Origin of the sequence: Arenimonas sp. MALMAid1274 (assembly GCF_049195245.1) — a bacterium.
GTDB lineage: Bacteria > Pseudomonadota > Gammaproteobacteria > Xanthomonadales > Xanthomonadaceae > Arenimonas.
Genome location: NZ_JBMIRR010000026.1, coordinates 282,821 through 396,521, shown reverse-complemented (window position 1 = coordinate 396,521; position 113,701 = coordinate 282,821). Strand labels below are relative to the sequence as shown.

At 68.9% G+C, this 113,701-nt stretch carries 99 protein-coding genes (2 of these 99 cut by a window edge); 64 read left to right on the top strand and 35 right to left on the bottom strand.

What is annotated here, in order from left to right:
- Together ACOQFR_RS08145 and ACOQFR_RS08140 are read right to left on the bottom strand one after the other, a co-directional pair.
- A protein-coding gene (locus ACOQFR_RS08145) for a TRAP transporter substrate-binding protein (RefSeq protein WP_421380570.1) crosses the window boundary here: on the bottom strand, positions 1-7 show its start. 989 nt of this gene lie to the left of the window's left edge; only the first 7 of its 996 coding nucleotides appear in the window; its start codon is at positions 5-7; its stop codon lies off the left edge, out of view.
- The gene (locus ACOQFR_RS08140; protein WP_421380568.1) at positions 4-855 is read right to left on the bottom strand and encodes a 2-keto-4-pentenoate hydratase; all 852 of its coding nucleotides are present in this window, start codon (positions 853-855) and stop codon (positions 4-6) included. The genes ACOQFR_RS08145 and ACOQFR_RS08140 overlap by 4 nt, the downstream gene beginning before the upstream one ends.
- A gap of 152 nt (positions 856-1,007) precedes the next feature.
- Between ACOQFR_RS08140 and ACOQFR_RS08135 the strand changes: the two genes are divergently transcribed.
- Positions 1,008-2,393, top strand: coding sequence for a pectate lyase family protein (locus ACOQFR_RS08135; RefSeq protein WP_421380566.1), 1,386 nt, complete (start codon positions 1,008-1,010; stop codon positions 2,391-2,393).
- Between the two features lie 11 nt (positions 2,394-2,404).
- On the opposite strand, the gene ACOQFR_RS08130 is transcribed toward ACOQFR_RS08135, so the two are convergent.
- Both ACOQFR_RS08130 and ACOQFR_RS08125 read right to left on the bottom strand, forming a co-directional pair.
- The gene (locus tag ACOQFR_RS08130; RefSeq protein ID WP_421380564.1) at positions 2,405-3,493 is read right to left on the bottom strand and encodes a pectinesterase family protein; all 1,089 of its coding nucleotides are present in this window, start codon (positions 3,491-3,493) and stop codon (positions 2,405-2,407) included.
- A 76-nt stretch (positions 3,494-3,569) separates the two neighbouring features.
- The gene (locus tag ACOQFR_RS08125; protein ID WP_421380667.1) at positions 3,570-6,281 is read right to left on the bottom strand and encodes a TonB-dependent receptor; all 2,712 of its coding nucleotides are present in this window, start codon (positions 6,279-6,281) and stop codon (positions 3,570-3,572) included.
- Positions 6,282-6,627: 346 nt separating this feature from the next.
- Here ACOQFR_RS08125 and ACOQFR_RS08120 point away from each other — a divergent pair, with 346 nt between their 5' ends.
- Positions 6,628-7,647 carry a sugar kinase gene (locus ACOQFR_RS08120; protein ID WP_421380562.1) on the top strand — a complete coding sequence of 340 codons (1,020 nt, stop codon included), beginning with the start codon at positions 6,628-6,630 and terminating at the stop codon, positions 7,645-7,647.
- The gene (gene eda / locus ACOQFR_RS08115; protein WP_421380559.1) at positions 7,634-8,272 is read left to right on the top strand and encodes a bifunctional 4-hydroxy-2-oxoglutarate aldolase/2-dehydro-3-deoxy-phosphogluconate aldolase; all 639 of its coding nucleotides are present in this window, start codon (positions 7,634-7,636) and stop codon (positions 8,270-8,272) included. Before ACOQFR_RS08120 ends, eda begins: the two co-directional genes overlap by 14 nt.
- Before the next feature lies 1 nt (position 8,273).
- Here eda and ACOQFR_RS08110 read toward each other — a convergent pair whose 3' ends face one another.
- Together ACOQFR_RS08110 and ACOQFR_RS08105 are read right to left on the bottom strand one after the other, a co-directional pair.
- A complete protein-coding gene (locus ACOQFR_RS08110) occupies positions 8,274-8,975 on the bottom strand; it encodes a 2OG-Fe(II) oxygenase (protein ID WP_421380557.1) in 702 nt (233 codons plus the stop codon).
- Between the two features lie 31 nt (positions 8,976-9,006).
- Entirely contained in the window at positions 9,007-10,035 is a 1,029-nt protein-coding gene (locus ACOQFR_RS08105) for a class 1 fructose-bisphosphatase (protein ID WP_421380554.1), read from the bottom strand.
- A gap of 65 nt (positions 10,036-10,100) precedes the next feature.
- Between ACOQFR_RS08105 and ACOQFR_RS08100 the strand changes: the two genes are divergently transcribed.
- The gene (locus tag ACOQFR_RS08100; protein ID WP_421380552.1) at positions 10,101-11,336 is read left to right on the top strand and encodes an MgtC/SapB family protein; all 1,236 of its coding nucleotides are present in this window, start codon (positions 10,101-10,103) and stop codon (positions 11,334-11,336) included.
- Between the two features lie 19 nt (positions 11,337-11,355).
- A complete protein-coding gene (locus ACOQFR_RS08095) occupies positions 11,356-11,916 on the top strand; it encodes a hypothetical protein (RefSeq protein WP_421380549.1) in 561 nt (186 codons plus the stop codon).
- Positions 11,917-11,934: 18 nt separating this feature from the next.
- Here ACOQFR_RS08095 and ACOQFR_RS08090 read toward each other — a convergent pair whose 3' ends face one another.
- A complete protein-coding gene (locus ACOQFR_RS08090; RefSeq protein WP_421380547.1) occupies positions 11,935-12,582 on the bottom strand; it encodes a response regulator in 648 nt (215 codons plus the stop codon).
- A complete protein-coding gene (locus tag ACOQFR_RS08085) occupies positions 12,579-13,697 on the bottom strand; it encodes a sensor histidine kinase (protein WP_421380545.1) in 1,119 nt (372 codons plus the stop codon). The genes ACOQFR_RS08090 and ACOQFR_RS08085 overlap by 4 nt, the downstream gene beginning before the upstream one ends.
- A 154-nt stretch (positions 13,698-13,851) precedes the next feature.
- Here ACOQFR_RS08085 and ACOQFR_RS08080 point away from each other — a divergent pair, with 154 nt between their 5' ends.
- A complete protein-coding gene (locus ACOQFR_RS08080) occupies positions 13,852-14,574 on the top strand; it encodes a hypothetical protein (RefSeq protein WP_421380542.1) in 723 nt (240 codons plus the stop codon).
- 54 nt (positions 14,575-14,628) lie between these two features.
- Here the strand turns inward: ACOQFR_RS08080 and phhA are convergent, their stop codons facing one another.
- Positions 14,629-15,516, bottom strand: a complete 888-nt coding sequence (gene phhA / locus ACOQFR_RS08075; protein WP_421380540.1) for a phenylalanine 4-monooxygenase — start codon at positions 15,514-15,516, stop codon at positions 14,629-14,631.
- Between the two features lie 119 nt (positions 15,517-15,635).
- Between phhA and ACOQFR_RS08070 the strand changes: the two genes are divergently transcribed.
- Positions 15,636-16,118: an Lrp/AsnC family transcriptional regulator gene (locus tag ACOQFR_RS08070; protein WP_421380538.1), complete on the top strand. Its 483-nt coding sequence runs from the start codon at positions 15,636-15,638 to the stop codon at positions 16,116-16,118.
- On the opposite strand, the gene ACOQFR_RS08065 is transcribed toward ACOQFR_RS08070, so the two are convergent.
- On the bottom strand, positions 16,119-16,355 hold the full coding sequence (locus tag ACOQFR_RS08065) for a DUF2798 domain-containing protein (RefSeq protein WP_421380536.1): 237 nt from the start codon (positions 16,353-16,355) through the stop codon (positions 16,119-16,121).
- A complete protein-coding gene (locus tag ACOQFR_RS08060) occupies positions 16,352-18,025 on the bottom strand; it encodes a M28 family metallopeptidase (protein WP_421380533.1) in 1,674 nt (557 codons plus the stop codon). The genes ACOQFR_RS08065 and ACOQFR_RS08060 overlap by 4 nt, the downstream gene beginning before the upstream one ends.
- A gap of 91 nt (positions 18,026-18,116) precedes the next feature.
- On the opposite strand from ACOQFR_RS08060, the gene ACOQFR_RS08055 reads away from it, so the two are divergent.
- The gene (locus ACOQFR_RS08055; protein ID WP_421380530.1) at positions 18,117-18,752 is read left to right on the top strand and encodes a DUF2238 domain-containing protein; all 636 of its coding nucleotides are present in this window, start codon (positions 18,117-18,119) and stop codon (positions 18,750-18,752) included.
- On the opposite strand, the gene ACOQFR_RS08050 is transcribed toward ACOQFR_RS08055, so the two are convergent.
- From ACOQFR_RS08050 to ACOQFR_RS08040, 3 genes are read right to left on the bottom strand one after another with little or no spacing between them, the layout of a single operon-like run.
- Positions 18,740-19,945: a GGDEF domain-containing protein gene (locus ACOQFR_RS08050; RefSeq protein ID WP_421380528.1), complete on the bottom strand. Its 1,206-nt coding sequence runs from the start codon at positions 19,943-19,945 to the stop codon at positions 18,740-18,742. The genes ACOQFR_RS08055 and ACOQFR_RS08050 overlap by 13 nt on opposite strands.
- Positions 19,946-20,003: 58 nt before the next feature.
- Positions 20,004-20,861 carry a rhomboid family intramembrane serine protease gene (locus ACOQFR_RS08045; protein WP_421380525.1) on the bottom strand — a complete coding sequence of 286 codons (858 nt, stop codon included), beginning with the start codon at positions 20,859-20,861 and terminating at the stop codon, positions 20,004-20,006.
- 54 nt (positions 20,862-20,915) lie between these two features.
- Positions 20,916-21,878 (bottom strand): TerC family protein, encoded by a 963-nt coding sequence (locus ACOQFR_RS08040; RefSeq protein WP_421380523.1) that lies wholly within the window; start codon positions 21,876-21,878, stop codon positions 20,916-20,918.
- Between the two features lie 274 nt (positions 21,879-22,152).
- On the opposite strand from ACOQFR_RS08040, the gene ACOQFR_RS08035 reads away from it, so the two are divergent.
- The 5 genes from ACOQFR_RS08035 (at position 22,153) to folE (ending at position 27,128) form a co-directional block, all read left to right on the top strand.
- A complete protein-coding gene (locus ACOQFR_RS08035; protein WP_421380520.1) occupies positions 22,153-23,322 on the top strand; it encodes a GGDEF domain-containing protein in 1,170 nt (389 codons plus the stop codon).
- Positions 23,323-23,382: 60 nt separating this feature from the next.
- The gene (locus ACOQFR_RS08030) at positions 23,383-24,555 is read left to right on the top strand and encodes a class I SAM-dependent rRNA methyltransferase (protein ID WP_421380518.1); all 1,173 of its coding nucleotides are present in this window, start codon (positions 23,383-23,385) and stop codon (positions 24,553-24,555) included.
- A 43-nt stretch (positions 24,556-24,598) separates the two neighbouring features.
- A complete protein-coding gene (locus tag ACOQFR_RS08025; RefSeq protein ID WP_421380516.1) occupies positions 24,599-25,183 on the top strand; it encodes a pyridoxamine 5'-phosphate oxidase family protein in 585 nt (194 codons plus the stop codon).
- Between the two features lie 92 nt (positions 25,184-25,275).
- A complete protein-coding gene (locus tag ACOQFR_RS08020) occupies positions 25,276-26,463 on the top strand; it encodes a TCR/Tet family MFS transporter (protein ID WP_421380664.1) in 1,188 nt (395 codons plus the stop codon).
- A gap of 71 nt (positions 26,464-26,534) precedes the next feature.
- The gene (folE, locus tag ACOQFR_RS08015) at positions 26,535-27,128 is read left to right on the top strand and encodes a GTP cyclohydrolase I FolE (protein WP_421380514.1); all 594 of its coding nucleotides are present in this window, start codon (positions 26,535-26,537) and stop codon (positions 27,126-27,128) included.
- An 86-nt stretch (positions 27,129-27,214) separates the two neighbouring features.
- Here the strand turns inward: folE and ACOQFR_RS08010 are convergent, their stop codons facing one another.
- Entirely contained in the window at positions 27,215-27,658 is a 444-nt protein-coding gene (locus ACOQFR_RS08010) for a hypothetical protein (protein WP_421380512.1), read from the bottom strand.
- Positions 27,659-27,813: 155 nt separating this feature from the next.
- On the opposite strand from ACOQFR_RS08010, the gene ACOQFR_RS08005 reads away from it, so the two are divergent.
- Positions 27,814-28,395, top strand: coding sequence for an ECF-type sigma factor (locus ACOQFR_RS08005; protein WP_421380509.1), 582 nt, complete (start codon positions 27,814-27,816; stop codon positions 28,393-28,395).
- On the opposite strand, the gene ACOQFR_RS08000 is transcribed toward ACOQFR_RS08005, so the two are convergent.
- Both ACOQFR_RS08000 and ACOQFR_RS07995 read right to left on the bottom strand, forming a co-directional pair.
- A complete protein-coding gene (locus tag ACOQFR_RS08000; protein ID WP_421380507.1) occupies positions 28,310-30,784 on the bottom strand; it encodes a protein kinase domain-containing protein in 2,475 nt (824 codons plus the stop codon). The genes ACOQFR_RS08005 and ACOQFR_RS08000 overlap by 86 nt on opposite strands.
- A gap of 105 nt (positions 30,785-30,889) precedes the next feature.
- Entirely contained in the window at positions 30,890-31,441 is a 552-nt protein-coding gene (locus ACOQFR_RS07995; protein WP_421380505.1) for a hypothetical protein, read from the bottom strand.
- 128 nt (positions 31,442-31,569) lie between these two features.
- Here ACOQFR_RS07995 and ACOQFR_RS07990 point away from each other — a divergent pair, with 128 nt between their 5' ends.
- Positions 31,570-32,145, top strand: a complete 576-nt coding sequence (locus ACOQFR_RS07990) for a hypothetical protein (protein WP_421380502.1) — start codon at positions 31,570-31,572, stop codon at positions 32,143-32,145.
- A 3-nt stretch (positions 32,146-32,148) separates the two neighbouring features.
- Here ACOQFR_RS07990 and ACOQFR_RS07985 read toward each other — a convergent pair whose 3' ends face one another.
- A complete protein-coding gene (locus ACOQFR_RS07985; protein ID WP_421380500.1) occupies positions 32,149-32,784 on the bottom strand; it encodes a hypothetical protein in 636 nt (211 codons plus the stop codon).
- The gene (locus tag ACOQFR_RS07980; RefSeq protein ID WP_421380498.1) at positions 32,771-33,313 is read right to left on the bottom strand and encodes an RNA polymerase sigma factor; all 543 of its coding nucleotides are present in this window, start codon (positions 33,311-33,313) and stop codon (positions 32,771-32,773) included. Before ACOQFR_RS07980 ends, ACOQFR_RS07985 begins: the two co-directional genes overlap by 14 nt.
- 208 nt (positions 33,314-33,521) lie before the next feature.
- Here ACOQFR_RS07980 and ACOQFR_RS07975 point away from each other — a divergent pair, with 208 nt between their 5' ends.
- Together ACOQFR_RS07975 and ACOQFR_RS07970 are read left to right on the top strand one after the other, a co-directional pair.
- Positions 33,522-33,911 carry a BlaI/MecI/CopY family transcriptional regulator gene (locus ACOQFR_RS07975; RefSeq protein ID WP_421380496.1) on the top strand — a complete coding sequence of 130 codons (390 nt, stop codon included), beginning with the start codon at positions 33,522-33,524 and terminating at the stop codon, positions 33,909-33,911.
- Positions 33,908-36,217, top strand: a complete 2,310-nt coding sequence (locus ACOQFR_RS07970) for a M56 family metallopeptidase (protein ID WP_421380493.1) — start codon at positions 33,908-33,910, stop codon at positions 36,215-36,217. The genes ACOQFR_RS07975 and ACOQFR_RS07970 overlap by 4 nt, the downstream gene beginning before the upstream one ends.
- 125 nt (positions 36,218-36,342) lie before the next feature.
- On the opposite strand, the gene ACOQFR_RS07965 is transcribed toward ACOQFR_RS07970, so the two are convergent.
- The 4 genes from ACOQFR_RS07965 to ACOQFR_RS07950 form a co-directional block, all read right to left on the bottom strand.
- Positions 36,343-39,861: an indolepyruvate ferredoxin oxidoreductase family protein gene (locus tag ACOQFR_RS07965; protein WP_421380491.1), complete on the bottom strand. Its 3,519-nt coding sequence runs from the start codon at positions 39,859-39,861 to the stop codon at positions 36,343-36,345.
- Between the two features lie 117 nt (positions 39,862-39,978).
- Positions 39,979-42,429, bottom strand: coding sequence for an apolipoprotein N-acyltransferase (gene lnt, locus ACOQFR_RS07960; RefSeq protein WP_421380488.1), 2,451 nt, complete (start codon positions 42,427-42,429; stop codon positions 39,979-39,981).
- A 29-nt stretch (positions 42,430-42,458) separates the two neighbouring features.
- The gene (locus ACOQFR_RS07955) at positions 42,459-43,112 is read right to left on the bottom strand and encodes a hypothetical protein (protein WP_421380486.1); all 654 of its coding nucleotides are present in this window, start codon (positions 43,110-43,112) and stop codon (positions 42,459-42,461) included.
- A gap of 24 nt (positions 43,113-43,136) precedes the next feature.
- The gene (locus ACOQFR_RS07950; RefSeq protein WP_421380484.1) at positions 43,137-44,225 is read right to left on the bottom strand and encodes an SGNH/GDSL hydrolase family protein; all 1,089 of its coding nucleotides are present in this window, start codon (positions 44,223-44,225) and stop codon (positions 43,137-43,139) included.
- Between the two features lie 359 nt (positions 44,226-44,584).
- Here ACOQFR_RS07950 and ACOQFR_RS07945 point away from each other — a divergent pair, with 359 nt between their 5' ends.
- Positions 44,585-45,781 carry an EAL domain-containing response regulator gene (locus ACOQFR_RS07945; RefSeq protein WP_421380482.1) on the top strand — a complete coding sequence of 399 codons (1,197 nt, stop codon included), beginning with the start codon at positions 44,585-44,587 and terminating at the stop codon, positions 45,779-45,781.
- Between the two features lie 6 nt (positions 45,782-45,787).
- Positions 45,788-48,637 (top strand): ATP-binding protein, encoded by a 2,850-nt coding sequence (locus ACOQFR_RS07940; protein ID WP_421380480.1) that lies wholly within the window; start codon positions 45,788-45,790, stop codon positions 48,635-48,637.
- A gap of 84 nt (positions 48,638-48,721) precedes the next feature.
- Here ACOQFR_RS07940 and ggt read toward each other — a convergent pair whose 3' ends face one another.
- Positions 48,722-50,425, bottom strand: a complete 1,704-nt coding sequence (ggt, locus tag ACOQFR_RS07935; protein ID WP_421380478.1) for a gamma-glutamyltransferase — start codon at positions 50,423-50,425, stop codon at positions 48,722-48,724.
- A 68-nt stretch (positions 50,426-50,493) separates the two neighbouring features.
- On the opposite strand from ggt, the gene ACOQFR_RS07930 reads away from it, so the two are divergent.
- Entirely contained in the window at positions 50,494-52,320 is a 1,827-nt protein-coding gene (locus ACOQFR_RS07930; RefSeq protein ID WP_421380476.1) for a DUF885 domain-containing protein, read from the top strand.
- Positions 52,321-52,376: 56 nt separating this feature from the next.
- Positions 52,377-53,291, top strand: coding sequence for an AEC family transporter (locus tag ACOQFR_RS07925; RefSeq protein ID WP_421380474.1), 915 nt, complete (start codon positions 52,377-52,379; stop codon positions 53,289-53,291).
- An 81-nt stretch (positions 53,292-53,372) separates the two neighbouring features.
- Here the strand turns inward: ACOQFR_RS07925 and ACOQFR_RS07920 are convergent, their stop codons facing one another.
- From ACOQFR_RS07920 to gltB, 4 genes are all read right to left on the bottom strand, one after another.
- Positions 53,373-54,860 (bottom strand): AAA family ATPase, encoded by a 1,488-nt coding sequence (locus tag ACOQFR_RS07920; protein ID WP_421380472.1) that lies wholly within the window; start codon positions 54,858-54,860, stop codon positions 53,373-53,375.
- A gap of 81 nt (positions 54,861-54,941) precedes the next feature.
- On the bottom strand, positions 54,942-55,367 hold the full coding sequence (locus ACOQFR_RS07915; protein WP_421380470.1) for a hypothetical protein: 426 nt from the start codon (positions 55,365-55,367) through the stop codon (positions 54,942-54,944).
- Positions 55,364-56,785 (bottom strand): FAD-dependent oxidoreductase, encoded by a 1,422-nt coding sequence (locus ACOQFR_RS07910; protein ID WP_421380468.1) that lies wholly within the window; start codon positions 56,783-56,785, stop codon positions 55,364-55,366. The genes ACOQFR_RS07915 and ACOQFR_RS07910 overlap by 4 nt, the downstream gene beginning before the upstream one ends.
- Entirely contained in the window at positions 56,782-61,248 is a 4,467-nt protein-coding gene (gene gltB / locus ACOQFR_RS07905) for a glutamate synthase large subunit (protein ID WP_421380466.1), read from the bottom strand. Before gltB ends, ACOQFR_RS07910 begins: the two co-directional genes overlap by 4 nt.
- Before the next feature lie 168 nt (positions 61,249-61,416).
- Here gltB and ACOQFR_RS07900 point away from each other — a divergent pair, with 168 nt between their 5' ends.
- From ACOQFR_RS07900 to ACOQFR_RS07890, 3 genes are all read left to right on the top strand, one after another.
- Positions 61,417-62,049, top strand: a complete 633-nt coding sequence (locus tag ACOQFR_RS07900; protein WP_421380464.1) for a ParA family protein — start codon at positions 61,417-61,419, stop codon at positions 62,047-62,049.
- 73 nt (positions 62,050-62,122) lie between these two features.
- Positions 62,123-62,599: a SixA phosphatase family protein gene (locus tag ACOQFR_RS07895; RefSeq protein WP_421380462.1), complete on the top strand. Its 477-nt coding sequence runs from the start codon at positions 62,123-62,125 to the stop codon at positions 62,597-62,599.
- A 4-nt stretch (positions 62,600-62,603) separates the two neighbouring features.
- Positions 62,604-63,173, top strand: a complete 570-nt coding sequence (locus ACOQFR_RS07890) for a YceI family protein (RefSeq protein WP_421380459.1) — start codon at positions 62,604-62,606, stop codon at positions 63,171-63,173.
- Position 63,174: 1 nt separating this feature from the next.
- On the opposite strand, the gene ACOQFR_RS07885 is transcribed toward ACOQFR_RS07890, so the two are convergent.
- Positions 63,175-63,798, bottom strand: coding sequence for a hypothetical protein (locus tag ACOQFR_RS07885; RefSeq protein WP_421380456.1), 624 nt, complete (start codon positions 63,796-63,798; stop codon positions 63,175-63,177).
- A 27-nt stretch (positions 63,799-63,825) separates the two neighbouring features.
- Positions 63,826-64,605 (bottom strand): hypothetical protein, encoded by a 780-nt coding sequence (locus tag ACOQFR_RS07880; RefSeq protein ID WP_421380454.1) that lies wholly within the window; start codon positions 64,603-64,605, stop codon positions 63,826-63,828.
- A 197-nt stretch (positions 64,606-64,802) separates the two neighbouring features.
- Between ACOQFR_RS07880 and ACOQFR_RS07875 the strand changes: the two genes are divergently transcribed.
- The 6 genes from ACOQFR_RS07875 (at position 64,803) to ACOQFR_RS07850 (ending at position 71,750) form a co-directional block, all read left to right on the top strand.
- The gene (locus tag ACOQFR_RS07875; RefSeq protein WP_421380452.1) at positions 64,803-66,641 is read left to right on the top strand and encodes a phospholipase D family protein; all 1,839 of its coding nucleotides are present in this window, start codon (positions 64,803-64,805) and stop codon (positions 66,639-66,641) included.
- 110 nt (positions 66,642-66,751) lie between these two features.
- The gene (locus ACOQFR_RS07870) at positions 66,752-67,360 is read left to right on the top strand and encodes a YkvA family protein (protein ID WP_421380450.1); all 609 of its coding nucleotides are present in this window, start codon (positions 66,752-66,754) and stop codon (positions 67,358-67,360) included.
- Between the two features lie 62 nt (positions 67,361-67,422).
- Entirely contained in the window at positions 67,423-67,809 is a 387-nt protein-coding gene (locus tag ACOQFR_RS07865; protein ID WP_421380661.1) for a hotdog fold thioesterase, read from the top strand.
- 100 nt (positions 67,810-67,909) lie between these two features.
- On the top strand, positions 67,910-68,695 hold the full coding sequence (locus ACOQFR_RS07860; RefSeq protein WP_421380448.1) for a lysophospholipid acyltransferase family protein: 786 nt from the start codon (positions 67,910-67,912) through the stop codon (positions 68,693-68,695).
- 3 nt (positions 68,696-68,698) lie between these two features.
- Complete coding sequence (locus tag ACOQFR_RS07855) at positions 68,699-69,715, top strand: YheT family hydrolase (RefSeq protein ID WP_421380446.1); 1,017 nt, start codon at positions 68,699-68,701, stop codon at positions 69,713-69,715.
- Positions 69,716-69,728: 13 nt separating this feature from the next.
- Complete coding sequence (locus ACOQFR_RS07850; RefSeq protein ID WP_421380444.1) at positions 69,729-71,750, top strand: tetratricopeptide repeat protein; 2,022 nt, start codon at positions 69,729-69,731, stop codon at positions 71,748-71,750.
- A gap of 39 nt (positions 71,751-71,789) precedes the next feature.
- On the opposite strand, the gene ACOQFR_RS07845 is transcribed toward ACOQFR_RS07850, so the two are convergent.
- Positions 71,790-72,584 (bottom strand): undecaprenyl-diphosphate phosphatase, encoded by a 795-nt coding sequence (locus ACOQFR_RS07845; protein ID WP_421380441.1) that lies wholly within the window; start codon positions 72,582-72,584, stop codon positions 71,790-71,792.
- Positions 72,585-72,894: 310 nt separating this feature from the next.
- Between ACOQFR_RS07845 and glnA the strand changes: the two genes are divergently transcribed.
- From glnA to ACOQFR_RS07790, 11 genes are all read left to right on the top strand, one after another.
- On the top strand, positions 72,895-74,304 hold the full coding sequence (gene glnA / locus ACOQFR_RS07840) for a type I glutamate--ammonia ligase (RefSeq protein ID WP_421380439.1): 1,410 nt from the start codon (positions 72,895-72,897) through the stop codon (positions 74,302-74,304).
- Positions 74,305-74,416: 112 nt separating this feature from the next.
- Positions 74,417-75,805 carry a hypothetical protein gene (locus ACOQFR_RS07835; protein WP_421380437.1) on the top strand — a complete coding sequence of 463 codons (1,389 nt, stop codon included), beginning with the start codon at positions 74,417-74,419 and terminating at the stop codon, positions 75,803-75,805.
- A gap of 38 nt (positions 75,806-75,843) precedes the next feature.
- Positions 75,844-77,157 (top strand): hypothetical protein, encoded by a 1,314-nt coding sequence (locus ACOQFR_RS07830; RefSeq protein WP_421380435.1) that lies wholly within the window; start codon positions 75,844-75,846, stop codon positions 77,155-77,157.
- A 72-nt stretch (positions 77,158-77,229) separates the two neighbouring features.
- Entirely contained in the window at positions 77,230-78,573 is a 1,344-nt protein-coding gene (locus tag ACOQFR_RS07825) for a sigma-54-dependent transcriptional regulator (RefSeq protein WP_421380433.1), read from the top strand.
- On the top strand, positions 78,570-79,994 hold the full coding sequence (locus ACOQFR_RS07820; RefSeq protein ID WP_421380431.1) for an ATP-binding protein: 1,425 nt from the start codon (positions 78,570-78,572) through the stop codon (positions 79,992-79,994). The genes ACOQFR_RS07825 and ACOQFR_RS07820 overlap by 4 nt, the downstream gene beginning before the upstream one ends.
- 149 nt (positions 79,995-80,143) lie before the next feature.
- Positions 80,144-80,407: a hypothetical protein gene (locus ACOQFR_RS07815; protein ID WP_421380429.1), complete on the top strand. Its 264-nt coding sequence runs from the start codon at positions 80,144-80,146 to the stop codon at positions 80,405-80,407.
- Between the two features lie 35 nt (positions 80,408-80,442).
- Positions 80,443-81,492 (top strand): two-component system sensor histidine kinase NtrB, encoded by a 1,050-nt coding sequence (locus ACOQFR_RS07810; protein WP_421380426.1) that lies wholly within the window; start codon positions 80,443-80,445, stop codon positions 81,490-81,492.
- Positions 81,493-81,570: 78 nt separating this feature from the next.
- On the top strand, positions 81,571-81,981 hold the full coding sequence (locus tag ACOQFR_RS07805; RefSeq protein WP_421380424.1) for a GntR family transcriptional regulator: 411 nt from the start codon (positions 81,571-81,573) through the stop codon (positions 81,979-81,981).
- Positions 81,978-82,862 (top strand): ATP-binding cassette domain-containing protein, encoded by an 885-nt coding sequence (locus ACOQFR_RS07800; RefSeq protein WP_421380422.1) that lies wholly within the window; start codon positions 81,978-81,980, stop codon positions 82,860-82,862. The genes ACOQFR_RS07805 and ACOQFR_RS07800 overlap by 4 nt, the downstream gene beginning before the upstream one ends.
- Positions 82,859-83,536 (top strand): hypothetical protein, encoded by a 678-nt coding sequence (locus ACOQFR_RS07795; protein ID WP_421380420.1) that lies wholly within the window; start codon positions 82,859-82,861, stop codon positions 83,534-83,536. The genes ACOQFR_RS07800 and ACOQFR_RS07795 overlap by 4 nt, the downstream gene beginning before the upstream one ends.
- A gap of 10 nt (positions 83,537-83,546) precedes the next feature.
- A complete protein-coding gene (locus ACOQFR_RS07790; RefSeq protein ID WP_421380418.1) occupies positions 83,547-84,665 on the top strand; it encodes an acyltransferase family protein in 1,119 nt (372 codons plus the stop codon).
- A gap of 59 nt (positions 84,666-84,724) precedes the next feature.
- On the opposite strand, the gene ACOQFR_RS07785 is transcribed toward ACOQFR_RS07790, so the two are convergent.
- Complete coding sequence (locus ACOQFR_RS07785) at positions 84,725-84,916, bottom strand: hypothetical protein (protein WP_421380416.1); 192 nt, start codon at positions 84,914-84,916, stop codon at positions 84,725-84,727.
- A gap of 412 nt (positions 84,917-85,328) precedes the next feature.
- On the opposite strand from ACOQFR_RS07785, the gene ACOQFR_RS07780 reads away from it, so the two are divergent.
- From ACOQFR_RS07780 to ACOQFR_RS07705, 16 genes are all read left to right on the top strand, one after another.
- A complete protein-coding gene (locus ACOQFR_RS07780) occupies positions 85,329-86,429 on the top strand; it encodes a serine hydrolase domain-containing protein (protein ID WP_421380413.1) in 1,101 nt (366 codons plus the stop codon).
- Positions 86,426-87,055, top strand: coding sequence for a pentapeptide repeat-containing protein (locus ACOQFR_RS07775; protein WP_421380410.1), 630 nt, complete (start codon positions 86,426-86,428; stop codon positions 87,053-87,055). The genes ACOQFR_RS07780 and ACOQFR_RS07775 overlap by 4 nt, the downstream gene beginning before the upstream one ends.
- A 79-nt stretch (positions 87,056-87,134) precedes the next feature.
- Positions 87,135-88,535 carry a nitrogen regulation protein NR(I) gene (gene ntrC, locus ACOQFR_RS07770; protein ID WP_421380408.1) on the top strand — a complete coding sequence of 467 codons (1,401 nt, stop codon included), beginning with the start codon at positions 87,135-87,137 and terminating at the stop codon, positions 88,533-88,535.
- A 114-nt stretch (positions 88,536-88,649) separates the two neighbouring features.
- Positions 88,650-89,177 carry a hypothetical protein gene (locus ACOQFR_RS07765; protein WP_421380405.1) on the top strand — a complete coding sequence of 176 codons (528 nt, stop codon included), beginning with the start codon at positions 88,650-88,652 and terminating at the stop codon, positions 89,175-89,177.
- 200 nt (positions 89,178-89,377) lie between these two features.
- Positions 89,378-89,977 (top strand): hypothetical protein, encoded by a 600-nt coding sequence (locus ACOQFR_RS07760; protein WP_421380402.1) that lies wholly within the window; start codon positions 89,378-89,380, stop codon positions 89,975-89,977.
- A 65-nt stretch (positions 89,978-90,042) separates the two neighbouring features.
- Positions 90,043-90,606 carry a HEPN domain-containing protein gene (locus ACOQFR_RS07755; protein ID WP_421380399.1) on the top strand — a complete coding sequence of 188 codons (564 nt, stop codon included), beginning with the start codon at positions 90,043-90,045 and terminating at the stop codon, positions 90,604-90,606.
- A gap of 251 nt (positions 90,607-90,857) precedes the next feature.
- Entirely contained in the window at positions 90,858-92,381 is a 1,524-nt protein-coding gene (locus ACOQFR_RS07750; protein ID WP_421380396.1) for a M20/M25/M40 family metallo-hydrolase, read from the top strand.
- Between the two features lie 46 nt (positions 92,382-92,427).
- Complete coding sequence (locus ACOQFR_RS07745; protein WP_421380394.1) at positions 92,428-92,874, top strand: hypothetical protein; 447 nt, start codon at positions 92,428-92,430, stop codon at positions 92,872-92,874.
- 240 nt (positions 92,875-93,114) lie between these two features.
- A complete protein-coding gene (locus ACOQFR_RS07740) occupies positions 93,115-93,690 on the top strand; it encodes a hypothetical protein (protein ID WP_421380391.1) in 576 nt (191 codons plus the stop codon).
- Positions 93,691-93,777: 87 nt separating this feature from the next.
- Positions 93,778-94,254: a hypothetical protein gene (locus ACOQFR_RS07735; protein ID WP_421380388.1), complete on the top strand. Its 477-nt coding sequence runs from the start codon at positions 93,778-93,780 to the stop codon at positions 94,252-94,254.
- 85 nt (positions 94,255-94,339) lie between these two features.
- A complete protein-coding gene (locus tag ACOQFR_RS07730) occupies positions 94,340-94,705 on the top strand; it encodes a hypothetical protein (RefSeq protein ID WP_421380385.1) in 366 nt (121 codons plus the stop codon).
- Between the two features lie 170 nt (positions 94,706-94,875).
- Positions 94,876-96,285: an RHS repeat domain-containing protein gene (locus tag ACOQFR_RS07725; RefSeq protein ID WP_421380382.1), complete on the top strand. Its 1,410-nt coding sequence runs from the start codon at positions 94,876-94,878 to the stop codon at positions 96,283-96,285.
- Positions 96,254-96,877, top strand: a complete 624-nt coding sequence (locus tag ACOQFR_RS07720; protein ID WP_421380379.1) for a hypothetical protein — start codon at positions 96,254-96,256, stop codon at positions 96,875-96,877. The genes ACOQFR_RS07725 and ACOQFR_RS07720 overlap by 32 nt, the downstream gene beginning before the upstream one ends.
- 197 nt (positions 96,878-97,074) lie before the next feature.
- Positions 97,075-98,484, top strand: a complete 1,410-nt coding sequence (locus ACOQFR_RS07715; protein WP_421380376.1) for an RHS repeat-associated core domain-containing protein — start codon at positions 97,075-97,077, stop codon at positions 98,482-98,484.
- Positions 98,485-98,850: 366 nt separating this feature from the next.
- Complete coding sequence (locus tag ACOQFR_RS07710) at positions 98,851-99,120, top strand: hypothetical protein (protein WP_421380373.1); 270 nt, start codon at positions 98,851-98,853, stop codon at positions 99,118-99,120.
- A 1,002-nt stretch (positions 99,121-100,122) separates the two neighbouring features.
- Positions 100,123-100,494 carry a hypothetical protein gene (locus ACOQFR_RS07705; RefSeq protein ID WP_421380371.1) on the top strand — a complete coding sequence of 124 codons (372 nt, stop codon included), beginning with the start codon at positions 100,123-100,125 and terminating at the stop codon, positions 100,492-100,494.
- Between the two features lie 660 nt (positions 100,495-101,154).
- Here the strand turns inward: ACOQFR_RS07705 and ACOQFR_RS07700 are convergent.
- Entirely contained in the window at positions 101,155-101,982 is an 828-nt protein-coding gene (locus tag ACOQFR_RS07700) for a cupin domain-containing protein (protein WP_421380368.1), read from the bottom strand.
- A gap of 112 nt (positions 101,983-102,094) precedes the next feature.
- Between ACOQFR_RS07700 and ACOQFR_RS07695 the strand changes: the two genes are divergently transcribed.
- Together ACOQFR_RS07695 and ACOQFR_RS07690 are read left to right on the top strand one after the other, a co-directional pair.
- Positions 102,095-102,865 (top strand): alpha/beta fold hydrolase, encoded by a 771-nt coding sequence (locus tag ACOQFR_RS07695; protein WP_421380365.1) that lies wholly within the window; start codon positions 102,095-102,097, stop codon positions 102,863-102,865.
- Between the two features lie 126 nt (positions 102,866-102,991).
- A complete protein-coding gene (locus ACOQFR_RS07690) occupies positions 102,992-103,666 on the top strand; it encodes a DUF2987 domain-containing protein (protein WP_421380362.1) in 675 nt (224 codons plus the stop codon).
- Between the two features lie 43 nt (positions 103,667-103,709).
- Here ACOQFR_RS07690 and ACOQFR_RS07685 read toward each other — a convergent pair whose 3' ends face one another.
- Positions 103,710-104,519, bottom strand: a complete 810-nt coding sequence (locus ACOQFR_RS07685; RefSeq protein WP_421380359.1) for a hypothetical protein — start codon at positions 104,517-104,519, stop codon at positions 103,710-103,712.
- 160 nt (positions 104,520-104,679) lie between these two features.
- Between ACOQFR_RS07685 and ACOQFR_RS07680 the strand changes: the two genes are divergently transcribed.
- From ACOQFR_RS07680 to ACOQFR_RS07660, 5 genes are all read left to right on the top strand, one after another.
- On the top strand, positions 104,680-107,814 hold the full coding sequence (locus ACOQFR_RS07680) for a hypothetical protein (protein ID WP_421380356.1): 3,135 nt from the start codon (positions 104,680-104,682) through the stop codon (positions 107,812-107,814).
- A 7-nt stretch (positions 107,815-107,821) separates the two neighbouring features.
- Positions 107,822-109,627 (top strand): hypothetical protein, encoded by a 1,806-nt coding sequence (locus tag ACOQFR_RS07675; RefSeq protein ID WP_421380353.1) that lies wholly within the window; start codon positions 107,822-107,824, stop codon positions 109,625-109,627.
- Between the two features lie 10 nt (positions 109,628-109,637).
- On the top strand, positions 109,638-110,813 hold the full coding sequence (locus ACOQFR_RS07670) for a hypothetical protein (RefSeq protein ID WP_421380350.1): 1,176 nt from the start codon (positions 109,638-109,640) through the stop codon (positions 110,811-110,813).
- Positions 110,814-110,950: 137 nt separating this feature from the next.
- The gene (locus ACOQFR_RS07665; protein ID WP_421380347.1) at positions 110,951-111,628 is read left to right on the top strand and encodes a superoxide dismutase family protein; all 678 of its coding nucleotides are present in this window, start codon (positions 110,951-110,953) and stop codon (positions 111,626-111,628) included.
- Positions 111,625-112,101 carry a GNAT family N-acetyltransferase gene (locus ACOQFR_RS07660; RefSeq protein ID WP_421380344.1) on the top strand — a complete coding sequence of 159 codons (477 nt, stop codon included), beginning with the start codon at positions 111,625-111,627 and terminating at the stop codon, positions 112,099-112,101. Before ACOQFR_RS07665 ends, ACOQFR_RS07660 begins: the two co-directional genes overlap by 4 nt.
- Before the next feature lie 10 nt (positions 112,102-112,111).
- Here ACOQFR_RS07660 and ACOQFR_RS07655 read toward each other — a convergent pair whose 3' ends face one another.
- Positions 112,112-113,701, bottom strand: partial view of a hypothetical protein gene (locus tag ACOQFR_RS07655; RefSeq protein WP_421380341.1) — the 3' portion only. The gene runs 102 nt beyond the window's last position; only the last 1,590 of its 1,692 coding nucleotides appear in the window; its start codon lies off the right edge, out of view; it ends in the stop codon at positions 112,112-112,114.

Genomic DNA, 113,701 nt, shown 5'->3' with positions numbered 1-113,701 from the left:
CGGTCAAGGCGGCGAACCCGGAAGCGAAGGAGTGCGGGCGGTGGCGGCGACCGCGCGGCAGCGCAGCTCGCCCCAGGCGCCGAAGCGGATCAGCGCCTGCTGTCCCGCGAGGATGTCATGGATGCCGGTGGCCGCGCCGGTGGTGACCAGGTCGCCCGCCTTCAGCGGATGCCCGCGGCGGGCGCAGCGCGCCAGGGCGAAGGCCAGGGCCTCGCCCAGCCCGCCCGGCACTGAAGCCGCGCCACCGCGTCCGACCGACACGCCCTCGATGAAGGTCTCGCAGACCAGCCCGGCCTCGGGTAGCTCGCGCCAACCGGGGATCTCGGGTCCCAGGACGAGGCCGGCGTTGTTGCCGAAGTCGGACACGACCACGGTCGGGCCCAGCACGTTGATCGTAGCCAGCGGGCTGCCGGCGGTCTCGATGCCGATGTGCAGGGCCGCGACCAGGGCCAGCGCGTCCCGGGCCGACCACTGCACGCGGTCGGCCGGCGCGTCTGCGGCCAGGCGGAAGACGAACTCGGCCTCGACCGCGGCGAAGCCCCCGACGAAGACCGGCACGTCGCGGGTTCCGCCCGGCGGCTGCGGCCACACTTCGGCGGCGAAGATCGGGCCCACCACGCGGTCGTCGCCCGAGCCGTCTCGGCGGTCGGGCGAGATGTAGCCCACCTTCCAGCCGGCCACGCGGTCGGGCCACAGCCCGATCGCCCGGTCCTGGATGGCATAGCCGCCGGCCAGGTCGGCGGGCGGCGTGCCGGGAAAGCCGGGCAGGGCGCGACCGGCCCACCGCGCCTGCACGAAGGCGGCGGCGGCGGATTCGACGGCGTCAGCGGACCCCGAGGGGCGGCCTGTGGTCACGGGGATCTCCTGGCCCGGCGGGCTGGCGGTTTGCCACCGGCACTAGCCAGCCCGGGGCGATGATTGATATAGAGGAAACCGGTGTCATTTACAACACGGCCGGCCGGGCGACATGCTCGGACCGGCCTCGCAAGCCATCCTGGGAGGGAACCATGCCGCACCACACCCCTGCGCCCGGCGACCGCCGGCGCCGCACCGAGCGCACGCGCCTGGGCCTCTGGCTGCTGCTGGCCACGGCCCTGGCCCTGTGGCCCTGGGCGGAAACCCGTGCGGCCACTCCTCCGTCCGACACACCCCTGGCCTTCCCCGGCGCGCAAGGTTGGGCCGCGCATACCCCGGGCGGGCGCGGCGGGAAGATCCTGCGCGTCACCACCCTGGCGGCCAGCGGCCCCGGCTCCTTCGCAGAAGCGGTGGCCACGCCGGGTCCGCGCATCGTGGTGTTCGAGGTCGGCGGCGTGATCGACCTGGACCGCAAGGAAGTGAAGATCACCGAGCCCTTCCTCACCGTGGCCGGCCAGACCGCGCCGATGCCGGGCATCACCTTCATCCGCGGCGGCCTGGTGGTGGCCACCCACGACGTGGTGATCCGCCACATCCGCATCCGTCCCGGCACCACCGGCCTGCCGCGCCGGGCCGGCGTGGACTTCGACGCGCTCTACACCGTGCGCGGCGCCCGCGACGTGATCATCGACCACTGCTCGATGACCTGGGCCACGGACGAAAACCTGTCGGCCTCCAGCACCCGCTTCGCCGGCGAGTCGGAAGCCGAGTGGATGGCGAACGCCTCGCGCCGCATCACCTTCAGCAACAACCTGCTGGCCGAGGGCCTGGCGCACGCCACCCACGGCAAGGGCGAACATTCCAAGGGCACGCTGATCCACGACCACGTCAACGACGTGCTGATCGTCGGCAACCTCTACGCGCACAACTACGAGCGCAACCCGCTGTTCAAGGGCGGCGCCCGCGGCCAGGTGATCAACAACCTGGTCTACAACCCGGGCCAGCGTGCGGCGCACTACAACCTGATCGCCGAGGAATGGCTGGGCCGCGAGCCCTATTCCACCGGGCAGATGATCCTGCGCGGCAATGTCACCCGCGCCGGCCCGTCCACCGAGCCGCTGGCCTTCTTCATGCTCGGCGGCAGCGGGGACCTGGATTTCTACGCCGAGGACAACCTCAGCGTCGACCGCCTCGGCGAACCGCTGCCGCAGGAAGGCCGCTACACGACCGGTCCGGCCAAGCTCAACCGGCTCGGTGCGCCGCCGCCCCTGCCCTTCGGCGTGCGCCTGCTGCCCTCGCTGCAGGTGCAGGATTCCGTGGTTGCGAACGCCGGCGCGCGGCCCTGGGATCGCGATGACATCGATCGCCGCATCGTGGCCGACGTGATCGAAGGCCGCGGCGGCATCATCGACCACGAGGACGAGGTCGGCGGTTATCCGAAACACGCCGAAACGCGACAGGCCTTCGTGCCCGCCGACTGGGACATGGACACGATGGAGCCGCTCAAGCCGCTGCCCCGGCGCGAACCGCTGCGCTGACGGCACGCGCCTCACGGCGACCATCCCGCGAACATGGCGGCGCGCGAATACGTCGCCGCCTGTTCCGCCCGCAGCCAGCGCCGCGACGGTGATCGCACCGCACCCGGGCCGCGGCTGTCGAATTCGTAGAGCCGCGCATCGCGCGGCTCGAGCATCACGCGCTGGCCGTCGCGCGCGGTGTAGGCCATGGGCTCCCAGCCCAGCGCGCCATCGATGTGCGCATCCATCCAGCATGACAGGAACACCGCGCTGCCCAGCGCCGCGGGATCGCCGTACTTTCCATCGGCGAAGCTGCGCCCGGGCCGCCACGCGCGCCCGAGCGCAACGCTCGCATCGGGCACCGCCGCCTCGCGCGTCAACCGGCACTGGTCGAACACGAGGCCCTGCGGCTGCGAAGCGGGCGTGCTCGGCACGGCCACGTAACCCTGGCGCGGCTTGCCTGGCCGAAAGCGCGACTGCAGCTCGCAGTGCTCGAAACGCGTGCGCCCCGCGCCGAAGATGAAGTCCACGCTGCCGGTGACCACGCAGCGCTCGAACAGCGCACGTCCTGCCTCGGTGAACAGCGTGTCCTGGTGCCCGGTGAGCGTGACGTCGCGCAGGTGGCTGCGGTCGGCGCCCTGGTCGAGCATCAGCGCCACCGCCTGCGCGCCATTCGGGCCGATCGGCTCGAAGCGCGGCGCGGCGAGGTTGCCGACGTAATCGAAACTGTTGCGGATGCACAGACTGTCCGCGCGGAAATCCGGCGCGCGCACGATCACGCTGGCACAGCCCCACGTGCCCCAGGCCTGACCATCGGGCCGGGCCATGCCGGCCGCGGCGTCGAAGTCGATCACGCTGCCGTGGCGGTCCTCGCCGACCAGGTGGAGGTTGGGCTTGTCGATGACCAGCTTCTCGCGCCACACGCCACGCCCGACCAGGATGCGGTAGGGCACGCGTCCGTCCCCCGGCGCATCGGCGATCGCGGCCGCCAGGGTGGCGTGGCTGCCGCGGCCGTCGGCCCGCACGCGCGCATCGAACGCGGGCGCAGCGCGCGCGGGCCGGCAGGCGGCCAGGGCCGACGCGGCCAGGCCTGCGGCAAGGAAGTGCCTGCGGCTGATCATGGGGATGTCCGGGTCCGCGCCGCGACGGCGCCGGGACGGCGGAGAGTGTCCGCCCCGGCGCCGGCGACGCGCGTGCTCAGAACTTGAAGCGCACGCCCAGCAGGTACTGGCGGCCGGTGTGGGTGTAGACGCTGGAGCGGTCGCCGACCGAATCCACCCACTGGTCGCTGTACTCGTCGGTCAGGTTCAGGCCCTCCAGCGACACCTGCCAGCGGTCGTTGATCTGGTAGGAGATCGACGCGTCGATGGTGGTGGTGTCCTTGGTGCCTTCGACGTCGTTGCCGTTGCGGCCCGGGATGGTGGTCAGGTAGTCGTCCCGGTAGGCCATCGAGACGCGGGCCGAGAACTTGCCGTCGTCGTAGTACAACGTGCCGCTGTAGGAGTTCTCCGACAGGCCCACCAGCGGACCCTTGGCCGCCGGCGCACCGGTCGAGCTCAGGTACTGGATCTCCGAATCCACGTAGGTGTAGCTGAAGAGCACGCCCAGGTTGCCCCAGGCGCCCGGCAGCGAGCGGAACGGATGCTGGTAGTTGAGCTCATACCCCAGCAGGTCGCCACCCGGCGTGTTGAGCGGCTGGGTGAAGTCGAAGTCATCCGTGGGCACCGCGCCCGTGCCCGTCAGCAGCGCGTCGGGCAGGCCCGAGGTGTTGAAGGGGCGGGTTTCGCGCGAGGTCTGGATGTAGCTGTCGATGTCCTTGTAGAACACGCCCAGGCCCAGCAGCGCGTCGTCGCCGAAGTACCACTCCAGGCCCATGTCGAGGGTGGTGGCGCGGAACGGGTCGAGCTTGGGGTTGCCGGTGTTCACCGTGCGCGCGCCACCACTGACGGTGACCGTGGCGCCGGGGTTGAGGAAGCCCAGGTTGGGCCGCGACATCACCTTGGCGGCCGAGAAACGCAGCAGCAGGTCGGGCGTCAGCTCCGCCACCAGGTTCAGCGAGGGCAGCGTGTCGGTGTAGTCGTGGGTCACGCGGGTCGGCACGGCGGTGCCGCCGACGAAGGAGAAGCCGTCGCTGGTCACGTCGGTGCCCACGTAGCGCACGCCGACGTTGCCGTTGACCGGCACCGCGCCCAGGTCGAGCGAGAATTCGCCCTGCAGGTAGAAGCCCAGGTCCTCTTCGTTGACCTGCCGGTTGTTGGCGGCCACGCCCGAGAGCGAGCTGGAGACCGCGAAGATGCCGGTGTTGCTGTAGATGTCGAACAGCTCGTTGATGGCGTTGACGTCGGGCACCACCCAGCGGCCGTCGTTGACGTTGATGCCTTCCAGGCCGGTCTGCCGCAGCAGGTTGGCCAGGGTGGCGGCGTTGATCACCGGCACCGACAGCTCGGAGGCGCGGCGCCATTCGCGCGAGGTGTAGGTGTAGTCCTTGAAGTTGACGCCGCCCGTGAGCGTGAAGGCCGACGACACCGTCCACGCGAAGTCGAGCTGGGCGTTGTCGAAGGCGTTCTCGACGTACTGCGGGCGCAGGCGGATCTCGGCCAGGGTCCAGCCGTTGGGATCGAGCGGGTCCACGCTGCCGTAGTCGAAGTAGGGCAGGCGGTCGTTGTCGCGGTAATCCCAGACGTAACCCTGGGCGTTGTTCTTGTCCATGATGATGGTGGTCTGGACCGGGTTGTCGTACTCCGAGGTCGACTGGCCCACCAGCGCCTTCACCTTGAAGTCATCCGTGAACTCGAACTCGCCGCCCAGGCCCCACTGCAGGAATTCGGTGCTCTGTTCGTCCACGCGCGATTCCGAACGAACGTCCACGTTGTCGAACACGCCGTAGACCAGGTTGCCGTTGGCGTCGATGACGCCGTCGCGCACGATGGTCTGCGGCTTGCCGGTGCCGCTGCGGCTGAAGGAGATCGCCTCGATGTAGTCCTCGGTGCGGTCGGCGTCGAACTTGGCGTACAGCACGTCCAGGTTGATCTCGGCGCGGTCGCTGGGCCGGAACTGCAGCGCGCCGGTGACGCCCAGGCGCGACTGGTCGTGTTCCATCACGCCGTAGCGCGGGATGCGCGGATGGAAGGTGGTGGGCAGGCGCGCACCGGTGAACGGCGAGGCGGGGCTGAAGTTGCCGTTGCTGGTGCCGGTGTCCCAGCGCACGGTGCTGTGGCCTTCCTCGACCAGCTGGCGGTCGGTGAACGCGACCGAGAGCAGCGCGCCCCAGGTGTCGTTGAAGGTGTTGCTGATCAGCATCGAGCCGCGCGGCGAGGTGTCGGACGACAGGTCGTTGTAGCCCATCTGCGCGCCCGCGGCGAAGGTGAAGCCGTCGTAGTCGAAGGGCCGCGCGGTGCGCAGGTCCACGGTCGCGCCCAGCGAGCCTTCCTCGACGTCGGCCGACGAGGTCTTGCGCACCACCATTTCGCTGAAGAGTTCGGACGCGAAGGTGTTGAAGTCGAAGCCGCGGCCGCGGTTGACGCCGCCCGAGCTGTCGGTGCCGCCGCCGGTGGTCAGGGCCTCCATGCCGTTGAGGCGCACGCGGGTGAACTGCGGGCCCAGGCCGCGCACGGTGATGGTCTTGCCTTCGCCGGCGTCGCGGTCGATGGCCACGCCCGGGATGCGCTGCAGCGCCTCGGCCAGGTTGAGGTCGGGGAAATCGGCCACGTCCTGCGCGACGATCGCGTCCACGCTGCCGACTTCGCCGCGCTTGATGTCCAGCGCGCGCTCCAGGCTGCCGCGGAAGCCGGTGACCTCGACCACGTCCAGCGTGGTGGGCTCTTCGGAAGAGGCGCCGGCGTCCTGCGCGGCCTTGCCGGCGGTTTCTGCGGCGGGGGGTGCCGGTTCGGCGGCCTGGGCGAACACCATCGCGGGCGCCGCGTAGAGGGCCACGGCGATCGCCGAGCTGAGTACCGCAACAAGCGGGCCGCGCGGGCCGCGTTGGTTCGACTTCATGATGTTCCCCTCCCAGGGATGTTGGACCGACTGTGTCGCCAGTTCTATGCCGCCGTTCTTCGTAGCGTTGACACCGGTATCATTCGCGGACAAGGATGCGCCTGACACCGGTGGTCAGGGAGCCTAGCAAAAGATTTCGCGATCTGCGACAACTGCCGGCGGAGGCCCGCCGGTGCGGTTTTTCCGCCTTCCCGGGACAAGCCGGGACATTTTGGCCGACCGGTTCCGGGCCGGCCCCAACCCTGTCAGGAAGCGCCAGATGGCCAGCCGTATCGTGTGTTTCGGGGAAGTGCTGCTGCGGCTGGGCGCGCCCGGCCACCAGCTGATGTTGCAGACCCCCTGCCTGGAGGTCTTCGTGGGCGGGGCCGAGGCCAATGTCGCCGTGTCCCTGGCTCGCTTCGGCCATGCCAGCGCCCAGGTCGGCGTGCTGCCGGACAACGCGCTGGGCGCCGCGGCCGCCGGGGAGCTGCGCCGGCACGGCGTGGACACGCGCGGCCTGGCCACCGGACCGGGCCGGATGGGCCTGTACTTCCTGACCACCGGCGCCATGCACCGGCCCAGCGAGGTGCTTTACGACCGCGCCGGCTCGGCCTTCGCCCTGGCCGATCCGGCCGGCTACGACTGGCCCGCCCTGCTCGAGGGCGCCGACTGGCTGCATCTGTCTGGGGTCAGCCCGGCGCTGGGCCAGCGCGCGGCCGATGCCACCCTGGCCGCCGCGCGTGCCGCGCGCCGGGCCGGCGTCCGGGTCAGCTTCGACGGCAATTTCCGGCCGAAGCTGTGGGAGGCCTGGAACGGCGACGCAGCCGGCATCCTGCGCGCGCTGATGTCCGAAGCCGACCTGCTGTTCGCCGACTACCGCGACATGGCGGTGGTGCTGGGCCTGGCGTTCGACCAGGCCACGCCCGCCGCGCGCGTGGATGCCGCGGCGCAGGCGGCCTTCGCCGCCTTCCCGCACCTGCAGCGGCTGGCCACTACCCTGCGCCACCAGCACAGCGTGGACCACCACGCGCTGGGCGCGCGCCTGGTGACCCGAGAAGGCCAGGTACACGCGGCGGCCGAACATCCGTTGACCGGCATCGTTGACCGCATCGGCGGCGGCGATGCCTTCGCGGCCGGCGTGCTGCATGGCCTGGCCACCGGACAGGCCGATGCCGATGCGCTGGCCTTCGGCCTGGCCGCAGCCTGCCTCAAGCACTCGGTGCCCGGCGACTTCAATCGGGTGGGCGCCGACGACGTGGCCGCCTTCCTGGGCCAGGGGCGCTTCGATGTCCGCCGCTGAATCGCGGATGCGGCGCTGGCTGGCGCTGGCGCCGGTGATTCCGGTGTACACGCCCGCGACCGTGGACGAAGCGGTGCAGGTCGCGCAGGCGCTGGTGCGCGGTGGCCTGCCGCTGATCGAAGTGACCCTGCGCACGCCCGTTGCGCTGGACGCCCTGAGGGCGATGGTGCGCGCCGAACCGGCGGCGGTGATCGGTGCCGGCACCGTGCTCGACGCGGGCCTGCTGCGCCAGGCGCGCGATGCCGGCGCCGCGTTCGCGGTATCGCCCGGCGCCACCCCGGACCTGCTGCGCGCGGCCGTGGCCGAAGGCCTGCCTTTCCTGGCCGGCATCGCCACCGCGTCCGACCTGATGCGTGGCCTGGAACACGGGCTGGACTGCTTCAAGTTCTTCCCGGCCGCGCAGGCGGGCGGTCCGGCCCTGCTGCAATCGTTCGCGGGCCCCTTTCCCGCGGTGGCGTTCTGTCCCACCGGCGGAATCAGCGCGGCGTCGGCGCCCGACTACCTGCGCCTGCGCAACGTCCGATGTGTCGGCGGCTCCTGGCTCACGCCCGCCGACCGGCTGGCGGCCGGCGACTGGGCCGCGGTCGAGGCGCTGGCCCGCGCCGCGGCCGCGCTGCCGCGCTGAGTCAGCCCGGCCCGAAGATCGCTTCGGCGCGCTGGAACAGGATCCAGCTGGTGGCGATGTACTTGTCGCCGCCCTCGGGCCGGTTGCCGCGATGGGTGTGCGTGAACGCGGTGGGCGCCAGCAGCAGGCTGCCGGTGCGCGGCGCGATCTTGCGCTGCTGGTACAGGAACTCGGTTTCGCCGGCCTGGAACCCGTCGTTGAGGTAGACCGTCCACAGCAGGTGCCGGTGCAGGGTGTCGGCGGCGTTGTCGCGCGGGTAAAGCTCGCAGTGCCAGTAGGGGTAGCCGCCTTCGCCGGCGCGGTAGCGCTGCAGGTTGATGCGGCCGGGGCGGAAGATCGAGCGCACGATCGCGTCGAGCTCGGCGTCGGGCACGCGCGCGAAGTCCTCGGCGCTCATGCGCTCGGGCTTCTGTGCGCTGCCGCGCTGGACCATCAGCGGCGCGATCAGGCTGTAGGGATAACGGCGCAGGTAGCGCACGAGGCCGCCCAGCACCGCCGCGGTCAGCAGGCCTTCCATGTCCTGCCAGGCCGGGTTGCCGGTGATGCTGATGTCGCGGCTGTTCTTGAGTTCGGGGTAATGGCCGCCGCCGACCAGGCCGGGCTGGTGCTGGCCGCTGGCCTCGAAGCGACGGATCATCTCGGCGCAGGCCTGCGCCGGGATCGCGTCGTCGTACACCTCGATGAAGTCGTCCGGGCTGGCCATAGTCTCGTCCTGGCTGCGGGTGGGTCGCGCCTCAGGGCGCGGCGTCGTGGCGCGCGTGGTAGGCCACGGCCGCCTCCACTTCCGCGCGCGAGCCCAGCATCACCGGCACGCGCTGGTGCAGGCCCGTCGGCACCACGTCCAGCATGCGCTGGCGGCCGGTGCTGGCGGCACCGCCGGCCTGCTCGACGATGAAGCTCATCGGGTTGGCCTCGTACATCAGGCGCAGCTTGCCGCCCTTGTCGCGGCACTTGGCGTCGATGGGATAGAAGAACACGCCGCCGCGGGTCAGGATGCGGTGCACGTCGGCCACCATGCTGGCCACCCAGCGCATGTTGAAATCCTTGCCGCGCGGGCCCTCCTTGCCGGCCAGCAGGTCGCCGACATAGGCCTGCATCGGCGCCTCCCAGTGCCGCTGGTTGGACATGTTGATCGCGAATTCCTTCGTCTCTTCCGGAATGCGCATGTCGCGGGCCGTCATCACGAAGCTGCCGACCTCGCGGTCCAGCGTGAAGGCATGCGTGCCGTGGCCCACCGTCAGCACCAGCATCGTGCTGGGCCCGTAGGTGGTGTAGCCGGCGCAGACCTGGGCGGTGCCGGGCTGCAGGAAGTGTTCGTCGCCGGGCGAGGTGACGTCGTCCGGGCAGCGCAGCACCGAGAAGATGGTGCCCACGGAAATGTTGACGTCGATGTTCGAGCTGCCGTCCAGCGGATCGAACAGCAGCAGGTAATTGCCGCGCTGGAACGCGTCCGGGATCGGCTGGCTGTGGTCCATTTCCTCCGAGGCCAGGCCGGCCAGGTGGCCGCCCCAGGCGTTGGCCTCGAGCAGGATGTCGTTGCTCAGCACGTCCAGCTTCTTCTGCGCCTCGCCCTGGATGTTCATGCTCTGCGCGCCGGGCGTGCCGGCGTCGCCGAGCACGCCGCCCAGCGCGCCCTTGCCCACGGCGATCGAGATGGTCTTGCAGGCGCGGGCGACGACTTCGATCAGCAGGCGCAGGTCGGCGTTGATGCGGCCGGCGTGCTGTTCCTGGATCAGGTAGCGGGTGAGCGAGATCGGCTTCATGGGCTTCCGGGGCGGCGGCAACCCGCCCATTGTCCCGAAACAGGGGTCAGAGTACTAATCACCGGATGGACGGACTCGACCAGGCCATGCTGCTGTCGCTGGCCACGGCCCTGGGGCTGGGCCTGCTGGTGGGCGCCGTGCGCGAGCGCCGGCATCCCGAGGGCGGCGGCATGGCGGGGCTGCGCACGCATGCGCTGGCGGCGCTGGCCGGCGCGGTTTCGCTGTGGCTGGGGCTGGCGCCGTTCGTGGTGGTGCTGGCGCTGCTGGGCGTCTTCGTGGCCCTGGGCTATCGCCGCAGCCGCGAGGCCGACCCCGGCCTGACCGGCGAGATCGCCCTGCTGCTGACCTGCCTGCTCGGTGGCCTGGCGATGCGCGTGCCCGCGCTGGCCGGCGCCCTGGGCGTGGTGGCGGCCGTGCTGCTGTACGCGAAGGCGCCGCTGCACCGCCTCGCGCGCGACCTGCTCAGCGAGCGCGAGCTGCAGGACGGGCTGGTGCTGCTGGCCTCGGCCCTGGTGGTGCTGCCGCTGGTGCCCGACCGCACCCTGGGACCCTTCGACGTCTTCAACCCGGCCACGCTGTGGAAGCTGGTGGTGCTGGTGATGGCCATCAGCGCCGTGGGCCATGTTGCGCTGCGAGCCACCGGCAACCGCTGGGGCCTGGCGGTGGCGGGCTTCTTCGCCGGCTTCGTGTCGTCCACCGCCGCCATCGCCGGTTTTGGCCAGCGTGTGCGCGACACGCCTGCCCTGCTCTCGTCCGCGGTCGGCGCGGCGATGCTGGCCAACCTGGCGTCGCTGCTGCTGTTCATTCCGATCCTGCTGGCGGTGGCGCCCAGCCTGCTGCCGGCGCTGTGGCCGGAGCTGGCCGCGGCTGGCGCCGTGATGCTGGCCGGCGGCTTGCTGGGCCTGCACCGCGGCGACGACGCCGACGTGCCGGCGCCCACCGCGCAGACGCGCATGTTCCGCTTCAGCCATGCGCTGCTGTTCGCCGCGATCATCACGGCGGTGCTGTTCGTCTCGGCGGCGCTCAATGCCTGGCTGGGCCCGCGCGGCGCGATCACCGCGGCGGTGCTGGCGGCCCTGGCCGAACTGCACGCGGCGGTGGCCACCATCGGCAACCTGTTCAGCAGCGGCGTGCTGGATGCGGGGCAGGCGCGCTGGACCCTGGTCGGCATCCTGTCCGCCAGCTGGATCGCCAAGACCGTGGTGGCCTGGACCAGCGGCGGTCGCGGCTACGGCCTGCGCGTCTGCGCCGGCCTGGGCGCGGCGGTGGCGGCCGCCGGCGCGGTACTGTTGTTCACCTGACCTGACCCGGGAGCCCGACATGCGATACGCCTGGATGTTGCTGTTGCTTGCTGCCTGCACGCCTGCCCCGGCGCCTGCGCCCGACGCGGCGATCGCGACGCCCGAGGCCGTCGCCCCGACTGCGGAAGCGGTCGCTGCACCGGCCGCCGATACCGGCGGCGCGGCGCCGCCGGCCGTTCCGCAGGCGGCAGACGCCGCGATGCCCGCCACGGCCACGCTGCGCGGCCGCGTCAGCTATCCCAGCGAGGAACTGCCGGCGATGCGCGTCTGCGCGCTGGACCGCAGCGATCCCGGCCGCGGCATCTGCGTGCGCACCGACGTCAACCAGCCGCACTACGAACTGGCGGTGCCGGCCGGCACCTGGTGGCTGCTGGCCTGGCCGCAGGACACCGGCGCCGCCGGCGACCCCGGCCTGCTCAGCGACGCCAGCGAGTGCCTGCAGACCGGCGGCGTGGGGTGTGAGGACCACGCGCTGCGCGACGTCGAGGTGGCGGCCGGCGACGTGCGCGAGGGACTGGACATCAACGACTGGTACTACGACCCGCAGGCCAGCCCGCCGCCGATGGCGCCGGCCGAGTGAGCCCCGTGCGGCACCGACTCAGATGATGCGCAGCGTGATCGCCTTGAGCACCGCGCGGGTGCGGTCTCTGGTGCCCAGCTTGTCCAGGATGTCGGACACGTAGTTCTTCACCGTGCCCTCGGACAGGAACACCGCCTTGGCGATTTCGCGGTTCGAGTAGCCGCCGGCCAGCAGGCGCAGGATCGCCACCTCGCGCTCGCTGAAGGTGTCGGTGGGCGCGGCCTGGTCGCGGTAGGCATAGCGCGCGCGCACCGGATCGGTAGGCACCGGCGCCAGCAGCGTCTCGCCGCCGGCCACGCGCGTGATCGCCTCCAGAAGATCCTCGGGCGAGGCGTCCTTGAGCAGGAAGCCCTGGGCGCCGGCCTCGGCTGCGCGCAGCGGCAGCGCCGCGTCGTCGAAGGTCGTCAGCAGCACCACCGGCGTGGCATCGCCGCGGGCGCGCAGCGCCTGCACCAGGCCGAAGCCGTCCAGGCCCGGCATGCGGATGTCGGACAGCACCACGTCCACGGGGGAATCCACCAGCGCGTCCAGCAGGGCCTGGCCATCGCTGGCTTCCAGCACCAGCGACAGCGACGGGAAGCCGGCCAGCAGCGCGGTCAGGCCGCTGCGGACCAGGGCCTGGTCATCGGCGAGGGCGATGCGCAGCGGCGTCGTGGCGGCGCTCATGCGGTGGCGGGCAGCCAGGCCTGCAGGTGCACGCCGCCGGTTTCGGTGCGCTGCACGTCAAGTCCGCCGCCGATCGCCTCGAGCCGCTCGCGCATGCCGCACAGGCCGTTGCCTGCCTGCACCGCGCCGCTGCCGCGGCCGTCGTCGCGGATGTCCAGCCGCAGCGCGTCGCCGTCGCGGCGCAGCACCACCCACACCGTCTGGGCCTGCGAATGTTTCACCGCATTGGTCAGGCCTTCCTGCACGGCGCGCAGCACGGCTTCGGCCTGGGCCACGGTGGCGACGCGCGCGTCGGCGGCGATCTCCAGCTCCAGGCGCGGCCGCGGGAAGGGGCGCGCCAGCGTGGTGATGGCCGCGGCCAGGTCCAGGCCCTCGTCCTGGCGCATCTGCTGCACCACGCCGCGGATGTCGGCCAGCAGTTCGTCGGCCAGCCGGGCGCACAGCGCAACGCGTTCGTCGCCGGCCACGCGGGCATCGCGCGCCAGCGCCGCCAGGTTGATCTTCAGCGCCGTCAGCTTGTGCCCCGCCACGTCGTGCAGTTCGCGCGACAGCCGCAGGCGCTCGGAGTCGCGCACGCTTTCGGCCAGCAGCGAACGCGTGGCCAGCAGGTCGGCATTGGTCGCCGCCAGCGCGTCGCGGGCCTGTTCGGCGCGGAATGCGAACCAGGCCGTCAGCGCGGCGAAACCCTGGAAGCTCATGTGCATCAGGGTCGAGATCACCGGCGAGCGCAGCTGCCACAGCTCGCGGTAAAGCAGGTACACCAGCGCGTTCATCACCAGGATCAGCACCACCGACGTGCGCGCGTCGAACACGCGCACCAGCTGCACCACGCACAGGATCAGCAGGATCGGCACCGAGGTGTAGCGGGCCATCGCCATCAGCGCGAAGGCCAGCCCGATCTGCGCCAGCACCATGGCCTGCGCGGCGCGCGTGACGCGCTGGCTGGAGGTCACCGCCATGAACAGGCCCAGGAACAGCAGGTGCAGCGCGGCAATGGCCGGCAGCGGCATCGCCGCGCCGCGGTCGTCGGGCTGGCCCGCGAACAGCATCTCGAAGCCGATCGCGCCCCAGGCCAGGTAGCCGGCGAAGTTCAGCGGGGACAGCAGCGTCTGCATCCTGGGATTCATGGCGGCAGCTTGGGCCGCCGCCGCGGCGCACTCAAGCCCGTCGGCGAAGAAAGTGACTTCCGGCACCACCGGGCGATGACCGCCGGCACCTGATCGCCGCCGGCCGCGCACCGACACTGGGCCCACACCGGAGGACACCACCATGACCCTGCACACCCTGAGTTATTTCGTCCACGCTGGCCTGGGCGTGCTGGCGCTGGCCACCTTCTGGACCTCGGGCCTGAGCCGCAAGGGCAGCCCCGTGCACCGCGCGTCGGGCAAGCTCTACCTGCTGGCGATGACGGGCCTGCTGCTGGCGGCGGTGCCGCTGACGGCCGCGATGCTGGCGCGTAACCCGGTGGCTGGCGGCTTCCTGGCCTACCTGATCGTGATCACCACCACCTCGGTGTGGACCAGCTGGCGCGCGGTGAAGGACAAGCGCGACTGGGCGCGCTTCACGGGCCCCGTGTATCGCGTGCTGATGGCAGCCAACCTTGCCAGCGGCCTGGCGGTGGCCTGGCTGGGCCTGTTCGTGGCTACCCAGATGCAGCTCATCTTCGTGGCGTTCTCGAGCATCGGCATCGTGGGCGCGGTGAACATGTGGCGCTTCTCGCGCCGCCCGCCGGCGGACCCGCGGTGGCCGCTGCGCCAGCACCTGGGCGCGATGCTGGGCAATGGCGTCGCGACGCACATCGCCTTCCTGTCCATCGGCCTGCCCAAGCTGCTGCCGTTCCTGGCCGGCTCGAGCCTGCTCAACCTGGCGTGGCTGGCGCCCCTGGTCGTCGCCTTCGTCGCCGGCGCCTACCTCACCCGCAAGTACCTCCCCCGCCGCGCCGAAGCCCACCCATCCGGGGTCAGAGTACGTTTATCTTCACCTGCCGAGTGATGGATGCCGCCGCTGGAGGTCGAAGATAAACGTACTCTGACCCCGGATGGGTGGTCAGACGTCTTCGCCTTCTGGCCAGCCTTCGCCGGTGCCGCGGTGGTGGACGGTGTCGCCGGGCTGCACCGAGCCGGCGGGGACGCTGCCGGCCGAGGCCAGGCGCGTGTAGATCGGCGTGAAGTCCGGGCGCGTGGCTTCCATCAGCTGCTCGTAGCTGTCGATCACGAAGTAGGTCTTCTGGAAGCTGTCGATGCGGTAGCGCGTGCGCATGATGCGCTCGAGGTCGAAGCCGATGCGGTTGGGCGCCGCGCTTTCCAGGCAATGGATGGACTCGGACTTGGACGAGACGATGCCGCTGCCGTAGATGCGCAGCCCGTCCGGCTGGCGGATCAGGCCGAATTCGACCGTGTACCAGTACAGCCGCGTCAGGTTGACCAGCGCCTCCGGCCCGATGCCGTGCGCCTTCACACCGCCCTTGCCGTAGGCCGCCATGTAATCGGCGAACACCGGATTCATCAGCAGCGGCACGTGCCCGAACAGGTCGTGGAAAAGATCCGGCTCGGCCAGGTAGTCGAGCTGCTCGGGCTTGCGGATCCACCAGGTCACCGGGAAGCGCCGGTTGGCCAGATGCTCGAAGAAGGTGAGCTCGGGCAGCAGGCCCTCGACGCCGATCAGCTCCCAGCCCGTGGCCTTGCGCAGCAGCGGGTTGAGCTCGTCGAACTTCGGGATGCGGTCGGGCGACATGCCCATCGCGCGCTGCTGGCGCAGGAACTCGTCGCTGGCGCGGCCGACCAGGATTTTCTGCTGGCGCTCGAACAGCGTGGCCCAGACCTCGTGGTCCATCGCGCTGTAGCTGGCCCAGGGCTGCTCGACCACGGCCGTGGTGTAAACCGGCACGTAGCCCTTGTCGGTCATCTGGTGTTCGACGCGCTTGGGCTGGTTCATGGCGGCCTCCGGTTCGGCTTCCAGTCTATCGCCGGAGCCGCGCAAGAGGATTGCGTTGTTGCACAGAAAGACCAGACAGGCGCAACATTGTTGCGTCATAAGCCGAATGTGAGCCGAAAATGGACAGCCCCCGCCTCGATCGCACTGATCTGGCCCTGCTGGCGATCCTCCAGCGCGAGGGCCGCCTGAGCAACGCCGAGCTGGCCGAGCGCGTCAGCCTGTCCGCTTCCGCCTGCCTGCGCCGCGTGCAGAAGCTCGAGCAGGACGGCGTGCTGGCCGGCTACGGCGCGCGCATCGACCCGGCGCGCGTGGGCCTGGGCCTGCAGGCCTTCGTGCGCGTGCAGCTGGCCCGCCACGATGCCGCCGCGATCGCCGAGTTCACCGAACGCGTCAACGGCTGGGACGAAGTGGTGGCCTGCCACGCGCTCACCGGCGACATGGACTACCTGCTGCAGGTCGCGGTGCAGGACCTGGAACACTTCTCGCGCTTCCTGCTCGACCACCTGCTCAACGCCAGCGGCGTGGCCGACGTGAACTCCAGCTTCGTGCTGCGCACCGTCAAGCAGGCGCGCGCGCTGTCGCTGGCGCACCTGGCGGGCTGATCATCCGGGCGCGCAGACGCGGTCCACGAAGCGCCGCACGCGCGGCGCAAGCACCAGGATCAGCGGGAACGCGATCGGCCAGGCCACCAGGAAACTGTGCAGCCACGCCGCCGGGAAGCCGGCATCCACGCCGCGATTGACCGCGGTGATGATGCCCGACATCAGGCCGGCCATCAGCAGCGACATCAGGAACGCGAACAGCAATCCGGCATGCCGCGCGGGAACCCGCAGGCTCATGGCCTGGCGGCGCCGAACTTCGTGCCGAAGAAGTCGCCTTCCTTCCACGACGGGCGCGCATCGGCGTTGCCGACGCGGCGGCCTATCTGCGCATTGAGCCGGGCCAGCATCGCCGCGCTCGGGTAGTTGATCGACAGGCTCGTGTCATCGCTGGGCTGGTGGTAGTGCGTGCGCAGGAAGTCGTCGTACATCGCCAGCGCGTCCACGCCCGGCTCGCGCGCCGTGATGCCGCCGTCCAGGTACACCGCCGGGATACCCTGGCGCACGAACGCGTACTGGTCCGAGCGCACGAACACCACTTCCTCGGGCTTGGGGTCCTCGCTCAGGCCCACGCCCAGCTGCTGCGCCGCAGCCTGTACGTCGGCCTCCAGCGAGCTGTGGGCGATGCCGATCGGCACCACGTCGGTGACGTCGGTCAGCATCACCGGCATGTCCATGTTGATGTTGGCCACCAGCGACTCGCGCGGCACGGTCGGATAGCGCACGAAGTACTCCGCGCCCAGCAGGCCGCGCTCCTCGGCCGTCACCGCCACGAACAGCAGCGAACGCCGCGGCGCGGTGGCATCGGCGCGCACCTCGGTGGCCGCCTGCAGCATCACCGCGATGCCCAGCGCATTGTCGAAGGCACCGTTGTAGATGTCGTCGCCGTCCACCGGCGCGCCGCGGCCCACGTGGTCCAGGTGCGCGCTGTAGGCGATGTGCTCGCCGGCCAGCGCCGGGTCCGAGCCCGGCAGCTTGCCGACCACGTTGCGGCTGTCGCGGCGCTCGAGCGTGGTGGCACCGGCCAGCGTCACTTGGCCCGGCAGGTCGAAGGATTCCAGCGTGCCCTTCTCGCGCCGCTCGAAGATCTCGTCGGCCGACATCGGCGCGCCTGCCAGCAGCTTGCGCGCGCCGGCGGCGCTCAGGCTGGCGGTCGCCTTGAGCTCGGGCCAGGCGTCGATCGGCTTGCCGTCGGCGTCCACCAGGCGCATGCCCGGCATCTCCCAGTTGGCAGCCATGCGCGCCCACGGATTCTTGGCCTCGTCCACCGGATTGCCGATGACGATGGCGCCGACGGCGCCGCGCGCCGCCAGCAGCGTCAGCTTGTCGCGCGAGGCGGCGTGGAAGGCGCGCTGCGTGTTCGGGAACGCCGCCGGTGCGCCGGAGAAATACACCGCCACCTTGCCGCGCACGTCCACGCCGGCGAAGTCGTCGCGGCCCAGGTCGGGCGCATGCACCGCCTGCCCGACGAACACCATCGGCGCGTTGAGCACGTGGCTGGCCGCATTGAAGTTCACGCCCGAAAGGAACTCGTCCTGGAACACGAAAGAGACCTTGCCATCGGGCCGCTGCACGCTGAACTCGGCGCCTTCGCGCTTGCGGCGGCCTTCCAGCAGGGGCACGGCCTGGAAGTACGTGCCGTCGTCGCCGGCCGGCTCCAGCCCGATCGCGCGGTAGCGGTTGGCCACGTACAGCGCGGCCAGGTCATAACCGCGGGTGCCGGCGGCGCGGCCCTCCAGCAGGTCGTCGGCCAGGAAGGCCACGTCGGCCTCGATGCGGCGCGCGCCGCTGGCGTCGGCCGCAGGCGCGGCGTCGGCCGAGGCTGCGGGCGCCGCCCGCGCCTCGGGTCCGGGCGTGCGCCCGCAGGCCACCAGCAGGCAAAGGGCAAGCGGAGCGAACATCGGCTTCATCGACGGATCCCGGCGCGGTAAGGAAGCGCCGACGCTAACACCGCGCCGGCCGACGTGGAATGATGGCCGCCACGAAACGGGAGATCACACGATGGCCGGGACCGGAAAGATCCGCACGCCGACACGCGCCGAAGGCTGGTTCCTTGCGCTGGCCGTGATCGGCGCGCTGGCCTGGTCGGGCATCGACCCGACCGACCGGCTCACCTGGCTGCTGGAGGTGATCTGGGTGATGGTCGGCCTGCCGCTGGTGGCCTGGGCCTGGGGCCGCTTCCCGCTGACGCGCCTGCTGTGCTGGCTGCTGGCCATCCACGCCGTGATCCTGATCTACGGCGGTGCCCACACCTATGCCGAGACGCCGCTGGGCCTGTGGTTCAAGGACAGCTTCGACCTGGCCCGCAACCACTACGACCGCCTGGGCCACTTCGCGCAGGGTTTCGTGCCGGCGATCCTGGCGCGCGAACTGCTGCTGCGGAAGACGCCGCTGCAGGTCGGCGGCTGGCTGTTCTACCTGGTGTGCGCGGCGGCGCTGTCGTTCAGCGCCTTCTTCGAGTTCATCGAATGGTGGGCAGCCCTGGCCTGGGGCGGCGAGGCCGACGCGTTCCTGGCCACCCAGGGCGACGTCTGGGACACGCAGTGGGACATGTTCCTGGCCCTGTGCGGCGCGGTGCTGTCCCTGCTGCTGCTGTCGCGCGTGCACGACCGGCAGCTGGGCCTTCAGCGCGGCTGATCTTCCTCGCGCGGATTCCAGCCGCTCACCGCCGCCGCCATCACCAGGTCGCGGCCGGCGTTCTTGGCCGCGTACATGGCCCGGTCGGCGCGCTGCAGCAGCTGCGAGAACTGGCGGTCGGCCGGGGCCAGCGCCGCCACGCCGATGGACAGCGTGATGCGGCGTTCATCGCCATCCAGGTGCAGGGTCTCGGCCGCGAAGTTCTCGCGGATGCGCTCGGCCGCCGTCAGCGCGCTGTCACCGTCGGTGCCGGGCATCAGCACGATGAACTCCTCGCCGCCCAGCCGCCCGAACACGTCCTCGGTGCGCAGCAGGCCGCGGATGCGCTGCACCGCCTGCACCAGGGCCTCGTCGCCGGCGGCGTGGCCCAGCTCGTCGTTGATGCGCTTGAAGTGGTCGATGTCCACGACCAGCGTCGCCAGCGGCATGCCGTGCCGGCGCGCCGCCGCGATCGCGCGCGCGCCGTGTTCCTCGATCGCGCGCCGGTTGAAGGCGCCCGTCAGGTAGTCGGTGCCGGCCGCACGCGCCAGCTCGCGCTGGCTGCGCTCGGTGCACATCAGCAGGAAGGCGAAGCTGGCCACCACGGGCAGCGCGCTGCCCACCGCGTAGGTCAGCACCTGCAGGTGGGTAAGCTGGAACAGGTCGGTAACCAGGTTGGGCGCCAGGAACATCGCGCCCGCGCGGTAGAACAGGATGCCCGCCGAGATCACGAACACCGCGCCCAGGATGTGCTGCGTGCGACCACCCGGCTGCGGGCTGCGGTAGAGGTTCCAGAGCACGCTGGCCAGCAGCAGGCCCAGCAGCGCGGCCACCACCGCCAGTCGGAGCGACAGGCTTGCCTCCAGCAGGCGCAGGCCCACCGAGGCCGCCACCGTGGCGACCACCAGCACCCACAGGTGCGCGCGCCGCTTCGGACGACCCTGGAAGATTTCCAGCGCGATCGCCACGAAGGCAAAGCCCGCGGCCACCATCAGGTTGGACAGTCCGACGGTGAGCCAGGCCGGCGCGAGGTCGCGCAGGGCCATCGCCACGAAGCTGCCCGGCAGCATCACGCACGCGGCCACCCACCAGCCCATGCTGGTGCGGTAGGACGGCGGGAACGAACGGCTGGCGATCAACATCAGCCCGCCGACCAGCACGGTCAGCAGGGCGCCGACCATCAGGGCGGAGCGAATGTCGAACGACCAGGACATCGGGTGGAGCTTCCCCGGGGACGCAAAAACCGGGCGCTAGCCTTTCATCGCCGCCCGGTTAGCGCAAGGGAACGTCGTCAGTCGGACGAACCGGCCCGATGGATGGTGAATCCGTTTCCGGCGGGGGTGGCGGAGCCCCCGGTTCTTCGCCGATCGCAGACGCCGCGGCGGCCGGCACCAGCGCGGCCCGCGGCCGGAACGGCAGCACCACGCCCCGCGGTTCCTCCTGCCGGTGCCAGAGCACCGGCACCGCGTCCGGACCCGGCAGCTCGAGCTCGGGATCGGGCTCGGCCTGCTCGGCCTCGTCCTCCCAGCTGTAGCGCTGCCGCGGCGGCTCGGGGTCGGCGCGCCGCCACAGGAAGGCCGCCAGCACGCCGGCCAGGGCGCCGCACAGGTGGTATTCCCAGGACACGCCGGGCTCGCGCGGCAGCACGGTCAGCACCATGCCGCCGAAGAAGAAGAAGGCGATCAGGGCCGCGGCGATCGCCGGCCGGTCCCGCCTCAGCAGGCCCAGGAACAGCAGCAGGAACATCAGGCCGTGGGTCAGGCCGCTGGCGCCGATGTGGAAGGAAGGCCGGCCGATGATCCAGGTGCCCAGCCCGGACAGGATCCAGATCAGCGGCAGGGCGCGCAGGCTGGCGCGCGGATACACCGTGCCCACCAGGGTGCCCAGGATCAGCACGCCGCTGGCATTGGCCAGCCAGTGGCCGGCCGAGCCGTGCAGCAGGGGCGCGGTGATCACGCCCACCAGGCCGGGCCAGCTCTGCGGCACCAGGCTCCACGGCCGGGTGTCGCCCAGCAGGGGCTCGAGGTAGAAGATCGCGCCGAGCAGCGCGATGAAGGCCAGGCTGGCCAGCAGCGCGTTCTGGAAGCGCTCGCGCACCGCGGCTGCGTGCTGTTCTCGTTCGGGTTCCATCGACACCAGATGGGGCCGGCCGGGACGCCCGCAAGGGCGCCCCGGCCGCCCGGCTCAGGTTTCGGTCGCCGGATCGCGCGGCTTGATCCACAGGCTGAGCAGCATCGCGCCCGCCAGGGTGGCGGCCACCACGCCCAGCGAAACCGCCACCGGGATCTTGTAGAAGTCCACGATCAGCATCTTGGCGCCGATGAAGATCAGCACCAGGGCCAGGCCGTAGGCCAGCAGGTGGAAGCGGTCGGCCATGTCGGCCAGCAGGAAGTACAGCGCGCGCAGGCCCAGCACCGCGAACACGTTGGACGTGAGCACGATGAAGGGGTCGGTGGTGATGGCGAAGATGGCCGGGATCGAGTCGACCGCGAAGATCACGTCGGTGATCGCGATCATCACCAGCACCACGAACAGCGGCGTGTACTTGCGGCGCTTGCCCTGGCCGATCCACAGCGCCTCGCCGTGGTAGCGGCGGATCAGCGGCAGGTGGGCGGTGATCCAGCGCAGGATCGGGTTCTTGTCCATGTCCGGCTGCTGGCCCGCGGCCCACAGCATCTTGGCACCGGTGAGCAGCAGGAAGGCGCCGAAGATGTACAGCACCCAGTGGAACTGGGCGATCAGCGCCGCGCCGACGAAGATCATGATCGCGCGCAGCACGATCGCGCCCAGCACGCCGAAGATCAGCACCCGCTGCTGCGACTGCGCCGGCACTCCGAAGTAGGTGAACAGCATCAGGAACACGAAGATGTTGTCGACGGCCAGCGCCTTCTCCACCAGGTAGCCGGTGAAGAATTCCAGCGCGATGCGGTCGGCTTCCGGCCCGGGCACGCGGCCCTGCAGGTACCACCACAGGCCGGCATTGAAGACGATGGCCAGCGCGATCCAGGCCGCGGACCAGGTCAGGGCTTCACGGGTGCTGACCTTGTGCGGGCCGTTCTGGCGCAGCACCACGAGGTCCACGAGCAGGGCGACGACGACGAAGGCCGTGAACACGGCCCACATCAGGGGTGTGGCGATGGTTTCCATCCAGATCTCCGGTAACGAGCTTCGCGGCCGCAGGCGCGCGCGCTGTTCCGGACACGGAACGCCTTCGCCGCTGGCGGGCGAAGGTCTCGCTCGCAGGCCCGTGGGCCTGCCTGCCGTACCGGGGTTGCGGAACTGGGGTCCGGACCCGTGATGACGATATCGGCAGCGGGAGCTACTCCCCTTCTACGGGGACAGAGTCTGCCACGAAACATGAACAGGGCGTCAATTTGAATGACGCGGACGCGTTACGCTGGCGCCTGGACGAGGAGAGGCCATGGAACTGGGCGTGCGGTCGGTGATGGTGCTGGGCATGGTGCTGAGCCTGTTCACGGCCCTGCTGTTCCTGCAGGTGGCGCGCGGATTCCCGGTCGAACACCGCCGCCACATGCGCATCTGGACCGCGGCCCTGGTGATGCTGCCCGTCGCCTGGCTGGCCCTGGCCCAGCGTGGGATCTGGCCTGACGTGGTCGCCATCGGCATCGGCACGGTGCTGATGCAGGCCAGCTTCGCCGAGATGACCCGCGCCGTGCGCGGGTTCCATGGCCTGCCGGAACGACGCTGGCTGCTGTGGTCGGTGGTGATCGCCAGCGTGGTGCTGTCGGCCGTGCTGCCGATGCCATGGCCGCACTCCAGCGGCCGCGTGATCCTCAACTCCGCCGCCGGCATGGTGCTGCTGCTGGCCATGGCCTGGGCGCTGCGCCACGCGGCCCGCGACACCACCGCGCATGCCGGGCGCGCGGCCGCGGCCTTCGCCCTGCTGGGCGTGGTGACCCTGGGCGCGCGGCTGGTCGACCACGTGCTCTGGCCGCGGCCATCGGGCCAGCTGCTGGAAGCCGGCGCCAGTGACCTGCTGGTCTTCCTCTACATGAACACCGGGGTGGTCTTCCTCAGCCTGGCCTTCGTGCTGATGCACGCCGAGCGCGCCTACGCCGCGGTGCGAAGGCTGGCCACGGTGGACACCCTGACCGGCGTGCTGGCGCGCAGCGCGCTGGATACCCAGGGCAAGGCGATGGTCGCCGCGGCGCGGCGCTCGGGCCGTCCGCTGGCGGCCCTGCTCGTGGACCTGGACCAGTTCAAGCAGGTCAACGACGGCCTGGGCCACGAGGCCGGCGACCGGCTGCTGCAACACCTGGCCATGATCGCCAACCGCGTACTGCGCGGCGAGGACCTGCTGTGCCGGCTGGGTGGCGACGAATTCGTGGTGCTGCTGCCCAACACCGACGGGCCGGGCGGCCGCATCGTGGCCGAACGCCTGCGCGCGGCGCTGGTCGAGACCCCCTTCCAGTTCCGCGGTCGCGCCGTGGCCTGCCCGATGTCCATCGGCGTGGCGGCCATGGTGGGCGAGCAGGTGCAGCTGGACGTTCTGGTCAAGCGCGCCGACGAGGCCATGTACGTGGCCAAGCGCGCCGGTGGCGACCGCGTTCACGGCGCCGCGGAAGCCTAGCCCCCGGGCCGGACAGGCCCGCCGCGGGCGCCCGGGGTCGCCGGCCGGTACAATTCGGGCATGACGACCGATGCCCTGCCCGTAGTCCGCCTCAAGATCGAACGCCGTTCCAACCATCCCTGGATCTTCCAGAAGATGGTCGAAAAGCCGGTCGCCAAGCCCAAGCCGGGCAGCCTGGTCGACATCGTCGACAACACCGGGGTGTGGGTGGGACGCGGTTTCTACAACGGCCATTCGCGCATCGCTCTGCGCGTGCTCACCGAGGACCCGGACGAGGCCATCGACGAGGCCTGGTTCGCGCGCAGGATCCGCGCGGCCGTGGCCCTGCGCCGCGACCTGCTCAAGCTGGACGAGACCACCGACGCCTGGCGCGTGGTGCATTCCGAAGGCGACGGCATCTCGGGCCTGGTGGTGGACCGCTACGCCGACCTGCTGGTGGTGGAGTTCTTCTCGGCCGGGCCGTTCCGCTACCGCGAGTGGATCTACGCCGCGCTGCGCGCCGAATTCCCCGGCTGCCGCTTCTACAGTTTCTCCGAAGAGCACGTGCAGAAGCAGGAGAGCTTCGACTTCCGCTCGCCGCCGGCGCCCGAGCCCAGCGTCATCACCGAGCATGGCCTGAAGTTCCGGGCCAGCCCGGGCAGCGGCCACAAGACCGGCTTCTTCGCCGACCAGCGCGACAACCGCGAGTTCCTCACCCGGTTCACGGCCGGCAAGCGCGTGCTCGACATCTGCTGCAATTCCGGCGGCTTCGCCATCTATGCCAAGGCCCGCGGCGGCGCCGACGAGGTGATCGGCATCGACCTGGACGAGGAGATCCTGGAGGTCGCCGAAAAGAACGCGCGGCTCAACGACGCCCGGGTGAAGTTCGTCCAGGCCGACCTGTTCCACTACCTGCGCGACGCGCACCAGCGCGGCGAGCAGTTCGACGTGGTGATCCTGGACCCCGCCAAGCTCACCCGCGACCGCGAGCAGGTCATTGCCGCGCTGAAGAAGTACAACGACATGAACAAGCTCGCCATGCAGGTGATCAAGCCCGGCGGCGTGCTGCTCACCTGCTCGTGCACCGGCCTGGTGGGCGAGGAGGAGTTCCTGGACATGATCCGCCGCGCGGCCTTCTACGCCGGGCGCACCGTGCAGATCCTGAAGGTGGCCGGCGCCGGCGCCGACCATCCGTTCATGGCCCACGTGAAGGAAAGCCGCTACCTGAAGGCGGTGTTCTGCCGGGTCGAGTGAGCCTTGCCGCGCCGCACACGGCGCGCCTGCTGCAATCCACGTCGTGCACGACTCCCTCGACGCCATCTGGACCCATGCCTGGGCACGCCTGCTCGCGGGCGCGCGCGGCCGTGCCGATCCCTTCCACCAGGGCGTACTGGCTTCGTCCTCGGCCGACGGCCCGCAGGCACGTTATGCCGTGCTGCGCGCCGTGGACCCCGGGACAGGCACGGTCGCGTTCCACACCGACCGGCGCAGTCCGAAGTGCTTGCAGCTGGGCGCCGACCCGCGGGTGGCCTGGTGCTTCTTTGGCCACGGCGAACAGCTGCGTCTGTCGGGCACCGTGCAGTTGCACCTGGACGATGCCGAGGCGGACGCGGCCTGGTCGGCCAGCGGCCGTGCCGCCCGCGTGAACTACGCGGGCCAGCGGGCTCCCGGCACGGTGGCCGAAGCACCCGGCGAGGGCGGGCCGAAGCACGCCACCGCCCGTACCGACGACGCGGGCCTGGACGTGGCCCGCGGCAATTTCGCCCTGGTGCGTCTGCAGGTGATGTCGCTGGACTGGCTTTGCCTGTCCGCGGCCGGCCATGTCCGCGCCCGCTTCGACCGCGCGGCTGGCGTCTGGCAGGCCAGCTGGCTGACCCCATAGACCGGGCCGCGGTCGGCTAGACTGCGCGCCTTCACCCCGGAGCCGGCCGCTTGGACGCACCCCTGGACCGCGCGCCTCCGCGCCGCGCCGCGATGATCTTCATCTTCGTCACGGTGCTGATCGACATCCTCGCCTTCGGGCTGATCATCCCGGTGCTGCCGCACCTGGTGGAAGAGTTCGCGGGCGGCGACACCGGCACGGCGGTGATGTGGGTGGGCCTGTTCGGCATGGTGTTCTCGGCCGTGCAGTTCGTGTTCTCGCCGATCCAGGGCGCGCTGTCGGACCGGTTCGGGCGGCGGCCGGTGATCCTGATCTCGTGCTTCGGGCTGGGCGTGGACTTCATCTTCATGGCGCTGGCGAACACGCTGCCGTGGCTGTTCGTGGGCCGCGTCATCTCGGGCATCACGGCGGCCAGCTTCTCCATCGCCAATGCCTACATCGCCGACGTGGTGGCGCCGGCCGACCGCGCCCGCAGCTACGGCATGCTCGGTGCGGCCTTCGGCCTGGGCTTCATCATCGGGCCGGTGGCGGGCGGGCTGCTGGGCGACATCGACCTGCGGGCCCCGTTCTGGGCGGCCTCGGCGCTGGCGCTGGCGAATTTCCTGTACGGCTACTTCGTGCTGCCCGAATCGCTGCCGCCGGAACGCCGCAGCCCCAAGTTCGACTGGGCGCATGCCAATCCGGTCGGCTCGGTGCTGATGATCCGGCGTTATCCGCAGGTGTTCGGCCTGGCGGCGGTGATCCTGCTCGACAACCTGGCGCACTACGTGTTCCCCACCGTGTTCGTGCTGTTCGCGGCCTACCGCTACGACTGGGGCACGAAGGAGGTGGGCTACGTGCTGGCCCTGGTCGGCATCTGCACGGCGCTGGTGCAGGCCGGGCTGACGGGCCGCATCGTCAAGGCCATCGGAGAGCGCCGTGCGCTGCTGGTGGGGCAGGCCTGCGGGCTGGCGGGTTTCCTGGTGTATGCGTTTGCGCCGACCGGCGCGTGGTTCCTGGCCGGCATTCCGGTGATGGCGTTCTGGGGGCTGGCCAATCCGGCGGTGCAGGCGCTGGCGACCGCGCGGGTGGGGCCCGACGAGCAGGGGCGTCTGCAGGGCGCCTTCATGAGCCTGGGCAGCCTGTCGGGCGTGTTTGCGCCGATGATCTTCGCCACCGTGTTCGCCAGCGCGATCAATCCGGCGCTGGGCGTGGATTTCCCGGGCGCGCCCTTCCTGCTGTCGGCGCTGATCGTCGCCGTCGCCGGCTGGGTTTCCCATCGCAGCACCCGGCCGGGCTGAGCTTGCCGCGCCTTCGCGGCGGGGTCACGGCGCTTGGCTAAACTGTGCGTCCCCTGCCTGGAGTGTTGCCGATGAGCGCCGATGACAAAGCCGACGAGGTCACGCAGGCCCAGGCCGAGGATGCGGTGCGGGTGCTGCTGCGCTGGGCCGGCGAAGACCCTGCGCGCGAAGGCCTGCTCGACACGCCCAAGCGCGTGGCGAAGGCCTATGGCGACTGGTTCAGCGGCTACCGCATCGATCCGCGCGAGTACCTGGAGCGCACCTTCAAGGAAGTGGCCGGCTACGACGAGATGATCGTGCTGCGCGACATCGAGTTCGAATCGCACTGCGAACACCACATGGCGCCGATCATCGGCAAGGCGCACATCGGCTACCTGCCCAGCGGCAAGGTGGTGGGCATCAGCAAGCTGGCGCGCGTGGTCGAAGCCTATGCGCGCCGGTTCCAGGTGCAGGAAAAGATGACGGCGCAGATCGCCGGCTGCATCCAGGACGTGCTGCAGCCGCGCGGCGTCGGCGTGGTGGTGGTGGGTGCACACGAGTGCATGACCACCCGCGGCATCCACAAGCGCGGCGTCAGCATGGTCACCTCCAAGATGCTGGGCGACTTCCGCGAGGACGCCCGCACCCGCGCGGAATTCCTCCGCTTCATCAACGTCAGCCCCTGACCCCCGTGAAAACATACCAGGTATGTTTTCACTCTCAGTGAGACAGGCGGGCCGGAAAACATACCTGGTATGTTTTCGTTTCGGGGTCAGTCGGTGCGGTGCAGGACGATGGGCAGGGTGAGGTCGGGGTTGCGGTACTGGCCGACGAGGCGGTCGCCGTCGCGGCGCACCGCCAGGGTGTGCGGCTGGCCATCGGCGGTGGGGCGGAAGACCAGCACCAGCCAGCGGCGACGCGGCACGACCTGGTCGAAGCGGTCGCTGGCGCCGATCAGCTCGCAGTCGGACATGCCCGTGATGGGCTGGCCGGCCACCGCATCGCAGAAGGGCTGGAACAGCGTGTAGTCACCGTGGCCCTCGGGCTGGCCCGCGCCGTGCTGCAGCGCGATCTGCATCAGCGCGCTCTCACCCCGATCGTCGCGCGCGACCACCCGCCAGTTGCCATGGAACGCACTGGGCGCGATAAGCACCTCATCGGCATCCGGCTCCGCACGCGCCAGCGGCATCGCCAGCACGCCCGCGACGACGAACATGAACACCGCGGCGCGCCGGAGCTGGCCTGCCCACCTTGCTTGCAACGTATTTGGAAACAACCGCATCGTCATCACCGTGTCTGGGGAATAGCCTTCCTACGCAGGCATGGCCCTGATGCGGACACGCCGCCGCACCGCCCAGGACCCGCCCGACGATGGATTCCGCCACGCTCGACCACCCGCCCGAAGTGCTCGCCACGGCCGCCACCCTGGCGCCGCTGCTGATGGACGACATGCGCCGGCACGCGCGCCGCGAGCGCCGCCGCGTCCGCGCCGGCGAAACCCTGCGCACCACCGCCCTGGTCAACGAGGCCTACCTGCGCCTGCAGCGCAGCGATGGCTGGCACGGCGAACTGCACTTCCTGCGCGCCGCCGCGCTGGCGATGCGCCAGGCGCTGGTGGACCACGCCCGGCAGAAGCTGGCCGCCAAGCGCGGCGGCGGCGCGGTGGATTCGCTGGAAGACCATCCGGTCGAGCCCTTCTGGGTCAGCGACGAACGCATGGTCGAACTCGACGAAGCGCTGCAGCAGCTGTCCGCACTCAACCCGCGCCTGACCCAGGTGATCGAATGCCGCTTCTTCGGCGGCTATTCCGACCTGGAAACCGCGCGCATCCTCGGGGTCACCGACCGCACCGTGCGCCGCGACTGGATCAAGGCGCGGGCGTGGCTGTTCCAGGCCCTGGGCGATTCCCCGGAACCCGATAGCGATCCCGCAGCACCGATGCCTGCGCCGTAAGGCGCGCACCCGCCGGTCCTGCCGAAGTGGCAATCCGCTCGACCTCACGCAGCAGGGCGTCCGCGTCGCCCCATCGCTGCTGATGTCCCGCCACCGCGGCCACCGCCAGGCTGGCCATGCCGGTGCCCGGATGGTCGCGCCCCAGCGTTTCCAGCGCCGCGGCCAGTGCCGTCTCCGCGCTCAGCGCCGCGGCTTCGATGCGCTGCAGTGCGAGCTCCGCTTCGGACTGGCCGCTCAGCGCCGCCACATGGTGCAGGCTGCCGTGCCCCGCGAATCGTGCGCCCATCGCCGCCGCCTCGCGCAGCACCGGCAGCGCATCTTCGGGCCGGCCCGTGGCCAGCAGCAGCTTGCCGTGGTTGCTGAGCAGCGCAGCGGTCGCGGCCGAAGGCCCGTAGTAGCGCCGCCGCAGGTCCACCGCTTCGCGGAACAGCGGCTCGGCCTGGGTCGGCCGCCCGGAGGCGACTTCGACCGCGCCCCAGTTGTTGAGCGTGTTGAGCGCATCGGGCGTCTGCTGCAGCCCCGTGGCCTGCCACACCGCGCGCGCCGACTGGAACGCATCGCGCGCCTCGTCCATGCGCCCGGCGCCGAACAGCGCCACGCCCAGATTGTTGTGGAAGATGCCGGTCTCGCGGTGCTGCGCGCCGCTGAGGGCGATGCGCCGCTGCAGCCCCTCGCGCAGCAGCGCGATGGCGCCGTCCACGTCGCCCTCGGCCTTGGTCAGCTGCGACTCGAGCAGGCGGCTGTCCACCAGTCGCGATTCCCAGCGCGCCAGGTCGCTGCGCCAGAAGGCCTGCGCCTGCGCCAGCAGCGGCCGCGCCGCCGCGGCATCGCCCTGCCGGAACCGCACCTGCGCCAGGTCGTAGCGCCCTGCCGCGATCAGCCTCGGGTCCACCTGCGCGGACGACGCGCCGGCCAGGCGCTCCAGCATCGGCGCCGCCGCCTCGTAGTCGGTGATCAGGAAGTTGAGCTCGCCCAGCGCATGCAGGATCGGCGCGGCCTCCCCGGGGTTGCGGTCGAACTCGTCCTGCACGCGCTGGGCCGCGTGGCCCAGCACGTCGGCCGCAGTCGCCTCGCCGCCGCGCAATTCACCGGCGCCGCGGAACATCAGGAACAGCGCCTGCTGCACCGCCTCCAGCCGCTTCTGTTCGCCCAGCGCCTGGTCGCGCTGGCGCGCCGCCTCGCGTGCCTGCCCCAGCGCCAGGCCCAGCCCCACGGCCAGGCTCAGCAGCACCGTCGCGCCGGCTGCGACCGACCAGCGATGCCGATGCAGCTGCCTGGCCATCCGGTGCGAAGGCTCGTGTGCGCGCGCGGCGACCGGCCCGCGCTGCCGCGCCTGCGCCAGCTCGTCGCAGAACTGGTCGACGGTGGCATAGCGATGTGCGGGATCGGTCGCCAGCGCCTTGGCCAGGATCGCATCGAGGTCCTCGAACAGCGCCCGCTCGGCGCTTCCCGAACGCCAGCGCCCGGCATCGGTGGCCTCGCGCAGCGGCCGCGGGGGCGTGGACACGATGCGCGCCAGCGCCGCCGCCGGCGACAGCCCCGCGGTATTGCGCGGCGGCTTGCCCGAAACCAGGCGATACAGCACCGCGGCCAGTCCATGCACGTCGGTGGCCGTGGATGTGCCGGCTCCCGTGGCCTGCTCCGGCGCCGCATAGTCCTGCGACAGCGCCGCCACCGCCGCACCGCTTTCCTGGCCGGCCAGGCGCGCGATGCCGAAATCGATCAGCCGCACGCGGCCGCCCGCATCCACCAGCAGGTTGGACGGCTTTAGGTCGTGGTGCACCACCAGTTTGCCGTGCGCATGGGCCAGCGCCTCGCAGGCCTGCTGCACCAGGGCCACGCGCGCGTCCAGGCTGGCGCCATGCGATTCGCACCAGGCATCGATCGGCGCGCCGTCCACCAGCTCCATCACCATGAAGGGCGTACCGCCCTCAAGCAGGCTGCCGTCGATCAGGCGCGCGATGCCCGGATGGTCCAGGTGCGCCAGGATCTGGCGTTCGTGGTTGAACCCGTCCCAGGCGCGCGCATCCGCCCGCGTGATCACCTTCAGCGCGGCGCGCTGGGTGAACTGGCCATCGGCGCGCTCCACTTCGTACACCTCGCCCATGCCGCCGCGGCCGAGGTTGCGCAGGACCCGCCAGGCGCCGGCGCGATCACCGGGGGCGAGGCGGTCCACGGTGGTGGCGTCGGTGTCCGTGGTGCCGGCATCGGCCTCGGCATCCAGGAAGCGTTCGCTGGCGATGGCGGCATCCAGCAGGTCGCAGGCCGCGCGGCGCACGGCCTCACTTGCCGGCTGCGCCAGGATCCAGGCCCGGCGCTCGGCGTCGGGCAACTCCCACGCAGCGTCGAACAGTGCTTCGACCTGTGGCCAATGCAGAGGGTGGGTCATGCTTCGTTCCGTGCCGGTGCCGAGGCCAGCATCCCGTTTCCCGCAGGGCCGTGCAATCGCGGCCCCGCGTTGGCCACGCCGCCGGCGTCGTGCGACACGGACACCTCAGCCTGTGCTGCCCAGGCCTTCGGCGGACAGCTGGTAGGCGGGGCACGGACCCTTGTCCTTGGTGCGGCACATGCCGACGGTGGCGGGCTGCACCCGCACGTCCAGGTCGGCGCAGCGGTGGTCGTCGATCACGATCGGGCCCCAGGCGTCGCGGGTCTGGCCCGGCGGGATCTCGAAGGGCATCACCAGGGTGCTGTCGGTGGCGATCACCTGGTCGCCGCTGGCGATGCGGAACTCCGCCACCACCGACTTCACCTGGGCCTGGCTGCGGTTGCTGGCCTTGAAGTCCATCTGGCACTGCACCGAATTGGCGTCGCCGCGGCTGTTGCTCTCGATGGTGCGTGCGGTGAGCGCGAAGTCCAGGCTGCCCTCGGCCAGTTCGCGGCCGCCGCGCGCCGGTGCCTCGGCGGCATCGGACAGCGCCTCGGCGACCGGGGCTTCGGCCACCGCCGCGCCGTCGGCAGCCACCGCGGGAGCGGAGGGATCGGCCGGCGTGCAGGCGCACAGGGACAGGGCCAGGGCGGTGGCGAACAGGAGGCGCAGGGTCATCGGTAATCCTTGGTGGGAGGGACCCCTGTCAGTACGCGAAGCCACCCCCGCCGCCGGACATCCGCAGCGGCTGCGCCGGCCCCCGGGCAGGGCTGAATTGTCACGGGCTGCCGACCTATACTCTGGCCATGAGCGACCCCCGCGCCCAGATCCAGCAGCTTCGCACCCTGATCGAGGCCGCCCCGGCCCTGCCCGAGCGCAGCGACTGGCTCGCCCGCCTCGCCGCGATCGAACAGGCCCTGCCCACCGCCGGTGGCAACCCCGCCGAAACCGAACGCCTGCGCCAGGACGTCGAAGACGCCGAACACGCCCGCGACGCCGCCAACCTGCAGCGCATGAAGGTGGCCGGCCAGCTCAACACCCTGCACAAGAGCCTGGCCGCCGCGGTGCCGGAAGTGCCGGCCGGCAAGGACGCGCAGAGCGACGCCCTGCGCCGCATCGAACACCTGGTCGCCCACGGCGCCTCGGCGCCCGGCGCCGTGGAAGCGGCCAAGGCCGCCGAGATGGACGCGCCGATGCCCGGCCGCGCCGTGCTCGAAGCGGTCATCGCCGGCGAACGCAAGTTCACCAAGGCCCAGCTCGAGTTCACCATCGCCGAAGCCATGGTGCTGACCGGCTGGGCCAAGACCCCGCTGGAGCTGATGCAGGAAGGCGAGCCCTGGCTGGCCGAACTGATCCTGAAGAACCAGGCCGACGCGACCTAGGTATCAGCCGCGCGGCGTCGCGTCGCGCAGCTCCGACAGCTCCGCCTCGGCGGCCAGGAGGCTGCGGCCGCTGGCATCGCGCGCGAAGCGCTCGCGGTGCCGCTGCGTCACCCCCCACGCGGTCGCCGCCAGCACGCCGGCCAGGCCCGCATTGGCCAACACCACGCCCGGCCGCGTGGTCCACAGGTCCATGCCCATCGCGGCCAGCAGCGCGAACAGCACCGGCATCCACACCGCGAAGCCCAGCACCACGCCCCAGCGTTCGCCCCAGACGCGCACGCGGCGCAGCATCAGCAGCCGCTGCTGCACTTCGGCCACGGGCTTGCGGTAGTCCACCCAGGCCACCGACAGCAGCTGCACCACCGCCGTGATCAACAGCGCCAGTCCGTACACGTGGATGCCCAGGCCGTAGCCCACCAGGTGCCACTGGCCCCAGTGTCCGATCCAGTACGGACCGGCCCACAGCACGATGGCTGCGCCCACCGCCAGCTGCACCGCCTGCCAGAAGCCCAGCCAGCGCAGCCGGCGGCGCACCGTGTCCAGCGTGCGGTGCCGGCGCGTGGCCTGCAGTTCGTGTTCCAGGCCGGCCAGGCGCTGGTCCAGGCCCTGCCAGGCGCGTTCGAGTTCAGTCAGTTCCATGGTCGTCTCCGTTGATGTGGGCGGCGGCCGCGGTGCGGCGCAGCTGTTGCCGGATGCGGCCCAGGCGCGTGGCGACATTGCCTTCGCGGATGCCCAGGATCTCGCCGCTGTCGCGATGGCTGCAGCCTTCCAGGTGCAGCAGCAGCAGCGCCTTGTCCAGCGCGCCCAGCGACTGCATCGCGGCCTGTACCAGGGCCAGCTGCTCGCGCTGTTCGGCGTCCACGTCGCGGGCGCCGACCAGGTGTTCGTGCGCCTCGCCCAGCGCGTCGGGCGCGGGCCGTCCGCGCTCGCGGCGCAGGTGCGAGATGGCCACGTTCAGCGCGATGCGGTAGAGCCAGGTCGAGAAGCGGCGGGCCGGGTCGTAGCCGGGCCAGGCGCGCCAGAGCTGCAGCGAAATCTCCTGCGCGAGGTCGGCGCGGTCTTCCGCGTCGCGGCAGTAGCTGGCGGCCACCTTGACCACGATGCCGCGGTGCGCGGCCATCAGGGTCTCGAAGTCGGATCGGGCCGGGTCGGGCCGGGCGGTGGACATGGCGTCTCGGGTCGGGGTGCTTGAAGGGTGATTCGCGCGGCGGGGAAAAACATCACAGGCCCGGCGTCGTCGCGTCACGCCCGGCCCGCGTCCTGACCGGTCGGCCCGGACCCGGGTCGCCGCAGGATGGGTGACTTCCGGCCTGTTGCAAAGGCGGAGGGCCTGTTCTACAACTGTAGTACGACAGATGTAGAACAAGGGAACGCCGATGGAAAACGATCTCGAGGCCGTCGCGCTCAGCGAGCTGCAGCTCGACCTGATGCGCGTGCTGTGGCGCGGCGAGGCCAGCGTGGCCGACGTGGCCGCCGCCCTCGCGCAGCGCCGCGGCCTGGCGCACACCACCGTGGCCACCCTGCTCACGCGCCTGGCCAAGCGCGGCGTGGTCGCGCAGCGCCGCGACGGCCGGGTGCTGTACTACCGCGCCCTGCTCACCGAATCGCAGGTGCGCCGCAGCATGGTCGGCGGCCTGATCCAGTCGCTGTTCCGCGGCGATCCGCAGGCACTGCTGGCGCACCTGGTGGACGAGAAGGACGTCAAGCCCGGCGACCTGGAGCGCGTGCAGGCCCTGCTGTCGACGGCGAAGGCGCGCAAGCCATGAGCGCGCTCGACCTGGCGACCTCCTTCCTGCTGACCCTGGCGGTGCACGCCACCGTGCTGCTCGGCGCCGCGTGGCTGGCCGAGCGTGCCGGCGGGCTGCGGCATACGGGCTGGGCCGAGCTGGCGTGGCGCGTGGCGCTGTTCGGTGCGCTGGCTTCGGCCAGCTTCGCGGTGTTGGTGCCGGCGTGGCGCGAGACGGCGCGGCCGGTAGTGGCGTCGGTGCCCGACCAGGCCGGATCAGAGACGTCATCGACGCGCGCGCCTGCCGATGCGATGTCATCCGCTTCGCAGACAGCCGCCGCGCTGCCGCAGGCGATCGCCGCGCCCGCGTCGTCGCGGGATGCCGTCCCGATGCCCGCGCTGGCGCCATCGCCGCGCGAAAACCTGCGGCCCGCGCCGATCGCCCTGCCCGGCGTCATCGCTTCGGGCCTGCTGGCGCTGTGGATGCTGGTCATCGTCCTCGGCGCGCTGCGGCTCGCGATGCAGGGCCTGGCCCTGCATCGTCTCGGCCGCGCCACCGCGCACCATGGCGAAACGGCCGACGAGGCCCTGAAGCAGCACGCCAGGCAGCTGGCGGCCGAACTGGGCATCGCGGCGCCCTCGCTGCGCATCAGCCGCGCGGTGGCCAGCCCGATGGTGCTGCCTGGCGCACGCGTGCTGCTGCCGGCGTGGACACTCACGCTGGATGAAACCCAGCAGCGCGCCCTGCTGGCGCATGAACTCAGCCACCTGCAGCGCCGCGACCCCGCCTGGCGCGTGGCCCAGCGCCTGGCGCTGCTGCCGCTGGCCTTCCATCCGCTGGCGCGGCACGCCTGCCGGCGCCTGGAAGCCCTGGCCGAAGACGCCTGCGATGCCCGCGCGATGCAGCTGATGGGCAGCGGCCTTCCGCTGGCCGAATGCCTTGCCACCTGCCTCACCCACGCCGGCGCGCATGCCGGTCAACCCGCGCTGGCGGTGGCCATGGCCGGCGAGTCCGGTCCGGTGCTGCGCCGCGTACAGAACCTTCTGGAGGAATCCCCGATGTCGATCCGTCCCCTGTCCCCGGCACTGCGCCGCACCGCCATTGCCCTGGCCGTGGTGGCCCTGGTGGCCCTGCCCGGCCTGGCCGTCACCACGCTGGCCTCGGAACTGGCAGAGGGCGGCTACAGCCGCCACATGTTCAGCGACGACGACAGCATCAGCATCAGCCACAGCGAAAACGGCTACAAGCTGCGGCTGAAGATGACGGGCAAGGTGGTGTTCAACGCCGACAGCACCGACATCGCGCACCTGGGACCGGGCGCCACGTTCCGCGTCTCCGAAACCCGCGATGGCGTCGAGCGCGAGGTCCGCTACTTCGGCAAGGACGGCGTGATCCAGCGCGAATACCGCCGCGCCGGCAAGGAAGTGCCGCTGGATGCCGACGGCCGCGCCTGGCTGGCGAAGACGCTGCCGGACGTGATGCGCGAATCGGGCATCAACGCGGAGCAGCGCGGCCAGGCGCTGCTGGCCAAGGGCGGCGTGCCCGCGCTGCTGGACGAGATCGCGCTGATCGAATCCGACCACTCGGCCGCGCGTTACCTGGCGGTGCTGTTCAAGCATGCCCGGCCGGACGCGGCGCAGATGACGCGCGCGCTGGCGCTGGCCAAGGACATCTCTTCAGATTTTGAACTACGCCAGGCGCTGCAGGCGGCGCTGTCGTCGCCGGGCATGGCGCCGGCCCAGCAGGTGCAGCTGCTGGACCTGGCGCAGGGCATCGGCTCGGACTTCGAGCAGGCCGAGCTGCTGTCGTCCCTGGCCGAGTCGGGCGAGCTGCAGGGCGAGGTGCTGGCGGCCTGGAAGCGTGCGGTCGCGACCATCGGTTCCGATTTCGAGCAGCGCCGCGTGATCGAGGCGATGTTCGAGCGCGGCAAGGCCTCCCCCGCGGCCGTGGTTGTGGCGCTGGACCTGGCGCAGGGTATCAGCAGCGACTTCGAGACGCGTGAAGTGCTGACCGCCGCGGCGCCGCGGCTTGGCGCCTCGGCCGAAGCGCGCGCCGCCTGGTTCCGGCTGGCCGCCACTCTCGGCTCGGACTTCGAGCTGCGCGAGGCGCTCAATGCGCTGATGGACGCGGGCAAGGTGGACGTCGCCACCGCCGACGGGGTGCTGGTCGCGCTGACGGACATCGGCTCGGACTTCGAGGCCAGCGAAGTGCTCAAGGCGCTGGCCCGGGTGATGCCTGCGGATGCGGGCCTGATCGAACGCTATCGCGCGGCGGCGCGCCAGCTTGGCGCCTTCGAGCGCGGCGAAGTGGAGCAGGCCCTCGACCGCCTGGTCTCCTCGCGCTGAAGCCACCGACAGGGACAACGTACCAGGCAGGGACAACGTACCAGGTATAAATAACTTCGCCCCCGGAACCTTGGCCAAGGCCAGAGTTCCGGGGGCGAAGTCATTTATACCTGGTACGGACGCTTTTACGCGGCGGCGACGGCGCGCGCGGGGTTGCGCCACGCCGCCATCAACTCCGCCTCGCGCGCCTTCGCCTTGGCCAGGTGCGCTTCCTTGACGTGACCGTAGCCGCGAATGTGTTCCGGCACCGCGGCGATCTCGGCGGCCAGGCCGACGTTGCCGCCGTCCAGCGTGGTCAGCAGCTCCTCGACCGTCCTGGCGTAGTCCACGATCAGCTGGCGCTCCATGCGGCGCTCTTCGGTCTTGCCGAAGATGTCGAGCGCGCCGCCACGGAGGAACTTGAACTTCGCCATCAGCTTGAACGCCGTGAACATCCACGGCCCGAACTCCTGCTTGATCAAGTGGCCGTCGGCGTCCTTCTTCGCGAACAGCGGCGGCGCCAGGTTGAAGTGGATCTTGTAGTCGCCGTCGAACTGCTGCTCGATGCGGCGCCTGAACTCGCCCGAGGTGTACAGCCGCGCCACTTCGTACTCGTCCTTGTAGGCCATCAGCTTGAAGTAGTAGCGCGCCACGGCCTCGGTCAGCGCGGTGGAGCCCGGCGCCTTGCGCGCCTCGGCCTGGCGCACCTTGTCCACCAGCCCGGCGTAGCGGCCCGCGTAGGCGCGGTCCTGGTAGTCGGTGAGGAAGGCGATGCGGCGCTCGATGGTTTCGTCGAGATTGCGCGACAGGCGCTCGTCGTCCAGCGGCAGCGCGGCCACCTCGGTCTGCGGCGATTCCACCAGACCCGCGGCCTCGAGCACCGACTGCGGGTCGATCGCGGCCAGGCGGCCCCAGGCGAAGGCGGTCTTGTTCATCTCGATCGCGGCACCGTTCAACTCGATCGCGCGCACCAGCGCCTCGAAGCTGATCGGCACCAGCCCGCGCTGCCAGGCCACGCCCAGCATGAACAGGTTGGTGGCGATGGCGTCGCCCATCAGCGCGGTGGCGATCTCGGTCGCCGCCACCTGCACCGGCTCGCGGCCGCCCAGCGCGGTGCGGATCGCATCCACGATGCCCGCCGCCGGGAACTGCATGTCCGGCTGGCGCGTGAACGGCCCCGGCATGGCCTGGTAGTCGTTGATCACCACTTCGGTGCGGTCGGCGCGGATCTTGGACAGCGCCCAGTAGTCGTTCACCACCACCATGTCGCATCCCAGCACCAGGTCGGCTTCGCCGGCGGCGATGCGAACGGCGTGGATGTCGGCCGGCGTGCGCGCGATGCGCACGTGCGTGGTCACGGCGCCGCCCTTCTGGGCCAGGCCGGTCTGGTCGAGCACGCTGGCGCCCTTGTTCTCCAGGTGCGCGGCCATGCCCAGCAGCGCGCCGATGGTCACCACGCCGGTACCGCCGACGCCGGTGATCAGGATGTTCCAGGGCTGCTCGAGGGTGCCGCGGATTACCGGCGCCGGCAGGCTGGCCAGCAGCTCGGCCTTGCCCACGCCCTTGCGCTTGCGCAGCCCGCCGCCCTTGATGGTGACGAAGCTGGGGCAGAAGCCCTTCACGCAGCTGAAGTCCTTGTTGCAGTTGCTCTGGTCGATGTCGCGCTTGCGGCCGAACTCGGTTTCCTTGGGCAGCACCGACACGCAGTTCGACTTCACGCCGCAGTCGCCGCAGCCTTCGCAGACCAGCGAGTTGATGGCGATGCGCTTCTTCGGGTCCACGGCCTTGCCGCGCTTGCGGCGGCGGCGCTTCTCGGCGGCGCAGGTCTGGTCGAAGATCAGCACCGTGGTGCCTTTGACCTCGCGCAGGCGCTTCTGCTGGGCGTCCAGCTCGTCGCGGTCGTAGAACTCCACGCCCGACGGGAAGATGGACTTGTCGCTCCACTTCTCGATGTCGTCCGACAGCACCACGATGGTCTTCACGCCTTCGCTGCGCACCTGGTGCGCGATGTCGGGCACGGTGAGCGTGCCGTCCACCGGCTGGCCGCCGGTCATCGCCACGGCGTCGTTGTAGAGGATCTTGTAGGTGATGTTGACCTTGGCGGCGATCGACTGCCGGATCGCCAGCGAGCCGGAGTGGAAGTAGGTGCCGTCGCCGAGGTTCTGGAAGACGTGCTTTTCCTCGGTGAACGGCGCCTGGCCGCTCCAGGTGACGCCTTCGCCGCCCATGTGGGTGAAAGTGTCGGTCTTTCGGTCCATCCACGTGACCATGTAGTGGCAGCCGATGCCGCCGAGGGCGCGCGAGCCTTCCGGCACCACCGTGGACGAGTTATGCGGGCAGCCGGAGCAGTAGTGCGGCACGCGCGGGAACAGCGCGCGCGGCTGCGCCAGCTCCGACTCCTTCTCGTGCATCCACTTCAGCGTCGCGCGGATCTGCTCGCTGTCGTGGAAGCGCTGGATGCGGCGGCCGATCACGCCGGCAATGGTGGCTGGAGTCAGCTCATTCGTGCTGGGCAGCACCCACTCGCCGGCTTCATCGTACTTGCCGATGATGGAAGGACGGGCCTCCCAGTTGTACATGTATTCCTTCATCTGCCGCTCGATGAAGCTGCGCTTCTCCTCGACGACGATGATGTCCTGCAGCCCGCGCGCGAACTCGCGGATGCCCACCGGCTCCAGCGGCCAGGTCATGCCGACCTTGTACACGCGGATGCCGATGTCCTCGGCGGTCCTGCGGTCGATGCCCAGGTATTCCAGCGCCTGCAGCACGTCAAGGTAGCTCTTGCCGGTGGTGACGATGCCCAGGCGCGCGTTCGGCGAATCCACCACGGTCTTGTCGATGTGGTTGGCGCGCGCGAAGGCCTGCGCCGCCTTCACGGCGTACTGGTGCAGGCGCATTTCCTGGTTCAGCGGCGGGTCCGGCCAGCGGATGTTGAGGCCGCCCGCGGGCAGTTCGAAATCGCGCGGCAGGATGATGTCGAGCTGGTGCGGGTTGACGTTCACCGAGGCCGACGACTCCACCGTTTCCGCGATCGTCTTGAAGCCGATCCAGCGGCCCGTGTAGCGGCTCATCGCCCAGCCCAGCAGGCCCATGTCCAGGATGTCCTGCACGCCGGCCGGATTGAGGATGGGCATCATCGCCGACTCGAACTCACCCTCGGAGCCGTGCGGCAGCGTGGACGAGCGGCAGGCATGGTCATCGGCGGCCAGCGCCAGCACGCCGCCGAACTGCGAGGTGCCGGCGGCGTTGCCGTGCTTGAACACGTCGCCGCAGCGGTCCACGCCCGGACCCTTGCCGTACCACATCGAAAACACGCCGTCGTACTTCGCACCCGGGAACAGGTTGGTCTGCTGCGTGCCCCAGACCATGGTCGCGCCCAGGTCCTCGTTCAGGCCGGGCGTGAACTCGATGCCCGAGGCCTTCATGTGCTTCTTGGCCTTCCACAGCTCCAGGTCGAAGCCGCCCAGCGGCGAGCCGCGGTAGCCCGAGATGAAGCCGGCGGTGTTTATGCCGGCGGCGCGGTCGCGCATCTGCTGCATCAGCGGCAGGCGCACCAGGGCCTGCACGCCGGAGAGGTAGATGCGGCCTTCCTCGCGGGTGTATTTCGACTCGAGGTCGTACTCGCGGTCGAGGCTGGGGGCGGCGAACGGGGCTGGCACGGACATGGCGGGCTTCCGGGGGCTGGAGCAAAGACTCGGAATTATAGCAGCGGGGGCCGTCCCGGCCGGGCCGGCCTCTGGCGCGGCCTTCACATCCCGTTGCGCCGACGTCCCTTCCGCACTTCAGTCCGACAGCAGCCGCAGCGCCAGCCAGGCCGGCACGCCCAGGTAGTAGATCGCGCGCGCCAGCCACTGCAGCCCGTCCCGCATTACCACCAGGCGTGCCGGGGCCAGCGCCAGCGCCAACAGCGACCCCGCCTCGACGCCCAGGCGCAGCACCGCCGCCAGCAGCATCAGCCCGATCGACCAGGAAGCCCACCAGATCACCGCGCCCGTGGCCCAGGCCAGCGGCCCGTGCGTGTAGAACTCGCCGAGCGGTCCGCCGAAGGCAATGACCTGGTGCAGGCGGAACGCGACCGCCGCCGGCAGCAGCGGAAACAGCACGAACTTCACCAGGCCGTGGTCGAGCCAGCGATGCCGCGTGAGGGCGCGGGCGTGCGCCATCCTCGCGCCGCGCGCTGCGCCCGCCTGCACGTGCACCGGTGCGCCGGCCGCGGCCAGCGCGGCCTCCAGCCGCAGCGCGTCGGCGCCCGCCAGGCCCTGTCGCCAGCCACTCGCCCCCGACAGCGCCAGGTCCACGCCGGCGCGCGGCAGCGGCAGCCGCCAGGGTTTCACCTGCTGGATCGATGCGAGCGGAATCGACACCTGCTGGCGACGCTGGTCCAGCCACAGGCGCCCGTCGGCGATGCGCACGCGCGCCGCGAAAAGGCGCTGGATCGCCCACGCGCCCAGCAGGGGCAGCACGACCCCGAGACCGAAAATCCGCAGCTGCGACAAGGACTGCACCTGCAGGCCCCTGCGCAGCAGCATGTCCACGGCGATCCACGCCAGCGCCAGACCTGCGACTCCCCGAAGCGCCGCCGCGGTCCAGCGCCAGCCCGGCGCCAGCAGCGCCACGGTGTCCGAATACACCGGCGCCGCGGGGTCGTCGCTGCGCAGGCGCAGTTTCCTCCACGCCGCCAGCGCCATCAGGACCAGCAGCAGCGCCATGCCGGCGCGGCCCACCCAGTCGCCCCAGCGCACCATCAGCGTCGGCGCCGGATCGCGCGCGGACAGCTCCGCGGTCAGCACCGCCTGGTCGCCGATGCCGGTGCTGGCCAGCACTTCACCGCTGCTGTCCACGATCGCGCTGAGTCCGTTGGTGGTCACGCGCACCTGCGGCAGCCGCGTCTCGATGCTGCGGAAGGCCGCCACCGACAGGTGCAGCCGCGCGCCGGCCGGATAGCCGGTGAACCAGGAATCGTTGGAGAGCCCGATGATGGCCTGCGCGCCCAGGCGCGCGCCGTCGATGGCCAGGCCCGGACGCACGTCGTCCAGGCAGATCAGCGGCACCACGTTCACCTCGCGGCCGTCGCGCGCGCGCAGCGGCAGCACGCGTGCGCCCGAGCCGGGCTGCCAGCTGCCGGTCCAGGGCAGCAGGCGTCGCAGCCAGGCGCTGTCCATCCACGCGGGCACGTGTTCGGTCAGCGGGAAGGGATGGGTCTTGCGGTAGAAGCCCATCAGGCCCGCGCCCGGCTCGAGGAAGGCGGCGGCGTTGTATTCGCCCAGTTCGTCGCGGTCGTAGGTGCCGAACACCAGCGGTACGCCGGCCACGTCCACGAAGGCCTGGATCTCCTGGTCCAGCGCGGCGCCGTCCTGGCTGCGCGCCTTGCCGAAGGTTGTCGGATAGACGGTCTCCGACCACAGCAGTACATCGGCGCCGTGTTCGATCACCGCCGACTGCGACATGCCGAAATGCGTGTCGAGCACTTTTCGCACCACGCCGTAGGTACCGATCTCCTGGCGCAGGCGTTCGTAGTCGGTGATGCTGGCCTGGATCATCGCCACCCGCAGCATCGGCGCGTCCGGCGGCGGCACCTGCAGCGTGGCCAGGCGCGCCGCGCCGTACAGGCCGAGGGCCGCCACCAGCGCGGCGGCCGCGCCCAGCGGCGCGCGCATCGCACGCAGGCCGCCGGCGCGCCGCTGCAGCGCCGCAGCCACCGCTTCGTTCACCAGGATCAGCACCAGGCTAAGGCCCGCCGCGCCGCCCAGGTCCGCGGCCTGCCGGAACGCCGCCGAAGGCGCCAGGCCATGGCCCAGCGTATCGCCCAGCAGCTTGGGCAGCAGCCACTCGCAGCCGACCCAGGCGCTGGCGCCCGCCAGCGCGCGCAGCACCGCGCCATGCCTGCGCGCGGCCAGCTGTCGCGCCAGCGCGTAGGCCAGCAGCTGCGGCTGCATCAGTGGCGCCAGAACCAGAAGCACCGCGGTGCCGGGCAGCACGCCGATGCCGGTGAAGCCTCCGATCGCGGCGCCGAACCAGGCGAACACCGCCGCCACGAAGCCCACGGCCATCAGCACCGCACTGGCCAGGCTGCCGCGCAGCGTGCGCGTCGCCTCCAGCGCCATCAGCCACGGCACCAGCGCCACGAAGCCCAGCATCCACGCCGGGCCACCTCGCGCATACAGGCCCAGCAGCACGGCGGACAACACGACGGCAGCCAGGTGGCGCCAGCGGGAAGGCGGCAAGCGCTCCATGCTCAAATCACGAAACTCCGGGTGAATCCTCAGGGCGAGGGAATGCGCACCCGCCGCAGGGGCAGGCCGGGCGGCGCCAGGTGCGGCGGCACGACCAGGTCATCGGGCAGCGCGATCAGCCGGCCGTTGCCGTCGCGCAGCTGCAAGCCGGGCGAGAACATCAGGATCGGCTCGATGCCGACGCCCTCGTCGGTGGATTGATAGTGGCGCACGTAGCCTTCGGGCAGCTCGAAGTCCTCGGGCACGGCCAGGCCTTCCAGCGGCGGGCTGGTGCCCGGCGGATTGAAGGCGCCGATGCCGGTGTGGATGCCCACGTCGTTGAGCGCGCCGATCACTTCGGCGCCGGTCGGCTCTTCGTCGCCGGGACGGAAGTAGCTGGCCAGGTCATTGGGGTCGCCGCTGGGCAGGTTGTCGGTGGCCAGGGCCGGATGCGGCCGGGTCGGTGCCCTGGCTTGCACAGCGGGCGCCGAAGGCGCCGCCGCGGGTGTTGCCACCGGGTTCTGCGGCAGCAGCGTCGGTTCGCGAAGGCCGAGGTAGGCCACAACGCCGGCCACCGCCAGCATGACGCCGGCGATGGCCAAGCCCCGCCACGGACCCGGCGGGCCCGAAGGCTTGCGCACCACCCGCACGCCCGCGTCGTCCGGTCCGGACGACGGGGGCGGCGGCGGGCCGTTGGCGCTCACGGTCGGTATCCGTCCGGCGCCGGCTTACGGCGTGGCCGTGTTGTAGACCGAGATCGCCCAGCCCATGCGCTCGTGGCCGAAGCGGTTCCAGATCGGGCTCTGGCCATTGGTGAAGCTGGTGTAGCGCGCCGCACCGGTGCCGGTGGTGCCGCCCCACAGGCCGGCCGACACGGTGCCGCCGGTGTAGGTCGGGTGCACGTCGTCGGACTGGATGTAGTCGTAGCTGGTCGAGGCCGTGGCGAAGTGCGTGTTGGCGTCGCGCAGGGTCGAGCGCAGGGTGGAGGTGATGCGGGTCACGTAGCTGGCCTCGCTTTCGCCCGACACGTAGCGCAGCGCGGCCGAGTCGACCTGGCCGTCGCCATTGGTGTCGTAGTCGGCGCCCATGTACTGCGCGAAGCTGTCGGCGCACTGGAAGCCCTTCTGGCGCGCGAAGTCGCACATGCTCCAGTTCATGCGGGCGATGGCCGGCAGGAAGCGGTCGCGCAGGTTCACGGTCTGGCCGGTGCTGGCGTCGCGGCACGAGCTCTGCACGTTGTCGGCGTTGTAGCCGGGGTAGTACAGGTTGGCGATCACCTTCACGCGGGTGTTGGGATGCGCGTTGGCATTGATGAAGTCCATGCCGGCGGCCACGTAGGTGCGGCAGGCATTCACCGCCGAATCGAGCACGGCGTAGTTGCAGGTGCCGGTCTGGCCCTTGAAGCTGGTGCGCGCCTGCAGGCCGTCGTTGCCGCACATCTCGAAGGTCACCACGCGGGTGGAGGCGGCCTGCATGTACGAGCGCTCCGCGACGATCTTGTTGTTGTACACGTCGCTGGCAACCGCGCCGGACTTGGTGCGGCGGATGCTCTCGATGTCGGCACCCCAGCGCGCGGCCAGGTACTCGGCGTCCACCGTGGGCGCGGAGTATTTCGCGGCATTGCTGATCGAGCCGTTGTAGCCGGCATAGATGGAATCGCCGTACGCCACGATGCGGTACTTGGTGCTGGTGCCGGCCCGGTCGATGGTCCAGGACACGTTCTGGTTGAGCGTATTGGCCAGCGTCGGGCCGGCCAGCGCCAGTACGGCAATGGCCGGCAGCCAGCGGGCCGCAGGGCTGCGGAATGGAATCGTCATCGTCATCTCCCCAAGGAATCGTCTTGCGCCACGGACCCGGGACCGGTGTCCGGTATGAGACAGGCATTCGTCTTGCTGCGCTGGCGACGGTCCGGAATCCCCCCGGCACCACCCCCCTGCCACCGCTGGCCGGACGCTAGCGTATGGCCCGAAAGCTAAGCAATGTGCGCTGCAGCACGGTTTTCGCTGCTGCGGCGCAATATCTGTCCCGGGACATGGCTGCTGGCTGTCGCTGACAGCGTTACTGCACACGAGCAGGGCCGGCTCCCGGCGCGCGCCGCGGTGCGCTTTCGCCTTCACGGCCCGACAGGTAGAGTCGGCGGACACTCCGGCACGGGGTGCGCTTTCGGGGGAAAGGCATGGGTCTGGCGGGGCTGACTATCCTTTTGGTGGAGGACCACGGCTTCCAGCGCCGGCTGGGCCTGCGCCTGCTCGCCGACCTGGGCCTGACCCAGCTGCACGAGGCCGCCGACGGATTCCAAGCCCTGGACCTGTTGCGCGCCCTGCCCGCCGCCCCGGACGTGGTGCTGGTGGACCTGGACATGCCCGGCATGGATGGCGTCGAGTTCATCGGCATCGTCGCCCAGGAGCGCCTGGCCCATTCCATCGCCGTGGTCAGCGCCATGGAGCCGGCCCTGCTGCACACCGTGCAGGTGATGGCCAAGGCCTCGGGCCTGCGCGTGCTGGGCTGCATCGAGAAGCCGCTGACCCCGGGCAAACTGACCACGGTGCTGTCGGTGTACGAGTCCGAGGTGGGCCAGGGCGCCGTGGCCACCGACATCGAGGTGAGCCTGGACGAGGCGCGCCAGGCCCTGGCGCGCGGCGAGATCTTTCCTTATTTCCAGCCGCAGGCCGAGTTCGGCAACGGCAAGATCGTCGGCGTCGAGGCGCTGGCCCGCTGGCGCCTGGCCGATGGCCGCATGGTGCCGCCGGCGGTGTTTGTGCCGGTGATGGAGGCCGGCGGCCTGATCGACGAACTCACCAACCTGATGCTGGTGCAGTCCTGCGCCTGGTGGAAGCGCTGGCAGGCCAAGGGCCTGGACCTCAACATCTCGGTCAACGTGTCGGCCCAGAACCTGACCGGCCCCGAAGTGGCCGACCGCTACGAGGCGGTGCTGCGCGAGCACGGCCTGAGCCCCGACCAGGTGGTGCTGGAGATCACCGAAAGCTCGGTGATGAGCGACACCGCGCGCGGCCTGGGCATGCTGGCGCGGCTGCGGCTCAAGGGCTTCGGTCTGAGCGTGGACGATTTCGGCACCGGCTATTCCTCGCTGTCGCAGCTGTCGCAGATTCCCTTCACGGCGCTCAAGATCGACCGCGGCTTCGTCAGCGGCGCGCCGTCGCAGCCGCGCAAGCGCGCGATGATCGAGACCAGCCTGGACCTGGCCCGCAAGCTCGACCTCAAGGTCGTGGCCGAGGGCGTGGAGACGGTGGAGGAATGGCAGCTGTTGGCCGGCCTGGGCTGTGATTTCGCGCAGGGTTTCCTGATCTCGGCCCCGGTGCCCGGCGACCAGCTGCCGGACGCGATCCTGCGCTGGCGGCAGACGCACCACTGATCCGGGATGCCGCGGCCGGGTCCCAAGTTCGGCATCCGTCTGCAGCTGCTGGGCCTGTTCGGCCTGCTGCTGCTCACCGGCGCCGGGGTGCTGACCCTTGACGAGATCGAGCGCCAGCGCAACCAGCAGGCGCTGGAACAGCTCAAGGACGAATCGCTCGCCGGCCTGCGCCGCATCAAGGCGGTGTCGGACGCCTACGGCCTGGACATCGTCGACACCACCTTCCGCGTGCGCAACGACCTGATCGCCTGGGAAGAGGGCGTGCAGGTGGTGGACAACGCGCGCCTGCGCATCCGCGAACACTGGGCGGCGCTGGAGGGCATGCCGCACACGCCGGCGCAGCAGCAGCTGTTCACCCAGATCGAGCGCGCGCGCATCCGCGCCGACACCGCGGCGCAGACGCTGCGCGGCATCCTGCTGGCGAAGGACATCGTCGCGCTGGGGCGGTTCGCCGACACCGAGCTGTACCCGGCGATCGATCCGGTCACCACGCGCATGAAGCACCTGAGCGACCTGGAGATGATCGAGGCCGAGCAGGCGGTGCGCGAGCAGGAGGAACGCTCGCGGCAGGCGGCCTGGATCCGCACCCTGGTGAGCCTGTTCACGCTGGTGGTGGTGGCGGTGGTGGGCACCAAGCTGGTGCGCAACATCTACAAGGGCGTGGAAAGCCTGACCGCGCTGGCGCAGCAGATGCGCCGGCACGACTACCAGGCGGCGCCTCGCTTCCGGCCCTCGGGCGAGCTGGGCGAGGTGCTGGAGGTGTTCCTGGGCATGCGCGACGACGTGCGCAAGTTCGAGGGCGAGCTCAACCAGCAGCTGGCGCGCAACGAGCAGGTGCGGGCGACGCTGCAGGAGCGCGAGGTGTTCCAGCGCTCGCTGTTCGCGGCGGCGCGGGTGGCCATCATGTCCATCGACCTCGACGGTCGCTTCAGCAGCTTCAATCCCTATGCCGAGCGGCTGTCGGGCTATCGCGCCGAGGAGATGATCGGCAAGCGCAGCGTCGACCGGCTGCTGCTGAAGTCCGAAGCCGAGAAGGTGGCGCAGGACCTGACCAAGGCGCTGGACCGGCCGGTGGCGGCCGATGCGCGCATGATCCCGGTGCTGATCGAGCAGGGCTCGCCGCCGCTGGAGTGGACGGTGGTGCGCAAGGACGGCAGCCACGTGCCGGTGCTGCTGGCCACCTCGGCGATGCGCGACGGCACCGGCAAGACCGTGGGCTACCTGGCGGTGGGCACCGACCTGACCCAGATCAAGCAGCTCGAGCAGCAGCTGCGCAGCAGCGAGTCGCGGGCGCGCGAGGCCAGCGAGGCCAAGTCCAGCTTCGTGGCGGCGATGAGCCACGAGATCCGCACGCCGATGATCGGCGTCACCGGCATGCTGGAGGTGCTGTCGCACAGTGCGCTGGACGACGACCAGCGGCGCACCGTGGGCGTGATCCAGCAGTCGGCGCGCTCGCTGCTGCAGATCATCGGCGACATCCTGGATTTCTCGAAGGTCGAGGCGGGGCGGCTGGAGCTGTCGCCGAGCACGATCTCGCTGCCGCGGCTGCTGCAGTCCACGGTCGCCAACTTCAGCGGCTCGGCGTCCAGCAAGGGCCTGGTGCTGACCTGCGAGGTGGACGACCGCATCGGGCCGGCGCACGTGGCCGACGGGCTGCGGCTGCGGCAGGTGCTGAGCAATTTCCTGTCCAACGCGATCAAGTTCACCGAGGCCGGCATGGTCGAGGCCGCGCTGGAATGGAAGGGGCGCGAGGGCGATGGCGACCGGGTCTGCTTCCGAATCACCGACACCGGCATCGGCGTCACGCCGGAGCAGCAGGCGCGGCTGTTCCAGCCCTTCCAGCAGGCCGAGGGCAGCACCACGCGGCGCTTCGGCGGCACCGGCCTGGGCCTGGTGATCTCACGCCGCCTGGCCGAGCTGATGCAGGGCGACGTGCAGATGGAGAGCACGCCGGGCGCCGGCACCACGCTGCGCATGACGCTGACGCTGCCGCGCGGCGAGGTGGCCGACATCGAGCCCGATGCGCCGGCCGAGCCGGGGCAGGGCTTCCTGGCGCGGCCGCTGCCGTCGGTGGCGCAGGCACTGTCCGAGCGCAGCCTGGTGCTGATCGTTGACGACCATCCGACCAACCGACTGGTGGTGGCGCGGCAGCTGGCGCTGGCGGGCTACGCCAGCGAATCGGCCGAGGACGGCGTGAAGGGACTGGCGGCCTGGCGCAGCGGGCGTTATGCGCTGGTGCTGTCGGACGTGCACATGCCCGAGATGGATGGCTACGAGATGACGCGGGCTCTGCGTGCGGAGGAAGCGGCCTCGGGGCGCAAGCGCACGCCGGTGATCGCGCTCACCGCCGCCGCGCTCAAGGGCGAGGCCGAGCGCAGCCAGGCGGCGGGCATGGATGAATTCCTGGCCAAGCCGGTCAGCATTCCCGAACTGGTGGCCTGCCTGCAGCGTTGGATGCCGCACACGGTGCCGCTGGCGGGCGACGTGCGCGCGTCGGTGCCGCTGCCGCAGCTGGGCGGGCACCCCGAGCCGCTGGATGCCGCGGTGCTGGGCGTGCTGACCGGCGGCAATCCCGCGGACACGCGCGCGCTGCTGGATGATTTCCTCGACGCGACCGAGGGCGACCTGGCCCAGCTGCAGCAGGCCCGCAGCCACGGCGACCTGGATCAACTCGCGCGCCAGGCCCACAAGATCAAGGGCGCCGCACGCCTGGTCGGCGCCCACCCGCTGGCCGAAGCCGCCGCCGCCCTCGAAGCCCACGCCAAGACCGCCGACTGGCCCCAGGTCCTCCCTCTGACCACCGACCTGGAAACCGCCCTGGAACGCCTGAAACGCCACATCACCACCCACCACTAACCCCCCGAAAACATACCAGGTATGTTTTCAGTCTCATTGAGACGGAAAAGATACCTGGTATGTTTTCGGGGGGAAAAACGCGGGTCAGTAGCCGGCGGCTTGGCCGTCCTTGCGGCTTTCGCTGGCGCCGATGTACATGCCGGTGGCGGGGTCGCGGGCGATGGCCTGGTAGCCGCCGTAGGGGCCGTCGGCGAATTCGACCCGGTGACCCTTGCGCATCAGGCCGCGCACGGTCTCGTAGGCGAAGCCCGATTCGAGGTTGACCACGCCGCCGTCGGTCATCTCCACCAGCTGGCCATCGGGCTCGGTGCTGCCGTCGTGCTGGATGCGCGGCGCATCGCCGGCCTCCTGCAGGTTCATGCCGAAGTCCACCAGGTTCATCACGATCTGCGCATGCCCCTGCGGCTGCATCGCGCCGCCCATCAGCCCGAAGCTGACCCACGGCTTGCCGTCGCGCGTGAGGAAGGCGGGGATGATGGTATGGAACGGCCGCTTGCCCGGCTCGAACGAATTCGGATGCCCGGCCTTGAGCACGAACTGCTCGCCCCGGTCCTGGAAGATGAAGCCCAGCCCCGGCGGCGCCATGCCGCTGCCCATGCCGCGGTAGTTGGACTGGATCAGCGACACCATCATCCCGTCCTTGTCGGCCACGGTCATGTAGATGGTGTCGCCCTGGTTCAGCGGCCCGCCGGCGTCCACCGCCTTGGCCGCGCGCGCCGGATCGATCAGCGCGCGTCGTTCATCGGCATAGGCTTCGGAGATAAGCCGCGCCACCGGCGCCGGATGGAAGGCCGGATCGGCATACCAGCGCGCGCGATCGGCGAAAGCCAGCTTCTTGGCCTCCACGAACAGGTGCACATGCTCGGTGCTGCCGAACGCGATCTTCGAAAAGTCATACCCCTCAAGCAGGTTCAGGATCTGCAGCGCCGCGATGCCCTGGCCATTGGGCGGCAGCTCCCACACATCCACGCCGCGGTAGTTGGCGCTGACCGGCTCCACCCACTCGCCCGCATGCGCGGCCAGGTCCTCGTAGCTCAGGAAGCCGCCATTGGCCTTGAAATACGCATCGATGGTGCGCGCGATGTCGCCCTTGTAGAACGCGTCGCGCCCCTGCGCACCGATCGTCTCCAGCGTGTTCGCCAGGTTCGGATTGCGCCACACCTCGCCCATGCGCGGCGCCCGCCCGTCGATCGTGAACTGCTCGGTGAAGCCCGGCCACTTCGACAGCACCGGCACGCTGCGCCACCAGTAATAGGCGATCACCTCCGGAACCGGATGCCCCTTGCGCGCATAGGCCACGGTTGGCGCCAGGTTCTGCGCCATCGTGCGCTTGCCGAAGCGCGCATGCAGCGCGAACCACGCGTCCACCGCGCCCGGCACCGTCACCGGCAGCGGCCCGTGCGAAGGGATCCTCGTATGCCCGTTGTCCGCGAACCACTGCCGGCTCAGCCCGCGCGGCGAGCGCCCGGACCCGTTGTAGCCATGCAGCTTGCCCGTCTTCGGATCCCAGACGATGGCGAAAAGGTCGCCGCCGATGCCATTGCCGGTCGGCTCCATCAGCCCCAGCGCGGCATTGGCCGCGATCGCCGCGTCCACCGCGGTGCCGCCGTCGCGCATCACCTGCAGCGCCACCTGGGTGGCCAGCGGATGCGAGGTGGCAGCCATGGCCTCGGGCGCATACACCTCCGACCGGGTGGCGAAGGCCTGCCCGGTGATGCGGTCGCCGGCCTGGGCCAGGGGCACCGACAGCGCCAGGGTCAGCAGGAAACAGGCAGGCATGACTTTCATCGGTAGGCTCCGGACCGGGACTGGGCGAAGATAGCGCAATCCCCTCCCGCTACAGCGAAGGATCCGTGATGCGCCTCCTGGCCCTGCTCCTGTCCAGCTCCCTCCTGCTGTCGGCCTGTGGCCGCGAAACCCCCGCGCCCCAGGCACCCGCGGCCCAGGCGCCCGCGGCCGATCCCGCCGCCGTCGCCGCCGAACTCGACGCCCTGCTGGCCGAATGGCACGAAGCCCAGCTCAAGGCCGACCCGGTATTCGCCACCGCGCTGGGCGACCTGCGCTACAACGACCAGCTGCCGGACTACTACGCGAAGGACTACCGCGATGCCGAGGAAGCGCGCGAGCGTGATTTCCTCGCCCGCGTGCAGAAGCTGGACCGCGACGCCCTGACCGGCCAGCACCGGCTCAGCCGCGACGTGTTCGTCAGCGACCGCGAAGGCTCGCTGGAAGGACTGCGCTTTCCGGGCTGGATGCTGCCGGTGAACCAGTTCGGCAGCCACGGCAGCTTCTTCGCCCAGCTTGGCGCGGGCCAGAGCCTGCAGCCCTTCACCGAGGTCAAGCACTACGACGATTTCCTGGCGCGCATGGCCCGCTTCCCGGTGCTCAACGACAGCGCCATCGCCGCGATGCGCGAAGGCATGGCCGCCGGCGTGGTGCAGCCGCGGCCGGTGGTGGAGAAGTCGATCCCGCAGTTCGCCGCGCATGCGGTGGCCAAGCCCGAGGACAGCGTGTTCTGGGCCCCGATCACCAACCTGCCCAAGGAGTTCAGCCAGGCCGACCGCGACCGACTGACCGCCGCCTACCGCGAGGCCATTGCCACCCAGCTGATCCCGGCCTACGCCAAGATGCGCGACTTCCTGCGCGACGAGTACCTGCCCGCCGCGCGCGAAGGCGTGGGCCAGATGAACCTGCCGGACGGCAAGGCCTGGTACGCGTACAGCGTGCGTCGCCAGACCACCACCGACCTCACGCCCGAGCAGCTGCACGAGTTCGGGCTGCAGGAAGTGGCGCGCATCCTGGGCGAGATGAACGCGGTGCGCGAGCAGGTCGGCTTCGAAGGCGACCTGCCGGCCTTCTTCAAGCACCTGCAGACCGACGAGCGCTTCTACTTCAAGACGCCCGAGGAGGCATTGCAGGCCTACCGCGACGTGCAGAAGAAGATCAATCCGCTGCTGCCCAAACTCTTCGACATCTTCCCCAAGGCCGACTACGAAGTGCGGCCGGTCGAGGCCTACCGCGCCGAGAGCAATGCGGGCGCGTCCTACCAGGCGCCGTCGCCGGACGGCTCGCGGCCGGGCGTGTTCTACCTCAACACCTTCAACCTCAAGGCCCAGCCCAATTTCCTGGTCGAGACCTTGTCCATCCACGAAGCCTCGCCCGGCCACCATTTCCAGATCGCGATCCAGCAGGAAGTGGAATCGCTGCCGGCCTTCCGCCGCTTCGGCGGCTACACCGCCTACGCCGAGGGCTGGGCGCTGTACGCCGAGTCGCTGGGCAAGGAGCTGGGCCTGTTCACCGATCCCTACCAGTGGTACGGCCGCCTGAGCGACGAGCAGCTGCGCGCGATGCGGCTGGTGGTGGACACCGGACTGCACTACTACGGCTGGACCCGGCAGCAGGCCATCGACTACATGATGGCCAACTCCTCGATGGCCGAGTCGGACGTGGTGGCCGAGGTCGAGCGCTACATCGTGATGCCGGGCCAGGCGCTGTCGTACAAGGTCGGCCAGCGCGTGATTCGCGAGCTGCGCAACGAAGCCGAGGCCGAACTGGGCGAGCGCTTCGACGTGCGCGCCTTCCACCGCCAGGTGCTGGTGGACGGCGCGCTGCCGATGGACGTGCTGCAGGTGAAGATCCGCGAATGGATCGCCGCGCAGAAGGCGGCGGGCGCGGGCGCGTGAGTCCGGTGGCCACCGCCCGTCGCCTGCCGCGGTGGGCCGTGGCTGGCGCCTGAGCCATGGCCTTCGACGCCTTTGCGCTGATCCTGGCGATGCTGGCGCTGGGACTGCTGTTCCAGCGCCTGCGCGTGTTCCCGGACAACGCGGCCGAGGTGCTCAACAAGGTCGTGCTGTACGTGCTGCTGCCGGCCTCGGTGCTGCTGTATGCGCCGCGGCTGGAGCTCAATCGCGACGTGCTGGCGATCGCGGCCGTGCCCTGGCTGCTGCTGGCGGCCACGGTGTTGCTGGTGACCGGCGTCTCGAAGCTGCTGAAGCTGCGGCCCGACGAACATGCGGTGCTGCTGCTGTGCGTCGCCCTGGGCAACACCAGCTTCCTTGGTTATCCGCTGGTGCGCGCACTGCTGGGCGAGGACGCGCTGCCCTACGCGGTGATCTACGACCAGTTCGGCGCCTTCCTGATCCTGTCCACGTTCGGGCTGTACGTGCTGGCGCGCTACGGTGGCGACGCCAAGCCAACGGCCGGATTGATCGCGCGACGCATCGTCACCTTTCCACCGTTCCTGGCGCTGCTGTTCGGCCTGACCCTGATGCCCGAGGCGCCGCCCGCGTGGATCGCCGGCGGCCTGCAGCGCCTGGCCGACGCGCTGCTGCCGCTGGTGGTTCTGGCCATCGGCCTGAGCCTGCAGTTGAAGCTGCCGCGCGACGAACTCAAGCCGCTGGCCGCAGGCCTGGCGCTGAAGCTGGCGGTCCTGCCGCTGATCTCGCTGGCGATCGCGCCGCTGCTGGGCCTGCAGGGCCAGCAGCACGACACCGTGGTTCTGGAATCGGCGATGCCGCCGATGATCACCGCCGCCGCGCTGGCGATCTCGCATCGCCTGGCCCCGGGGCTGGCCGCGGCGATGGTGGGCTATGGCATCCTGCTGTCGCTGGCGACGCTGCCGGCCTGGGCGTGGTTGCTGCAGCGGCTTTCCTGAAGCTGACGCACGGCGCAAGCCGTTCCGCGTCGATCGCTGACGGCCCCGGGTTCACCTTGATAAATCGACTCTGACCCCGGATCAGTCGGCGGGGACGGTGCGGGTGCGGGCCCATTCGCGCAGGCTGTTGACCTGCTCGGCCATCAGCACGCTGAGCGGGCGGGTGGCGCGGATTTCCTCCAGCACGCGCGCTTCGTCCACCGTTGTCTCCGCGGCGTGCGCCGAGTACAGCGCGCTGACCACCGCCTGTTCGATTTCGGCGCCTGAGAAGCCGTCGGCCGCATCGGCCAGCGACGACAGCGAGAAGCCTTCCCAGTCCACCTCGCGCTTGGCCAGGTGCAGGCGGAAGATTTCCGCGCGCGCGCCGTGGTCGGGCAGGTCCACGAAGAAGATCTCGTCGAAGCGGCCCTTGCGCAGCAGCTCCGGCGGCAGGTCCTGCACCGCGTTGGCGGTGGCCACCAGGAACACGCGCGACTTGCGTTCGGCCATCCAGGTCAGGAAGTAGCCCAGCACGCGGCGCGAGACGCCGCCGTCCTCGCTGCTGCCCGAGGCCGCCAGGCCTTTCTCGAGTTCGTCGATCCAGAGCACGCAGGGCGAGATCTGCTCGGCCGAGGCCAGCGCGTCGCGCAGGTTCTTCTCGGTCTCGCCGTGGTACTTGTTGTACAGCGTGCCGAAATCCAGCCGCACCAGCGGCACGCCGAAGCCGCCGGCCACGGCCTTGGCCGCCAGCGACTTGCCGCAGCCCTGCACGCCCAGCAGCAGGATGCCCTTGGGCGGATCCAGGCCCACCGGCAGGGTTTCGCTGCTGTAGGCGGCGCGGCGCTGGTGGACCCAGGCCTTCAGGCGCGTCAGCCCGGCCACGTCGGCGAAGCGCGCGGTGTCGTACTCAAAATGCAGGTGGCCGCTCTTGTTGAGCAGCTCGAACTTGAGCTTGGCCAGCTCGGGCAGGTCGTTGGCGCTGATGACGCCGTCGCGGAAGATCAGGTGCCGCGCCAGCCGCCGCGCCTCGGTCATGGACACGCCGCGCAGGTTGCGCACGATCGCCTTCAGCGCCTCCTGGTCCACCTCCACGCGCTTGCCGCCGTGCTCGCGCATGTACAGCGCGGCCTCGTCCTGCACCAGCTTCAGCAGCGCACGCTCGTCGGGCAGGCGCAGCGAGAAGCGCACGGCCATGTGCTCCAGGTCTTCCGGCAGCTCGATCTTGGCGCCCACCAGCACCAGCGTGTGCTCCTTGCAGTCGCGGCGGTCGATCATCTCGCGCACCATGCGCTGCGTGGTCGCGTAGCCCAGGTAGGGATGGAAATCGAGCAGCAGGTGGATGCCGCGCTGGTCCATCGCGCGGATCGTGCGCAGGGTGGTGGTGGCGTCGGGCGGCGACAGCGGCGCGTCCTCGCCGTCCAGGTCCACCCGGCGCAGGCCCTCGGTGATCGACCAGCGGTACAGCGGCCGCCAAACGTTCATCAGCACGTGTCGGAACAGGTCCACCACCCGGCCCTCGTCGGGCGTCTCGATCACGATCAGCGCGGTATTGGCGCGGATCAGCGACGTCAGGTCCTGCAGCTCGCTCATGGGTCGTCCTTCACGGGGAAGGCGAATGATACCGGAGGCGTGATGCCGGGTCGGAGCGCGGGACGCGGATGCCGCGGGATCTCAGGGCCGCGGAGGCGGGGCGGCGTTGGCCGCGCCTGTCGCCGCGCCAGCAAAGTGAAGCGCCGCCGACGCACCCAGGCAGCCCAGGGCGATCCAGTCCGCCACCACCACCCGGCCGATCAAGGGGCCGTGCGTGCCGGTCAGCCATGCCAGCCCCAGGAAACTGACCACGCTGGCCAGGCCCACCAGGAGTGCGGCGCTGCGCAGGTGCCGAAGCGCGATGGCCGCCAGCAACAGTCCGCCCACCCCACCGAACAGCACCGCGCGATGCCGCATGAGCAGCTCCAGCGTGGGATCGGAGAAGTCCAGGCCATAAAGACGCGCCAGTGCGTCCGGCCCCAGCACGCCCGAGACGGGCAACAGGTGGATCAGGGCGGGCACCAGCAGCAGGGCGCGCATCGCGAACTCACTGCGGGTGGTTTTCATCGGGTATCCGGATCGCTGAGCAATTGCCGCGCGATCGCCAGGCCCGCCTCGCGGCCATCGTGCACCGCGGTGACCACCAGGTCGGCGCCGCGCACGTTGTCGCCGCCGGCGAACAGTTTGGCGTGCCCCGTGCCGCCGCCGGCGCCGGTGGTGCGGATGCGGCCTTCGCCGGTGAGCTGGATGTCGTAGTCGTTCCACCACGCGGCCGGGCTGGCCCGAAAGCCGAAGGCCAGGATCACCACGTCGGCGTCCACCACGTGCTCGCTGCCGGGCACGTTCTCGGCCGCGTTGCCGCGGCCGCCGACCGCGCGCGTCTCGATCAGGCGCACGCCGGTGGCCTGCTGCGCCCCGTCCACACGCGTGCCGCCGATGATCTCCAGCGGCTGCCGGTTGAACAGGAAGCGCACGCCTTCCTCGCGCGCGTTTTTCACTTCGCGGCGCGAGCCCGGCATCGCGGCTTCGTCGCGGCGGTAGGCGCAGGTGACCTCGGCCGCGCCCAGACGCAGCGACGAGCGAACGCAGTCCATCGCCGTGTCGCCGCCGCCCAGCACCAGCACGCGCTTGCCGGCCAGGTCGAAGGCGGGGTCGTCGGCATGCGGCCTGCCCAGCTGGCGGCGCGCGTTGGCCACCAGGAAGGGCAGCGCCGGCAGCACGCCGGGCAGGGCCTGGCCCGGCAGCCGGCCGTCCACGAAGGTGTAGGCACCGGTGCCCAGGAACACCGCGTCGTAGTCGCGCACCAGTTCATGGCCCTTGGCCGCGTCCACGTCCACGCCCAGGTGGAAACGCACGCCCATGGCCTCCAGCACGCCGCGCCGGGTTTCGATCACCTGCTTCTCCAGCTTGAAGGCCGGGATGCCGAAGCTGAGCAGCCCGCCAATCTCCTCGTAGCGGTCGAACACGTGCGCCTCGATGCCCGCGCGCGCCAGCCGGTCGGCGCAGGCCAGGCCGGCCGGGCCGGCGCCGATCACCGCCACGCGCCTGCCGGTGGCCACCACCTGCGACAGGTCCGGCCGCCAGCCCTGGCGGAAGGCTTCGTCCACGATGTATTTCTCGACCGCGCCGATGGTGACCGCGTCGAAGCCGGTGTTGAGCGTGCAGTCGCCTTCGCACAGCCGGTCCTGCGGGCAGACACGGCCGCAGATCTCGGGCAGCGGGTTGGTCTCGTGGGCCAGCTCGGCGGCTTCGAACAGGCGGCCCTCGCGCACCAGCGCCAGCCAGTTCGGGATGTAGTTGTGTACCGGGCACTTCCACTCGCAGTAGGGATTGCCGCAGTCCAGGCAGCGGCCGCTCTGGTCGGCGGCCTCGGGCGCGGAGAAGCCGCCGTAGATCTCCTGCCAGCCCAGCACGCGCAGCGTGGCCGGCAGTTCGCGCGGCAGCCGCCGCGGCACGTCCATGAACTGGAAGGGCCTGGACTTCATGCCGCGCGCCGAAGTTCTTCGGCCAGCTGCTCGAGCGAGGCGGCCTTGGGCTTGACCAGCCAGAAGCGGCCGGCGACGTCGCGGAATTGCTCCAGCAGCTGGGCGCCCCAGGCGCTGCCGCTGAGCTCGACGTGGTTGCGCAGCAGGCTGCGCAGGTGGTGGCGGTGGTGTTCCATGCCTTCAGGCGTGATGCGCAGCACGTCGATCAGCTCGTGGTTGTAGCGGTCGACGAAGTCGCGGTCGAGGTCGAGCACGTAGGCCAGGCCGCCGGTGAGGCCGGCGCCGAAGTTCAGGCCGGTGCGGCCCAGCACCACCACCACGCCGCCGGTCATGTACTCGCAGCCGTGGTCGCCCACGCCTTCCACCACGGCCTGCGCGCCGGAGTTGCGCACCGCGAAGCGTTCGCCGGCGCGGCCCGCGGCATACAGCTCGCCGCCGGTGGCGCCGTAGAGGCAGGTATTGCCCATGATCGGCGTGTCGCGCGCGACAAAGCGCGAGGCGGCCGGCGGCTGCAGCACGATGCGCCCGCCCGCCATGCCCTTGCCGACGTAATCGTTGGCATCGCCCTCCAGGTGCAGCATCAGGCCGCCGGCGTTCCAGCAGCCCAGGCTCTGGCCGGCATTGCCGCGCAGGCGCACATGAAGCGGCGCGTCGGACATGCCTTCGTTGCCGTGCACCCGCGCGATCTCGCCCGAAATCCGGGCGCCGATGCTGCGGTCGGCATTGCAGACGTCGAATGCGAACTCACCGCCGGCGCCCGCATGGATGCTGGCGCGCATCTCGGCCAGCATGCGCGTGGCCAGGCGGCCCTCGTCGCGCGGCAGGTTGCGCGGCAGCGTGTTGTGGCGGGCGCCGGTGCCGCGGCCGTCGGCGGCCTCCAGGATCGGCGACAGGTCCAGCCGGCGCTGCCGCGGCGTGCTGCCTTCCATCACCTGCAGCAGGTCGGTGCGTCCGATCAGGTCCTCCAGTCGCGCCACGCCCAGCCGGGCCATCCAGCCGCGCACGTCCTCGGCCACGAAGCGGAAGAAGTTCATCGCCATCTCGGGCAGGCCGATGAAATGGTGCGCGCGCAGGCGCGCGTCCTGCGTGGCCACGCCGGTGGCGCAGTTGTTGAGGTGGCAGATGCGCAGGTACTTGCAGCCCAGGGCCACCATCGGCGCGGTGCCGAAGCCGAAGCTCTCGGCGCCCAGGATGGCCGCCTTCACCACGTCCAGCCCCGTCTTGAGGCCGCCGTCGGCCTGCACCCGCACCTGGTGGCGCAGGTTGTTCGCGCGCAGGGTCTGCTGCACCTCGGCCAGGCCCAGTTCCCAGGGCGTGCCGGCATGGTGGATGGACGACAGCGGCGACGCGCCGGTGCCGCCGTCGTAGCCCGACACCGTGATCAGGTCGGCATAGGCCTTCACCACGCCCGCGGCAATCGTGCCGATGCCGGCGTGCGACACCAGCTTTACCGACACCAGGGCGGTGGGGTTCACTTCCTTCAGGTCGAAGATCAGCTGGGCCAGGTCTTCGATGGAATAGATGTCGTGGTGCGGCGGCGGCGAGATCAGGCCGATGCCGGGCTTGGCATAGCGCAGGCGCGCGATCATCGCGTTCACCTTGTGGCCCGGCAGCTGGCCGCCTTCGCCGGGCTTGGCGCCCTGGGCGATCTTGATCTGCAGCACTTCGGCGTTCACCAGGTATTCGGGCGTGACGCCGAAGCGGCCCGAGGCCACCTGCTTGATCTTGCTGCGCTGCTCGGTGCCGTGGCGCGCGGGGTCTTCGCCGCCTTCGCCGGAGTTCGAGCGCGCGCCCAGACGGTTCATCGCCGTGGCCAGGGCTTCGTGCGCCTCGGGCGACAGCGCGCCCAGCGACATGCCGGCCGAATCGAAGCGCGCAAGGATCGCCTCCACGGGCTCCACGTCGGCCACCGCGATGGGCTGCGACGACAACTTCAGCTGCAGCAGGTCGCGCAGCGTCGACGCCGGGCGTGCATCCACGTGCTGCGCATAGGCCTGGTAGTCGGCGACGTCGCCGCTGCGCACCGCGCGCTGCAGGCTGGCGATCACGTCGGGGTTGTACATGTGGTACTCGCCGCCGTGCACGTACTTGTGCCGGCCGCCGGGCTCGATCTCTTCCGCATCCAGCCACGCGCGCGCGGCCAGCTGCCGCGCCTCGGCCTCAAGCTCGGCGAAGCCCGCGCCCTGCAGGCGGCTCACCATGCCGGGGAAACACAGCGCCACCACCTCGTCGGCCAGGCCGATGATCTCGAACAGCTGCGCCGCGCGATAGCTGGCGATGGTGCTGATGCCCATCTTGGAAATGATCTTCAGCAGGCCCTTCTTGATGCCGCGCCGGTAGCTGCGGCCCAGCTCGGCCGGTTCGTTGCCCTGCTTGCCGTCCACCACGCCGCTGCGGCCCAGCGCCGACAGCGTCTGGTAGGCCAGGTAGGGATACACCGCCGTGGCGCCCACGCCGATCAGGCAGGCCATCTGGTGCGCATCGCGCGCACTGCCGGTTTCCACGATCAGGTTGGCGCGACAGCGCAGGCCCGCGCGCACCAGGTGGTGGTGCACCGCGCCGGTGGCCAGCAGCGCCGCCACCGGCGCCTGGCCGCGTTCCGGGTAGCGGTCGCTGAGCAGCAGGATCACCGCGCCGCCGCGCACTGCGGCCTCGGCCTGCGCGCACAGGCGGCGCAGCGCCTGCTCCAGCGACTCGTCGGCGCCGAAGTACAGCGGCAGCAGGACGTTGGCCTCGGCGAAGCAGGGCAGGGCCAGCAGCTGGCGCAACTTGCGCTGCGACAGCACCGGCGAGTTCAGCATCACCTGCACCGCGCTGGCCGGCGTGGCCTCGAACACGTTGCCTTCCGGGCCCAGCTGGGTGAGCAGCGACATCACCACCTGCTCGCGCAGGGGATCGATCGGCGGGTTGGTCACCTGGGCGAAGGCCTGGCGGAAGTAGTCGTACACCGGCCGCACGTGCCGCGACAGCACCGCCACCGGGGTGTCGTCGCCCATCGAGCCGGTGGCTTCCTGCTCGGTTTCGGCCAGCACGCGCAGCTCGGACTCGCGTTCCTCGCGGCTGAGCTGGAACAGCTTCTGGAAGCGCCGCAGCGTGCCGGCGTCGAAGGGTTCGGCGGCCAGCGACGGGTCCACCAGGCTGGTGCTGAGGTAGGTGACGCCCTGCTTGAGCCAGGCCTTGAACGGCGCGCGCGACTTGTTGATCGCATCGATGGCGTCGGTGTCGAGCAGCTCGCCGCGCTGCAGGTCCACCGCCAGCATCTCGCCAGGGCCGAGCTTGCCCTTGGCCACCACGTCCTCGTCGCGCACGTCGTACACGCCGGTTTCGGAGGCCACCACCAGGGTGCGGTCGGCGGTCAGCAGCCAGCGCGCGGGGCGCAGGCCGTTGCGGTCCAGTGTGCAGGCGGCGTAGCGCGCATCGCAAAGTACGATCCCGGCCGGGCCGTCCCAGGGATCCAGCGACAGGCCGTAGTACTCGTAGAACGCCGCCAGGTCCGGGTCCTTGTACTCCAGCGACGCGGTCGCGGGCGGCACCAGGATGCGGATCGCCTGCAGCAGGTCCATGCCGCCGGCCAGCAGCAGCTCCAGCATGTTGTCCAGGCTCTGCGAATCCGAGCCGTGCTCGCTCACCAGCGGCTGCAGTGCGGCCAGGTCCAGCACCGGCGACTGCCAGTGCGCGGCGCGCGCGCGGGCCCAGTGCCGGTTGCCTTCGATCGTGTTGATCTCGCCGTTGTGCGCCAGCAGGCGGAAGGGCTGCGCCAGCTTCCACGCCGGCGCGGTGTTGGTCGAGAAGCGCTGGTGGAACACCACCACCGACGAGGCCAGGTCGGCGCGTGCCAGGTCCGGGAAAACCTTCGCCAGCGCATCGGGCAGCACCATGGCCTTGTAGCCCAGGCTGTCGGCCGACAGCGTGACCACGTAGAACGCGGGTTCGTCGGCCAGCTGCTGCTCGGCGGCGCGGCGCGCCAGGAACAGCCGCCGTTCGAAGGTGGCGGCATCGGCACCGGCCGGCGCCCGCACGAACACCTGTTCGATCCGGGGCAGTCCGCGCAGCGCGATCTCGCCGCAGTCGGCGCGCGACACCGGCACGGTGCGCCAGCCCGACACCGCCAGCCCCTGCGCCTGCAGCGCCTGGTCCAGGGCCGCGCGCGACCGCGCCGCGGCGTCAACGTCGGTGGGCAGGAACACCATGCCGCAGGCATCGCCGTCGGCGTAGGGCAATCCCGATTCGGCGGCAATCGCCGCCAGGAAGGCGCGTGGCCGCCGGATCAGCAGTCCGCAGCCGTCACCGCTGAGCCCGTCGGCGCCGACCGCGCCGCGATGGGTCAGCCGCGCCAGGGCCCGCAGTCCGGCCTCGACCAGCCCGCGCCCGGGGCGATCGTCGAGATTCGCGATCAGCCCGAAACCGCAGCTGTCGCGCTCGAAATCCGGGGAATGCAGGCCCGGGACCGGGGGTGCTGGCATGCGCCCTCCGCTGCTTGTCTGGGAAACCCGCACAATGCCGGCGCGAAAGCGCCCGCGACGGGGTCAGGGCCAAGGTCACACACCGTATTAGAGTTTCTGCTCCGTTGCCTTCCTTCGCCCGCGCAAGGCGGGTTAGAGTGAGGTCTCTTCACGATGTGGAGGTCCGGCATGCGCACCATCCTCGTCGCCAGTTCGAAGGGAGGCGCCGGCAAGACCACGGTGGCCACCAACCTGGCCGCCCATTTCGCCGTGGAGGGCAAGGCCACCGCCCTGCTCGACGCCGACCCGCAGAAGTCCTCGACCCACTGGTGCGAGAAGCGCGCCGCGCTGGACACCGCCGTGCTGCCGCTCGACGGCACCCGCCGCGGCTGGGACAAGTCCCTGCCCGAGGGCATCCAGCGCCTGGTGGTGGACGCCCGGGCCGGCGCGATGGGCGAAGACCTCACCGCCTTCCTGGACCTGGCCGACGCCGTGGTGGTGCCGGTGCAGCCGTCCACCATCGACCTCGAGGCCACCGTGGCCTTCCTCAACACCCTGGTGCAGCACCCGCGGGTGAAGAAGGGCAAGCTGCCGGTGGGCATCATCGGCAACCGGCTCAAGCCCTGGACCACCAATTCGCAGCAGGCCGTCGGCCAGCTCAAGACCTGGCCCTACCCGGTGGTGGCCGAGCTGCGCGACACCCAGGCCTACGTGCTGATGGTGGCGCTGGGCAAGAGCGTGTTCGACTACCACTCCGAGCAGATCCGCAGCCACCAGGAAGACTGGGCACCGCTGCTGCGCTGGCTGAAGAAGGCGATCTGAGCGCCTTCCTCCGCCATCCGGCCACCGGTTCCCCGCTCCGGGTCCCGTCCCACCGTCGCCGCCAAGGAATGCCATGCGCGAACTGATCCTGCTCCGCCACGCCCACGCCGAACCGCCCGCCCCGGGCCAGGACGACTTCGACCGTCCGCTGTCGCTGCAGGGGCAGGCCGAGGCCGAGGCCGCCGGCCGCTGGCTGCGTGACCACCACTACCTGCCCGACCGCATCGTCGCCTCGCCCGCCCGCCGCACCCGCGAAACCTGCGAACAGGCGCTGGCCGCGCTGGGCTACATCGAGATCCGCCAGGAAAAACGCATCTACGACGCCACCCCCGGCATGCTGATGCAGGTGGTGGACGAACACCGCGACATCGCCCGCCTGCTGCTGGTGGGGCACAACCCCGGCTTCGAGCAGCTGGCCGCGCTGCTCAGCTCGGGCCAGTCGGGCGACTTCCGCGGCATGCCCGCCGGCGGCATTGCCGTGCTCACCGTCGCCGACGACGCGGTGCTCGAACCCGGCGTGGCCACGCTGTCGGCCTTCTGGTGGCCCTGAGCGGATGAGCCGGGCCTGGCTCGGCGCGGTCTGCCTGGCCGGCCTGGTCAGCGCGGCCGCCTCGGACGCCATCCCCATGCGCGAAACCGTCGATCCCGCGCTGTCCTCGGCCCGCTTCGAAGTGGGCCTGCGCCTGTCGGGGCTGGTGCACGGCAGCTTCCGCCAGATCGAAGGCGAACTGGAGCCCGACGGCCGCCGCTGGCGCGTGCAGGTGCGCGTGGACGCGCGCGAACTCGAACTCGACGGCCCCGGGTGGATGGAACGCAGCACGCGCTCGCGCAGCTTCCTGGACGTGGATCGGCATCCGCAGATCCGCTTCATCTCGGCCCCGTTCACGCGGGCCCTGCTGCGCAGCGGCGGACCGCTCGAGGGCGAGCTGCACCTGCGCGGCCGCGTGCGGCCGGTGGCCTTCACGCTGTCGCCGGCGCGCTGCCCCCGCCCCGGGCACGGCTGCGACATCCGGGTCAGCGGCATGATCAGCCGCCGCGATTTCGGCATGACCAGCCAGCGGATGTGGCTGCGCGACGAGGTGGGCTTCGACTTCCGCGTGCGCCTGGCCGAAGCCCCGCCCTGAGCTAGAGCTCGAAGTCCTTGGGCGCGGTCTGCACATTGGGCTGGAAGCCGAGCACCGCGACGAAGGTGCGGGTTCCGTCATGCATCTCGAAATCGAAGCCGACCGGCTGCCCCTGGTGGAACCACGCGGTGGCCAGCCTCACGCGGCTGCCGTAGACCTGCGGCACCACGCGCGCCCCGCTGAGCTTGTTGTCCTTGCCCAGTCCGACCGGGCGCACCGTGGCCAGCCGGCCCAGTTCACCCGCGGTGCCCAGCAGCGCCAGCGCGACCGGTTCGGCCAGCTTCGCGGCCTCGCCCTTGCCCGAGGCGCCGGTGGCCAGGTCCAGCCAGCGCACCTGGTCGCCGTCGCCGACGGCGCGGAACTCATTGGACTTGCCGGGATTGAGCACGTAGCGGAACAGGTCCGGGCGGTCGAACAGCAGCGTGGCCTGGTAGGTCCGCACCGCACCGGGCTTGCCCTTGGGCGAGGGCGCGGCGTGGTGGCTGACCTGCAGGGTGAGGTAGCCGCTGGCGGTGGTCTTGTCGAGCAATGCCAGTGCGTCGGCGGCGCCGTCGGCGGCCAGGCTGGGCATCAGCGGCGCGGCGGTGAGCGCCAGCGCCAGCAGCAGGGATCGGGTCAGGTTCATGGGGGGCTCCGGGAGGAAAAGGGGTGTTCAGCCGCAGGCCGAACGGGCCAGGGTGCGCAGCGGCGCGGGCGGCGTGTTGGGCCCGGTGGCGGAACAGCGGGCACCCACGTCCGGGATCAGGGAACGGATCGACACCACGTTGGCCGTTTCACCGCCGCCGGGCGCACCCGGCTCCGAGGGCGAGAAGCACTCGCGCGGCCCCAGCATGCGTTCGGTGACCACGCCCGAGTCGGTCTCGCTCAGCGTCACGATCACGGGGACGCCGTTGAGGTTGCACAACTCCACCAGGTCCAGGTTCGCCGACAGCGTGGGCGGGCCCGGCAGGCGTGCCGGCGCATGCGTGGGCGAGGAGCCGGCGCACAGGCCCTCGTGCACCAGCGTGGTCTCGATCGTGCCGGTGATGCGGGTGAGCACCGCGCGCTCGGGGTTGACGTTCTCGCGCAGCAGGTCGATGGCGCGGCCTTCGGCGTCGGTGCGGTTGGTCGGCACCCGTACCGCGTTCCGGTCCGGCGTGAAGTCCAGCTGCACGCGGTCACCGGAGGGCACGAAGCTGAAGCTGTCGGCGTAGCCGGCGGTGGTGCGGGTGGGGAAATCCGCGGGCAGGCTGGTGATGGTCACCGTGGGCTGGTGCGTCGCACAGGCCGTGGCGCTTCGGCAGGTTTCCCCGCGCAGGAAGTCGTACGACACGGCGATGCTGTCGCCCGGGCAGTACTGTCGCGGCTCGACCACCGACCAGCCGGGAAGGATGGCGCTGCGGTCCAGGACACAGCCACCCGTGGTCGTGGCGACCAGCGTGGCGAGGGCCATGCAGATTGCGGGGCGTGAAGCTCGGGCTTTCATGGAACACTCCTTGCGGGTGGGGGGCGTCGACCTCGTCGGCACTGGTTTTATCGGCACCCAACGCCCCGACCGGCCATCGCGGCGTGCCGCCGGCGCCGCCGGTGGCGCCCTTGCCCGTGCCCGACCCTTCGACTTCCGCAGGCGAATGCGCCACTCTGGTGCGCATGAAGCGACCCCTGCGATGCCTGCTGCTGCTTGTCCTGCTGGCCCTGTCGGGCTGCGCCACGCTGGGCGAGAAGGAACGCCAGGACGCGGTGGACATCGCGCACGGCGGCCAGTCCACCGAGGTCGGCTGCACCGCGGGCGTGGACTGCGCGGTGGCGTCGCCGCTGCTCGACCTGGGGCGCCAGGCCATCGCGCAATCGGCACCGGGCGCGCCCCGGCACCACGTCACCCTGCTCGACCGCGGCCAGGATTCGCTGCTGGCGCGCGTGCACCTGATCCGCGCCGCGCGGCGCTCGATCGAGCTGCAGATCTTCATCTTCGATCCCGACGACAGCGGCCTGCTGGTGCTGGACGAACTGCTGGCCGCGGCGCGGCGCGGCGTGAAGGTGCGCGTGCTGCTCGACCAGCTCTACGGCCTGCCCGATCCCAACCTGCAGGCCACCCTGGTGGGCCAGCACCGCAACTTCGAGCTGCGCCTGTACAACCCCACCTTCGACGAGGCCAAGACCCAGGCCCTGCAGTACGCCGCAGGCATCCTGTGCTGCTTCACCGAATTCAACCAGCGCATGCACACCAAGCTGCTGCTGGTGGACGACCAGGTGGCCATCACCGGCGGCCGCAACATCCAGGACCGCTATTTCGATTGGGCCGAAGGCTACAACTACCGCGACCGCGACATCATCGTCGCCGGCCCGGTCGCCAAGGCCATGCGCGACAATTTCGACGCCTTCTGGGATTTCGACCGCACCCAGCCGGCCGAGCGCCTGGTGGACGTGGCGCAGCGCCTGCTGCGGGCCGGCCAGGTGCCGCCGCACAAGCTGTTCGGCCCGGACGTGGAGCGCTCGCCGCGTTCGGTGGCGATGCGCGAGGAGGCCGGCGACGGCGCCGCGGTGTTCGCGCGGCTGCAGCCGCTGACGCTGGCGGTCGGCCGGGTGGAATTCTTCGCCGACCTGCCGGAAAAACACGAGCGCGAACTGGCCGCGGGCGAGGATGCCTCGCGCGAGATGCGCGACCTGGTGGCGGGCACCCGGAACGAGCTTGTGATGCAGACGCCCTACCTGGTGCTGTCGCGGCCCGCGCGCCAGCTGTTCCGCGAACTGCGCAAGCGGCCGGACCGGCCGGCCATCCTGGTGTCCACCAACTCGCTGGCCGCCACCGACGCTTTCCCCGTCTACGCGATGAGCCACAAGTACAAGCGCCTGTACCTGCGCGAGCTGGGCTTCACGATCCACGAATACCGGCCCTACCCGGCCAATTCGCCGATCAACGTGGCCGCCACCGGCGCCCTGGGCGAAGAGCGCGCCGCGCGCCTGCCGCTGTTCGGCTCGGGCTCGTCGGGCTCGGCCACCGGGCCGCTGCCGCTCAAGCGCGCGGGCGTGCGCGTGGGCCTGCACGCCAAATCGCTGGTGGTGGACGGGCGGGTGGGCGTGGTCGGCAGCCACAACTTCGACCCGCGCTCGGACAACTACAACACCGAGTCCATGGTGGTGGTGCACGACGTGGAGTTCGCGGGCGCGCTCAAGGCCAGCATCCTGCGCGACATGCAGCCCGAGAACTCCTGGCTGATCGCCGCCCAGGAAAAGCTGCCGGTGCTGTCGGGCCTGAACTACAGCCTCGGCAAGATTTCGGAGAAGCTGCCGATCTTCGACATCTGGCCCTTCCCCTACGCCACCAGCTACGAGCTCAAGCCGGGCTGCAACCCGATCCCGCCGGGGCAGCCGGGCTTCTACGAGTGTTACCAGGACGTGGGTGCGTTCCCCGAGGTCGACCTGCCGCTGAAGATGCTCTACACCCGCATCCTCACCGCCTTCGGCGCCGGCCTGGTGCCCATCCTGTAGGCCGCGCGGGCCGGTCTGGCCGGTCCGGCCCCAGCCCCCGTTCGATTGACGCCGCCCCCCGCCCGGCCTAGGCTGCATGCTCTCGCAAATCCTCTGCCGGACCCGCCCGCATGCCCCTTTCGATCAGCTTCGAACTCTCCGACCGCGACCTGGAACATTTCACCAAGGCCCTCGAGGCGGCGCGCGCCACCGCGGCCCACAAGAGCGCCGACGAGATCATCGCCGCCGCGTCCACGCTGCTGATCGAAGCCAACAAGGTGCAGGTCCCCGACTTCATCGCCGAGCGCCTGGAGCGCCTGGACGCGCTGATCGCGATGTCGCGCGACGACGGCTGGCACCTGCCCGAGGAAGACAAGCAGCGCGTGCTGTCGGCCCTGGTGTACTTCGCCGACCCGTCGGACGTGATTCCCGACAGCGTGCCGGTGCTGGGCTACTTCGACGACGCCATCGCCATCGAGATGTGCGTGAAGGAACTCAAGTTCGAGATCGAGGCCTACGACGAATTCTGCGAATACCGCCAGGGTGAAGCCGTTCGCCGCGGCCTCGACCCGGCGGCCGTCGGCCGCGCCGACTGGCTCGAAGCCCGCCGCGACGAGCTGGTGGACCGCATGCACCGCCGCCGCAACCGCGAAACCGGCGGCGGCTACGGCGACAGCTCCGGCTACGCGCGCAAGAGCTACACCAGCGCCTACCGTCCGGGCCTGATGCGCGTCCGCTGAGCCCCGCCATGGACGCCGGCGGTCCGTTCAAGCAGCGTCCGGACCTGGACGGCATCAACCGCATGCTGCTGGGGACCGCCGCCGAAAGTCTCGGCATCCGCATCACCGAGCAGGGCCCCGATTTCCTGCGCGGCACCATGCCGGTGGATGCCCGCACCAAGCAGCCCTTCGGGCTGCTGCACGGCGGCTCCTCGGTGTTGCTGGCCGAAACCCTGGCCAGCTTCGCCGGTTACCTGTGCCTTGACCCCGCGCTCAAGCAGCAGACCGCAGGCCTGGAGATCAACGCCAACCACCTGCGTGCCACCACGCAGGGCGTGGTCACCGGCACCGCGCGGCCGATCCACATCGGCCGCACCACCCAGGTCTGGGAAATCCGCATCGAAGACGAGCAAGGCCGCGCCGTGTGCATTTCGCGCATGACCGCCGCGGTGATCGGTCGCGCCGCCTGAACCCGTGCCGCTGCGCGCGGCGCGGCTGCAAACCCGTTCCTTGGGCCGATACCGCGGCGTCGGGTGTTTACTCGGTCCGGCTGCGGCACAATGCCGGCCCATGTCCCCCACGCCCTCCCCGAGCCGCCGTGACTGGCGCCGACCTTTCCGCTATCTCTGGCGGACGCCGCTGCTGGCGCTGCACGTCGGCGTGGGCCTGCCGCTGACCCTGGTGATGATCAACCCGCTGTCGGCGCGTATCGAAATGCGCGGCGAGCGGCTCGACCACCGCATGATCCGCTGGTGGTCGGGCACCCTGATGCGCGTGTTCGGTTTCCGCCTGCGGCGCTACGGCACGCCGCTGCCGGGCGCGGCGCTGTTCGTGGCCAACCACGTCAGCTGGATCGACATCACGCTGATCCACAGCCAGCGCATGATGGGCTTCGTGGCCAAGGCCGAGATCGCGCGCTGGCCGCTGGTGGGCTGGGTCGCCAGCCAGGGCAGCACCATCTACCACCACCGCGGCAGCAACGATTCGCTGCACGGCGTGATGCATGCCATGGTCGAGCGGCTGCAGCAGGGCCTGGCGGTGGGCGTGTTCCCGGAAGGCAAGACCACGCGCGGCGACGCCATCGGCACCTTCCACGCGCGCATCTTCCAGCCGGCGGTGCTGGCCGGCGTGCCGGCGCAGCCGGTGGCGCTGAAGTACGGCCTGCGCGGCGACGCCCAGACCATCGTGGCCTTCGGCGAGAAGGAAAACTTCCTGCAGAACTTCCTGCGCCTGCTGGGCGAGCCCGGGCGCGTGGCCGAGGTGCATTTCCTTGAGCCCGTGGCCTCGAGCGAGGACGGCCGCCGGCGCATGGCCGAAACCTGCCGCGAGCGCATCATCGCGGCCATGGCGGGCTGACCGGTGGTCGGCGCGTACCGGCCGCCGCGCTGGCTGCGCAACCCGCACCTCCAGTCGGTGCTGAGCTCAATGCCGCTGCGCCGCGTGGCCGGCCAGCGTGCGCTGCAGCGCCTCGGCGCGCGCACCGAAGAGCACATCATCGAAGTCGAGGACGGCGTGCGCCTGCAGGGCTTCCACAGCCAGGTGCCCGGCCAGGCCGCGCGCGGCCTGGTGCTGCTGCTGCACGGCTGGGAGGGCAGCAGCGAGTCCAGCTACATGCGCCACACCGCGGCGGCGCTGCTGGCCAAGGGCTTCGAGGTGTTCCGGCTCAATTTCCGCGACCACGGCGACACCCACCACCTCAACGAAGGCCTGTTCCATTCCTGCCGCCTGGCCGAAGTGGTGCAGGCGGCGGCGGAAGTGGCGCGGCGTTTCCCGGCGCGGCCGATGATGGCCGCGGGCTATTCGCTGGGCGGCAACTTCGCGCTGCGGCTGGCGCTGTCGGCGCCGGCCGCCGGCATCCCGCTGCTGCACGCCGCGGCCGTGTGCCCGGCGATCGACCCGTCGGCGGTGATGCGCCAGCTGGAATCCGGCCCGGCGTTCTACAACTGGTACTTCATGAAGAAGTGGCGCGGCTCACTGCAGCGCAAGCGCGCACTGTTCCCGCAGCACCACGACTTCGACGACACCGTGCTGGCGCGCGACATGCGCGGCCTGACCCACTGGCTGGTCGAGCGCCACACCACGATGGGCGGGGTCGAGGACTACTTCGACGGTTATGCCGTGGCCGGCGAGCGCCTGGCCGGCCTGCAGGTGCCGGTGAGCGTGCTGGCCTCGCGCGACGACCCGGTGATCCCGGTAGACGGCTTCCCGCAGCTGCGGCTGCCGGCGCACTCGCACCTGGAGATCGCCGACTTCGGGGGCCACTGCGGCTTCCTGGAAGGCGCCGATCTGCGGGGCTACGCCGAGCGCTGGGTGGCTGCCCGGCTGGAAGCCGCGGCCGGGGCGGAGGCTCGCGGTACAATCCCGGTTTCCGCTTAACCGAAGACTCCCCATGCTCGCCAACATCACCGAGGCCCTGCGCCAGGGCGACCTCGCCGCGGCCCTCGCCGCCGCCCGCGCCACCGTGGCCGAACAGCCCGACAATGCCGTCGCCCACCACCTGCACGGCGTCTGCCTGCAGCGCAGCGGCGACCTGGCCGGCGCCCGCGCCGCCTTCGGCCAGGCCCTGGGGCTGGCCCCCGACCAGGCCGCGTTCCACTTCAGCCTGGCCTCGCTGGACCTGGCCGAGGGCCGGGTGGATGCCGGGCTGCAAGGCCTCAAGCAGAGCCTGGCCCTGGACCCCAACCAGCTGGGCGCCTACGTGACCCTGGTGCACCTGGCCCTGGGCCGCAATGACCTGGCCGAAGCCGAGCGCAACCTGCGCCTGGCCAAGCGCGTGAACGGCGAGCACCCGCAGGTGCTGGTGGCCGAAGGTTACCTGGCCCAGGCCCAGGGTGACGGCGAGCGCGCGATGCGCTGCTTCACCGCCGCCTCCGCCGCCGACCCCACCCTGGCCGCGGCGCAGCTGGCGCTGGGCATGGCCTTCCTCAATCGCAAGATGTGGAGCTTCGCCGAGCAGGCGCTGTCGAACTCGCTGGCGCTGGACACCTCGCGCGCGCCCAACACCCTGCGTGCGCTGGCCGAGGCGCGCCGCCGCCAGGGCAAGGCCGAGCAGACCGTGACCGTGCTCGACGAGCTGATCGCCAAGCTGCCCGGCGACCTGCCCGCGCGCGGTCTGCGCGCCGAGATCCTGGCCGGCACCGGCCGCGAGGACGACGCCCTGCCCGATTTCCTGGCCGTGCTGGAACACCGCCCCGACCACGTCGCGGCCTTGCGTTCGGCCTCGGCCCTGCTGCACCGGCAGGGCCGCACCGACGAGGCGCGCGCCATCATCGAACGCGCACTCGAGCTTTCGCCCGGCAACGACCTGCTGTGGATGGTGCGGCTGAACCTGGTCGGCCAGCTGCAGGAAGACGCCAAGGAGCTGCTGGACCGCTGGCTCGACCGCAATCCCGACAGCGTCGGCGCGCTCGAGCTGCTGACCGACTACCACCGCACCCGCGGCGACACCGCGCTGGCCGAGTTCTATGCCGAGCGCGGCCTGGCCCTGGATCCCGGCCTGCAGATCAGCACCGTGGTGATGATCCAGGCCGAGCTGGCCAAGGACCCGGCGTTGGCGCTGGAACGGGTGGACCGCCACCTGATGGGACTTACCGACCCCGAGCGCCGCCGTGCGATGCAGGGCTGGGCCGGCGTGGCGCTGGACGCGCTGGGCCGCCATGCCGAAGCCGCCGCCCGCTGGCGCGAGATGCTGCAGGACGTGATCACCGGCGCGCTGCCGCCGCCGACCCCGCAGGGCGCCGAGCGCGCCCCGGCCGGCGAAATCCCCGGCACCCTGCTGTGGTCGCCGGTCGGCGTGCGCGCGGAATTCGTGCTGCGCACCGCCAAGGAAGCCCTTGGCCCGCGCCTGCGCCTGGACCGCATCGGCGCGCAGAACAGCGGCGACGGTTTCGGCCTGCTGCGCTACGCGCCCGGCCACCCGGAAGCCGGCACCGCCGAGCGCTGGACCCAGGCCCTGGTGGCCAATGGCCTGGACCCGGCCAACACGGTCGACTGGCTGCCGCACCTGGACGGCTACACCCTGGCCGCGCTCGGCGGTGCCCAGGTGCTGGCCCTGGTCACCGACCCACGCGACGCCTTCCTTAACTGGATCATCCACGGCAGCCTGCAGAACTACCTGGTCTCGCCGGTGCTCACCGATGCGGCCGACTGGCTGGCCCACGGCTTTGAGGCCCTGGCCGACCATCGCGATGCCCATCCCGATCGCGTGGCCTTGGCCCGACTGGACCTGGAGCCGGCCGAGGCGGCCACCGTGATCGAGAACACGCTGGGCCTGCCCGAGCCGCTGCCCGCGGTGTTCGGCACCGGCATGCGCTTCCCGACCGGGCACTGGCGCCAGTACGCGGATGCGTTCGGCGCCGAGTTCGCGCGGCTGGCGCCGGTGGCGGTGCGGCTGGGCTATCCGCTCAGCTGACCGCGAACATGCGGGGTCGGCCGCAAGGGCCGCCCCGCCTCAGCTGCCGGCCGGCAGGCCCAGCAGCAGCGCCGCGCCCAGGCCGATGCGGTACCAGGCGAAGGGCGTGAAGCGGTGCCGCGAGATGTAGCCCAGCAGCCAGCGCACGGTGGCGAAGCCCGTCACCGTGGCCGCCGCGAAGGCGATGCCCAGGCTGGCCCAGTCTTCCTCGCCGGCGCGGCCCTCGCTGAGGGTTTCCATCATCGCGTAGCCAGTGGCCGCGAACATGGTCGGGATGCCGACCAGGAAAACGAATTCGGCCGCGGCCGGCTTGCGGTTCATGCCCAGCAGCAGGGCCATGAAGATGGCCGCCGCCGACCGTGAAGTGCCCGGGAACACGCCGGCCAGCACCTGCGCCAGACCCACGGCGACCACGACGGTCCAGGTCAGGTTGTCCGAAGGTGGGCGCCGGTCGGCGATGCGTTCGGCCACCAGCATCCACACGCCGCCGATCACCAGGGCCCAGGCCACCGGCGTCACGGTCTCGGGCAGCTCCCAGCCCAGCAGCCGCACCGGCAGGCCCACCACAGCCGTGACCAGGAAGGCCGCCGCGATCTTCATCGCATACAGCCGGTGCGCCGGATCGGCCAGCCCCGTCGTCAGCTGCCACAGCCGCTGCCGGTAGACCAGGGTGATGGCCAGGATGGCGCCGGCCTGGATGGCGATGTTGAACAGATCCGAGCGCGCGCCGAGCCAGTGCTGCGCGATCAGCAGGTGGCCGGTGCTGGAGATGGGCAGGAATTCGGTGACGCCCTCGATGAGGCCGAGCAGGAGGGCGGAGAGCAGGTCGTTCAAGGGCGGGCCGGTGGAGGTTGGGTGGTGGGGATGATACGGGGTGGGGGGGAGGAACCAGGAACATGGGAACTAGGAACTAGTAACTAGTGGGAGCGGGGTCTTGGCCCTTCACTAGTTCCTATTTCCTCTTCACTCGTTGCCGAGACAAATCCCTAAAGCAGCGCAAATCACGCCACAGAATGCACCACAACAGTGCAGCGCTTCTCCCGGCTTAGGGGAAAAGATCGTTTAATCAACCGCTTACCCTCGCCAGCCCACTGGCACGCCCCTTGCAACCCTCAGGCATCCCTTCTCTCCCGGAGCTGCCCGCATGTCCATCGCCAACATCGAAAAACTCATCAAGGACCACGACGTCGAGTTCGTGGACCTGCGCTTCGCCGACGTGCGCGGCGTGCAGCACCACGTCACCTTCCCGGTGTCGATCATCGAGCCCTCGCTGTTCGAGGACGGCAAGATGTTCGACGGCTCGTCCATCTCGGGCTGGAAGGGCATCAACGAGTCCGACATGGTGCTGCTGCCGGACCCGGACACCGCCGTGCTCGACCCGTTCACCGCCGACCCGACCCTGATCCTGACCTGCGACGTGCTCGACCCGGCCACCATGCAGGGCTACTCGCGCTGCCCGCGCGGCGTCGCCAAGCGCGCCGAGGCCTACCTCAAGGCCAGCGGCATCGCCGACCAGGCCTACTTCGGTCCCGAGCCCGAGTTCTTCATCTTCGACTCGGTGCGCTTCGCCAACGACATGGGCCACACCTTCTTCGAGGTCGACTCCGAGGAAGCGCACTGGAACAGCAAGAAGAAGTACGAGGGCGGCAACAGCGGCTACCGTCCGGGCCTGAAGGGCGGCTACTTCCCGGTCGCGCCCACCGACACCCTGCACGACATCCGCGCCGAGATGTGCAAGCTGCTCGTGGCCGCCGGCCAGGAAGTGGAAGTGCACCACCATGAAGTGGCCAACGCCGGCCAGTGCGAGATCGGCACCAAGTTCAACTCGCTGGTGAAGAAGGCCGACGAGCTGATGATGATGAAGTACATCATCAAGAACGTCGCCTTCCGCAACGGCAAGACCGCCACCTTCATGCCCAAGCCGCTGGTGGGCGACAACGGCAGCGGCATGCACGTGCACCAGAGCCTGGCCAAGGGCGGCACCAACCTGTTCACCGGCGACGGCTACGGCGGCCTGAGCCAGATGGCGCTGTGGTACATCGGCGGCATCTTCAAGCACGCGCGCGCCATCAACGCCTTCGCCAACTCCACCACCAACTCCTACAAGCGCCTGGTGCCGGGCTTCGAGGCGCCGGTGATGCTGGCCTACTCGGCGCGCAACCGCTCGGCGTCCTGCCGCATCCCGTACGTGTCCAACCCGAAGGCGCGCCGCATCGAGATCCGCTTCCCGGATCCGATGAACTCCGGCTACCTCACCTTCACCGCGCTGATGATGGCCGGCCTGGACGGCATCAAGAACAAGATCGACCCGGGCGCGCCCAGCGACAAGGACCTGTACGACCTGCCGCCGGAAGAAGAGAAGAACATCCCGACCGTCTGCCACTCGCTCGACCAGGCGCTCGAGGCGCTGGACAAGGACCGCGAGTTCCTCAAGGCCGGCGGCGTGATGAGCGACGACTTCATCGACGGCTACATCGCGCTGAAGATGCAGGAAGTGACCAAGTTCCGCGCGGCCACGCACCCGCTGGAATACCAGATGTACTACGGCATCTGACCCTCCCCCAGAGACACGTGGGATGCCGACGGCCCGGGGAAACCCGGGCCGTTTTTATTGTCGGCGCGGATTGGCGTCGGTAGCATCCAGGCTCGAGTCGACAGGGAACGGCATGGGAAAGCGACTGAAGTGGATCGTGCTGGTGCCTCTGGCCCTGTTCGCGGCCGCGCTGCTAACGGTGCACGTCCTGCGTTGGCTGGCGGTGGATGACGCGGACCGCGAAGCATTGGCGACGATGCAGGTGGACGAGCGTCCTTCGCAAGGTCGCAGTGGATTCGCGGCCCTTGCACTCGCGGACCGGGACATTCCCCTGGAACAGCGCGAGCGGGTGGTGGGCGAAGACGTGCGGGCGTTCGAGGCCTGGCTGGCGGACCCGAAAGCGGCGCACGCAGAGGGCCTTCGCGAGGTCATGTTTGATCCGCAGCAAGACAACTTCGCGAGCTGGGAAGACACCGAACAGCACCTCCAGGTCGCAGGTCATTTCCCTTACCGCGAAACGCCGCCCATGGTGGAGGGGACGTGCAGTCTGCGGGAGTTTGGTTGCCTCCAGATGGTCCGGACGTCGCCACGCGTGGCCGAGGTCTGGTTGCGGCAGCACGCCGACGCGTTGGCAAGGGCGGACGTCGCGCTGGCCGCTGACCATTTGCGCAACCCCTATCCCCCGTCATGGGACACGCCGTTCGTTAGTTATGCCCTGCTGCGGCTGCCCTTGAACCAGGCGGCGCTGGATGCGGTGCAGGACCGCGTACCGCAGGCGCTGTCACGAGCCTGCCGCACGCTTGCCGGCGCGAGGCGGATCGCCGGTCGTCCGGAACACCTGCTGGACAAGATGATCGGCGACGCGCTGGCCGAGGGTGCCGCCAGCCTGTTGCTGGATATCCGCCGGGAGCATGCAGCCCTGCCACTGCCCGCCGAATGCGACGAGGCGCTGCGCCCGGTCCTGGCGCAGGCGGCCCTGGCGTGCCCGTCCATCCGCGGCGAATTCCGGATCCATTCCGCGACCCGTGAACGCATGGCGGCCGCGCTTGCCGCCAGCTGGAATCCGCGTGACGTGATCGCGCGGTTGTTGCTGAGCGACCGCAAGCTGATGAGCGTGTGGCTTGCCAGAAGCGCGTCGACCTACTGCAGCCAGGACTATGTCCGGCAGGTCCTCGATGGCCACCTCCCTCCGCCGCGAGCCCATGAGCCAATCGCTGGAACGTGGCAGTGTTTTGCGGCCGTGCTCGACTGCATCCTGCTCGACATCGCCACGCAGTCGTACGTGGATTATCAGGCGCGCATGCTCGACAGCGCTGCCACCCTGCGTGTTTTGCTAGCCGCGCAAGCTGCGGCGGGAGGCGAACTGGAGGATAAGGCGCTGGCCGCCGCGGCCGCGTCTCCCGGATACGACGTGCGCCTGGATACATCCACCGGCGAATTGCTGCTGACGCTGAAGAAGCCCCGCGAGGGCGAAGAATCCGGACTCCGGATCCGCTACCGCGCCGTGGGGGGCGGACGGTGAGGCTGCCTTCGACGTGGCGGTTGCCGATCGTGTGCCTGATGGTGCCCCTGCTGCTGCTGGGCGGATTCCAGCTGCTCCGCTGGCACGCCATGGGTCCGGCGCAGCGCGAGGCGCTCCGGTGGATGCAGCCGCTGCCACCGCGTGAGGGCGAGAACGCGTTCAAGTGGCTGGCCCTGGCCAACTACCAGGTATCACCCGGGCAGGTCGACGCCGCGATGGCCGAGGAGATCAGCCATTTCCAGGACTGGAACCGCCGGATGGAGCTGGCGGCGGTGTCAACGCGACGCCCCGACTTCCGGCCTTATCCTTTCGCAGCCAAGGAAAAATACGGCGCTCGACCGCCGCCGGCTTATGGAGCGCTCGAGTGCATGCGCGACGTGAACGCGAGCTGCCTGGACACGGTGCGTGGCAAGGTGGGTCCGGTCCGCGCCCTGCTGGAGCAGGAGGCAGGCCGGCTGGAGATGATGGACCGCGCGCTGTCGGCAGACCATCTGAGCAATCTTTTTCCGCGCTCCGCACCGGTGGACTCGCTGCAATTCAACGGCATGGGTCTGGTCACGCTACGCGCCGCGTTGGCCGGTGCCGACGGCCGGGTCGGCGAGTCCCTGGAGCTGGCCTGCCGGCAGATGGCGACGCTGCGACGGTTCAGGGCCGACACCGACGTCGCGACTGCCCACTTCGGACTGACGGTCAATATCCAGCGGGCCGGCAAACTGGTCCTGGATCTCCGTCGGGCGCATCCCGCGCAACCCTTGCCTCCTGCCTGTACGGAGGCCCTGAGGCCTGTAGAAGCCGAGGACTACATCCTGTGCAACGCCATGCGCGACCGTAATGCATTGTTTGAGCATTACTACCAGCTGGCCGCACGCATGTATCCCTCGAAGCCACGCATTGATCGCTGGCTGCACGAGTGGTTCGGCATCTATGAGCCGCTGCGTAAAGCCTGGCACGCGCAGCAGTTCAGCGCCTATTGCGGGCAAGCCGCAGTCGATGACATGGAGGCGGGCCGGACTCCGGCGAACCGCGACCTAATCACGCCGGGCCAGCTGGCGTGTTACGCCGCACCGGCGTCCTGTCACGAACAGTCACGACGGCAGATCCCGGAGCAGGAGGCACTTCGTGCCCTCGACGCCTATGCGTCCCTGCGCCTGCTGCTGGCCGCACATCGGCTGGCGGAGGGTGGACAGACTCCGCACGAGGCCTGGCTGGCGCTGCGCTTGCCCGGCTATCCGGTCGCCGAAGACGCGGACGGGAAGCGGTGGTCCATCGCACAGCGGGCCCTCGACGGCCAGCAATTCGAAGTCGATATTTCCGGGCTGGGTGATACGGCAAACGCCGGCGCCTCGCGTTGACGCCCGCCCCCGCCTCAAGGATGCTGGCCTCCCGCAGCGGCGCCGCGCGCGCCGCGCCCCGAGATCCCGACCGTGCCTGAAGCGAGTCCCGCTCCCGCTGGCCGCGTCCTCGCCATCGACGACGACCGCGACCTGCTCGACAACCTGCGCTACTGCCTGGAGGCCGCCGGCCACCAGGTCACCGTGGCCGACACGCTGGCGCAGGGCCTGGCGCTGGCCGCCAGCCTGCCGTTCCATGTGTGCCTGCTGGACCGAAACCTGGGCCTGGACAACGGCGCCGAGGCGCTGCCGCGCCTGCGCGAGCTGGCGCCGCGCATGCCGGTGGTGATGCTCACCGCGCATGCCAGGGTGGATGACGCCGTGGCCGCGCTCGCCGCCGGCGCCGCCGATTACCTGATCAAGCCTTGTTCCGCGGCGCAGCTGCAGCTGGCCGTCGCGCGCCAGCTCGACACCCGCCGCCTGGTCGACCGCGTCACCACGCTCGAGAGCGAACGCGAGGACAGCGGCGGCGAATTCGCCTCGGCCAATCCGGCCATGCAGGCGCTGCTGGCCTCGGCGCGGCGCGCGGCGCAGACCGACGCCAACATCCTGGTGCTGGGCGAAAGCGGCAGCGGCAAGGGCCTGCTGGCGCGCTGCATCCACGACTGGAGCGCGCGCGCCGGCGCCGCGTTCGCCACCGTCAACTGCCCGTCGCTGTCGCCCGAGCTGCTGGAAAGCGAACTGTTCGGCCACGCGCGCGGCGCCTTCACCGGCGCGGCGCAGAGCACGGTGGGCCGCGTGGGCCACGCCGACGGCGGCACGCTGTTCCTGGACGAGATCGGCGATTTCCCGCTGGCGCTGCAGCCCAAGCTGCTGCGCTTCATCGAGGACAAGGCCTACGAGCGCATCGGCGACCCCGGCACGCGCCGCGCCGACGTGCGCATCATCGCCGCCACCAACCACGACCTGGCCGCGGCGGTGGCCGCCAACCGCTTCCGCGCCGACCTGTACTACCGGCTCAAGGTGGTGGCACTGACGCTGCCGCCGCTGCGCGAACGACCCGAAGACCTGGAGCCGCTGGCGCTGGATTTCCTGCAGCGCTTCGCCCGCCGCCACGGCCGGCCCGCGCGCCGGCTGCAGCCCGCGGCCCTGGCCAAGATCCGCGGCTATGCCTGGCCAGGCAACGTGCGCGAGCTGCAGAACGTGATCGAACGCGCGGTGATCCTGGGCAACGAAGCCAGCATCGGTCCGTCGCAGCTGCTGCTCGAACCGGTCGCTGCGCCGGTCGAGTACGACACCGGTGCCACGCTGGAAGACGTCGAGCGCCGGCACATGGCGGCCGTGCTCGCGGCCAGCGACACCCTGGACGCCGCGGCGCGCACGCTGGGTGTGGACCTGTCCACGCTGTACCGCAAGCGCAAGCTCTACGGCCTGTGAACACGCCGGCCGCCGCCAGCCGCCAGCGCGGGTGGCTGATCCTGCTGTCGGCGCTGGCCCTGGCCATCGCGCTGGGCAGTTCCATCTATTCGCTGCGCACCACCCAGCGCCTGGCCGATTCCATCGCGTCGGTCAGCCACACCCAGCGCGTGCTGGAACAGGTGAACCGCTACTGGGGCGTGCTGGGCGATCGCGACAGTTCGATCCTGCGCTACCTGCTCAGCGGCGATCCCGAAAGCCTGGCCACCTTCCGCCGCACCCTGGTGGAAATGGAGCAGGCGCACCAGCAGCTGCACGCGCTGGTGGGCGACAACGCCGCCCAGCGCGCGCGACTGGACCGCATCGAGGACCTGCACCGTGCGCGCGTGCGCCGCGCCGACGAAGTGATCGCGATCAAGCAGCGCGCCGAGGCCGGCGACCCGGCCGCGCAGGCGCAGATGGAAACCGAATTCGACGGCGCGCCGCCCAGCAACAACGCCGAGTCCATGCGCGTGCTGCTGGAAGACATGGCCGACAGCGAGAAGCAGCTGCTGGCCCAGCGCAGCGAGCAGCGCACGCAGATGATCCGGCAGAACCGCATCACCGTGCTGGGTGCCAACGGCCTGGCGCTGCTGGCCGGCGCCGCGGTGCTGCTGGCGCTGCGCCGCCTGCGCCGCCGTGCCGAGGAAGCGCAGCGCGCCCGCGCCGAAATGGAGCAGGCCCAGCGCGCCGAGCGCGAGCAGGGCGCGCTGCTGGCCGTGCAGCAGCGGCTCGCGCGCGAACGCCAGGAAGGCCTGGACCTGATCGCGCACGACCTGCGCCAGCACTTCGGCAACATCCTGTTCGGCCTGGACCTGCTGGAAACGGCCGACCGCGCCGACGCGCGCGAACAGCTCACGCGCACCGCGCGCGGCGCCGCCAACTCCGGCCTGCTGTTCCTGCAGGCGGTGCTGGAGCAGGGCGCCGAAGAAGCCCACGGCGAGCCGGCGGCCCCGGTCGTCTTGGCACCGCTGGTGCGCGACACCGTGGCCGCCCACCAGCGCCAGTCGCAGGAGCGGCAGATGCCGGTGCACCTGGCCCTGGACGAAAGCCTGAGCGTGCGTGCCCAGCCCACGGGCGTGGGCCACGTGCTGGCCAACCTGCTGTCGAACGCGCTCAAGTACGCGCCGGCCGGCAGCGCGGTGGACATCGTGCTGCGCGCCTCGCAGGGCCGCGCGCGGCTGGAGGTGATGGACCGCGGCCCGGGCGTGCCCGCGTCCGAGCAGCCCGCGCTGTTCCGGCGGTTTGCGCCGCTGTCGGCGCGGCCCAGCGAGGGCGAGGTGGCCACGGGCCTGGGCCTGGCCCTGGCGCGCCAGCGCGCCCGCGCCCAGGGCGCCGAGCTGCGCTACGAAGACCGCCCCGGCGGCGGCGCCTGCTTCGTCGTCGAATGGCCGCTGGCCTGAGACCGCGAAGGATCGGGCAATAAACCCGAATTCGGGCACGGTGCAACGCCCGCGCCACGTCTGGCACGCGCGATCCCGCGCCACGGCGGCCTGCGCGATCTGGCCTGGAAATTGCTATCGCTCAGCGACCCTGACGATGCCGGACGGCCGTGATTTCAGACGACGACAGCTGCCGCGAGACCTTCGAGTTCGAACCGCGGCCCGTGGACTGCCACGAAGTGCGCGACCCGCGCTTCCCGCGCCCGGCGCCGTCGCCGCTGCTGGCCGCGTGGACGTTTTGCCGACCGGCCAGGCCGGACCCGTGTGGGGCGGGTGACCCGGCCTGGCTGGATTTTTTGGGCGTGCCCTTGCCCGACGACCTGCCCGAACCACTGGCCTCGCTCGATTTCCCCGCCCCGCGATTCCCCGACTGAGGCCGAGCGCCCCGTGCCTGCGCTAGGCTGGCGCGATGACCGAACCCGTGCCGCCGACCGCCGACACCTTGGCCACGCCCCTGGCCTGGGCCGATGCCGACGGCCTGCTGCTGGGCTGCAATCCCGCCTTCGCCAGCTGGCTGGGCGTCAGCGCTCGCCGCCTGCTGGGCCAGCCGCTGACCGACCTGGATGCCGAAGCGGGCCGGCTGGCCAGCCTGCTGCCGCGGCTTTCGGACACCGGTGACGCCATGCGCGTGCGCCGCGCACGCCTGGCCTTCCCCGGCAACGCCGACCGCTTCGCCGACCTGTGGCTGGCGCGCGATGAGGCCGGCGGGCTGCGCATCGAAGCGCACCCGGCCGAAGAATTCCCCGGCGAAGATCCGGCCACCGCGCTGCCGGCCGCGCTGTCGGCCGCGCTCAAGGGCCTGGCGCACGAGATCCGCAATCCGCTGGCCGGCCTGAAGGGTGCGGCGCAGCTGCTGGGCCGCCGTGTCGAGGGCGACGACGCGCGCGAACTGGTGGACCTGATCGGCAGCGAGGTGGACCGCCTGGCGGCCCTGGTCGATCGCCTGCTCAACCCGGCGCCCCCGCGCGACTTCAGCGCCACCAACATCCATGCCGTGCTAGAGCGCGTGCGCCAGCTGGCCGAGGCCGAGGCCGGCTGGGCGATCCGCATCGCGCGCGACTTCGATCCCTCGCTGCCCGAATTCCCCGGCGATGCCGACCGGCTGTCGCAGGCGCTCTGGAACCTGGTGCGCAACGCGCTCGAATCCGGCGCCACCACGGTGCAGCTGCGCACCCGCGCCGAGCACCACCTGCTGATCGGCGACGCCGCGCACAAACTCGTCGTGCGGGTGGAGATCGCCGACGACGGCCGCGGCGTGCCCGAGGACCTGGCCGAACGCATCTTCCTGCCGCTGGTCAGCGGCCGCGCGGAAGGCAGTGGCCTGGGCCTGCCGCTGGCCCAGCAGGTGGCACGCGAACACCGCGGCTCGCTCAGCTACCGCTCGCGGCCGGGGCATACCGTGTTCACCCTGTTGATTCCGGTGCCCGACGAGCCTGAGCCGGCACCGGACCCGTCCTAACCCGCAGAGTCGAGGGACTTGCATCCGGCTCCATGACTGTGCATGCTGTGCATATCCAATAAGCACAGCAGCCCCGGCATGGACCTGTTCCTGTCGACCGGCGACCCCCGGCCGATGTACCAGCAGATCGTCGACCAGATCACCGCCAAGGTGATGGCCGGCGACTGGGCGGCCGGCCAGGCCCTGCCCTCGATCCGTGAGCTGGCCGCGGCCAGCCGCGTCAGCGTGATCACGGTGCGCCGGGCCTACGAAGAGCTCGAGCGCGCCGGCGTCATCGCCACCCGCCAGGGCAAGGGCTCGGTGGTGGCCGAACGCAGCGACCTGCCCAGCGCCCTGATGCACCTGGAACTGCAGCAGCAGCTGGCCGCGGTGCTGGCCAGCGCCGCCCGCCTGGGCCTGGACCGCGCGCAGCTGCACCGCCTGATCGATGACGCCGCCGACCCGGCGCCTTCCGCCACCCCGGACACTCCGAAAGGAAACACGCCATGACCCCGGCCTTCTCGCTGAGCGGCATCGCCAAGCGCTACCCCGACTTCGCGCTGCACGACGTCACCCTGCAGCTGCCCGAAGGCCAGGTGATGGGCCTGGTGGGTGCCAACGGCGCCGGCAAGACCACGCTGCTGCGCCTGCTCACCGGCCTGGCCGCGCCCGACGCGGGCACGGTGGACGTGCTGGGCCACCGCCTGCCGCAGGCCCAGGTCGCGGCCAAGCGCGACATCGGCTTCGCTTCCGAGGACATGCGCCTGTACCGCGGCCAGAGCCTGCGCTGGCACATGGACCTGGTGCGCAGCATTTACCCGGGCTGGGACGAGGCCTATGCGGGCGAACTGATCAGGCGCTTCGACCTGCGCGTTGATCAGGCGCTGCACGGCTATTCGCACGGCCAGCGGGTGAAGGCCCTGCTGCTGCTGTGCCTGGCGCGCCGCCCGCGCCTGCTGCTGCTGGACGAACCCACCACCGGCCTGGACCCGGTCGCGCGCATCGAAGTGCTGGAAGCGCTGGCCGACGTGCTGCGCGACGAACGCCGCAGCGTGCTGTTCTCCTCGCACAACACCCACGACATCGAACAGCTGGCCGACACCATCAGCTTCCTGCACCAGGGCCGGCTGGTGGCCTCGGCCGACAAGGACAGCTTCCTCGACAGCTGGCGCCGCGTGATGTGCCAGGGCGCCCTGCCCGAGGCCATCCGCGCCTGGCCGGAAGTGGCCAGCGCGCGCGCCAACGGCAGCCTGGTCGAGGTCAAGGTGCGCACCTGGAACGACGACCTGCCGGCGCGCCTGGCCGCCCAGGGCCTGCAGGTGCAGCGCACCGACCCGATGAACCTGGAAGACATCTTCATCACCGCCGTGCGTACCGGAGCCGTGGCATGAGCCTGAACCTTCCCGTGATCAAGCTGCTGGTGGCCAAGGACTGGCAGCTGTTCCAGAAACAGCTGGCGCTGTACGTGCTGGCCGGCATCGTGGCCCTGGCCTTCCTGGGCCTGGCCAGGCCCTGGGCCTTCTACGTGGGCTCGCTGATGCTGCTGATCGTGATGGTGTCGGTGGCGTGTTTTTCCATCGCCACCTCGCTGGTCACCGAGCGCAAGGAAAAGACCCTGGCCTTCGTGATGAGTCTGCCGGTGTCGCCGCTGGACTTCACCGTGGCCAAGCTGGCCGGCAACCTGCTCACCTTCGCGGTGCCCTTCCTGCTGATCGCGGGCGGCACGGTGGCGGTGGTGCTGATGACGCCGCTGCCCGACGGGCTGTTCGTGTATGCGCTGCTGATCTTCGGCTACGTGCTGTTCGCCTTCAGCGTGTCGCTGGCCGTGGCCATGTCGGTGGAGTCGGAAGGCTGGGTGACGTTCACCATGATCGGCACCATGGTGCTGCTGAACCCCTACATCATGGGCCTGGGCCAGGTGCCGGGCATCAGCACCCACGTGGCCCGCGACGCGATCGTGTGGACCCCGGAAGCGACCGGGCTGCTGGCGGTGCTGGTGGTGCTCAGCGCGGTGGTGCTGGCCGCCACCGCCTGGGTGCACGCGCGCAAGCCCGCGTTCTACTGAAGCCACCGCGATGCAGGACGCCAGCGAGCGGCTGCACTACATGGATCACCTGCGCGCGCTGGCGATGCTGGCGGGCGTGGCCTTCCACGCGATGCTGGCCTACAGCCCGCTGATGCATCCCATCTTTCCCACCGCCGACCGGCAGATGTCGCCGGCGGTGGATGGGGTCGCCTGGGCGCTGCACCTGGTGCGCATGCCGCTGTTCTTCCTGGTGGCGGGTTTCTTCGCGGCCTGGGTGATCGCGCGGCGCGGCGGCGCGGCGCTGGCGCGGCAGCGGGTGCGGCGCATCCTGCTGCCCTTCCTGGTGGCGTGGCCGCTGGTGTGGCTATCGCTGTCGGCCGGCGTGGTGTGGGCGGCCGAAAACGTCCAGCACCCGTCGCCGCTGCTGGCGATGGTGCGCCAGTGGCTGGCCATGCCCGATGCGCCCGATGCGCCGCTGGGCACGGCGCACCTGTGGTTCCTGTACTACCTGCTGCTGTTCGCGCTGCTGCACTGGGTGGCGCGCACGCTGGAGGCGGGACGGTGGCTGGATGCGCTGCTGCTGCGCAGCCCGCTGTGGATCCTGCTGGGCCTGCCGCTGCTGCTGGTGCCAGCACTGGCCTCGGTCACCGCGCCGCATCCCGCGCCGGAAAGCGTGCTGCCGCAGTTCTGGGCCCTCGTTTACTACGGTGCGTTCTTCGCGCTGGGCACCGGCGTGCACGCGCGGGCGGACTGGCTGCAGACCCTGCGGCCCTTCGTGCCGTGGCTGGCGCTGGCGTGTGGTGTGGCCTACGTCGCTTTCCTGTGGGGCATGAAGCAGCGGGACGCCGCGGCGGCGTACGCCTCCGCGTCGTGGCCACTGGCCGCGCTGGAGGCTTGTCTCGGCGTGTGGGGCACGCTGCTGTGCCTGTGGGCCGGGCAGCGCCTGCTGGACCGGCCCAGCGCGGTGATGCGCTACCTGGCGCAAAGCGCGTACTGGACCTACCTGCTGCACCTGCCGCTGCTGTTCGCGATCCAGTACCTGCTGATGGACCGGGACTGGGCGTGGCCGCTGAAGTTCGTGGTGGGACTGGGTGCGACGCTGGGGCTGTGCCTGCTGACGTATCAGGTTTTCGTGAGGCATACGCCGTTGCGGCGGTTCGTGGGCTGAGCCACTGGCGAACCCACAAACCGGGATCAAAGCGGGCCGCAGCGGTCCGAACGATCGTCCTACTTGGCAGGCTTCGTGGATTCCTTCTTGCCCGGCTCGCGCGGCTTGGACGCAGGCGCGGCCTTGTCCGCGGGCGTGTCGGCGACGCCATCGTCGAAGCTGCGCTCACCGGCCTTGTGGCCGTCCGACTCCGAGGCGCCGTCGCTGCCGGTCTGGCCGGTATTCGCTTCGCCCCAGCCGTCGCCGTCCACGCGCGGGCCGTGTTTCTCGGCGTAGCCGCCGTTGGCGGTGGTGCTGCCCTACCTGGGCGAGTGGCTGTCGTCCCGGGTCGCCGGCTTCCGGCCCGCGGAGGAATTTCGCTGTGTGTCGTGATGTTTGCCGCCCATTTGACTTGCTCCTGTCTGTAGCCGGGGATGCCCGGCGTTCGAGAACAAGGTGCAATACATGTGCCAATGCCTGCGCCGCGTTGCATGGGCTCTACCGCCTGCGCCACCGCGTCGGCGCCGGGCAGAATGAGAAGGCATTACGCCGGATTGCCGGCCTGCGGGCCGTTCGAAGCGCGTCCAGCGGGTCCAGCGCTCCGGGACCAGCCGCCCGGCGATGGCATAGTGTGGCTGCCCTGCCGCCGGCCTGCGCCGGCGCGGCCTGAAAGAGGACACGAGCATGCGATGGGTTCCGGCCCTGGTTCTTGCGTTCTTCCTGAACTGCCTGCTGCACGCGATGCCGGCCACGGCAGCTGACGCCTTTGAACGCATCGCGCCAGCGCAGGCCGGCTATTCCGACGAAGGCCTGAAAGCGCTGGAACAGCTGCTGACGGAGTCCGGTTCGGAATCCATGCTGCTGCTGCACGAGGGCAAGGTGTTCTTCGAATGGGGCGACATCCGCCGCAAGCGCCTGGTGCACTCCATCCGCAAGCCGCTGCTGCATGCCCTGGTGGGCGTTGAGCTGGAGAAAGGCAACGCCTGCTTCAACGGCGACAGCACCGTGGCCGAACTCGGCCTGGACGAACGCCCGCCCGGCCTGACGGCGCAAGAGAAGTCCGCCACGCTGCGCCAGCTGTTCCAGTCACGCAGCGGCATCTACCACCCCGCCGCGGCCGAGAGCGAAGGCATGCAGTCCCAGCGCCCCGCGCGCGGCAGCCACGCGCCAGGCGAGTACTTCTACTACAACAACTGGGACTTCAACGCCGTGGGCGAGGTCTACCGGCGCTGCACCGGCCGCGGCATCCACGAAGCCTTCCTGGCCGACATCGCCGCGCCGCTGGGCATGCTCGACTACCAGGCCCGCATCTACGCCTGGACCGACGACAGCCAGCCGCCGCCCGAAGTCGCCGACGGCTTCCGCCGCCTGGAGCCGGAAAAGTCGCGCTACGGCGCCTACCACTTCCGCCTGAGCGCGCACGACCTCGCACTGTTCGGCCAGCTCTACCTCGACCACGGGCGCTGGCAGGGCCGCCAACTGCTGCAGTCGCAGTGGCTGGACGACAGCCTGCGCCCGATCTCGATGATCGAACCGGAGTACGGCCTGGCCTACGGCCAACTCTGGAACGTGCTGGTGCCGGGGCCAGGCGAAGAGCGGCCGTCGTTCTACCACACCGGTGTCGGCGTCCACATGCTGGGCGTGTATCCCAGGCACGGCCTGGTGATGGTGCATCGCGTGAACACCGAGCAGGCGTCCGATTTCGTCGACGGCAACCTCTACCGCATCATCCGCGCGATGCACGCCGCGAGGCTGACCAAGCATCCCCCGAGGAGAACGCTTTGACGGCAAGCACCACCGCCGAACTGAAGGCACGCTGGCACCCGGAGGCGCTGGCCGCCGCTGACCGAGCCTTTTCAGCGATGGATCCGGTGGCCGCCTACCAGGGCCGGCCGCCCCCGCACGCCTGCGTGTCGCCATTTGGCCAGGTGGACGGCTACGAAGACTTCCGCCACCTGCCGCTCGCCGGCGCACCCGCGAACCGCCGCATCGAGCGCGTCGATCTGTCCTTTGCGACCGATGGCCGCGGCGGTCAACTCGCGCAGGCCACGTTCATCGACTGTCGCTTCGATTACAGTGCCATCGAGAGCAACCTCGGCAAGCACTTCGAGCGCTGCACTTTCGTTCGCGCCAAGCTGGCACGGTCGCTGCTGCGCGGGCACTACGTGGACTGCGACTTCCGCGGCGCCGACCTGTCGCGCTGCACCAGCGGCGAGGCCACGTTCACTCGCTGTGACTTCAGCGGCGCCCGCCTGGTCGCCGTGCAGTGGCCACGCACCGTGTTCGACCAGTGCCGCTGGGACGACGCCACGTTCGGCAGCGCCGTATTCACCGGGTCGCGTTTCATCGGCAGCCGGCCGGACAGCCGTGCGCTGGCCATGGCGTTGATGGCGAAGGTGGAGTTCGCCTAGCCCCCAGCGGCCCGGCCTGAAGCCGGATTCGCGTCCCCCAAGCCCTTCCATCTGCACCGGTTTGGTGCAAACTGGGCCGATGACCACCCCCTCCCGCCTCTGGGTCATCGACGACGACCGCGCCGTCCGCTTCGTGCTGGTCGAAGCCCTGCGCGACGCCGGCTACGCGGTGTCCGGCTTCGAAGGCGCCCGCCAGGCCCTGGCCGCCCTCGAAGACGAGCCCGCCCCCGACCTGGTCTTCACCGACGTGCGCATGCCCGAGATGGACGGCCTGGCCTTCCTCGACGCGCTGAAGGCCCGCCGCCCCGACCTGCCCGTGATCGTGATGTCGGCCTACACCGACATCGCCAGCACCGCCGGCGCCTTCCGCGGCGGCGCGCACGAGTTCCTGTCCAAGCCCTTCGACCTGGACGAGGCCGTGGCCCTGGCCGAACGCGCGCTGCCCCAGCGCGACGCGCCCGTGCCCAGCGCCGCGCCGGAAATCGGCAACGAGCTGCTGGGCGACAGCCCCGCCATGCGCGAACTCTTCCGCGCCATCGGCCGCCTGGCGCAGGCGCCGCTGTCGGTGCTGGTCACCGGCGAAACCGGCACCGGCAAGGAGCTGGTGGCGCGCGCCCTGCACCGCGAATCACCGCGCGCGCGCAAACCCTTCGTCGCGCTCAACACTGCGGCCATCCCGGCCGAGCTGCTGGAAAGCGAACTGTTCGGCCACGAAGCCGGCGCCTTCACCGGCGCGCAGAAGCGCCACGTGGGCCGCTTCGAACAGGCCGACGGCGGCACCCTGTTCCTGGACGAAATCGGCGACATGCCCGCCAGCCTGCAGACCCGCCTGCTGCGCGTGCTCGCCGAAGGCGAATTCTTCCGCGTGGGCGGCCGCGAACTGATCAAGGTGGACGTGCGCGTGATCGCCGCCACCCACCAGGACCTGGACGCCAAGGTGCGCGACGGCAGCTTCCGCGCCGACCTGCTGCACCGCCTGGACGTGGTGCGCCTGCAGCTGCCGCCGCTGCGCGAGCGCAAGGGCGACGTGCCGGCGCTGGCCGCGCGCTTCCTGGCACAGGCCGCAAAGAAACTGGGCGCGCCCGCGAAGCGCTTCCATCCCGAGGCGCTGAAGCGCCTGCAGCCGCACGACTGGCCGGGCAACGTGCGCGAGCTGGAGAACCTGTGCTGGCGCCTGGCGGCCCTGGCCCCGGGCGAAGCCATCACCCCGCGGGACCTGGGCAATGCGCTGCGCGGCAGCGGGCCGGCGAACGACCCCGGTGACTGGACCCGTCCGCTGGCCCAGGCCGTGCGCGAGGCCCTGGCCCGCGGCGACGCCACCCTGCACGCGACCCTGCGTGAACGCTTTGACCAGGTTTTGCTGGAGACCGCGTTGGACCATACCGAGGGGCATCGGCAGCAGGCGGCGGAGAAGTTGGGGTTGGGGAGGAATACCGTTACGCGGAAGTTGGGCGTGGTGCGGGGGCGGAATAAACATTGAACGCATCACCGTAGGGCGCGCAAACGCACGCCAAAAAATAGATGGAGCCGACACTACCTTGCGTCGCGACTCAGCTCCGGAACTAGGCCATTCATAAAAACCGGGAGACACATGATGAGTACCGAAAAAATGTCGCTGGGAAAAGCTATCGATATTCTTTTGGAAGCGCTGGAGCCGTTGGACGAAGCTTCACGGGAAACAGCGATGCTTGCGGTTTGTCGTCAGTTGAAGATTTCCAGTGGGCCGGCACCCAAAGAAGCTGGTTCCTCGGACAGGCCAACCGAGGTCGATCAATCGGCGCCAACGTCTTCCTCTCCTCAGGCGCCTGCCAAGGCAGCGCTACGAGTTGATATTCGTTCATTTAAAGACGAAAAGAAGCCAAACTCTGTGAAGCAAATGGCTTGCGTGGTTGCGTACTATTTGAAAGAACTGGCAAATGCCGAAGAACAGAAGGAAACCGTTTCGTCCGCTGACCTAGAAAAGTACTTTAAACAGGCGGGATACAAACTACCGACGCGTATGCCGCAAGTCCTGATCGACGCTAAAGCATCTGGATACTTCGAGTCGGTAGGTCGCGGCGAATACAAACTCAACGCCGTTGGTCACAACCTTGTTGCGCACAACCTTCCCGGCGAAGACTGATGCCGTCGCATGTGACATCAGTTCTGGCGGAAATTGAGGTTGAGCGGAAAGCGATTAATGCTGCTCCAGGCCCTCAAATTCACTCGAAAGTACATCGAGGGAGGTTGCGGTCTCTCGCTGAAAGCTACTTCGAGAAAGTAAGGCCACTGGTTGAGGACAACACGGGAGACGGGTCGCACATCGCTAGCGTGGATTCCCTTATGCAACAACTGCTTCAGCTGAGTCACAAGAACTCAGCTACAAATAAGTACAAGGAAACTCTCAAAGAGCTTAAGAAGCACCTTGTCTTGCTAGACAGTCGTTTGGTTTCAGCTCCGGTTCGATCCGTGGTGAGCGGCAGGCAAAATATTGATACCAAAATTGTATCAACACTTCGAGCGCTTCTCCCCAGTGCAGCGATGTCGTATGAGCAGGCGCTCATAGATCTCTCTCAGACTGAGAGGCTATCTTGGAGAGGGCCAGCCACTGATTTGAGAGAGGCGCTTCGAGAGACTCTCGACCACCTTGCTCCGGACGGCGATGTCATTGCTGTCCAAGGCTATAAGCAAGAGAAGGATACGCACGGCCCCACAATGAAGCAGAAGGTTCGCTACGTTCTCAGGAGTCGTGACGTTGCAAGGAATAAGTCAGCAACTACGGAAGATGCCACCAGCGCGATCGATGAAGCGTTAGGTGCGTTCGTTCGCTCTGTGTATACGCGATCAAGCGTGTCAACCCATACACCAACGTCCAAGGACGAAGCTCTTAGAGTTCTAGATTTGGTGAGGGTTGTGCTATCTGAGCTTCTGGAGGTTCGTTAATGCAACAATATTGGCCGTCGGTGCGCTACAACAAATACGCAGTTGGGCTGGGAGGCTAGCGCGCTGTGCCATCTCGTGCGCATACGCAGTATCTGGATGTACTCCTCCGCGATGCTGTGGAGTTGGGCTCTGCGCATAAGAAGCTGAGCACCGGAGCTCGTGGCCGTCAGCGCGGCCTTGGCGCAATCAATCGAACAACGGTTGTTATCTGCGTCTCTGCATGGGAAGCATACGTTGAGGAAGTAGTTAAAGAGTCTCTTGAGCTGCTGCGGCCAGCGGCGGCTACGGCCGGAGTCTGGGATGTTTTGAAAGAGCCGGCCTTGGCGCAGGTCAATCGTTTCAACACCCCAAACTCTGGCAACACCAGAACACTCATCAGAAGCTGTTTGGGATTAAACGATGTCACTCGTCAATGGCGTTGGCAGAATTGCACATCACAAAGTGCTTGCCGATACCTGAACACGGCACTGGATAAGCGCCACGAGATTGCGCACGGCGTAAACCCACGGCCAACGGTGCACAGAGCATACGCGGGATGGCTCCCTGGCCTATTCAAGAACCTGGCGTCGAGCACGGACGATGCAATTGCAGACCACCTGGTCAGACTTGGATGTCCACGCCCGTGGTAGGTGGCCCACTAATAATTAGGCCGACGCCTTCGGCGCGGCTTAGCTAACGCGTTGTGCAGCCAAGACATGGGCTCAGTCTTCGCCGCGAGCGATCCTGGGTTTGGACCGCGCGCGGAATCAATAACGTCGCCAGTTCGGAAGCAGAATAGGGCGCTACGAGGCAGTGAACTATCTAGACCATCGCCGCACTCGTCAGGCCTATTCGTCCTCCGGCATACTCATCGCTCGACCTCTTTTAAGGTGCACGGACCATGCTGAGCAGATCCCGCCTCTTGCTGTGCGCCAGTCTCGCCTGTGTCCTCGCGGGCGCGGCCACGGCCCAACCGGCCGCGCCGCCGATCCCTGCCGAAACTCGCTCAAAGCTCACCACCGCCATCGAAGCCGACCACGCCCAGGCCCTCACCCGCCTCCGCGAATGGATCGCCCTCCCATCCATCAACGCCGAAAAACTAAACCGCCAGGAAGGCGCCGAACTCATGCAGCGCATGCTGCTCGACGCCGGCTTCGATACCGCGCGCATCATCCCCACCGACGGCGCCCCCGGCGTCTTCGCCCGCCTCGATGCCGGCGCGCCCACCACCCTGGCCGTGTACTTCATGTACGACGTGAAGCAGTTCGACCCGGCCGAATGGAGCCAGCCGCCGCTGGAAGGGCGCATCGTCGAGCGCGACGACGGCAAGTCCGTGCTGATCGGGCGCGGCGCCATCAACCAGAAGGGTCCGGAAGCCACCTTCCTCACGGCGCTGCGGGCCTTCAAGGCCACCGGCACGCCGCTGCCGGTCAACATCGTGCTGGTGGCCGAGGGCGAGGAAGAGACGGGCTCGGAGCATTTCGGCCAGATCACCGGCGATCCGGAAGTGGCCAAGGCCCTGGCCGGGTCGGTCGGCGTCATCCTGCCGGTGGCCTGGCAGGGCGAGGACGGCGGCGTCGAGATCCACCTGGGCGCCAAGGGCGTGGCCGAGATCCAGCTGGTGGCGGATGGCGCCAGGTCGGGCCGCGGCCCGGGCATGGAAATCCATTCGATGAACGCCGCGCGCGTGGAAAACCCGGCCTGGCGCCTGATCAAGGCGCTGGACACCCTGGTGGCCGACGACGGCGTCACGCCCACCATCGATGGCTGGATGGACGAGGTGCGGCCGCTGTCGGCCGCGCAGATCGCGCTGATTGATGCGGGCCTGCGGCCCGACGCCGAGGCCCTGACCAAGAAGGGCCTGAAGGTGCAGGGCTGGGTGGCGGGCGAAGACTACCGCACCAGCCTGGTGCGGCTGGCCTCGCAGCCCACCGTGAACATCCAGGGCCTGGTCAGCGGCTACACCGGGCCGGGCGGCAAGACCTCGATGCCCAGCCGCGCCGAGGCGAAGATCGATTTCCGCCTGGTGCCCGACATGCGCGCCAGCGAGGTGGTGGCCAAGCTGCGCGCCCACCTCGACAAGCGCGGCTTCACCGACATCGAGATCGTACCCGGCGGCATCTACGGCCCCACCGAGACGCCGCGCGACTCGGCCATCGTCGACGCGCTGGTCACCACGGTGGAAGGCGCCGGGCTGCCGTACACGGTCAATCCGCGCCTGGCCGGGTCCTGGCCCGGCTACCGGTTCACTGACCCGCCGGTATCGCTGCCGGCGGTGTTCGTCGGCATCGGCCAGGGCGGCCAGATGCATGCGCCGGATGAGTGGTATCTGATTGATGCGAAGAATCCCAAGCTGGCGGGGATTGATCGGCAGGCGTTGTTTTATGCGGAGTTTCTGTTTGCGTTGGCCAACACCAAGCCTTGAGAATGAATCGACCAGCCAGTAGCAGAAGAAATTAGGCTTTTCTCGCATGAATAACTTGGTTCTATTCTCGATCTGCTTGGCAATGACGTCTCTTCCATGCGTGGCCAACGCGGGTGCTGAAAGAAGTAGAGCTGCCGAAACGAAATTGGAGCTTCATGATTTTGAGTCTGTGGAGATATTTGCGGTAAGTGTGGAAGAGTCTCGTGGCGCCCTTAACGTGCTTGTTGAGGCCGACGATGTGAAGCGCTCTGCAACCATCTCCATCAGGAGCGACAATTTCCTGTTCATTGGTCGTTTGTTGCACGCCATGGAGCATGGTGAACCAACTGGCTGCCAGAAGATGAAATCACTGATCTGGCGAGTTGATCTGAAAAGTGGGGGCGCAGTACGAACCTTTTTGAGTGATGGATCGCAATCGAGATCCCCTGACGGTGTCTGTCGAGAGACCTCAATCACATCCATGGACTTCTTGGACTACATTCAGTTGCCGTGAGTGAATCAATCGAGGTGCGAATGCTCGCTGCCAGCCGCGACGGGAATGCAATCTTCACCATCAGAGCCATGCCTGACGAATGCCCGGAAAGGAAGTAAGCGTCCCGACTTCGCCGCACAAGTTCGATCTCGGAACTAACGGCAGGGCTCTGGGAATCGGCGAAGTGTCGGTTCTTCCGATACCTCACATCCTAGGCCTGGGCAACGTACGAGATTCACTTCTGGCGAGCAGGATTCAAGAATGAAAAATGGATCCGTAACCGATGACATTCGTGCCGCGGAAGCCCTTCTTGGGAATGAAGAATTTGAGGCAGTCATTCCGCTTGCTGATGCCATTGTCGCGGCGGGTGAGCCTGGGCTGATAGACGGGCTGATACTCAGGGCCAGTGCGTACGAGAAATGGCAGTCGGGGCCGGAAGAAAGGCTTTCGCGTGCACTGGCAGATTGGGAGAGGCTCAAGGAGCTCGCGCCAGGGCCGATTGTGTACAGAAATTTGGCCAGGCTTCTCCTGAAGCTTGGGCGCCATCAGGAAGCGTTTGATTGCCTGATGAAGGCGAGAACGGAGAGATCACCGCCCGAGTTGCTTCTTGGATTCGCACGCTACTACGAGAGCAAAGTCCCGCCGGACATTGACGCCGCAAGGTCATACTATTTCCGCGCCGCCATGAAAGGGCGAAGCCGGGGCATCAGGAGATACGTCGAGTTATCGATGGACAATGGGAAACCATTTCAAGCGATTGCGATGCTGATGGCCGGGTTGATGGCAACACCCGTCCTGGCATTAGTCCTTGGCCAGCGTCGCCATCACGATCTTTAGCGGTCGAGGCCGCGGCATCAGGCAGTACGGCCAAGAGACCGGTCTGGTTCAAGCAATGGGGTCGCACAACCAAAACGGTAACCGGAAATGGAAAACAAGCTGCTTGCCGCACTCGCGTCGACCATCGTTGCCGGAATCTGTTCCGTCAGTGCCAGCGCATCCTCGTACATTGTTGACGAGATTGTCGATCTGTCACTGACCACTGACAGGGGTGACTTCATTCGAGCAAGAGCGAACAGTGATGGGTCAGCGCTGGACGAGGTTTGCATTCAGATCGGACGAAGAAGTGCACGCATTCCCGCAACATCCTTCGACGGATTGCGATATCCAAAGCTGGCCGGCCTGCGGATTTATATGGGCGGCCGGGTTGAAGGGCATCAGTACCGCAAACTGATCATTCCCTTCCGCGAGTATCGGGACGAGCAGGACGTCAGCGCTGTGTACTCGATCAAGGGCTTCGAGATTGTCTCTGTCGAGCTGATTCGTGGCTACGACCTTGACCAGCCGATGGAGACACGACAAATGAATGTCAGCATGACGAATCGAACTTGCCGATCGCCCTAGCGTTCGCGCAAAGGAACGCGGTAATGGGGGCGGATGCAGTCAGATAAACTACCGAGGAATTCGCGTTTCCCGGATAGGCCGTCGAATGGAGTTCATGCGATACACATCCTTGGTTGCGCTTGTCCTGGCAGCTGGCTGCGCGAGCTCTGTCAAAGAGTCAGCCAGCCGGTCTGATTCTGACCATCCCTACCTGGAGACTGCTATCCGGGCGACAGGAAATCCAGCAGCAACGTGTAGCTTCTCGGAAGATGCACGCCACGATGAGCGGCTAAAGAAAATCCTCGCTTCTCGCGACTTCACCCTGAAGGATCACGCAGTCGAGGCAGATGAGGGCGGGCTGCTTTATTCCTACTACCTGCTTCCCAATGGGCAGCAAGGCGTTCTGATGCTTACTGTGCTTGTGCGAGATGGGAAATGCCGGGAGATTGATTTTGGCTGGCTGGTAACCTGATCGAGATACGGTGACAGCTCTCCTGGTTGCCCGCCGGTGGAAGCGACTCAGAACGAGTGCGAGCCCTTGAAGACGAGGTGGGAAGTGTACGATCAGCCGCCCTTGCCTACGCGATACAAGCTGGCTCTCGCAGCTGTCGCTGTACTGGCGGTGCTGGGCTCAGCCGCTGGATGGCCTACGATGCCCTGGACCGACTGACCGAGGCCAGCTCTGGTATGTTCGGGGGTTCGGATTTCGCCCATCGATTCACCTACGATGCGCTCGACAACCTGCGTTCCTGGAAACACGCGGGCGTGAAGGACTATGCCAACTACCAGTACGACAGCAACAATCTGCTGACCGGCATCCGGAACACCGGCGGCACGCTTTTGCACACCATCAACTACGGCGTGCAGGGCAATGTGTCCTCCAAGAACGGGCACAGCTACACGTTCGACCTTGGCAATCGCATGCGCGCCGGCAGCGGAACCAACAGCGAAAGCTACCGCTACGACGCGCTGGGCCGACGCGTGCAAACCACGCGCGCCGGCGGGGCGACGACGTTGTGGCATTACTCTCAGGGCGGGCAGCTGCTCTTCTCGTCAAAGCTGCCAGGTGGCGGCACGCAAACCACGCACGAAAACGTCTACCTCGGCGGAAGCGTGGTGGCCATCATCGATCATGACTGGCCCAGCAACACGGTGACGGCGCTGCGCTACCAGCACACCGACGCACTGGGCAGCCCGGTGGCAGAGTCGAACGCGGCCGGAGCGCTGATCGGCACACGAACCAACTACGACCCGTTCGGCGGTGCGATCGGCAAGATCATCGACGGCATCGGCTACACCGGCCACGTGATGGATGCGGGGACGGGGCTGACGTATATGCAGCAGCGCTATTACGATCCGGAGATTGGGCGGTTCCTGAGTGTGGACCCGGTGACGGCCAGTTCGGTTAATGGCGGGAACTTCAATCGGTACTGGTACGCAAACAACAATCCTTACAAATTCTCCGACCCGGATGGTAGACGACCATTCGATAGGATGCTGCCTGGCGGGACGTGCGTACTCCAGATCCGTTGCGGTCCACTGAAGTTCCCCGAGGCTCGGCCCCGTCAGAAAGCGCCTTACGACGGTGCGCTTGCGAAGGTCCAAGAAAAATATCCGCAGGTAACCACAGAGCTAACGGATTTGGCGTTCGGAAGAATATCCGCAGACAACTTGGTTTCCACTATGCCCGGAGGAAAGGAGTGGGGCTTTGAGATAAACAAGAATGGAGCATTTTCACCGCTGGAGCTGACCAAGTCTGAAGAAGGCACGGTTGGGGGAGTGCCGTGGTCTGGGCTGAAGGGAATTGTAAAGGCGGTTGGGCACACGCATGGCCGCAGTAGCGAACCATCCAACAAGTACTTTTCAAGTAAGGATGTTGCGGCGGCAAGGGCCTTTAATGCGCCCGTGTTTATGGGAAACAACTTTGGCGAGTTTCGTGCATTCGTGAATGGAATGAGGCTGAACGGAAGGACAGAAGACGTTACGCTGTACGGTGGCAGCGCAGAGGGAGTTCTTCTCTGTGAAGATTGTATTCCTGTTTCCAAGGAGTAGTTGGATGTTGAAATTTAGTCTTTCAGCGATGCTGGGATTGCTTGCCGCCGGATGTGCGAGCGCCGTACGCCAGCCAAGCGAACATGGGCTCGTTTACTTTGAACGGTTTGCAGTTACGGAACCAAATCAATCCAGAAATTATCCTGACCCCATCAAATTGACGGTAGGCGCGGCCGAGAGAAGTCCAGAGGATATTGGGGCTGCAGTAGCCATGCTTATGGAGATCGTTCCGATTTCGCGACTCCACATGGCAACCGCCAAAAGTAGATGCGAGATCGACAGTGCTGCCTCGGCTTCTAGCGCATTTGTGAGCTGTTTGCCGGCCTTCTGTGCGTTGATCCCTGTAGGCTCTAGAGATTCGGAGTGTGGGTACGTCCTACAGCTTGAGGAGTGGGTTCAGGTCAATTGGCTCGGCGGAATGTGTCGTATCGAGCCCTTTGATCGAGAATCCGACTTGGCTGACTGGTTCAGGTCAAAAGGAGTTGGGGATTGTCACGCCATGAGTGTGCTCACCATTTTGGCGTTCATGCAGGAAGAGGTTGGGATTGCCTGGGATGCAGACGAACTAATCGCTTCGATCTTGCGAGAGTGAATGCGCCACGTTTGTGAATCGCCCCGGGTGCTTAGACATCTCCAGACCGTGCATTACGGTCATCAACGAGGCGCGTATGTGCGGCAAGAAGTACACGACGGAGTTCACAGCTGAGGCCCCCTGACCCGTACTGAATCGCCCCGGCTTTCCCGGAGGCTCCTCACTTGAGAGGATAGAGCCATTACAACAACCGTCGCATGCTGATCGGCGAATCCCTCGCCCAGCCCGGGGCAAATCCAGTCGCCTACATGTGGGGCCTGTGCTACGGCTACGACGCCAACGGCAACCTTGCTTCGCAGAGCTATCCGACCGGTTTGGTGGTCACCTACGCGCCAAACGCCCTGGGCCAGGCCACGCAAGCGGGAACCTTCGCCACCGGCGTGCAGTACCACCCCAACGGCGCGATCAAGCAGTTCACCTACGGCAACGGCCTGGTGCACACAATGACGCAGAACGTGCGCCAGCTGCCGCGACGCAGCACGACAAGTGGCGCCATTCTCGACCACGTCTACGATTACGATCCCAACGGCAATGTCACGGCGATCACCGACCTCGATGACTCAGGCCGCAGCCGCTGGATGGCCTACGATGCCCTGGACCGTTTGACCGAAGCCAGCTCGGGCATGTTCGGGGGTTCGGATTTCGCCCATCGATTCACCTACGATGCGCTCGACAACCCGCGGTCCTGGAAACACGCAGGCGTGAAGGACTATGCCAACTACCAGTACGACAGCAACAACCTGCTGACCGGCATCCGGAACACCGGTGGCACGCTCTTGCAAACCATGAACTACGACGTGCAGGGCAACGTGTCGTCCAAGAACGCGCACAGTTACACGTTCGATTTTGGTAATCGCATGCGCGCCGGCAGCGGAACCAACAGCGAAAGCTACCGCTACGACGCCTTGGGCCGCCGCGTGCAGACGACGCGGACCGGCGTGGCCGCGACGCTGTGGCACTACTCCCAAGGCGGGCAGCTGCTGTTCTGGTCAAAGCTGCCGGTCGGCGGCACGCAGACCACGCACGAGAACGTCTACCTCGGCGGCAGCGTGGTGGCCATCATCGACCATGACTGGCCCAGCAACACGGTGACGGCGCTGCGCTACCAGCACACCGACGCTCTCGGCAGCCCGGTGGCGGAGTCGAACGCTGCCGGAACGCTGATCGGCACAAGAACCAACTACGACCCGTTCGGCGGTGCGATCGGCAAGACCATCGACGGCATCGGTTACACCGGGCACGTGATGGACGCGGGGACCGGGCTGACATATATGCAGCAGCGCTACTACGATCCCCATATTGGACGGTTCCTGAGTGTGGATCCGGTCACTCCCGACACCTCAACGGTTTGGAACTTCAACCGATACAACTACGCAGCAAACAACCCATACAAATTCACTGATCCCGATGGTCGGATGATTCAAGGTCCTTGGCGCGACAGATTGGGTGATCGGATGCGGAAGGGGCCATTCGACAATCCATGTGGACAGCCGGTTTGCTTGAGCGCAGGAGAGGGCTCGGATCGCACGCCAAGGCCCGACGAACAGAACGACAAGCCGGTCGAGGGAGCAAAAAGGAATAGTACAAGGATTAGGAAGCTATCTTAAGGGCGTTGCGTGGGATCTCCCCGGTCATGCACTCAAGCGATATGGTGCTATGGGCGAGGAAACACAGCTAAAGGCAATTCGCGGGGAACATGCCGTCATCGATGCAATGATTCTACTGAATGAGAATCCTGAAGAAGCCATGCGGCTCGCGCATGCAGGGTGGGATAACCTGACTCCAGGACAACAAGCGAATCTCCAAGGAAGAGCGTTTGGACGATTGGCCTTGGCTTCCGGCGTAACGAGCCTAACACTTGGCACGGGCATGGCCCTCAACGTGGGCGCTGCAGCGGGCAATGTATTGAACGCCGGAGTCGACCTAGAAGACCAAGGGGCCGTAATTCGAACAATTTTGTATGGAGTTCCAGAATGACTGCATTTTGCGAATCTTGCGGGGCAACCTTGCACCAGTTCCGAATCTTCAAGCAAAAATGTCAGGTGTGCGGCACAACCCACAAAGCTAAAGCTGAGCGCGGCTCCATTGTTGGCCTAGTTTACGGCCTTCTATTTCCCGTTATCCTGATCGGCGGCTTCTGGCTGCCCGGTCCCATTTGGATACCATTGGTGGTGATTCCTCTTCTCCTGATAGTTGTTGGCATAGCCGGGTCGCTTGCAACGCAGCGCTGGATAAAGGGTTGAATGCAACCGACCAACTTTTATTCAGTATCGCAGAGGTGGATTGGCGGGGGGTTGAAGAATCACGCAACTCGGGCCTAAGAACGATTACCACGTGGGAGCGGCACTTCCTACGCTTTAGTGGACACCCTGACCTAAACGAATCAGGAGTCGTCCCCATGCCAACCCCAGGCCCCCGCACCACCCCGCGCTACAGCGGACAGTTCAAGGCAACCGCCGTCCGCCGAGTCAGTTGCAAGGCGTCACAGTGCAGGATGTCGCCCAGTCGCTTTACATCCACCCCTTCAAGTTGTCTCGTGCAGCGCTTAAGCGCTGCAATGGTGTTCCGAGCGTTTGCAATGGTTCGACCGAAACTTCGAGTCAATCTGTAGCCAGCAGGATCAGAGTCTGGCGGACAGCGCCGATGCACTGGCACCGAAGAATCGGGGGCACTTGGCTTTGAAGGACGTACCACGCGTAGCGACGACCATATTCGCTGGGGAATCAGCCGAATGATTCGTTGCGAATTGTGCGGGCACTCCTTGAAGAGATTCGAAATCTCGGAGCAATCCTGCCGGGATTGTGGAGCGAAGCACAAAGCAGTGCGAAAGGCGTCGCCTTACGTGGCGGGCGGGATTTTTGGGCTTCTAGGCATTATCGCACTGCCCCCGGCGACACCGCCACCTGCGCCTTGAACGCCCGCGACAACGCCGACTCACTCGCATACCCCACATCATGCACCAGCAGCTTCAGCGGCTTCCCGCACGCAGCCTCTTCTGCACCAGCCTGTGGCGAAAGTGATTGTCGCGGAGAAGATGGCAGCCAAAGGGGAGGGGCTGCTCGGACAGGCGGTAGAAGGCTCTGGCACAACGCGAGTCTTGCGCGCCCTGACACACCGGGTCATGAGATGGGTCACATCTTCGGGTTTAGCACGAATCGCAACCCCGGCACCAAGAGCATTATTGGTTCAGACTTAGACAGAAGAGTAACAACTGAAGACTTTGACTTGCTTTGGGAGGCGTTCAAATGAATGTCGTGAACAGCATATGCCTGATCGCACTTGTGTTGGCATCGGGATGCACTAGTTCTATCAAGGAAAAAGTTGGTCAGTCTTTGCCTGAAAACTACTACTTGGAAATTGCAATTCAGGCAATGACCGAGTCACCCGCAACATGCCGATTGTTGGATGATTCGTGGGAAGAAGGAGATGAGGAAATGAGGGGGTTTCTCGAGTCTCGCGAATTCGCCATAAGGGACCATGTCGTGGAATCAAACGAGGGTGAAACTTTACACACCTACTACTTGGTACCCAATGATAAGTCAGGCCTTGTGGTGCTTACCGTATTTGTAGTGGATGGGCAGTGCGACGACATTGATGTTGGGTGGGTGGTAACTTAGCCTGCTTTGTTCTCCGGAAAGACTCAAGAAATCTGCTGCCGTTATTTCAGGAGCAGGCACTATCATGACTCTCAATGACACTAAAAAGTTTTCTGGTATGCGCAGCGAAGAAATGTTCTGGCGATGATGAATAAGACGTTCCTGAGAAAAATGCTCCTGTCTATTCTTGTGCTGCTGCCACTAGCATTCGGATGGGCATGGCAATACCGAAAGTTCTTGACCCAACGGGGTGGGTTTTACTACGTGAGTCCTGATTACGGCGACTGGCTGCTTCATGCGGTATTTGCAGCTGGAGGCGTTCTACTTGTACGAACGGTAGTTTCGGAATTTGAGAATTTGATCAGCCCGCGAAGGGACGACTAACAGTGGCATGAGGCGAATCGCATCGTCGGACCGTCAGTCCGCGACCTGGCTGCCGCCGTCCGCACTTCTGAACTAGCCCTTGCAGGGCGATCAGTCGGCCCAGGGTGCGCACTAAATCGACCGGCTGTTCGAAGACACCCAAATGCCCATACTGTCAGGGACATTACTGACCTGACTGCAGCGAGCTGCCCGCCCTGATCGTCGCGGCGACCACTCGGGTCTTGGGTCCAAGCCCGGAGCAGACTATAGGACCCACGGGGGTACCTCTTGGACGAACGCGCCTGCCTGTCCACGAGCCTATCCCACCGCCTTCCGCACCCACTCCCGCGGCGACACCGCCACCTGCGCCTTGAACGCCCGCGACAACGCCGACTCACTGGCATACCCCACATCATCCACCAGCAGCTTCAGCGGCTTCCCCGCGCGCAGCCCCTTCTGCACCAGCAGGATCCGCCAGCGCTGAAGATACTCGCCCGACGTACACCCCACCGTCGCCCGGAACGTCTGCGCAAACGAACTGCGCGACATGCCCGCCACGCCCGCCAGCGCGTCCAGCGTCCAGTCCTCGCCCGGCCTTTCGTGCATCACCGTGATCGCCCGCCGCAGCCGCGGATGCGCCAGGCCCGTCATCAGGCCCGCGTGCCCGTGCTGCACTTCCATCTGATGTCGCAGCACCTGGATCAGCACCAGCTCGAACAAACGCGCCAGCACTTCGCCGCGGCCACAGCGCTGGTCGAACGCTTCTTCGAAAAGCAGGTCCAGCAGCGGACGCGCGCTGCCCAGTTCGGCCAGTGGCAGGCACAGGGCGTCGGGCAGCGCGGCCACCAGTGGATGCTGCGCGCCGGCCTCGAAGCCTAGATCTGCGCAGGCCAGCTCCGCGCCCTCGTGGCTATCGATCACGAACTTATGCGCGCAGGGCCGCGGGTACACCAGCAGGCTGGGCCTGGCGATGGTGATCGGCTTGCCGGCCGCGTGGTGCACCACCACGGTGCCCTGCTTGACCAGGTGCAGCTGCCCCAGGTGCTCGCGCAGCGGAATCTCGTGCGTGCCGCACAGGGCGCCCGCATGCAGGATGCTGGCGCGGACGGGGAAGTGCCTCAGCAAGGCCTCGAGCCGATCCGTCATCTCTGGACTCCAGGACAAGTTATCTGGACTTTAAGGCACTTAACGGCCAAACGGAACGGGGATAGTGGCCTCACCGGGAACGACCCGGCCACCCCAACCCTAAGGAGCCGCCATGAACATCCTCGCCCCCCTCGCCCTCGCCGCCGCCCTCAGCCTGGGCACCGCTGCCGCCGCCACTCCGTCGCCCGTTGCCGACACCCGCCCCACCGTGGTGCTGGTGCACGGCGCCTTCGCCGACGGTTCGTCCTGGAACAAGGTCATCCCGCTGCTGCAGGCCGAAGGCCTGAACGCCATCGCCGTGCAGAACCCGCTCACCTCGCTGGAAGACGACGTGGCCTTCGCCAACCGCGTGATCAACGCGCAGTCCGGCCCGGTGGTGCTGGTCGGCCATTCCTGGGGCGGTTCGGTGATCACCCAGGCCGGCGGCCACGACAAGGTGAAGTCCCTGGTGTACGTCGCCGCGTTCGCGCCGTCGCTGGGCACCGCGCCGGTGGTGGACACGAAGGACTTCCCGGCGCCCCCGGGCTTCGCCCACTTCATCGCCGATGCCGACGGCTTCCTCACCCTGCCCGCCGACGCCATCGCCCGCGACTTCGCGCAGGACGTCAGCCCCGCCGAAGCCAACCTGATCCACGCCACCCAGGGCGCGGTGCGCGGCGCGAACTTCGAGCAGCCCGTCACCGTGGAAGCCTGGAGCAGTAGGCCGTCCTGGTACATCGTGGCCGCGAACGACCGCATGATCGACCCGGGCGCGCAGCGTGCGCTGGCGAAGAAGATCGGTGCCACCACCACCGAGCTGCCCACCAGCCACGTGCCGATGGCGTCCGACCCGCAGTCGGTCGCGAAGGTGATCATCGAAGCAGCGCGTGCCGCGGCGAAATGATCCTGGCGGCAAGGAACCCCGGGGAGTCCGAAAGGGCTTCCCGGATTCGCCATGTCCGGCGTCCGGTGCCGGACAGTTGGAAGTGAGTATCTGCGATGATCTGAGCCCGCTTTGGAGAAGCCCGCCATGCCACGCCTCCTGCGCTCCCTCGAACTGGCCAGCCTGATGTTGATGCTGGCCTTGTGCCCGCTTCTGGCCCAAGCCAAGGAGCAGCGCCTCTCGTACGCGAAGGAGCTGAAGCCACTGCTGGCGCTCACCGATCCGCAGTTCGACCGGATGCAGGGCCTGGTGCTGCTGCGCCAGGTGGATAGCTCGCGCGCCTGCCCCGGTGCGACCGTTCGTCTGGTCGAGCGTGGCCGAACCCGGCAGCTGGCCATTGCCGCCGATGGCCGCGTCGACGTCCCGCTGGCGCAGGGGCTGGCCGATCGCGGCGCACAGCTGTGGCTGCAGAAGCCCGACAGCGCGCCGCCCTGTCAGTTGTTCGCCAACGTGACGGCCAAGCTGCCCGCCGGTCTGGAATGGCGCTATCGCGATCTGGTGGTATTGAACCGGCAGCTGCAGGCTTTCCTCAAGCGCAGCGCAGGCGGGCTTTCCCTGTTCGCCCCGGAACTGCGTGGCCTGCTGATCCGCTTCGATGGCGACCGCAGCGCAAGACTTACCCTGCATGCCGCCTCGGGTGACATCGTCCTGCCAGCGACCCGTGGCGAACTTCGCCTGCCGATGGACGAGCAGCTGGCGAAGGAGAATCCTGCCGTAAGCCTGAGCGTCCGCGCCGCCGCCATTGACGCCTGGCTGGAGTAGCCGGCAGTACGGGCTTCCGACAAGCCCGTCGCCGTTGGCGCGTTCAATCCGCGCGCGGACGTCCGGACACAGCCGTCCGGCCGGTCCCGGTCGCTGCTATCAATGCGAAAACAACGACGAAGGTGCCCAGAAACGTGGCGGTCTGGCTCATCGTCCCCACGGCTTCGGTCAGCGGCGCGATCCAGCCCTGTCGTGAAAGGACCACGCGAATCAGTTCGTTGAACGGGATAAACACAGCCGCCAGCAACATCGGCCACCCGTTCCGGAAATCCTTGATCACGAACAGCACGCCGACGACAAGGCACACGACCTGTCCCGTCATCGCCGCCGTCTGGAAACGGTAGAAGGTCTCCGGCCCGTCGATCCGGAACGCGGGCACGAAGCCGATCAGCGCGAAGAACAGCGCGATCCCCATGAACAGGATGCCCGTGCTCAGCAGGAAACTGCCGTGCAGCACGCGCCGCTTCTTCACGACGAAGGCGGCGACGATCAGGAACGCCAGCTCCAGGGTGCCCATCACGTTCTGCACGATCAGGAAATCGCCCTGGCCCGACACCAGCCCCTTGTAGGCCGAATGCACCGACAGCAGGGCCGTGGTGGCCACCAGCAGGGGCCCGGCAACGAATACCGCCAGCCCGATCCTGCGGTGCTGCTGCAACCGGGCCCGCCCGGCCATCCACAGCTGGCACGACAGCAGCACCAGCCAGGCCACCACCGTCGCCACGTGCAGGTGATGGTGCGCGTTCGGACGTGCTTCCCCGCCCACATACAGGTGCCAGAAGCCGGCCAGCGTCAGCCCGTAGACGAGGATGAGGAACGCATGTTCGGCGAAGTACGGTGTCGGGCTTTTCATGCGCGGGCGGGGTCCGGTTTGCAGGAATCAACGGACTCCGCACCCCCCTGCGGCCAGCTGGCCGTCCGCCTTCATCCACCGCGTTTCTTTACTTGCCCCCCCCGTGCAGCCGGACCCTGCGGTCGTCGAACGCTGCACCCCTACGACGCCAAGGTGCCCTGTGAGCAGCAGCGACAAGATCAACGTTTTCCAGTTCATGACCCTCCGCGCTCCGGAGGCGACCGACTCGCCCGGTTCCACCCGCGGCTACGTCTGGGATACCGGCGAGCTCTCCCGGCAGACCCTCGAGTACCTGGATGAAAACGGCGACCTTGCCGCCGACTACAAGGTCTCGCGGCCCCGCCGCCAGCCGTTCCGTCCCGACAGCGATTCGGCGGTGGGTCGCCTGGTGTACGAAAAGGTATTCCAGCCCGGAGGCGAGGTCAGCCCGAAGCAGATCAACGCTGCGGTCGTCGAGGGGGTGCTGGGCCAGATGGTCACGCTGCAGCCGCAGCTGGGTACCGCGCCCGTGGGCGGCCGGAGCATCGACATCGTGCACCAGCTGGACAACCAGGTGCATATCGCCACCGCCAGCGGCGACCGGTTCTACCTGCTGCCCACGCGGCTGATCGATGCGCCGGCCTTCGACGCCAGGGACTGGCTGCCGCGTGCGCGCGACCTGCTGAACCGCCACGCCCGGGTCTTCGACAAGGACGCCCTGGTGGCGGAACTCAATGCGCTGTTCGCCGGATACCAGGGCGTCTGGTCCATGGTCTACCTGTCGGAGGGGCACGCCTACAACAATGGCTTCCATTTCGCGCGCGCCAGCCTGTGGGACACCCTGTACCAGCTCTACATCCTGCGCCGCATCGTCGACATCGACCTGGGCGAAGTGATGGACGGCCTGCGCGTGCTGCATGCGATCGAGCTGGTCGCGGTCGACGCCTGCCTGGCCGCGGCCAGGGCCGGCACCCTGCCGGCCTTCCCGGGTGTCGACTACTACGCCACCCTGTTCGAAGGCATCTTCCAGGAACACAAGGGCCTGCGGAACGACCCGCTGTCGCCGCAGGCCTACACCTTCATCGCCAGCGCCGACGACCTGCGTGCCTGCCTCGAGGCCCAGGTGGTGATTCCGCCGATCGTCGCCGAACTGGGCTACTACCCGATCGGGAAGTTCAACGCCATCACGCCCTACCTGGGCGACCTGAAGGTGGTCAAGCAATGGCTGCGCGGCTACCGCGTCGGCGAAATCGCCAAGGTCGTGAACGTCATGAAGGGCGAAGAAAGGACCCGCAGCTCGCGGCTGACCGAGCGCAGCGTGGACACGCTCACCTACACCACCGACGACCGCCAGTCGACCACCTCCGAACGCCAGGCCACCGACAAGTACGACATCAAGCAGGAGGCCGAAACCGTCCTCAAGGCCCAGCTGGAGGCCAATGCCAAGGCCAACACCGACATCGGCTACGAGATGACCGGCTACAAGATCCAGACCAGCATCGGCGCCGGCTTCGCCTTCACCAACGCGTCCGAATCGACCCGCAAGAGCGCCAACGCCTTTGCGCGGGAGGTGATGGACAAGGCGGTCACCGCGGTCGAGCGCAAGACGTCCCAGTCGCGCTCGGTCACTTCCACCCGTGAGCTGGTGGACATCGACAGGCAGAAGTACATCAACACCGGCGCCACCGCCGAACATGTCTCGGGCATCTACCGGTGGCTGGACAAGCGCTACGAGGCGCAGCTGTTCAACTACGGCAAGCGCTGGATGATCGAGTTCGTCATTCCGGAGCCGGCCGCCTTCCTGGTCGAGTCCCGGCTGCAGGCGGTGGCGAAGGATCTGCGCCTGCCGCGACCGCCCACGGCGCCCGAACTGGCCCAGGTGGACATCCGCCATCCCTACGAGGACAGGGTGCTCACCGCGTCCGACATTTCGCCGGCGGTGTTCAATGCCCTCGCGGTTTCCTACGACCTGAGCGGATTCACCTATCCGGCCGCGCAGACGCCGGTGGACATCCTCAAGCAGGACGACGGCTCCAACTACTACGTCAAGGACACCTTCCCGCATGAAACGGAGAACGCCGCGTCGGCGTATTCCTTCCGCGTGCGGCTTCCGGGCGCGACCGGGAAGGTGCTGTCCGAGCTCAGGCTGGAAGGCATCGTCGACTTCCGCGGCCGGCGCGGCTCGGGCGAGCCCGACTCGCGCACCGGCGGACGCGAACTGTTCGAGAGCGAATACAACCGCATGGTCATCACCCTGGGCGGTGCCCGGGTGTGGAGCCAGCAGGACGACGACCGGGAAGGCTGGCGGATGACGCCGCAGGTCATCCCGATCAATCCCGGCCTGGTGATGGCGGGCGAAGACAGCACCCTGACGCTGTCCTTCAACGACCTGGAGTACTACCGGCTGACCATCACCGGCGTCCTGACGGACCCGACCACCGCCCGGTTCCAGGCCGATGTGTTCCGCAAGATCCAGGAGGTCGAGCAGGAGCGCGTGGACGCCATCAACGCGCCGCGGCAGCTGGCCTTCGAAGCGGCGAAGAACGAGTACCTGCAGGCGCTGGACACGCTCCGCGCGCAAACCGTGAACGACCTGCTGCAGGGGCGATCCGAGGCCTTCAACCTGGGCGTCATACGGGAAGAGCTCAAGCGCCAGTGCGTCAGCATGATTTCGCACGAGTTCGACTGGGACGAGTCCGACGACCTGATCCGCACGCTGAAGCCGATCCGCGAACGCCAGACCGGCATGGCCTACCCGACCTTCCAGGCCGGCGACGACAACGGCAAGCCGTATTCGAAGTTCGAATCGCTCGAGTTCGACGTCGAGTTCCCGTTCATGCACCTGCCGGACTCGCGCAAGAAGGGCCGCTTCACCCAGTTCCTCGAGCAGGCCTTCGAATGGCAGCAGGTGTCCTACCTGTTCTATCCCTACTTCTGGGGCCGCAGGAAGAAGTGGATCGAGCTGATGAACCGGCTCGACTACGCCGACAGCACCATGACCGCGTTCCTCCGTGCCGGTTCGGCCCGGGTGCTGGTCGCGGTGACGCCCGGCTACTACGACGCGGTGATGTATTACCTGTCCACGCGTGAGCCCTGGGGCGGCGGGCCGGCGCCGGTGATCGGCGACCCGCTGTTCATCCCCATCCACGAAGAGATCCGCAAGCAGCAGGACGACCTCGCCGGCGCCGTGCCCGATGGCGCCTCGTGGAACTTCACCGTGCCCACCAGCCTGGTCTACCTGCAGGACAGCAGCTCCCCCATTCCCGAGGATCTTTCCGATCCCGAGGAGCCCGCCGAGCCCGGCCAGCCCGGCTGAGACCGCCATGATCGCGGTAAGCATGGTGCTGGACGAGGAGGACGATGCCGTCCGCAAGGCGGAGTCCGTGGAGCAGCTGCTCGAAGAGCTGGCCGCGGTCGAGCAACGCTGGAAGCGCGAGCACTGGGCCGGCTACCTCGGCAAGGCGGTGCAGCCGCAGCGCATCGGCCTCTCGCTGGCGGTGCTTCCCGAGTCCGATGCCGTCGAGATCGAACTGGTGGTCGACGACACCCTGTTCCGCCAGCTCGCCTCGATCTACGCGCTGTGGGGCTGGCCCGCGCTGGTCGATACCCTGGACCTGCTGGAGAGGCGGCCCACGCCCAATCCCGCCCTGACCGGACTGGCGCAGGGCGCATGCCTGCTGCTGCGCGAACGCATCGCCACCGAGCTGGCCTCGGTCGAGGCCGAACTGGGCGTCTTCGGCCTGCGCCGCTGGCAGGAAACGAGCAAGCGCCTGGCGGAGTGGCGCGCGCCGTTCCGGCGCTATTCCATCAACGACCACTCCTTCCTGTTTCCCGAGGACGGCAGCTGGGAGCAGGTGGATGCGCAGCTGGACAAGTACCACGCGCTCAACCGCAAGCGCAAAAGAAGCGAGGACGAACGCAAGGGCTCGCCCGGCCTGGGCCGAGACTACGTACCGGGCGTCAACGACGAGGCCTATCCGCTGATCGCAAGGAACTGGGGCGAACGCGAGAAGCAGTTCATGAAGGAGGCGGCCGAAGTGCTGGGCAAGCTGCATGGCATCTGCCCCGCGGCCGTGCTGGTGGCCGACGCGACGGCGGACGCCTTCGACCGGAACAGCGCCTGGTTCGTGCCCAACAATGCCAGCGCCGCCAGGGAAAAACATGTGGGCGGCAAGATCGTCCGAACCCTGAACCAGGCGATCCGGCAGCTGGACGCGCTGTGTGCCGCCACCCGGCTCGATGGCATCGCCGAACTCACCGCCAAGTCCGGCGGACTCGAGCCCGACACAGGCGAGACCTGGAACACCTCCCGGCGCAAGGGCATCGCGGGCCTGGTCGCGGCCGAGCGCATCGTCGCGCGCCGCAGCCTGGAAACCTGGGACCTGGGCAATGCGCTCAAGCGGGTGGTGACGCTCCGGGTGAGCTGGGACCAGGCCCTGCTGGCCTTCTCGTTCCAGTCCGCGCAGAACGGCGTGATGAGCGTGCTGCCGCTGGTGCGCGAGTATGCCTTCGCTTCCGGCAAGGGCCGACGCAGCCTGTTCCATGCCTGTGTCGCGACGCATTACCTGCATGCGCTGGAAGCGGAGATGGAGGAAATGCGCGCGCAGGAGAAACGGTTCCAGACCCTGTTCACCCTCGTCAACTGGATCGCGGCCATCACTGCGGTCGTTTCTTTCGTCGCCCTGACCTTCGCCAGCGGCGGCGCCGCGGCGCCGGCCGGGGTGGCCGCCATCTTCGCCTTCATCGAAGGCGCCGATGCCATCGCCACCGCCCTGGTGCTGGCGCTGACGACGGTGGAGGTGATGGCCCACGCCGCGGACGCGCGCGAGCAGTGGCGACAGGCGGTCGCTGGCCTCGCGCTCGAGTCGCCGGAAACCCTGAGGGTGCTCGGGCCTACGCTCGAATCCATGGGCGCGATGGGCTGGGAGATCGGTGCGCAGCTGGTGCTGGTGCTGCTCAAGCAGAAGGCCGCACGCCTGGCCGATGCCGCGCTGGGGCTGCGCCTGGGCATCCCGGGCAAGATCGCGCTGTTCCGGCGGACGCTGGAGCTGGGCTACCTGGCCGACGATATCGGCGCCGTGGCCACCGACGGCGCGATCGTGTTCGCGCCGGTGAGGCCGGCGCCATGAGGGCGGGCCGATGAGCCTGTTCACCCGGAAGGGCGGCGCACGCACGGTCACGCCGCGCAGCAAGGGGCTGAGCGAAGCCGATGTGCCGGGCGGGCTGCCGAAGAAGCAGCGCGAGAAGCGAGCCAGGAACCAGGCCGCCGTGGAAACGACCATGGGCACGAAAACCGCGAAGCTTCACGCCGACGACATGCGCCGCTTCGTGCGTGACAATCCGGTGCCGCGCGACGTGGCCGGTATCCCGGACCAGAAGGTCGTGCTGGATGCCATCGCCCGCACGGCCAAGGACTTCGAGGGCAGGACGATCACCGTCGACCAGTTCATCGGCCGCCTGTGGGAACGCCTGATGCTGCGTGCGCCCAGCGTGCACGGAAGGCTGGCCGATCCGCTGAACAACGCGATCCGGATGCAGGCCTTCTTCCTGGGCCGCATCCACTCGGCGACCGTGCAGGTCGACCCGCGCACGGGAAGGCTGTCAGGCGGTACCGGGTTCTTCGACGCCAGCGGGCAGAACGTGTACCTGACCGACGAAGGCCGCGCGGCTCTGGTGAAGCGGACCCAGGCCCTGGGCACGTTCGCCAGCGCGCATCCGGACGTGCTGGCGAAGAAGGGACTGGTCTATGCCGACCGGTTCCGCATCGGAGGCAGGGACTACGTGGACGGCGCCCTGCTAATGCCGTTCGAAGGCCGCTACATCGTGCTGCTGCGGATCGAGGCGAAGACGAAATTCTCCGGCGGCGTCGATTCGCAGCTGGGGGCCTTCTTTCCCCGGCTGGCGTCCGCCGGCGTGGACCAGAAGATCGAGTGCTACATCAATGGCGTGCACGTGGACAACCTCGCGCGCAGGGACCTGCTGTTCAATCCGACCTGGACCGATTCCGGGGTCGGGGTGCAGGAATGGGACGAAAGCCTGGAGGCGTGGAAGGACGCGCGGGCCTGGACGGCGGACGCCACGCCGGACGGGCTGCGGAAACCGCAGGCGTCGGAGCTGGGCGATCGCCTCGACCGGTCCGGGCGTCGCCTGGCGCGGTTGCCGGCGGCCCAGCGCCCGGCCTTCATCGATGCGGCCGCGGACACCAGCAGCCGCGCACAGTTGAGCGCGTTGTCCACGTCCGGCCAGGTGCTGTATGCAAAGGCCGACATGCGCCCGATGCGGAACTGGCTCTTGCGGGCCGTGCGCAGAACCTAGCCGCAACGACGGCCCTGGCCGCGTCCGCGAACCCGTGGCCACCCTTGCGTCCATCGGGCAATGCGCACGGGCCGCCTTGACCATGCGTTAATGCAGACCCGCGCAAGCTGCGGCTTCCCGTTCGAAAAGGATCCGACATGACCCCCATCCGCTCCCTGCTGCTGCTCGGCTCCGCCCTCGCGTTGTCCGCCTGCAAGCCCGCCGAAACCCCCGTGGCCGAGGCGCCCGCCGCCCCCGCGCCGATCGCGCCGGCGGTCACCGAGCCCGCGCCCACCATGGCCACCACGCAACTGGCCGCCACCGCGCGTGCCACCCTGGCCGCGGTCGGCGACAGCGGCGCCGGCGGCGAGCTGGTGTTCACGGTGGACAACGGCGGCGTGCGCGTCACCGGCACGCTGACGGGCCTCAAGCCCGGCGCCACCCATGCCTTCCACGTGCACGAGTTCGGCGACTGCAGCGCGCCCGATGCCACCAGCGCCGGTGGCCACTTCAATCCCGGCCAGCAGCCGCACGGCAACCGCGAAACCGGCGGCCCGCACCACGCCGGCGACATCCCCAACCAGGTGGCCGGCGATGACGGCCAGGCCGCGGTGGACCAGCGCCTGGACGGCCTGGAGATCGGCAGCGGCGGTGCCAACGACATCGTCGGCAAGGGCGTGATCGTGCATGCCAAGGCCGACGACTACACCACCCAGCCCACCGGCGACGCCGGCGGCCGCATCGCCTGCGGCGTGATCATGGCCGAGGGCGCGATGCCCGCGACCGACCTGCCGGCCGACGCGCCGGCCGCCGACGCGATGCCCGACGCCTCGTGAGTCCCGCGCCCGCCCCGCTGCACATCCGCCAGGCCACCGTCGACGACGTCGACCGGCTGGCGGACTGGGCCGTGGCCATGGCGCTGGAAACCGAGCACAAGCAGCTTGACCCCGGCACCGTGCGCCTCGGCGTGCGCGCGGTGCTGGACCAGCCCGGCCGCGGCATCTACTACATCGCCGAACGCGCGGGCGAAGCCGCCGGCACCCTGATGCTCACCTACGAGTGGAGCGACTGGCGCAACGGCGACTGGTGGTGGATACAAAGCGTCTACGTCGCGCCCGGCCACCGCCGCCAGGGCGTCTATGCGGCGATGTACGAACACGTGCGCGCCGCCGCGCAGGCCCGCCCCGACGTCTGCGGCCTGCGTCTGTATGTTGAACACGCCAATGCGAATGCCCAGCGCACCTACGAGTCGCTGGGCATGGCCGACGCCGGCTACCGCATGTACGAGGCGGCCTTGCCAAAACGCTGAGGCCGCGGCGTCACAGCCGCGAATGCTCCAGCGGCCGCTCGCGGTGCATCAGCGTCCATTCGGCGTGTTCGCCCAGCGCGGCCTCGCCCAGGGTGCGCAGGATCTGCCGGCGCTCCTCGTCGCTGCGGCACTGGCCCAGCCGCCGCTGCGCCGCGCTGAAGATGCGCGCCATGAAGCGGTACTGCTTGATCAGTTCCTTGTCGGCCTTCTTGTAGGCATAGGCCTCGTGCACCGCGGCGGTGAGCGACAGCAGGCCCATCGCGGCCACCATCAGGTTCTGCAGCTGCCCGTCCAGCCGCCGCGCGAACACGGCCAGCAGCAGGCTCAGGCCGATGCCGGTCCACAGGCAGATGGAGGCCAGCCATTCCGTGCGCCGGTGCTGCACCGCACGGCGGGCCGCCGTCTGCTGGTAGTAGTCCAGCTGGCCGGCGCTGCCCGGCGCGCCGATCCATTCGGCGATCACCCGGGCCAGGCCGTCGTGGTCGGCCGACAGCGGCGCCAGCATGCCCTCGACGCTGGCGCCACGCATCACGTTGCGGATCCAGCCCAGCTCCACGTCCTGCTTCTGCAGGAAGTTGTCGTGCGCGAACGAGGGCCGGCTGCTGTCCACGATGCCGGCGCGGCGCCAGTACGACTGCACGCGCAGGCCTTCGGCCAGGGCGCGGTAGTCGATGTACTTGCGGTGCCATTCGCGCCGCTGCGCCACCGCGTTCACCGCCACGCCCAGCGCGAACAGCGCCAGGAACACGTACAGCATCAGGTCCTGCTGCACGAGGTCGGAATAGGCGATGAAGGCGAAACCCATCATGCCGGTCAGCAGGTAGGTCATCAGCAGCACGCGGCTGACGCGGCGGCGATAGGTGGTGGCCAGCCAGTCCGCGGCGACGAAGGCCTGCTGTATCGGGCAGCCCGACGGCGCGGCGGCCACGGCGGCGGTGATCTCGTTTTCGTAGCGCGTACGGTCGGCGAGGAATTCGCGGTGGCGCCGGAAGATCTGGTCGAAGGCGGGCGGGATGGCGGCGTGTTCCTGCATCGTGTCGCCCGAGGTGAGCCAGCGGCCGCGGCCCAGGCCGGGGCTGCCGCCCGCGCGGCCGACGGGCAGGTGGTGCACCAGGGTTTCCTCGTCCAGGCCCAGCGTGGCCGCCGCCGACTGACGGCGATCGATGGCTTCGGGCATGTGCCCCTGCAGGTGGAAGGCCACCACCTGCGCGGTGCCGCCCAGCAGGCCCGACTCGACGCCGTCCCACAGCGCCAGCAGCACGTGGCAGTGGGTGGACGTGAAGATGCCGGCCTGCGCGTACTGCAGGTCGCGCGCATGGCCGCTGGCTGCGGCGGCCTGGGTATCGGTGCTGCGCAGCAGCGGCAGCGCCAGCACTTCGGACGCAGCCAGCTGATGGTCGTACACCGCCACGCTGTCGTCGCTGTCGAAATCGTCGCGGTACATCGCCACCGGCACCGGCAGCACGGCCACCACGCGCAGTCCCAGCTCCAGGGCCACGGCCGTGACCAGCTGGTCGGCGCCCGCAGCCAGCGGCGACAGCAGGGTCAGCGGCAGGCCGGGATAGGCCGACTGCAGCCCGAGAAAAAAGTCGCGCACCTG

Coding starts and splice junctions, on each gene's coding strand:
- ACOQFR_RS08035 (WP_421380520.1), top strand. CDS start 22,153: ATGGAACTGGGCGTGCGGTCGGTGATGGTGCTGGGCATGGTGCTGAGC.
- ACOQFR_RS07750 (WP_421380396.1), top strand. CDS start 90,858: ATGCTGAGCAGATCCCGCCTCTTGCTGTGCGCCAGTCTCGCCTGTGTC.
- ACOQFR_RS07995 (WP_421380505.1), bottom strand. CDS start 31,441: ATGACCCTGCGCCTCCTGTTCGCCACCGCCCTGGCCCTGTCCCTGTGC.
- ACOQFR_RS07860 (WP_421380448.1), top strand. CDS start 67,910: ATGTCCCCCACGCCCTCCCCGAGCCGCCGTGACTGGCGCCGACCTTTC.
- ACOQFR_RS07695 (WP_421380365.1), top strand. CDS start 102,095: ATGAACATCCTCGCCCCCCTCGCCCTCGCCGCCGCCCTCAGCCTGGGC.
- ACOQFR_RS07900 (WP_421380464.1), top strand. CDS start 61,417: ATGCGCACCATCCTCGTCGCCAGTTCGAAGGGAGGCGCCGGCAAGACC.
- ACOQFR_RS07850 (WP_421380444.1), top strand. CDS start 69,729: ATGCTCGCCAACATCACCGAGGCCCTGCGCCAGGGCGACCTCGCCGCG.
- ACOQFR_RS07910 (WP_421380468.1), bottom strand. CDS start 56,785: ATGAAGTCCAGGCCCTTCCAGTTCATGGACGTGCCGCGGCGGCTGCCG.
- ACOQFR_RS08045 (WP_421380525.1), bottom strand. CDS start 20,861: ATGGAACCCGAACGAGAACAGCACGCAGCCGCGGTGCGCGAGCGCTTC.
- ACOQFR_RS07985 (WP_421380500.1), bottom strand. CDS start 32,784: ATGGAACTGACTGAACTCGAACGCGCCTGGCAGGGCCTGGACCAGCGC.
- ACOQFR_RS08005 (WP_421380509.1), top strand. CDS start 27,814: ATGGATTCCGCCACGCTCGACCACCCGCCCGAAGTGCTCGCCACGGCC.
- ACOQFR_RS07810 (WP_421380426.1), top strand. CDS start 80,443: ATGACCGAACCCGTGCCGCCGACCGCCGACACCTTGGCCACGCCCCTG.
- ACOQFR_RS07700 (WP_421380368.1), bottom strand. CDS start 101,982: ATGACGGATCGGCTCGAGGCCTTGCTGAGGCACTTCCCCGTCCGCGCC.
- ACOQFR_RS07790 (WP_421380418.1), top strand. CDS start 83,547: ATGCAGGACGCCAGCGAGCGGCTGCACTACATGGATCACCTGCGCGCG.
- ACOQFR_RS08060 (WP_421380533.1), bottom strand. CDS start 18,025: ATGAAGCCGATGTTCGCTCCGCTTGCCCTTTGCCTGCTGGTGGCCTGC.
- ACOQFR_RS07885 (WP_421380456.1), bottom strand. CDS start 63,798: ATGAACCTGACCCGATCCCTGCTGCTGGCGCTGGCGCTCACCGCCGCG.
- ACOQFR_RS07780 (WP_421380413.1), top strand. CDS start 85,329: ATGCGATGGGTTCCGGCCCTGGTTCTTGCGTTCTTCCTGAACTGCCTG.
- ntrC (WP_421380408.1), top strand. CDS start 87,135: ATGACCACCCCCTCCCGCCTCTGGGTCATCGACGACGACCGCGCCGTC.
- ACOQFR_RS08055 (WP_421380530.1), top strand. CDS start 18,117: ATGGCCGGGACCGGAAAGATCCGCACGCCGACACGCGCCGAAGGCTGG.
- ACOQFR_RS07740 (WP_421380391.1), top strand. CDS start 93,115: ATGAAAAATGGATCCGTAACCGATGACATTCGTGCCGCGGAAGCCCTT.
- ACOQFR_RS07970 (WP_421380493.1), top strand. CDS start 33,908: ATGAGCGCGCTCGACCTGGCGACCTCCTTCCTGCTGACCCTGGCGGTG.
- ggt (WP_421380478.1), bottom strand. CDS start 50,425: ATGAAAGTCATGCCTGCCTGTTTCCTGCTGACCCTGGCGCTGTCGGTG.
- ACOQFR_RS07830 (WP_421380435.1), top strand. CDS start 75,844: ATGGTGCCCCTGCTGCTGCTGGGCGGATTCCAGCTGCTCCGCTGGCAC.
- gltB (WP_421380466.1), bottom strand. CDS start 61,248: ATGCCAGCACCCCCGGTCCCGGGCCTGCATTCCCCGGATTTCGAGCGC.
- ACOQFR_RS07670 (WP_421380350.1), top strand. CDS start 109,638: ATGAGCCTGTTCACCCGGAAGGGCGGCGCACGCACGGTCACGCCGCGC.
- ACOQFR_RS07880 (WP_421380454.1), bottom strand. CDS start 64,605: ATGGCCCTCGCCACGCTGGTCGCCACGACCACGGGTGGCTGTGTCCTG.
- ACOQFR_RS08135 (WP_421380566.1), top strand. CDS start 1,008: ATGCCGCACCACACCCCTGCGCCCGGCGACCGCCGGCGCCGCACCGAG.
- ACOQFR_RS07980 (WP_421380498.1), bottom strand. CDS start 33,313: ATGTCCACCGCCCGGCCCGACCCGGCCCGATCCGACTTCGAGACCCTG.
- lnt (WP_421380488.1), bottom strand. CDS start 42,429: ATGGAGCGCTTGCCGCCTTCCCGCTGGCGCCACCTGGCTGCCGTCGTG.
- ACOQFR_RS07735 (WP_421380388.1), top strand. CDS start 93,778: ATGGAAAACAAGCTGCTTGCCGCACTCGCGTCGACCATCGTTGCCGGA.
- ACOQFR_RS07765 (WP_421380405.1), top strand. CDS start 88,650: ATGAGTACCGAAAAAATGTCGCTGGGAAAAGCTATCGATATTCTTTTG.
- ACOQFR_RS07835 (WP_421380437.1), top strand. CDS start 74,417: ATGGGAAAGCGACTGAAGTGGATCGTGCTGGTGCCTCTGGCCCTGTTC.
- ACOQFR_RS07715 (WP_421380376.1), top strand. CDS start 97,075: ATGCTGATCGGCGAATCCCTCGCCCAGCCCGGGGCAAATCCAGTCGCC.
- ACOQFR_RS07760 (WP_421380402.1), top strand. CDS start 89,378: ATGCAACAACTGCTTCAGCTGAGTCACAAGAACTCAGCTACAAATAAG.
- ACOQFR_RS07690 (WP_421380362.1), top strand. CDS start 102,992: ATGCCACGCCTCCTGCGCTCCCTCGAACTGGCCAGCCTGATGTTGATG.
- phhA (WP_421380540.1), bottom strand. CDS start 15,516: ATGAACCAGCCCAAGCGCGTCGAACACCAGATGACCGACAAGGGCTAC.
- ACOQFR_RS07725 (WP_421380382.1), top strand. CDS start 94,876: ATGGCCTACGATGCCCTGGACCGACTGACCGAGGCCAGCTCTGGTATG.
- ACOQFR_RS07925 (WP_421380474.1), top strand. CDS start 52,377: ATGGCCTTCGACGCCTTTGCGCTGATCCTGGCGATGCTGGCGCTGGGA.
- folE (WP_421380514.1), top strand. CDS start 26,535: ATGAGCGCCGATGACAAAGCCGACGAGGTCACGCAGGCCCAGGCCGAG.
- ACOQFR_RS07865 (WP_421380661.1), top strand. CDS start 67,423: ATGCTGCTGGGGACCGCCGCCGAAAGTCTCGGCATCCGCATCACCGAG.
- ACOQFR_RS07915 (WP_421380470.1), bottom strand. CDS start 55,367: ATGAAAACCACCCGCAGTGAGTTCGCGATGCGCGCCCTGCTGCTGGTG.
- ACOQFR_RS08130 (WP_421380564.1), bottom strand. CDS start 3,493: ATGATCAGCCGCAGGCACTTCCTTGCCGCAGGCCTGGCCGCGTCGGCC.
- ACOQFR_RS07675 (WP_421380353.1), top strand. CDS start 107,822: ATGATCGCGGTAAGCATGGTGCTGGACGAGGAGGACGATGCCGTCCGC.
- ACOQFR_RS08065 (WP_421380536.1), bottom strand. CDS start 16,355: ATGAGCCTGCGGGTTCCCGCGCGGCATGCCGGATTGCTGTTCGCGTTC.
- ACOQFR_RS07730 (WP_421380385.1), top strand. CDS start 94,340: ATGGAGTTCATGCGATACACATCCTTGGTTGCGCTTGTCCTGGCAGCT.
- ACOQFR_RS08040 (WP_421380523.1), bottom strand. CDS start 21,878: ATGGAAACCATCGCCACACCCCTGATGTGGGCCGTGTTCACGGCCTTC.
- ACOQFR_RS07945 (WP_421380482.1), top strand. CDS start 44,585: ATGGGTCTGGCGGGGCTGACTATCCTTTTGGTGGAGGACCACGGCTTC.
- ACOQFR_RS08125 (WP_421380667.1), bottom strand. CDS start 6,281: ATGGTGTTCGCCCAGGCCGCCGAACCGGCACCCCCCGCCGCAGAAACC.
- ACOQFR_RS08110 (WP_421380557.1), bottom strand. CDS start 8,975: ATGGCCAGCCCGGACGACTTCATCGAGGTGTACGACGACGCGATCCCG.
- ACOQFR_RS07965 (WP_421380491.1), bottom strand. CDS start 39,861: ATGTCCGTGCCAGCCCCGTTCGCCGCCCCCAGCCTCGACCGCGAGTAC.
- ACOQFR_RS08095 (WP_421380549.1), top strand. CDS start 11,356: ATGCGATACGCCTGGATGTTGCTGTTGCTTGCTGCCTGCACGCCTGCC.
- eda (WP_421380559.1), top strand. CDS start 7,634: ATGTCCGCCGCTGAATCGCGGATGCGGCGCTGGCTGGCGCTGGCGCCG.
- ACOQFR_RS07870 (WP_421380450.1), top strand. CDS start 66,752: ATGCCCCTTTCGATCAGCTTCGAACTCTCCGACCGCGACCTGGAACAT.
- ACOQFR_RS07805 (WP_421380424.1), top strand. CDS start 81,571: ATGGACCTGTTCCTGTCGACCGGCGACCCCCGGCCGATGTACCAGCAG.
- ACOQFR_RS07875 (WP_421380452.1), top strand. CDS start 64,803: ATGAAGCGACCCCTGCGATGCCTGCTGCTGCTTGTCCTGCTGGCCCTG.
- ACOQFR_RS08085 (WP_421380545.1), bottom strand. CDS start 13,697: ATGCAGACGCTGCTGTCCCCGCTGAACTTCGCCGGCTACCTGGCCTGG.
- ACOQFR_RS08020 (WP_421380664.1), top strand. CDS start 25,276: ATGATCTTCATCTTCGTCACGGTGCTGATCGACATCCTCGCCTTCGGG.
- ACOQFR_RS07890 (WP_421380459.1), top strand. CDS start 62,604: ATGAGCCGGGCCTGGCTCGGCGCGGTCTGCCTGGCCGGCCTGGTCAGC.
- ACOQFR_RS08100 (WP_421380552.1), top strand. CDS start 10,101: ATGGACGGACTCGACCAGGCCATGCTGCTGTCGCTGGCCACGGCCCTG.
- ACOQFR_RS07920 (WP_421380472.1), bottom strand. CDS start 54,860: ATGAGCGAGCTGCAGGACCTGACGTCGCTGATCCGCGCCAATACCGCG.
- ACOQFR_RS07745 (WP_421380394.1), top strand. CDS start 92,428: ATGAATAACTTGGTTCTATTCTCGATCTGCTTGGCAATGACGTCTCTT.
- ACOQFR_RS08000 (WP_421380507.1), bottom strand. CDS start 30,784: ATGACCCACCCTCTGCATTGGCCACAGGTCGAAGCACTGTTCGACGCT.
- ACOQFR_RS08080 (WP_421380542.1), top strand. CDS start 13,852: ATGACCCTGCACACCCTGAGTTATTTCGTCCACGCTGGCCTGGGCGTG.
- ACOQFR_RS07685 (WP_421380359.1), bottom strand. CDS start 104,519: ATGAAAAGCCCGACACCGTACTTCGCCGAACATGCGTTCCTCATCCTC.
- ACOQFR_RS07930 (WP_421380476.1), top strand. CDS start 50,494: ATGCGCCTCCTGGCCCTGCTCCTGTCCAGCTCCCTCCTGCTGTCGGCC.
- ACOQFR_RS07795 (WP_421380420.1), top strand. CDS start 82,859: ATGAGCCTGAACCTTCCCGTGATCAAGCTGCTGGTGGCCAAGGACTGG.
- ACOQFR_RS08030 (WP_421380518.1), top strand. CDS start 23,383: ATGACGACCGATGCCCTGCCCGTAGTCCGCCTCAAGATCGAACGCCGT.
- ACOQFR_RS07975 (WP_421380496.1), top strand. CDS start 33,522: ATGGAAAACGATCTCGAGGCCGTCGCGCTCAGCGAGCTGCAGCTCGAC.
- ACOQFR_RS07895 (WP_421380462.1), top strand. CDS start 62,123: ATGCGCGAACTGATCCTGCTCCGCCACGCCCACGCCGAACCGCCCGCC.
- glnA (WP_421380439.1), top strand. CDS start 72,895: ATGTCCATCGCCAACATCGAAAAACTCATCAAGGACCACGACGTCGAG.
- ACOQFR_RS07800 (WP_421380422.1), top strand. CDS start 81,978: ATGACCCCGGCCTTCTCGCTGAGCGGCATCGCCAAGCGCTACCCCGAC.
- ACOQFR_RS08105 (WP_421380554.1), bottom strand. CDS start 10,035: ATGAAGCCGATCTCGCTCACCCGCTACCTGATCCAGGAACAGCACGCC.
- ACOQFR_RS08010 (WP_421380512.1), bottom strand. CDS start 27,658: ATGTTCGTCGTCGCGGGCGTGCTGGCGATGCCGCTGGCGCGTGCGGAG.
- ACOQFR_RS07990 (WP_421380502.1), top strand. CDS start 31,570: ATGAGCGACCCCCGCGCCCAGATCCAGCAGCTTCGCACCCTGATCGAG.
- ACOQFR_RS07665 (WP_421380347.1), top strand. CDS start 110,951: ATGACCCCCATCCGCTCCCTGCTGCTGCTCGGCTCCGCCCTCGCGTTG.
- ACOQFR_RS07940 (WP_421380480.1), top strand. CDS start 45,788: ATGCCGCGGCCGGGTCCCAAGTTCGGCATCCGTCTGCAGCTGCTGGGC.
- ACOQFR_RS07710 (WP_421380373.1), top strand. CDS start 98,851: ATGACTGCATTTTGCGAATCTTGCGGGGCAACCTTGCACCAGTTCCGA.
- ACOQFR_RS07705 (WP_421380371.1), top strand. CDS start 100,123: ATGAATGTCGTGAACAGCATATGCCTGATCGCACTTGTGTTGGCATCG.
- ACOQFR_RS08120 (WP_421380562.1), top strand. CDS start 6,628: ATGGCCAGCCGTATCGTGTGTTTCGGGGAAGTGCTGCTGCGGCTGGGC.
- ACOQFR_RS08070 (WP_421380538.1), top strand. CDS start 15,636: ATGGACAGCCCCCGCCTCGATCGCACTGATCTGGCCCTGCTGGCGATC.
- ACOQFR_RS08050 (WP_421380528.1), bottom strand. CDS start 19,945: ATGTCCTGGTCGTTCGACATTCGCTCCGCCCTGATGGTCGGCGCCCTG.
- ACOQFR_RS08090 (WP_421380547.1), bottom strand. CDS start 12,582: ATGAGCGCCGCCACGACGCCGCTGCGCATCGCCCTCGCCGATGACCAG.
- ACOQFR_RS07950 (WP_421380484.1), bottom strand. CDS start 44,225: ATGACGATTCCATTCCGCAGCCCTGCGGCCCGCTGGCTGCCGGCCATT.